This is a genomic window from Alloyangia pacifica, assembly GCF_900116195.1.
Classification (GTDB): domain Bacteria; phylum Pseudomonadota; class Alphaproteobacteria; order Rhodobacterales; family Rhodobacteraceae; genus Salipiger; species Salipiger pacificus.
Genome location: NZ_FOZW01000005.1, coordinates 173,015 through 284,174, shown reverse-complemented (window position 1 = coordinate 284,174; position 111,160 = coordinate 173,015). Strand labels below are relative to the sequence as shown.

General features: G+C 66.5%; 107 protein-coding genes (1 of these 107 only partly in view). 68 read left to right on the top strand and 39 right to left on the bottom strand.

Translation table 11 applies throughout. The features are described 5' to 3' along the window. Positions 1 to 295, bottom strand: partial view of a plasmid partitioning protein RepA gene (repA, locus tag BM397_RS12795; RefSeq protein ID WP_092424556.1) — the 5' end (the start) only. The gene continues 917 nt to the left of window position 1, outside the view; the window shows 295 of its 1,212 coding nt (coding positions 1-295); its start codon is at positions 293 to 295; its stop codon lies off the left edge, out of view. A gap of 388 nt (positions 296 to 683) precedes the next feature. Between repA and BM397_RS12790 the strand changes: the two genes are divergently transcribed. From BM397_RS12790 to BM397_RS12775, 4 genes are all read left to right on the top strand, one after another. Then, positions 684 to 1,232 carry a carboxymuconolactone decarboxylase family protein gene (locus BM397_RS12790; protein ID WP_092424554.1) on the top strand — a complete coding sequence of 183 codons (549 nt, stop codon included), beginning with the start codon at positions 684 to 686 and terminating at the stop codon, positions 1,230 to 1,232. A gap of 77 nt (positions 1,233 to 1,309) precedes the next feature. Beyond that, positions 1,310 to 1,774 carry a nuclear transport factor 2 family protein gene (locus BM397_RS12785; RefSeq protein WP_092424552.1) on the top strand — a complete coding sequence of 155 codons (465 nt, stop codon included), beginning with the start codon at positions 1,310 to 1,312 and terminating at the stop codon, positions 1,772 to 1,774. 10 nt (positions 1,775 to 1,784) lie between these two features. After that, complete coding sequence (locus BM397_RS12780) at positions 1,785 to 2,405, top strand: pyridoxamine 5'-phosphate oxidase family protein (protein ID WP_092424550.1); 621 nt, start codon at positions 1,785 to 1,787, stop codon at positions 2,403 to 2,405. A 69-nt stretch (positions 2,406 to 2,474) separates the two neighbouring features. Continuing rightward, positions 2,475 to 3,485, top strand: a complete 1,011-nt coding sequence (locus BM397_RS12775) for an AraC family transcriptional regulator (RefSeq protein ID WP_092424548.1) — start codon at positions 2,475 to 2,477, stop codon at positions 3,483 to 3,485. 68 nt (positions 3,486 to 3,553) lie between these two features. On the opposite strand, the gene BM397_RS12770 is transcribed toward BM397_RS12775, so the two are convergent. After that, on the bottom strand, positions 3,554 to 5,104 hold the full coding sequence (locus BM397_RS12770) for a bifunctional AfsR/SARP family transcriptional regulator/alpha/beta hydrolase (RefSeq protein ID WP_092424546.1): 1,551 nt from the start codon (positions 5,102 to 5,104) through the stop codon (positions 3,554 to 3,556). Positions 5,105 to 5,338: 234 nt separating this feature from the next. Between BM397_RS12770 and BM397_RS12765 the strand changes: the two genes are divergently transcribed. Genes BM397_RS12765 through BM397_RS12755 form a run of 3 tightly spaced genes read left to right on the top strand, consistent with a single transcriptional unit; the run spans position 5,339 to position 7,214 of the window. Further along, entirely contained in the window at positions 5,339 to 6,556 is a 1,218-nt protein-coding gene (locus BM397_RS12765) for a cytochrome P450 (protein ID WP_176806632.1), read from the top strand. Further along, on the top strand, positions 6,553 to 6,990 hold the full coding sequence (locus BM397_RS12760; RefSeq protein WP_143015375.1) for an STAS domain-containing protein: 438 nt from the start codon (positions 6,553 to 6,555) through the stop codon (positions 6,988 to 6,990). Before BM397_RS12765 ends, BM397_RS12760 begins: the two co-directional genes overlap by 4 nt. Further along, positions 6,987 to 7,214 (top strand): DUF1127 domain-containing protein, encoded by a 228-nt coding sequence (locus BM397_RS12755; RefSeq protein WP_092424540.1) that lies wholly within the window; start codon positions 6,987 to 6,989, stop codon positions 7,212 to 7,214. Before BM397_RS12760 ends, BM397_RS12755 begins: the two co-directional genes overlap by 4 nt. Before the next feature lie 127 nt (positions 7,215 to 7,341). On the opposite strand, the gene BM397_RS12750 is transcribed toward BM397_RS12755, so the two are convergent. After that, on the bottom strand, positions 7,342 to 8,580 hold the full coding sequence (locus BM397_RS12750; RefSeq protein WP_092424538.1) for an MFS transporter: 1,239 nt from the start codon (positions 8,578 to 8,580) through the stop codon (positions 7,342 to 7,344). A 507-nt stretch (positions 8,581 to 9,087) separates the two neighbouring features. On the opposite strand from BM397_RS12750, the gene BM397_RS12745 reads away from it, so the two are divergent. Next, on the top strand, positions 9,088 to 10,236 hold the full coding sequence (locus tag BM397_RS12745; RefSeq protein ID WP_092424536.1) for an acyltransferase family protein: 1,149 nt from the start codon (positions 9,088 to 9,090) through the stop codon (positions 10,234 to 10,236). A 106-nt stretch (positions 10,237 to 10,342) separates the two neighbouring features. Here the strand turns inward: BM397_RS12745 and BM397_RS12740 are convergent, their stop codons facing one another. The 7 genes from BM397_RS12740 to ectA form a co-directional block, all read right to left on the bottom strand. Then, positions 10,343 to 11,578 carry a saccharopine dehydrogenase family protein gene (locus BM397_RS12740; RefSeq protein ID WP_092424534.1) on the bottom strand — a complete coding sequence of 412 codons (1,236 nt, stop codon included), beginning with the start codon at positions 11,576 to 11,578 and terminating at the stop codon, positions 10,343 to 10,345. Between the two features lie 42 nt (positions 11,579 to 11,620). Beyond that, a complete protein-coding gene (locus tag BM397_RS12735) occupies positions 11,621 to 12,712 on the bottom strand; it encodes a carboxynorspermidine decarboxylase (protein WP_092424532.1) in 1,092 nt (363 codons plus the stop codon). Between the two features lie 219 nt (positions 12,713 to 12,931). Beyond that, positions 12,932 to 13,852, bottom strand: a complete 921-nt coding sequence (locus BM397_RS12730; protein WP_092424530.1) for a glycosyltransferase family 2 protein — start codon at positions 13,850 to 13,852, stop codon at positions 12,932 to 12,934. Between the two features lie 273 nt (positions 13,853 to 14,125). Next, positions 14,126 to 15,553 (bottom strand): aspartate kinase, encoded by a 1,428-nt coding sequence (locus BM397_RS12725; RefSeq protein WP_092424528.1) that lies wholly within the window; start codon positions 15,551 to 15,553, stop codon positions 14,126 to 14,128. 3 nt (positions 15,554 to 15,556) lie between these two features. Continuing rightward, a complete protein-coding gene (locus BM397_RS12720) occupies positions 15,557 to 15,949 on the bottom strand; it encodes an ectoine synthase (protein ID WP_092424526.1) in 393 nt (130 codons plus the stop codon). A gap of 4 nt (positions 15,950 to 15,953) precedes the next feature. After that, positions 15,954 to 17,243, bottom strand: a complete 1,290-nt coding sequence (gene ectB / locus BM397_RS12715) for a diaminobutyrate--2-oxoglutarate transaminase (protein ID WP_092424524.1) — start codon at positions 17,241 to 17,243, stop codon at positions 15,954 to 15,956. Positions 17,244 to 17,300: 57 nt separating this feature from the next. Then, positions 17,301 to 17,837, bottom strand: a complete 537-nt coding sequence (gene ectA, locus BM397_RS12710; RefSeq protein WP_092424522.1) for a diaminobutyrate acetyltransferase — start codon at positions 17,835 to 17,837, stop codon at positions 17,301 to 17,303. A gap of 216 nt (positions 17,838 to 18,053) precedes the next feature. On the opposite strand from ectA, the gene BM397_RS12705 reads away from it, so the two are divergent. Beyond that, complete coding sequence (locus BM397_RS12705; RefSeq protein ID WP_092424520.1) at positions 18,054 to 18,566, top strand: MarR family winged helix-turn-helix transcriptional regulator; 513 nt, start codon at positions 18,054 to 18,056, stop codon at positions 18,564 to 18,566. A gap of 12 nt (positions 18,567 to 18,578) precedes the next feature. Here BM397_RS12705 and BM397_RS12700 read toward each other — a convergent pair whose 3' ends face one another. Further along, positions 18,579 to 19,451, bottom strand: a complete 873-nt coding sequence (locus BM397_RS12700; protein ID WP_092424518.1) for a hypothetical protein — start codon at positions 19,449 to 19,451, stop codon at positions 18,579 to 18,581. Between the two features lie 329 nt (positions 19,452 to 19,780). Here BM397_RS12700 and BM397_RS12695 point away from each other — a divergent pair, with 329 nt between their 5' ends. Together BM397_RS12695 and BM397_RS12690 are read left to right on the top strand one after the other, a co-directional pair. Further along, positions 19,781 to 20,734 (top strand): NAD(P)-dependent oxidoreductase, encoded by a 954-nt coding sequence (locus BM397_RS12695; RefSeq protein ID WP_092424516.1) that lies wholly within the window; start codon positions 19,781 to 19,783, stop codon positions 20,732 to 20,734. An 82-nt stretch (positions 20,735 to 20,816) separates the two neighbouring features. Next, positions 20,817 to 22,175 carry an amidase gene (locus BM397_RS12690; protein WP_092424741.1) on the top strand — a complete coding sequence of 453 codons (1,359 nt, stop codon included), beginning with the start codon at positions 20,817 to 20,819 and terminating at the stop codon, positions 22,173 to 22,175. Here the strand turns inward: BM397_RS12690 and BM397_RS12685 are convergent, their stop codons facing one another. Next, complete coding sequence (locus BM397_RS12685) at positions 22,176 to 23,099, bottom strand: LysR substrate-binding domain-containing protein (RefSeq protein WP_092424514.1); 924 nt, start codon at positions 23,097 to 23,099, stop codon at positions 22,176 to 22,178. A gap of 103 nt (positions 23,100 to 23,202) precedes the next feature. Here BM397_RS12685 and pcaD point away from each other — a divergent pair, with 103 nt between their 5' ends. The 6 genes from pcaD (at position 23,203) to BM397_RS12655 (ending at position 28,149) form a co-directional block, all read left to right on the top strand. Then, positions 23,203 to 23,985 (top strand): 3-oxoadipate enol-lactonase, encoded by a 783-nt coding sequence (gene pcaD, locus BM397_RS12680; protein ID WP_092424512.1) that lies wholly within the window; start codon positions 23,203 to 23,205, stop codon positions 23,983 to 23,985. After that, a complete protein-coding gene (pcaC, locus tag BM397_RS12675; RefSeq protein ID WP_092424510.1) occupies positions 23,986 to 24,369 on the top strand; it encodes a 4-carboxymuconolactone decarboxylase in 384 nt (127 codons plus the stop codon). After that, positions 24,366 to 25,121 carry a protocatechuate 3,4-dioxygenase subunit beta gene (gene pcaH, locus BM397_RS12670; protein WP_176806630.1) on the top strand — a complete coding sequence of 252 codons (756 nt, stop codon included), beginning with the start codon at positions 24,366 to 24,368 and terminating at the stop codon, positions 25,119 to 25,121. Before pcaC ends, pcaH begins: the two co-directional genes overlap by 4 nt. A gap of 2 nt (positions 25,122 to 25,123) precedes the next feature. Next, positions 25,124 to 25,723 (top strand): protocatechuate 3,4-dioxygenase subunit alpha, encoded by a 600-nt coding sequence (gene pcaG, locus BM397_RS12665; RefSeq protein WP_092424508.1) that lies wholly within the window; start codon positions 25,124 to 25,126, stop codon positions 25,721 to 25,723. Positions 25,724 to 25,795: 72 nt separating this feature from the next. Further along, positions 25,796 to 26,860 (top strand): 3-carboxy-cis,cis-muconate cycloisomerase, encoded by a 1,065-nt coding sequence (locus BM397_RS12660; protein WP_092424506.1) that lies wholly within the window; start codon positions 25,796 to 25,798, stop codon positions 26,858 to 26,860. A 77-nt stretch (positions 26,861 to 26,937) separates the two neighbouring features. After that, positions 26,938 to 28,149: a M20/M25/M40 family metallo-hydrolase gene (locus tag BM397_RS12655; protein WP_092424504.1), complete on the top strand. Its 1,212-nt coding sequence runs from the start codon at positions 26,938 to 26,940 to the stop codon at positions 28,147 to 28,149. Between the two features lie 72 nt (positions 28,150 to 28,221). On the opposite strand, the gene BM397_RS12650 is transcribed toward BM397_RS12655, so the two are convergent. From BM397_RS12650 to BM397_RS12630, 5 genes are all read right to left on the bottom strand, one after another. Then, positions 28,222 to 29,274 carry an L-idonate 5-dehydrogenase gene (locus tag BM397_RS12650; protein WP_092424502.1) on the bottom strand — a complete coding sequence of 351 codons (1,053 nt, stop codon included), beginning with the start codon at positions 29,272 to 29,274 and terminating at the stop codon, positions 28,222 to 28,224. 10 nt (positions 29,275 to 29,284) lie between these two features. Further along, positions 29,285 to 30,562 (bottom strand): TRAP transporter large permease, encoded by a 1,278-nt coding sequence (locus tag BM397_RS12645; RefSeq protein ID WP_092424500.1) that lies wholly within the window; start codon positions 30,560 to 30,562, stop codon positions 29,285 to 29,287. Position 30,563: 1 nt separating this feature from the next. Beyond that, on the bottom strand, positions 30,564 to 31,064 hold the full coding sequence (locus BM397_RS12640; RefSeq protein WP_092424498.1) for a TRAP transporter small permease: 501 nt from the start codon (positions 31,062 to 31,064) through the stop codon (positions 30,564 to 30,566). Positions 31,065 to 31,169: 105 nt separating this feature from the next. Beyond that, a complete protein-coding gene (locus tag BM397_RS12635) occupies positions 31,170 to 32,147 on the bottom strand; it encodes a TRAP transporter substrate-binding protein (protein WP_092424496.1) in 978 nt (325 codons plus the stop codon). 47 nt (positions 32,148 to 32,194) lie between these two features. Continuing rightward, positions 32,195 to 32,893, bottom strand: coding sequence for a GntR family transcriptional regulator (locus BM397_RS12630; RefSeq protein WP_092424494.1), 699 nt, complete (start codon positions 32,891 to 32,893; stop codon positions 32,195 to 32,197). Between the two features lie 132 nt (positions 32,894 to 33,025). Between BM397_RS12630 and uxuA the strand changes: the two genes are divergently transcribed. The 15 genes from uxuA to BM397_RS12555 all read left to right on the top strand — a co-directional run bounded on the left by uxuA (position 33,026) and on the right by BM397_RS12555 (position 54,228). Continuing rightward, positions 33,026 to 34,243: a mannonate dehydratase gene (uxuA, locus tag BM397_RS12625; protein ID WP_092424492.1), complete on the top strand. Its 1,218-nt coding sequence runs from the start codon at positions 33,026 to 33,028 to the stop codon at positions 34,241 to 34,243. Further along, entirely contained in the window at positions 34,240 to 35,694 is a 1,455-nt protein-coding gene (locus BM397_RS12620) for a mannitol dehydrogenase family protein (RefSeq protein ID WP_092424490.1), read from the top strand. Before uxuA ends, BM397_RS12620 begins: the two co-directional genes overlap by 4 nt. Before the next feature lie 133 nt (positions 35,695 to 35,827). Continuing rightward, positions 35,828 to 36,445 (top strand): GNAT family N-acetyltransferase, encoded by a 618-nt coding sequence (locus BM397_RS12615; RefSeq protein ID WP_092424488.1) that lies wholly within the window; start codon positions 35,828 to 35,830, stop codon positions 36,443 to 36,445. Between the two features lie 205 nt (positions 36,446 to 36,650). Beyond that, entirely contained in the window at positions 36,651 to 37,835 is a 1,185-nt protein-coding gene (locus BM397_RS12610) for a LysR family transcriptional regulator (protein ID WP_092424486.1), read from the top strand. 113 nt (positions 37,836 to 37,948) lie between these two features. Next, positions 37,949 to 38,914: a TRAP transporter substrate-binding protein gene (locus BM397_RS12605; RefSeq protein WP_092424484.1), complete on the top strand. Its 966-nt coding sequence runs from the start codon at positions 37,949 to 37,951 to the stop codon at positions 38,912 to 38,914. Between the two features lie 8 nt (positions 38,915 to 38,922). Beyond that, on the top strand, positions 38,923 to 39,423 hold the full coding sequence (locus tag BM397_RS12600; RefSeq protein WP_092424482.1) for a TRAP transporter small permease: 501 nt from the start codon (positions 38,923 to 38,925) through the stop codon (positions 39,421 to 39,423). Then, positions 39,420 to 40,727, top strand: a complete 1,308-nt coding sequence (locus BM397_RS12595; RefSeq protein WP_092424480.1) for a TRAP transporter large permease — start codon at positions 39,420 to 39,422, stop codon at positions 40,725 to 40,727. Before BM397_RS12600 ends, BM397_RS12595 begins: the two co-directional genes overlap by 4 nt. A 469-nt stretch (positions 40,728 to 41,196) precedes the next feature. Next, on the top strand, positions 41,197 to 42,288 hold the full coding sequence (locus BM397_RS12590) for an NAD-dependent epimerase/dehydratase family protein (RefSeq protein ID WP_176806626.1): 1,092 nt from the start codon (positions 41,197 to 41,199) through the stop codon (positions 42,286 to 42,288). A 133-nt stretch (positions 42,289 to 42,421) separates the two neighbouring features. Continuing rightward, positions 42,422 to 43,312, top strand: a complete 891-nt coding sequence (locus BM397_RS12585) for a LysR family transcriptional regulator (protein WP_092424476.1) — start codon at positions 42,422 to 42,424, stop codon at positions 43,310 to 43,312. Between the two features lie 168 nt (positions 43,313 to 43,480). Continuing rightward, positions 43,481 to 45,034, top strand: a complete 1,554-nt coding sequence (locus BM397_RS12580) for an ABC transporter substrate-binding protein (RefSeq protein ID WP_092424474.1) — start codon at positions 43,481 to 43,483, stop codon at positions 45,032 to 45,034. Continuing rightward, positions 45,034 to 45,993: an ABC transporter permease gene (locus BM397_RS12575; protein WP_092424472.1), complete on the top strand. Its 960-nt coding sequence runs from the start codon at positions 45,034 to 45,036 to the stop codon at positions 45,991 to 45,993. Before BM397_RS12580 ends, BM397_RS12575 begins: the two co-directional genes overlap by 1 nt. Position 45,994: 1 nt before the next feature. Then, a complete protein-coding gene (locus BM397_RS12570) occupies positions 45,995 to 46,819 on the top strand; it encodes an ABC transporter permease (protein ID WP_092424470.1) in 825 nt (274 codons plus the stop codon). Then, positions 46,816 to 48,417, top strand: a complete 1,602-nt coding sequence (locus tag BM397_RS12565; protein ID WP_092424468.1) for an ABC transporter ATP-binding protein — start codon at positions 46,816 to 46,818, stop codon at positions 48,415 to 48,417. The genes BM397_RS12570 and BM397_RS12565 overlap by 4 nt, the downstream gene beginning before the upstream one ends. Positions 48,418 to 48,459: 42 nt before the next feature. Beyond that, entirely contained in the window at positions 48,460 to 50,454 is a 1,995-nt protein-coding gene (locus tag BM397_RS12560) for a CocE/NonD family hydrolase (RefSeq protein ID WP_092424466.1), read from the top strand. Positions 50,455 to 50,856: 402 nt separating this feature from the next. Next, the gene (locus tag BM397_RS12555; protein WP_092424464.1) at positions 50,857 to 54,228 is read left to right on the top strand and encodes a calcium-binding protein; all 3,372 of its coding nucleotides are present in this window, start codon (positions 50,857 to 50,859) and stop codon (positions 54,226 to 54,228) included. Between the two features lie 39 nt (positions 54,229 to 54,267). Here BM397_RS12555 and BM397_RS12550 read toward each other — a convergent pair whose 3' ends face one another. The 7 genes from BM397_RS12550 to motA form a co-directional block, all read right to left on the bottom strand. Further along, a complete protein-coding gene (locus tag BM397_RS12550; RefSeq protein WP_092424462.1) occupies positions 54,268 to 55,449 on the bottom strand; it encodes a carbohydrate porin in 1,182 nt (393 codons plus the stop codon). Between the two features lie 268 nt (positions 55,450 to 55,717). Beyond that, complete coding sequence (locus tag BM397_RS12545) at positions 55,718 to 57,181, bottom strand: (2Fe-2S)-binding protein (protein ID WP_092424460.1); 1,464 nt, start codon at positions 57,179 to 57,181, stop codon at positions 55,718 to 55,720. Further along, positions 57,178 to 57,486: a (2Fe-2S)-binding protein gene (locus tag BM397_RS12540; protein WP_092424459.1), complete on the bottom strand. Its 309-nt coding sequence runs from the start codon at positions 57,484 to 57,486 to the stop codon at positions 57,178 to 57,180. Before BM397_RS12540 ends, BM397_RS12545 begins: the two co-directional genes overlap by 4 nt. Next, a complete protein-coding gene (locus BM397_RS12535; protein ID WP_218124877.1) occupies positions 57,473 to 58,582 on the bottom strand; it encodes an NAD(P)/FAD-dependent oxidoreductase in 1,110 nt (369 codons plus the stop codon). The genes BM397_RS12540 and BM397_RS12535 overlap by 14 nt, the downstream gene beginning before the upstream one ends. A 116-nt stretch (positions 58,583 to 58,698) precedes the next feature. Beyond that, entirely contained in the window at positions 58,699 to 59,127 is a 429-nt protein-coding gene (locus BM397_RS12530; RefSeq protein ID WP_092424457.1) for a flagellar FliJ family protein, read from the bottom strand. Continuing rightward, on the bottom strand, positions 59,117 to 59,386 hold the full coding sequence (locus BM397_RS12525; protein ID WP_092424456.1) for a hypothetical protein: 270 nt from the start codon (positions 59,384 to 59,386) through the stop codon (positions 59,117 to 59,119). Before BM397_RS12525 ends, BM397_RS12530 begins: the two co-directional genes overlap by 11 nt. After that, on the bottom strand, positions 59,383 to 60,249 hold the full coding sequence (motA, locus tag BM397_RS12520) for a flagellar motor stator protein MotA (RefSeq protein WP_092424455.1): 867 nt from the start codon (positions 60,247 to 60,249) through the stop codon (positions 59,383 to 59,385). The genes BM397_RS12525 and motA overlap by 4 nt, the downstream gene beginning before the upstream one ends. Positions 60,250 to 60,351: 102 nt before the next feature. On the opposite strand from motA, the gene BM397_RS12515 reads away from it, so the two are divergent. The 3 genes from BM397_RS12515 to BM397_RS12505 are packed head-to-tail and all read left to right on the top strand — an operon-like array spanning position 60,352 to position 64,642. Then, on the top strand, positions 60,352 to 61,461 hold the full coding sequence (locus tag BM397_RS12515; protein ID WP_092424454.1) for a hypothetical protein: 1,110 nt from the start codon (positions 60,352 to 60,354) through the stop codon (positions 61,459 to 61,461). 8 nt (positions 61,462 to 61,469) lie between these two features. Beyond that, on the top strand, positions 61,470 to 62,792 hold the full coding sequence (locus BM397_RS12510; RefSeq protein WP_143015374.1) for a bifunctional glycosyltransferase/class I SAM-dependent methyltransferase: 1,323 nt from the start codon (positions 61,470 to 61,472) through the stop codon (positions 62,790 to 62,792). After that, a complete protein-coding gene (locus BM397_RS12505) occupies positions 62,789 to 64,642 on the top strand; it encodes a tetratricopeptide repeat protein (RefSeq protein WP_092424452.1) in 1,854 nt (617 codons plus the stop codon). The genes BM397_RS12510 and BM397_RS12505 overlap by 4 nt, the downstream gene beginning before the upstream one ends. Here BM397_RS12505 and BM397_RS12500 read toward each other — a convergent pair. Beyond that, positions 64,639 to 65,304, bottom strand: coding sequence for a response regulator transcription factor (locus tag BM397_RS12500; RefSeq protein ID WP_092424451.1), 666 nt, complete (start codon positions 65,302 to 65,304; stop codon positions 64,639 to 64,641). The genes BM397_RS12505 and BM397_RS12500 overlap by 4 nt on opposite strands. 138 nt (positions 65,305 to 65,442) lie before the next feature. Here BM397_RS12500 and BM397_RS12495 point away from each other — a divergent pair, with 138 nt between their 5' ends. The 7 genes from BM397_RS12495 to BM397_RS12465 all read left to right on the top strand — a co-directional run bounded on the left by BM397_RS12495 (position 65,443) and on the right by BM397_RS12465 (position 71,277). Next, positions 65,443 to 65,712, top strand: coding sequence for a MucR family transcriptional regulator (locus BM397_RS12495; RefSeq protein WP_218124876.1), 270 nt, complete (start codon positions 65,443 to 65,445; stop codon positions 65,710 to 65,712). 158 nt (positions 65,713 to 65,870) lie between these two features. Continuing rightward, positions 65,871 to 66,302 (top strand): Ros/MucR family transcriptional regulator, encoded by a 432-nt coding sequence (locus BM397_RS12490; protein ID WP_092424449.1) that lies wholly within the window; start codon positions 65,871 to 65,873, stop codon positions 66,300 to 66,302. Positions 66,303 to 66,311: 9 nt separating this feature from the next. Next, positions 66,312 to 67,319, top strand: coding sequence for a flagellar motor protein MotB (locus BM397_RS12485; protein WP_092424447.1), 1,008 nt, complete (start codon positions 66,312 to 66,314; stop codon positions 67,317 to 67,319). A 397-nt stretch (positions 67,320 to 67,716) separates the two neighbouring features. Beyond that, a complete protein-coding gene (locus tag BM397_RS12480; RefSeq protein WP_092424445.1) occupies positions 67,717 to 68,427 on the top strand; it encodes a hypothetical protein in 711 nt (236 codons plus the stop codon). Between the two features lie 76 nt (positions 68,428 to 68,503). Next, the gene (locus BM397_RS12475; protein WP_092424440.1) at positions 68,504 to 69,253 is read left to right on the top strand and encodes a sigma-70 family RNA polymerase sigma factor; all 750 of its coding nucleotides are present in this window, start codon (positions 68,504 to 68,506) and stop codon (positions 69,251 to 69,253) included. Then, positions 69,250 to 70,587 (top strand): flagellar hook-length control protein FliK, encoded by a 1,338-nt coding sequence (locus BM397_RS12470; protein ID WP_092424438.1) that lies wholly within the window; start codon positions 69,250 to 69,252, stop codon positions 70,585 to 70,587. The genes BM397_RS12475 and BM397_RS12470 overlap by 4 nt, the downstream gene beginning before the upstream one ends. 15 nt (positions 70,588 to 70,602) lie before the next feature. Continuing rightward, entirely contained in the window at positions 70,603 to 71,277 is a 675-nt protein-coding gene (locus tag BM397_RS12465) for a flagellar hook assembly protein FlgD (RefSeq protein ID WP_092424436.1), read from the top strand. Between the two features lie 5 nt (positions 71,278 to 71,282). Here the strand turns inward: BM397_RS12465 and BM397_RS12460 are convergent, their stop codons facing one another. The 5 genes from BM397_RS12460 to BM397_RS12440 all read right to left on the bottom strand — a co-directional run bounded on the left by BM397_RS12460 (position 71,283) and on the right by BM397_RS12440 (position 74,982). Then, on the bottom strand, positions 71,283 to 71,924 hold the full coding sequence (locus BM397_RS12460; RefSeq protein ID WP_092424434.1) for a hypothetical protein: 642 nt from the start codon (positions 71,922 to 71,924) through the stop codon (positions 71,283 to 71,285). Between the two features lie 87 nt (positions 71,925 to 72,011). Beyond that, the gene (gene flgH, locus BM397_RS12455; RefSeq protein WP_092424432.1) at positions 72,012 to 72,776 is read right to left on the bottom strand and encodes a flagellar basal body L-ring protein FlgH; all 765 of its coding nucleotides are present in this window, start codon (positions 72,774 to 72,776) and stop codon (positions 72,012 to 72,014) included. Beyond that, on the bottom strand, positions 72,773 to 73,432 hold the full coding sequence (gene flgA / locus BM397_RS12450; protein WP_092424430.1) for a flagellar basal body P-ring formation chaperone FlgA: 660 nt from the start codon (positions 73,430 to 73,432) through the stop codon (positions 72,773 to 72,775). Before flgA ends, flgH begins: the two co-directional genes overlap by 4 nt. 4 nt (positions 73,433 to 73,436) lie before the next feature. After that, positions 73,437 to 74,222 carry a flagellar basal-body rod protein FlgG gene (gene flgG / locus BM397_RS12445; RefSeq protein WP_092424428.1) on the bottom strand — a complete coding sequence of 262 codons (786 nt, stop codon included), beginning with the start codon at positions 74,220 to 74,222 and terminating at the stop codon, positions 73,437 to 73,439. A 13-nt stretch (positions 74,223 to 74,235) separates the two neighbouring features. Beyond that, a complete protein-coding gene (locus BM397_RS12440) occupies positions 74,236 to 74,982 on the bottom strand; it encodes a flagellar hook basal-body protein (protein WP_092424426.1) in 747 nt (248 codons plus the stop codon). A gap of 144 nt (positions 74,983 to 75,126) precedes the next feature. Between BM397_RS12440 and BM397_RS12435 the strand changes: the two genes are divergently transcribed. The 4 genes from BM397_RS12435 (at position 75,127) to BM397_RS12420 (ending at position 80,924) form a co-directional block, all read left to right on the top strand. Then, a complete protein-coding gene (locus BM397_RS12435; RefSeq protein ID WP_092424424.1) occupies positions 75,127 to 76,941 on the top strand; it encodes a hypothetical protein in 1,815 nt (604 codons plus the stop codon). Positions 76,942 to 77,088: 147 nt separating this feature from the next. Continuing rightward, complete coding sequence (locus BM397_RS12430; protein WP_092424422.1) at positions 77,089 to 78,390, top strand: flagellar hook protein FlgE; 1,302 nt, start codon at positions 77,089 to 77,091, stop codon at positions 78,388 to 78,390. 49 nt (positions 78,391 to 78,439) lie between these two features. Beyond that, positions 78,440 to 79,852: a flagellar hook-associated protein FlgK gene (gene flgK / locus BM397_RS12425; protein WP_092424420.1), complete on the top strand. Its 1,413-nt coding sequence runs from the start codon at positions 78,440 to 78,442 to the stop codon at positions 79,850 to 79,852. Positions 79,853 to 79,865: 13 nt separating this feature from the next. Continuing rightward, positions 79,866 to 80,924 (top strand): flagellin, encoded by a 1,059-nt coding sequence (locus tag BM397_RS12420; RefSeq protein WP_092424418.1) that lies wholly within the window; start codon positions 79,866 to 79,868, stop codon positions 80,922 to 80,924. Here the strand turns inward: BM397_RS12420 and BM397_RS12415 are convergent. Continuing rightward, positions 80,892 to 81,656, bottom strand: a complete 765-nt coding sequence (locus tag BM397_RS12415) for a response regulator transcription factor (RefSeq protein WP_092424416.1) — start codon at positions 81,654 to 81,656, stop codon at positions 80,892 to 80,894. The two genes, BM397_RS12420 and BM397_RS12415, sit on opposite strands and share 33 nt — an antisense overlap. A 184-nt stretch (positions 81,657 to 81,840) precedes the next feature. On the opposite strand from BM397_RS12415, the gene BM397_RS12410 reads away from it, so the two are divergent. The 7 genes from BM397_RS12410 (at position 81,841) to BM397_RS12380 (ending at position 86,502) form a co-directional block, all read left to right on the top strand. Next, complete coding sequence (locus tag BM397_RS12410) at positions 81,841 to 82,953, top strand: flagellar basal body P-ring protein FlgI (RefSeq protein WP_092424414.1); 1,113 nt, start codon at positions 81,841 to 81,843, stop codon at positions 82,951 to 82,953. A 12-nt stretch (positions 82,954 to 82,965) separates the two neighbouring features. Then, positions 82,966 to 83,286, top strand: a complete 321-nt coding sequence (locus BM397_RS12405; protein WP_092424412.1) for a rod-binding protein — start codon at positions 82,966 to 82,968, stop codon at positions 83,284 to 83,286. Next, positions 83,283 to 83,693, top strand: coding sequence for a hypothetical protein (locus tag BM397_RS12400; RefSeq protein WP_092424410.1), 411 nt, complete (start codon positions 83,283 to 83,285; stop codon positions 83,691 to 83,693). Before BM397_RS12405 ends, BM397_RS12400 begins: the two co-directional genes overlap by 4 nt. 113 nt (positions 83,694 to 83,806) lie before the next feature. Continuing rightward, the gene (locus BM397_RS12395) at positions 83,807 to 84,703 is read left to right on the top strand and encodes a flagellin N-terminal helical domain-containing protein (protein ID WP_092424408.1); all 897 of its coding nucleotides are present in this window, start codon (positions 83,807 to 83,809) and stop codon (positions 84,701 to 84,703) included. 140 nt (positions 84,704 to 84,843) lie between these two features. Then, entirely contained in the window at positions 84,844 to 85,281 is a 438-nt protein-coding gene (locus BM397_RS12390) for a flagellar biosynthesis regulator FlaF (RefSeq protein WP_092424406.1), read from the top strand. Next, positions 85,250 to 85,684 carry a flagellar biosynthesis repressor FlbT gene (locus tag BM397_RS12385; protein ID WP_092424404.1) on the top strand — a complete coding sequence of 145 codons (435 nt, stop codon included), beginning with the start codon at positions 85,250 to 85,252 and terminating at the stop codon, positions 85,682 to 85,684. Before BM397_RS12390 ends, BM397_RS12385 begins: the two co-directional genes overlap by 32 nt. Then, positions 85,681 to 86,502, top strand: coding sequence for a DUF1217 domain-containing protein (locus BM397_RS12380; RefSeq protein ID WP_092424402.1), 822 nt, complete (start codon positions 85,681 to 85,683; stop codon positions 86,500 to 86,502). Before BM397_RS12385 ends, BM397_RS12380 begins: the two co-directional genes overlap by 4 nt. A gap of 16 nt (positions 86,503 to 86,518) precedes the next feature. On the opposite strand, the gene BM397_RS12375 is transcribed toward BM397_RS12380, so the two are convergent. Genes BM397_RS12375 through fliF form a run of 5 tightly spaced genes read right to left on the bottom strand, consistent with a single transcriptional unit; the run spans position 86,519 to position 91,152 of the window. Next, positions 86,519 to 87,574 carry a flagellar motor switch protein FliG gene (locus BM397_RS12375; protein WP_092424400.1) on the bottom strand — a complete coding sequence of 352 codons (1,056 nt, stop codon included), beginning with the start codon at positions 87,572 to 87,574 and terminating at the stop codon, positions 86,519 to 86,521. 22 nt (positions 87,575 to 87,596) lie between these two features. Beyond that, positions 87,597 to 88,448: a flagellar type III secretion system pore protein FliP gene (gene fliP, locus BM397_RS12370; RefSeq protein WP_092424398.1), complete on the bottom strand. Its 852-nt coding sequence runs from the start codon at positions 88,446 to 88,448 to the stop codon at positions 87,597 to 87,599. Continuing rightward, positions 88,445 to 88,771 carry a FliM/FliN family flagellar motor switch protein gene (locus BM397_RS12365; protein WP_092424396.1) on the bottom strand — a complete coding sequence of 109 codons (327 nt, stop codon included), beginning with the start codon at positions 88,769 to 88,771 and terminating at the stop codon, positions 88,445 to 88,447. Before BM397_RS12365 ends, fliP begins: the two co-directional genes overlap by 4 nt. 3 nt (positions 88,772 to 88,774) lie before the next feature. Further along, on the bottom strand, positions 88,775 to 89,443 hold the full coding sequence (locus BM397_RS12360) for a FliH/SctL family protein (RefSeq protein ID WP_092424394.1): 669 nt from the start codon (positions 89,441 to 89,443) through the stop codon (positions 88,775 to 88,777). Then, positions 89,440 to 91,152 carry a flagellar basal-body MS-ring/collar protein FliF gene (gene fliF, locus BM397_RS12355; RefSeq protein WP_092424392.1) on the bottom strand — a complete coding sequence of 571 codons (1,713 nt, stop codon included), beginning with the start codon at positions 91,150 to 91,152 and terminating at the stop codon, positions 89,440 to 89,442. Before fliF ends, BM397_RS12360 begins: the two co-directional genes overlap by 4 nt. A gap of 147 nt (positions 91,153 to 91,299) precedes the next feature. Between fliF and BM397_RS12350 the strand changes: the two genes are divergently transcribed. Genes BM397_RS12350 through BM397_RS12335 form a run of 4 tightly spaced genes read left to right on the top strand, consistent with a single transcriptional unit; the run spans position 91,300 to position 93,830 of the window. Next, positions 91,300 to 91,884, top strand: a complete 585-nt coding sequence (locus BM397_RS12350; RefSeq protein WP_092424390.1) for a flagellar basal body-associated FliL family protein — start codon at positions 91,300 to 91,302, stop codon at positions 91,882 to 91,884. Then, positions 91,881 to 92,822: a flagellar motor switch protein FliM gene (locus BM397_RS12345; RefSeq protein ID WP_092424388.1), complete on the top strand. Its 942-nt coding sequence runs from the start codon at positions 91,881 to 91,883 to the stop codon at positions 92,820 to 92,822. Before BM397_RS12350 ends, BM397_RS12345 begins: the two co-directional genes overlap by 4 nt. Then, a complete protein-coding gene (locus tag BM397_RS12340; protein ID WP_092424386.1) occupies positions 92,806 to 93,171 on the top strand; it encodes a flagellar motor switch protein in 366 nt (121 codons plus the stop codon). Before BM397_RS12345 ends, BM397_RS12340 begins: the two co-directional genes overlap by 17 nt. 5 nt (positions 93,172 to 93,176) lie before the next feature. Next, on the top strand, positions 93,177 to 93,830 hold the full coding sequence (locus BM397_RS12335) for a MotE family protein (RefSeq protein ID WP_092424384.1): 654 nt from the start codon (positions 93,177 to 93,179) through the stop codon (positions 93,828 to 93,830). A 201-nt stretch (positions 93,831 to 94,031) separates the two neighbouring features. On the opposite strand, the gene BM397_RS12330 is transcribed toward BM397_RS12335, so the two are convergent. The 3 genes from BM397_RS12330 to BM397_RS12320 all read right to left on the bottom strand — a co-directional run bounded on the left by BM397_RS12330 (position 94,032) and on the right by BM397_RS12320 (position 98,900). Next, a complete protein-coding gene (locus BM397_RS12330; protein ID WP_092424382.1) occupies positions 94,032 to 95,732 on the bottom strand; it encodes an ABC transporter ATP-binding protein in 1,701 nt (566 codons plus the stop codon). A 101-nt stretch (positions 95,733 to 95,833) separates the two neighbouring features. After that, positions 95,834 to 97,942, bottom strand: coding sequence for a TonB-dependent receptor (locus BM397_RS12325; RefSeq protein ID WP_092424380.1), 2,109 nt, complete (start codon positions 97,940 to 97,942; stop codon positions 95,834 to 95,836). Between the two features lie 34 nt (positions 97,943 to 97,976). Then, positions 97,977 to 98,900, bottom strand: coding sequence for an AraC family transcriptional regulator (locus tag BM397_RS12320; protein WP_092424378.1), 924 nt, complete (start codon positions 98,898 to 98,900; stop codon positions 97,977 to 97,979). 408 nt (positions 98,901 to 99,308) lie between these two features. Here BM397_RS12320 and BM397_RS12315 point away from each other — a divergent pair, with 408 nt between their 5' ends. From BM397_RS12315 to BM397_RS12265, 11 genes are all read left to right on the top strand, one after another. Next, complete coding sequence (locus BM397_RS12315; RefSeq protein ID WP_092424376.1) at positions 99,309 to 100,109, top strand: creatininase family protein; 801 nt, start codon at positions 99,309 to 99,311, stop codon at positions 100,107 to 100,109. A 10-nt stretch (positions 100,110 to 100,119) separates the two neighbouring features. Continuing rightward, positions 100,120 to 100,938, top strand: coding sequence for an ABC transporter ATP-binding protein (locus tag BM397_RS12310; RefSeq protein ID WP_092424374.1), 819 nt, complete (start codon positions 100,120 to 100,122; stop codon positions 100,936 to 100,938). Continuing rightward, positions 100,919 to 101,782, top strand: coding sequence for an ABC transporter permease (locus BM397_RS12305; protein ID WP_245696063.1), 864 nt, complete (start codon positions 100,919 to 100,921; stop codon positions 101,780 to 101,782). Before BM397_RS12310 ends, BM397_RS12305 begins: the two co-directional genes overlap by 20 nt. A 2-nt stretch (positions 101,783 to 101,784) precedes the next feature. Next, positions 101,785 to 102,954 carry an amidohydrolase family protein gene (locus BM397_RS12300; protein ID WP_092424370.1) on the top strand — a complete coding sequence of 390 codons (1,170 nt, stop codon included), beginning with the start codon at positions 101,785 to 101,787 and terminating at the stop codon, positions 102,952 to 102,954. Continuing rightward, the gene (locus BM397_RS12295; protein ID WP_092424368.1) at positions 102,951 to 104,342 is read left to right on the top strand and encodes an FAD-binding oxidoreductase; all 1,392 of its coding nucleotides are present in this window, start codon (positions 102,951 to 102,953) and stop codon (positions 104,340 to 104,342) included. The genes BM397_RS12300 and BM397_RS12295 overlap by 4 nt, the downstream gene beginning before the upstream one ends. 30 nt (positions 104,343 to 104,372) lie before the next feature. Further along, on the top strand, positions 104,373 to 105,383 hold the full coding sequence (locus BM397_RS12290) for an ABC transporter substrate-binding protein (protein ID WP_092424366.1): 1,011 nt from the start codon (positions 104,373 to 104,375) through the stop codon (positions 105,381 to 105,383). 18 nt (positions 105,384 to 105,401) lie between these two features. After that, on the top strand, positions 105,402 to 106,046 hold the full coding sequence (locus BM397_RS12285) for an NAD(P)H-dependent oxidoreductase (protein WP_092424364.1): 645 nt from the start codon (positions 105,402 to 105,404) through the stop codon (positions 106,044 to 106,046). Further along, a complete protein-coding gene (locus BM397_RS12280) occupies positions 106,021 to 106,656 on the top strand; it encodes a TetR family transcriptional regulator C-terminal domain-containing protein (RefSeq protein ID WP_092424362.1) in 636 nt (211 codons plus the stop codon). Before BM397_RS12285 ends, BM397_RS12280 begins: the two co-directional genes overlap by 26 nt. Further along, positions 106,653 to 107,036, top strand: a complete 384-nt coding sequence (locus BM397_RS12275; protein WP_092424360.1) for a RidA family protein — start codon at positions 106,653 to 106,655, stop codon at positions 107,034 to 107,036. The genes BM397_RS12280 and BM397_RS12275 overlap by 4 nt, the downstream gene beginning before the upstream one ends. A 172-nt stretch (positions 107,037 to 107,208) precedes the next feature. Further along, positions 107,209 to 109,422 carry a Hint domain-containing protein gene (locus BM397_RS12270; RefSeq protein WP_143015372.1) on the top strand — a complete coding sequence of 738 codons (2,214 nt, stop codon included), beginning with the start codon at positions 107,209 to 107,211 and terminating at the stop codon, positions 109,420 to 109,422. An 84-nt stretch (positions 109,423 to 109,506) separates the two neighbouring features. Beyond that, on the top strand, positions 109,507 to 110,481 hold the full coding sequence (locus BM397_RS12265; RefSeq protein WP_092424356.1) for a class 1 fructose-bisphosphatase: 975 nt from the start codon (positions 109,507 to 109,509) through the stop codon (positions 110,479 to 110,481). Positions 110,482 to 111,160: the final 679 nt, after the last annotated feature.

Genomic DNA, 111,160 nt, shown 5'->3' with positions numbered 1-111,160 from the left:
TGGCGGTCTTTTCCAGCAGGACGCGCAGCTCGTGCAGGTCGTGGACTGAGTAATGTCTGCGATTTCCGGAAGTTACCTCGGGGGAGGGGCCCTTGCCGTCGAGGTGCAGCTTGCGCAGGTAGGAATCGTTCACGCCCAGCAGGGCCGCGGCCTCGCCCGAGGTGAACTTGCGCATCTCCTTCGCCGCGTCGGGCGGGAACATGCTTTCGGCCTGCGCATGGAGCTGCGCGGTCAGCCGTTCGGAATGGTCGCGAATGACCGAGTTCAGGTCTTCGTCGTCTGTGATATCCTGCATGCGCACGGTATCCTGCTCACTGTCTTGCCTCGGTGCCATGTTCCGCTGGTCCTCTGCGGGCCCTGGCGTGTTCACGGTTTTTGGCGTGTTCCGGATCTTTTTCGTGACTATTGCCGAACCGCTGCGAGTCGGCAAGGAGTTTTCCACAGGGCGCGGCTGCCTGGGGCCCGAAACCTGGCCGGAATTTTGCCTTTGTGTCCCTGCAGATGGGCAGGGACGGTCGTGCAGGAGGTGGTCCGAGCGGTGACTTTTCCGACGTCGTGGCTGCATAGCGTGGGCCGCCGACCGGCGCATGGCAGATTCGGCCAAGACCTTGGCAGGCTCTGCCGAGATTCGGTTGGGTGCGCTGCGTACATTGGGGTCATCGCAACACACGGAGAACCCCATAATGTCCCGCATTCAGCTTCCCGCCTCGATCGAGGCGGCGCCCGCCGCGGCCCGGCCCCTGCTCGAGGGTGTCAGGAAGACGCTCGGCAGCGTCCCCAACCTGTTCCGCCTGACCGCGAACAGCCCTGAGGCGCTCGAAGGCTACCTCGGCCTGAACGCCGCGCTTTCGAAAGGCAGCCTCGGCGCGCAGACCCGCGAGCGGATTGCGCTGGCCGTGGCGCAGGTCAATGGCTGCGACTATTGCCTGTCGGCGCACAGCTTCGTCGCCAAGAACCTCGCCAAGCTCGACGACGCGGAAATCGCCGCGAACCGCGCCGGCGGATCGTCCGATCCGACCGCGGATGCGGCGGTGCGTTTTGCCGCGAAGATCGTCGAAGCGCGCGGGCAGGTTTCGGAGGCCGACGTCGCGGCGGTGAAGATGGCGGGCTACAGCGAGGCCGAGCTCGTCGAGATCGTGGCGCATGTGGCGCTCAATACGCTGACCAACTACCTCAACGAGGTGTTCGAGACGCCGATCGATTTCCCGGTCGTCAGCGCCCAGGCGGCCTGACCTCCGAGACATCCCGGCCGCGGCTCTCCCCGCGCGGCCGGGGTGCATGATCCCTTTTCCCGAAGGCCCGCGCCCAGATGACACGCCCCCCGCTTCCCCCGTTCGACGAGGCCTCGGCCCGAAGCAAGGTCCGGCTTGCCGAAGACGCCTGGAACAGCCGCGACCCGCAGCGGGTCGCGCTGGCCTACACGCCGGATAGCCGTTGGCGAAACCGCACCGAATTCTTCGAGGGGCGCGAGGAGATCGTCGCGTTCCTGACCCGCAAGTGGGCCCGCGAGCTGGAGTACCGGCTGGCAAAGGAACTCTGGGCCTTTTCGGGCAGCCGCATCGCGGTGCGCTTTGCCTATGAGTACCGCGATACCGCGGGCAGCTGGTTCCGCGCCCATGGCAACGAAAACTGGGAGTTCGATGCGGACGGGCTGATGCGCCGGCGGATCGCCTCGATCAACGATCTGCGGATCGAGGCGGCTCAGCGGCTGTTTCACTGGGGGCCCGGCCCCCGGCCCGAAGGGCATCCCGGTCTCACGGATTTCGGGCTCTAGGAGACGCACCATGCCAGACGCCTATGCCAAGATTGCCTTCACGCCCCGCGTCCGCGAGGAACAGGCCCGGTTCGGGTCGGCGGATCGCTATGCGGGCCGCCTGTCTCCGGAGGGGGAGGGAGGCACCGGGTTTGGTCCCCTCGAGGCTGCCTTCCTGTCCGCCCGTGACAGTGTTTTTATCGCCAGCGTGTCCGAAACCGGCTGGCCCTATGTCCAGCACCGGGGTGGCGCGCCGGGCTTTGTCAGGATCATTGACCGGCAGACGATCGGCTTCGCCGACTATCGCGGCAACCGGCAGTACATCAGCGTCGGCAACCTGCGGCACGACGACCGGCTGTCGATCCTCGCGATCGATTTTGCCCGCCGCAAGCGGCTGAAGCTCTGGGGGCATGCCCGGATCACCGAGGACCCGCAGATCGTCGCGCTGCTGAACGGCGTGGAGGGCCCCGTCGCCGAGCGCGGCATCATCGTCCGTGTCGCCGCGGTCGATTGGAATTGCCCGCAGCACATCCCGCTGCGCCTGACCGCCCCGGAACGCGATGGCGAGATCTCGCGGCTGAGGGAGGACATTGCGTGCCTGCAGCGCGAACTGGACGCGAAAACGGCGCTGCAACCCGGCGCGGGCGGCTGAATGCGGCACCGGCCCGCCGCCGTGGGCGTCGCCTCTGGTCCCGCCTGCGCATCCGGACTAGCCTTCGCCATGCCCAGCGTAACAGGTGCCTTCGCGCGCGCCATGGCCCAGGCGGCCGGGATGACGCTCCGGGACGACGGGGCGCTGGTTTCCGGCGGTGACGTGGTGCGCCGTCTGCCCGGGCGCGCAGACGGGCGCATCGCGGATACCGATTACTTCGACCTGCTGGACTGGATACGCCTGCGGCACCCCGACGAGGTGGCACTGGTGCAGGCCTATGCCGATCTGATCCGTGTCGATGACATCGGCGTGCTCGGGCTGGCCATCAAGACGGCGCCGACCCTGCGCGCCTCGCTCGCGCGGGTCGAGCGCTACTGGCGGGTGGTCACCGATACGGCGGTCTATCGGCTCGAGACGACCGGCGATCCGGCGCATCTCGTCTTCGAGCCCCGCACGGGACATCATCCGGTTCTCGATTTCCGCAACGAGGGCGCGCTGGCCGGGCTGCTGCGCAATATGTCCCTTTTCGTGCAGGTCGCCTTCGTTCCCCGCTACGTGAGCTTCCGGCATGCCTGCCGGAGCGACGCCGGGCGCTACGCGGAGCTCTTCGGCTGCCCCGTGCATTTCGGCGCGGAGCGGACCGCGATTGCCCTGAGCGCCGAGGCGCTGGAGTTGCCGAACCGGCTGGGAGACGCGGCGGTGTCGGACTTCCTCACCGCCCATCTCGAGACGGAGCTTGGTTCGCTCGAGGAGGACTCCTCGCTACGGGCCATGCTCCTGCGGCATCTCACGCCGGGGCTGAGCAATGGCGTGCCGCAGGCGGGGGCGGTGGCGCGCGAGCTGGGGCTGAGCGAGCGCACGCTCTACCGGCGCCTGTCCGACGAGGGGCTGACTTTCCGCGACGTGCTGACCGAGGCGCAATCCTCGCTTGCGCAGGATCTCCTGCGCGACAGCGACAGCACGATCGCCGAGATCGCCTTCCTGACCGGCTTTTCGGAGCAGAGCACCTTCAGCCGGGCCTTCAAGCGCTGGCTCGGGGTCGCGCCTGCGCAATTCAGGCAGAACGTGGCGGCGCGCTAGGGCGCGCTCGGCGAGGGGGGACTGCGGCGGCAGCGACCACGCCGGTCATATCGTTTGCAACAGGCCCGTCAGATGCCGTGCTGGTCGAGGAACTCGCGGATCGCCTGCATGCAGGTCCGCCAGGCGGGCTCGTAGTCGACCAGCACGTGGTTGCGGCTGTCGAGCGGCACGAACTGCGCGTCGGGGATGCCGGAGGCCAGGGCGCGGCCCATGTCGAGCGGGATGCGCATGTCGTCCTTGGAATGCAGCACGATGGTCGGCGCGCGCACCGCGCCGAGGCGGTGGCGCACGTCGATCTCGCCGAAGGCTTCCTGGAAGCGCGCGGCGTTTCCAGGCGAGGTCGTCAGCCGCTGGAACTCGTCGAACCAGGCGAGCTCGTCCGGCCCGGCATCGGGCATGAAGGTCTGCGAGAAGATATGGCGGTAGGCCGGGTTGTCGGTGCCCCAGCCCAGCTCGGTCAGCGCGCGCACCGCCTCGCGCCGGGCCTTTTCCTCGGCGCTCACCATGTGCCGCCAGCCCGCGGCGTAGCCCCCCACGAGGATCAGCCCCGAGACCCGCTCGGGATGGCGCACTGCATATTCCACGCAGACCGCCGCGCCCTGCGAGATGCCGAGCAGCGGGAAGCGCTCAAGCTCCAGCTTGTCGGCGACCGCCTCGAGATCCTCGACGAAGGCGTCGAAGCCTAGGTTGTCCACGTCCCAGTCCGACAGGCCGCAGCCGCGCTCGTCGTAGCGGATGAACCTGCGGTCGCGGGCGATCTCGGCGAAGCACTTGCCCCAGATCGGGCTCGTCCAGTCAAACTCGAGATGGGTGAGCCAGTTCGCGGCCTTCAGCAGCGGCGCGCCGGAGCCCAGCGTGGCGTAGGCGATCTTGGTGCCGTCGGGCGCCTCGCAGAAGGCGATGCGCTGGCTGCGCAGGCCGGAAGCGGTGAGGCCGCCGGACCGTGCCTCGCCGATCTTCGGCGGGGGACCGGGCAGGGCGTCCGGTGCTCTCGCCTTGTCGTCGGGGGCGCCCTCGGCTTCCGGATCCGCGTCGCGCCAGATGCGGGTCCATTTCTGCGCCGAAAGCGCCGGAAGATCGGGATGGGCCACGAGCCGGCGCAGCACCTCGACGCGGGCGATGCGCGCGTCCTCGCGTTCCGCCTCGAGCCACGAGAGGAACGCCGCGTCGCCGGCGCCGTCGAGTCCGTCGAGCAGCACCGGGGCGAGCCGCTGCGCCATCTCTTCTAGCTCGCCGACGCCGGGTTGCCGCTCGGCGCGCAGCCTTGCATGGATCTCGTGCAGGTCGATCTCGGCGTTCTCGGCATCGAACCGCACCCGCTCGCGATCCGAAAGAATGCGGCGGTGATCGGGGTGATCGACCACCGGCCGCAGCTTGGTCAGCGACCAGCGCAATGCCGCCTTGGGGTCGTCGGGCAGTTCCCAGAGCAGCTCGCAGAGCCGCTCGCGCCGGTGCGGACGCCCGGTCGCGACGAGAAAGCCGAGCAGCGCCCGCGCCTTGCGGGAGGAGGGAAGCGGCACGTCTTCGCCGCCGCGCCGCACGCGCAGCTCGCCGAGCAGGGAGATCGTCAGGCGGTCGTTCTGTGCCGTGACCTGCTCCGGGCGGTCCTGCGGGGCCATGCCGCCTCCAATGGGATGCAATCAAAAGGCGAAGTTCGAAATTCCGGCGCATCCTGAGGCAATGGCAGCGGACTGTCCAGCGGTGCGCGGGGCCGCAATTACAACGTGACGCAAGGGCAATTCCCACCCCCGTTACAACGCTGGTGACAACGCAGGGCCCCGATACCCCGGCTCCACCCGCCAAGGCTCCGCGAGCCTCGATTTCCGGCGGGACCGATGAATTGGAGTACCACGATGATTGAAGACACGACCCTGTACCCGACCGGATGCCCGGTGATCGACCCCCGCAGCCTGCAGCGGGAGACCCATGGCAAGCTTGCGGCGCTGCGCGCCGTACACCCGCTGGTGCAGATCGGCGAGGGCCAGTTCCTCGTCCTGCGCGCCGATGATGTGCTGCCGCTGCTGAGCGACCCGCGCGTGCGGCAGGTCTCGGGGCAGGAATACATCGCGCTCAACCGCGTGCCCGAGGGGATGACCGCGCGGCTGCAAGCGGAGTTCTTCCTGTTTTCCAGTGGCCAGGAGCACCGTCGCAAGCGGGGACTCTTTGCCCGCGCCTTCTCGCTCCGCGAGATCGAGGCGCGCCGTCCCGCCGTGCGCACCGCCGCGCGGCGCATCCTGAGCGAGCTGCCCCGCGACGAGAGCCTGGATTTCACCACGGCGATGGCGTCGCGAGTTCCGGCGGAGGCCATCGCCGCCATCCTCGGTCTGCCGGAGAGTGACGCGCCGCACCTCGGCGCGCTGGTGTCCGAGGTGGCCCGGGCGATCTCGCCGCTCTACCCGCGCGAGCGGCACAAGCAGATCGAGGAGGCGACCGAGGCGCTCTATTTCTACGTCGAGCGCCAGCTGCAGGCGCGCCTGATCCAGCCGGAGGACGATGTCCTGAGTCTGCTGGTGAACGCCTGGCGTGCCGAGCCGGACATTTCCGCCGCGAGCCTGATCTTCCAGATCATCGGCGTGCTGATCGCCGGGATCGACACCACCCGGACCGCGCTGGCGCGCGGCACCGCGATCCTGCTCGAGCGGCCGAAGGACTGGGCGGACCTGCGCGCCGATCCCGCGCTGATCCCCGGCGCGGTGGCCGAGACGCTGCGCTTCGATCCGCCCGCCGGATCGGTGACCCGCATCGTCGCGGAGCCGTTCGAGATCGGCGGGCACCTTGTGCCCGAGGGCAGCGCGCTGCGGCTTTCGCTGCTCTCGGCGCTGCGGGATCCGGCGCTGCATCACGCGCCCGATGTCTTCGACATGCGGCGGCGCGACAATCCCCGGCTGCATCCGGTGTTCGGTCACGGGCCGCACCATTGCCTCGGCGAAAGGCTGGCACGGATCGAACTGGAGGAAAGCCTCGCGGCACTGCTCGAGGAGGCACCCTTTGCCGAGCTGCTTCTGAGCCCGCGGCTAGAGGGTTTCGGCGGGCTGCGCCGGGCCACGCCGATGCGGGTGCGCCTGTCATGAGCTTCGATCTTGCTCCGAGCGCTGCGCCGGCGGAATCGCGGATGCAGATGGGCGTGGTTCCGGCTGGCGACGTGCTCATCGTGACGCTGGGCGGGCTTATCGATGCCTCGGCGACCGGCCCGCTGTGCGATGCGCTGGTGGCGCATGTCCGCGCCGGCTGGCGGCGCATCGTGATCGAGCTCGGGGCGGGGGCAGAGGTCACCCGGCCGGGCCTGCGGGGCTTCGTGGTCGCCGCCAAGCTGCTGCAGGCCCGTCAGGGGCAGATGCGCATCTGCGGCGCGACGGCGGCGACCGAGGCCTTTGCCGCGCGCGAGAGCTTCCGCCACCTGCTGCGGTTCGACCCGGAGCGGGCGGTGTCGCTCGCCCGCATCGCCCCTGCCGTTTCGACGGGACCCGCTGCCGCGACACACTTCAGACCGGAGTTTTCGGCATGATGACGACCTATTTCTTCACCGCTTTCACGCAGCAGACGCTGCGGGGTGCCCGCAGCACTCGGCGGTCGCAGGTGCCGCTCGGCTGGCTGGGCAAATTGCGCCAGTATAGGCGGCATCAGTCGCAGTATCGGCACCTCGAGGAGCTGCCGGACTACCTGCTCGAAGATGTCGGGCTGACGCGCAGCGACATCAGGCGGGCGTGCCGAGGTTCGCATTCCGGCTGATCGGTCTCTGTTTCGAGGTCCGGCCCGCTCCGAGAAATGGCTTTCGGGGCGGGCACCGCCGCGCGCGGGCGTTGCGGGGCGGCGGAGTGCGGCGAGGTCGGAACTGGCCGAGGGCTCTGACGCCCGCTCAGCGCGCGCCCTGCGCCAGCCGTTTCGATACGGGGTCCCGCCTGAGCGCGAGCATCGCGAGTGTCCCAACAAGGGGTCCCGGCAGCAGGATGAGGAACGTCCAGCGCCAGCCCCCGAAGGTAGCTGCGGCGATCGGCAGCAGCCAGATGGCCACCACCGTCAGCGCGAAGCCGATCCCCAGCTGCAGGGCGAGCGCGGTGCCCACCAGATGCGGCTCCGAGAGCTCGGTCACCGCGGCGGAGAATTGCGCGCTGTCTCCGACGATGGTGATGCCCCAGACCACCGCGATGGCACCGAGCAGCAGCGCGGGCCCGTCGAAGGCCACGCCGACCAGCCCCGCGCATGTTCCTGAGACAATCATCATCCCGGCGCAGGTGAGGCAGCGGCCAATGCGGTCGGACAGCCAGCCGCCAAGCAGGCAGCCGAGCACGCCGCTGGCAACCACGACAAAGCTCAGCATCGAGGCGGTGCCGAAGGGGAAGGGGGCGAGGCCGCCGCTCTGGGCGGCCGCGGCAAAGGCGAGGAACCAGGCCCACATGCCATAGAGCTCCCACATGTGGCCGAAGTACCCGAGGTTCGCCAGCATGAGCGGGCGGCGGCGGAAGACCGACAGCGCCTGACGCGGATCGAAGGACGCGCGGCCGAAGGCATAGGGGCCTTCGCGCAGGGTGAGCGCGAAGAAGAGCGCGGAGATGAGCGCCGCGGCAGAAGTGCCCCAGACCACCGCCCGCCAGTCGATGCCGGAGGTGAGCGCGCGCAGCAGGTGCGGCATCGACGAGCCGAGGGTCAGCGCGCCGATCAGAAAGCCGAGTGCGAGACCGCGCCCGCGCAGGAACCATGTCGCCATCAGCTTGAGGGCGGGAGGGTAGACCCCGGCGAGGGCGACGCCGGTGACGAAGCGCGCGGCGATGGCGGTGTCCGGCCCCGCGACCAGCAGCGCGGCATTGGCGAGCGCGGCGAGCAGCGCGGCAGCGGTCATGAGCCACTTCATCGGCAGGATGTCGGGAAGGTTGATCAGCGACGAGCCGAGTGCGCCGAACACGAAGCCGAGCTGCACGCCATTGGTCAGCCAGGCGGCCTGCGAGGGACTCAGCTCCCAGGCGGCGACCAGTTCCGGAATGATGGCGGTGGCCGAGAACCAGGTACTCAGGACCCCGACCACGCCGATGCAGATGAGCGCGAGCATGGACCAGCGCCCGGGCGCGGAAGGGGGCAGCTGATCAGGTGCGGGTGTCATTGGGGGCGTCCGTTGCAAGGGTCTGGAGGCGCAATGTGCCGGAGCCGCCCGGGAGGTGCAATTGTCGAAGCTGGAGGCAACCTCGGGTGCCTCTTGGCGTGCTGCAAAACGGCCTGTGTGGCGGAGCGGGGTTGTGGCGCTCGGGTTTGCGGGCCGAATGTCGGGTCGCGCTTCCACATGTGGGCACTTCGTCGCTCGTTCGCACTCCGAAGTTTTTTCGGGCAGCAGAGAGTTCTGCCGCTCAGTTTTGGTCCGATCGACCTGTTGCTTTGGCGTCATGTTGCGACCGTAACGTTGCGGGATGGGACAACAAATCCTACGAATTGGGCTTAAATGCCTAGGAATCTTGAGCTTACCAGGTTGCCGATCGGCGCAAGGGTCCCTCGATCGCAAGCTGATCTTTCGCCGGTGTCTCTGGTAGCGACCACTCAGGCGAACCACCGCCACAAGCGTTCTGGAACAGGGCGTTCAACCGAACCAAGAGTATTTAAATAGTGGAGGCTCGCAGTGGGTCAGCCTGAAAATTTCAAAGCGCCGATCGTAGGGATCGACATTCTCCGACTTGCCGCGGCCTTCATGGTGATGACGTTTCACTTTGGCTTCAAGGCCTTGTCGGAAGAGGGAGGGCTCTTTGACACGTACCTGGGCATGGAGCCGCACATGCCCCAATCCTGGCTCCTCAGTTGGTGGGGGTGGGTCGGCGTCCAGATATTCTTCACGATCTCGGGGCTGATCATTTCCTACTCGGCCCTGTCGAGTGGCGTGACGCCGGCGCGCTTTGTGCGTGGCCGCGTTCTCAGATTGGTTCCGGTCGTACTCGTGGCGAGCTGCGTCGCCGCTGCGGTGGAAATCCTCGTCTTCGGACGATCACCGCTCGAAACGGCCACGCTCTGGGTTCGGACGGTCTTGTTCTGGCCCTTCGCCCCTTGGTTGATGGGGCAATTCTGGACGCTGGGGATCGAGATCATGTTCTACGCCCTGGTCCTCGGGCTGATCATGAGCAGGCGCACGGACCTTTTGCCAAAGGTCGGCGCTGCGCTGATTTCCGCAAGTGCCGCCTATTGGGCCGCGCGCTTCATGAACGAAGGTCACGATCCGCTCGGGCGCGTGACGCAGCTGCTCTTGTTGCAGCATGGGGCCTTCTTTGGCATCGGCATGCTGCTTTCGGCGCGGTATCGCAGCGGCCCGGAACGCTGGCATCTGCCCGCGATCGGGGCAGGTCTCTGCGTTGCTATGGTGCAGATCTCGGTGGCTACGGGATGGGAGGCCGGCGATGCCGGGCTGCGGTCCTACTGGCCGATGGCCTTCGTGATCTACGCGGCAAGCGTGGGCGCGTGCTGGATTTCGATGCAGCGCAACGAAGTGCTGGTCGGTTGGATCGGGAGGAGTGGTGCGCAATTCGTGCGGAAGCTCGGACTGATGACCTATCCGCTCTACCTGCTGCACAACCACGTGGGAAAACCCGTCATCCTCGCGGTGGTTGGGCTTGGCGGCTCGCCTGTTGTCGCCATCCTGCTGGCCATGGTCGTCTGCGTGATTTCGGCCTGGTTGGTGGCCACCCTGGCCGAGCCCGTGCTGTACCGGCTGATCCGGCGCGTTTATGACGATGTCGGCGACGGGCTCAGATTGCGGGTGTCGAAGTTCCGCAGAAGCTGAGCGCCCCCAAGGGGGCGCCTCCTCGCAGACATCAGGATGCAAAAAAGGACCGGAAGCCTTCGCTTCCGGTCCTTTCGTGTCTGCACCGGCGATGTCGATGCTCAGGTCACGCGTTCCAGGCGCGGTCGCCCTTGGCGTCCTTGACCCGGGTCGGCAGGCCGATGTCGTCGAGGATGGTGAAGAACGGCTTGGGGTCCAGTTCCTCGACGTTCTTCATGGTCTTCGCGTCCCAGTCACCCGAGGCCACCAGCATGGCGGCGGCGACCGGCGGCACGCCGGCGGTGTAGGAGATGCCCTGGCTGCCCACCTCGTTGTAGGCTTCCTTGTGGTCGGCGACGTTGTAGACGAACATCTCGACCTCTTCGCCGTCCTTCACCCCCTTCACCAGGTCACCGATGCAGGTTTTGCCGGTGTAGTCGGGGGCCAGCGACGACGGGTCGGGCAGCACGGCCTTGACCACCTTGAGCGGCACCACTTCAAGACCCTCAGCGGTTTTCACCGGCTGCTCGGAGAGCAGGCCGAGCGATTGCAGCACGGTGAAGACGTTGATGTAGTGCTCGCCGAAGCCCATCCAGAAGCGCACGTCCGCCTGCGGGTAGTTGGCCGAGAGCGAGTGTACCTCGTCGTGGCCCGACTGGTAGGCGCGCTGGGTGCCGACGACGGGCAGATCCCAGTCGCGGCCCGAGGCGAACATCGAGGTTTCCTTCCACTGCTGGTCTTCCCAGTAGTAGACGGTGCCGGTGAACTCGCGGAAGTTGATCTCCGGGTCGAAGTTCGTGGCGAAATACTTGCCGTGGCTGCCGGCGTTGATGTCGACGATGTCGATGCTCTTCACCTCGTCCATCTGGTCGATGGCGAAGCGGGCGAAGGCGTTGACGACGCCCGGATCGAAGCCGGCACCGAGGATCGCGGTGACACCCTTCTCGGCGCAGAGGTCGCGCTTCTTCCACTCGTAGTTGGCGTACCACGGCGGGGTCTCGCAGATCTTTGCCGGATCCTCGTGGATGGCGGTGTCGATATAGGCCGCGCCGGTCTCGATGCAGGCGTCGAGCACGTACATGTTGACGAAGGCCGAGCCCACGTTGATCACGATCTGCGCGCCGGTGTCGCGGATCAGCTGCGCCACGGCGGCCGTGTCCATCGCGTCGACCTGGTGAGCCTTGAGGACGCCCTCTACCTTCATCGCGCCCTTTTCGCGGACCGACTCAAGGATCGCTTCGCATTTCGAAAGCGTCCGGCTGGCGATATGAATCTCGCCGAGCACATCGTTGTTCTGAGCGCACTTATGCGCCACGACCTGAGCGACGCCACCTGCGCCGATGATGAGAACGTCTTTTTTCAACTCACTGGACCTCCGTCTTTGTCCGTCTTGGTTTGCGCGCGCTCAGGAGAGCGCGGCGCTGAAATCGTCGTAGGTGAAGTCGCGCACCAGCCGCTCGGTCCCGTCGAGCTCGCGGATGGCGATCGAGGGCATCTGCACGCCGTTGAACCAGTTTTTCTTGACCATCGTGTAACCGGCGGCGTCCTGGATCGAGAGCCGGTCGCCGGCCTTCAGCGCCTTGGGGAAATTGAACTCGCCGAAGATGTCGCCCGCGAGGCAGGACTTGCCGCAGATCATCCAGGGCTGATCGCCGCTCTCGTTCATCTTGGCGCTCTCACGGTAGATCAGCAGGTCGAGCATATGCGCCTCGATCGAGCTGTCGACGATCGCGAGGTTCTTGCCGTTGAAGAGCGTGTCGAGCACTGTCACCTCCAGCGTGGTCGAGTTCGTGATCGTCGCCTCTCCCGGTTCAAGATAGACCTGCACCTCGTTTTCGCCAGCAAAACGCTTCAGGCGCTCGGCGAGGCGGTCGAGCGGGTAGCCCTCGCCGGTGAAGTGGATGCCGCCGCCGAGGCTGATCCATTTCATCTGGCGGATCAGGTGGCCGAAGCGCTGCTCGATGGAGCCGAGCATGTTGTCGAAGCGCTCGAAGTCGTCGTTCTCGCAGTTGTTGTGGAACATGAAGCCGCTGATCTGCTCGAGCACCGGCTCGATGTCCTTGGGATCATGCTCGCCGAGCCGCGAGAAGGGGCGGGCGGGATCGGCGAGATCGAAGCCCGAGGTCGAGACGCCCGGGTTGACGCGCAGCCCCCGGGTGTGGCCGCGGCTGACCTCTTCGAAGCGGGTGAGCTGCGCGGCGGTATTGAAGATCACCTTGTCCGAGCTCGCCAGCACCTCGTCGATCTCGTGGTCGGCCCAGGCCACGGAATAGGCATGGGTCTCGCCCGGGAATTTTTCCCGGCCCAGCTTCACCTCGAACAGCGAGGAGGAGGTGGTGCCATCCATGTACTCGCTCATCATGTCGAAGACCGACCAGGTGGCAAAACATTTCAGCGCCAGCAGGGCCTTGGCCCCCGAGGTCTCGCGCAGGTGGGCGATCTTCTCGAGGTTCGGCAGGAGCCGCGATTTGTCGATCAGGTAATAGGGCGTCTGCATCGGGTGGTCACCTCCGGACAGCGAACACGGGAAACCGTGCCAATATAGTGCATGCTCGACAAGAACAATGCCCCCCGAATGCCGAAGGCGGCTGACAGGCGTGTGACAGTGCGGCTGCCGGGAGCCGGCGGAGGTGTTTCGGCCTTTCCCGAAAACGAGGTGCGGTCGGCCGCCGTGGCGCTGGAACAGTGGGAAACCGGGCGGCGCGACGTGCCGCGGTCAGAGGTCGAGGATGCGGCGTGGGTCCAGTCGACCGCGCAACATGTCGAGAAGTGCGATCCGGTTGCCGCGCGCCCGTCCCCTGCGGTCGATCCAGGGTTCAGGGCGCAAGATCCCGAGGTGGTTCCTCACGATGTTGCGCAGGGGCATCCGCAGGCCCTGACGGCGGGGCAGGGTGCCTTTGCGCAATAGGTAGATCGGGTTGCAGACCTGGCTGTAGCCGAGCCGCAGTCCCGAGGTTTCGCGCCCGCGCTTCTCGCCGCAATGTACCCCATAGAAGGCCGGGGTATGGGCGAGTGTGCCTTGCGGAAGCTGTCCGCCGAAATCGAGGTCTTCGAGCCAGGCGTAGAGGGGCAGGGCTTCGTCGAAGCGCAGTCCCGAGATCGCTGCCCTGCGGTAGCACATGTTGCAGCCGTAGAGCGCGCGCGGCGTGCTGGTGATCGCCGGATCGATTCCGTCGAAACCGGCATCGGCGTCGGCGACCATGCGCAGCGCAGCATCCGGGGTGATGCCCGGCCCGCGGATGCCGTCCGCGAGCAGCGTGCCAGAGGCACCGTTCATTTCGGGATGCTCGGCATAGAAGGTCACCATGCCTTCGAGTGCATGGCGCGACGGGACGAGGTCGTCGTCGAAGAAGGCCACCACGCCGATGTCGCCGCGCACCAGGTCGAGGCCGCGGTTGCGCTGCGGCGACGAGCCGCGCGCGCCCCGGACAATGGAGATGTCGAACCCCTGTCTGGCGAGGACCGGGGCAGGGGGCAGGTCAGCGTCGCTTTCGACGGAGAGAATGACCTGTGCGGGCATCAATGTCTGCTGCGAGAGCTGATCCAGCAGCATCGCGAGATTGTCGGGGCGCCCCAGTGAGGCGACGATCACTGCGATCCGCGAGATGTCAGGGGCAAAATGATGGGCGAAATTCATGAGCAGAGTCTCCTGCGACAAAGGCGTGGAAAGTCGCTGCTCGTGCCTGAATGACGGCTTTTTGGCCGATGTCTCTGGGTGGCAGCCCGACGAGACCGGCCCCCGGAGGATTTCGCCGAACTGTTAAAATAATGGAAAATTTGAAAAGTTAGATGCCGCGACCTGCCGACCGCGGAGGACAGGGCAGGACTGGATGCCAAGCATGGCAAAAAAAGAGGGCAGCCCGGAGGCTGCCCCTTTGCAGTTTTGGTGTCCCTGTCGGACCGCGCAGGCTTAGGCCGCTTGCTTGAGCTTCTCTTTCGCCTGCGGTGTCACGAAGGCGCCGTGCAGGGCGGCGATCACCGGCTCGAGGTCGTTGCGCTCGAGGATGAACTGCACGTCCACGTTGCGCGGACCCTGCGTTGCGCCGATCGACTCGTAACCCGCCTCGGCAATGGCCTGAAGGCCTCGGGTCAGCACGCAGAGCGAGCTGAGGTCCCGGCCGATGACCGAGGCCATCGACAGCGTGCGCGAGCTGATCTTGGCCTGCGGATAGAGCTTGGCCAGATCGTCCTCCACCCGGCGCATCGTCTTGAGCGAGCTGTCCAGGTAGTGGGTGATGGTGTTGGCGTTCGACACTTTCGACACGATGCGGACCTCGTGACGGGTCAGCACATCGAGGATCGCGGCGTCATAGCCCTTCACCCCGACCATGTCCTGCTCGAAGACCTCGAGCGCCACGATGTCGAGCCCGGTGACGATCTCGACCGCCGGGGTCTCGGCAGGCTGATCGTCGATCAGCGTGCCCGGATCGCCCGGCTCGAAGGCGTTGGTGACGCGCAGCGGCACCTGCGCCTGACGCAGCGTCTTGGCAGCCTTGGGGTGGATCGCCTCCATCCCCATGTTCGACAGCTGGTCGGCCACGTCGTAGTTGGTGCGGCCCAGCTTGCGGACGTTTTCCGCGCCCACCAGCTTGGGGTCGGCCGAGCTGAGGTGGAACTCCTTGTGGATGATCGCCTCGCGGGCCGACGTCAGCGCCGCCAGCTTCGAGAAGGTCACCTCGGAGTAGCCTCGGTCGAACTCGCGCATCAGACCCTCGGTGCATTGCGCATAGCCGGTGACGATGGGCATCTCTGCGGCGGGGTCGACCCCCTCCATCGCCTTGGTGATGCGCTCTTCGAGCGTGTAATGCCCGTCGTCGCGCCAGCCGGAGAGGTCGACGTTGCGTGCGTTGACCCCGGCGCGCTGGAGCATCAGCACGGTGACATAGGCCGAATGCGCCTCGCCGAGACCGGAGAGCAGCTCGCGGATCTGCAGCATGTGCTCCGAGAGCTGGAAGTGCCCGTAGGAGCACAGCCGCTGCAGGTCGATCAGGCAGTTGCGCGCGCCCTCGATGCGGTTGCGCACGAAGTCTGTCGCCTGCTCGACGTCGCCGGGATGATCGAGCACGGCTTCATGCGCTTCGATCATCGCCTTCGACACCTCGGTCAGCGCGTCGTGCCAGCCGTGGCCGGTGTCGGAGTTGGCGAACTGGCCGTAGACGCCCGGCTTGCCCGATTTCTTGTGCTCGAGCAGCAGGTCGGTGATGCCGCCGAAGGCGGAGACCACGAAGACACGACCGTAGAGATCATCCCCCTCGCGGCCGCCGATGAGCAGCGTGTCGCGCAGTTCGTTCAGGCGGGACATGCTCGTCCCGCCGATTTTCTCAACGGTATGGGTCATGGCTTACGCCACCTCCTCGGCCGGTGCGTAGGAGCCGTCCTCGCGGTGCACCTCGGTGCCGGTGACGGGCGGGTTGAAGCAGCAGGCCATGTGGAGTTCTTCCTCGGCCCGCAGGATGTGCTTGTCGTGCAGGTTGAGCGCGTACATGACGCCGGGCTTGATCTCATGGGTCTCGCCGGTGGCGATATCGGTGATCGAGCCCTTGCCCTTCATGCAGTAGACGCTCTCGAAGTGGTGCTTGTAGTGGAACGTGTGCTCCGAGCCCGCCTCGAGGATGGTGATGTGGAACGAGAAGCCCATGCCGTCTTGCGCGAGCAGCATCCGGGTGGAGGTCCACTGCGCGTCGGCAATATGCTTGTCGGTTTTCTTCAGTTCGTTGAAATCGCGTACAATCATGGTGTTACTCCGCGGCAATCTTGTGGTTGTTCAGGCTCGTGGCGGTGGCGTCGCGCAGGATGCCGAACCCCTTGCGGAAGGTCTCTTCCGGGGTGGTCAGCGGCGCGAGCACCTTGACGACCTCGTCGTCGGCGCCCGAGGTTTCGATGATCAGCCCGCGCTCGAAGGCCTCGGCGCAGATCGCGCCGGCCAGCTCACCCGAGCCGACATCGACGCCGCGCATCAGGCCGCGGCCCTTGAGGTAGGCGCCGGGGATCATCTCGGCGATGGTGTTCAGCTCGTCCTCGATCAGCTGCGCCTTGTCGGCGAGCGACTTCTGGAAGCGGTTGTCGGCCCAGAACTTCTCGAGCGCCACGCGCGCCGTGATGAAGGCGTGGGTGTTGCCCCGGAAGGTGCCGTTGTGCTCGGCCGGTTTCCAGACGTCGAGTTCCGGCTTCAGCAGCAGCGCGGCGAAGGGCAGGCCAAAGCCCGAGAGCGATTTGGCCAGCGGGATCATGTCCGGCTCGACGCCCATCTCCTCGAAGGAGAAGAAGGTGCCGGTGCGGCCGATCCCCGCCTGGATGTCGTCGGCGATGAGCAGCGCGCCATGCTTCTTGGCAAGGCGGGCGATGCCGCGCAGCCATTCGGCGGATGCGGCGTTGAGGCCACCCTCACCCTGCACCGGCTCCACGAGGAAGGCGGCGGGGGCGTCGAGACCCGAGGAAGGGTTCTCGAGCATCATCTCGATCTGCGCGAGCGTGTCGACATCGGGGCCGAAGGCGCCCTCATACGGCATGTGGGTCACGCCCTGAAGCGGCATGCCGCCGCCATTGCGCTTGCCCTTGTTGCCGGTCGCCGCCAGCGCGCCCACGGTCATGCCGTGGAAGCCGTTGGTGAAGGCGATGATGTTGGTGCGGCCGGTGACCTTGCGGGCCAGCTTCATCGCGGCCTCGACGGCATTGGTGCCGGTCGGGCCGACCATCATCACCTTGTGGTCCATGCCACGCGGCTCGAGGATCAGGCGCTCGAAGGCGTCAAGGAAGGCTTCCTTGGCGTCGGTGTGCATGTCGAGGCCATGGGCGATGCCATCGCTCATGATGTGCTCGACCAGCGCCGCCTTCATGTGCGGGTCGTTATGGCCGTAGTTCAGCGAGGAACAGCCGGCCAGGAAGTCGATGTAGGTCTTGCCCTGGTCGTCGGTCAGTTCCGAGCCACGGGCGGAGGTGAAGCTCACCGGGAAGGAGCGGCAGTAGGAGCGTGCCTCGCTCTCGCGGCGAGCGTAAATAGTCGGGCCGTTAGACGTGTCTTTCGGCATAACGAAGTCCTTTCTAGAACTTAGAAAAAGATAAGATTAGCGATGTAGGGGGAGCGATCAGGCCGCGGCGCGCAGCGCCTCTTGCTCTTCGGGCAGCTCGATCGTGACCATGTGTTCGGTCGCGTGCATGCCGTCGAAATGTTCGTCGCGCGTATAATGCGGCTCGTCCGAGAGCTCGCCGCCGATGGAGCGGGCGAAGCTGCGGAACAGACCCCACGACGCGTCGTTGTCGCGGGTGATCGTCGTCTTGAGTTCGGTTGCCTCTGCGCATTCGTCACGCTCGACCAGATGCGTCAGCATCTTGCGGCCGAGGCCGAGACCGCGCGCCTTGGGGCTGACCGCAACCTGCCAGACGAAGAAGGCGTCCTGGTTCGGGATCATGTGGCCCGAAATCCAGCCCACCGGCTCGCCGTCGAGTTCGGCCACCACGCAGGTGTCGCGGAAATGCTCGGCCTGGACGAGGTTGCAGTACATGGAGTTTTCGTCGAGCGGCTTGCACGCGCGCACGAGTTCCCAGATCGCAGCCCCGTCCGTTGCTTCGGGCTTACGCAGCACCGGGGTGCGCGTCTCAGGCTGTGTCATGTCTTTCGGCATCGATCTGGCATCCTCCGTTTGGTTCGTCAGTCTAACTAATATGCCCGCCATAAAGTTTCAACCTCCGAAGCAGTTTTTACGCTTATAGCGGCATATGGGCCTATTTATGGGTAAGTTTGCTAAGATTTTATGAAGCAAATCCCCTTAGTCTCCCGAATGAGATGGTCAAGTGCTTCGCCAATTGAAGCTTTGGCGGAAAACTGCCAAAAGCCTTCTATGGCTGACCACGCTCCAGATCGCACCGACCAGAGTCTCATCGCGCTGCGCCGCATCCTGCGCGCGACGGAACTTTACGAGCGGAAGCTCGCGCAGGCCGCGGGTCTGACACCCGCGCAGCTGCGGGTGCTTCAGATCGTTGCCAAGAAGGAGCATGGCGCCGCCACGCCCAAGGCGCTGGCCACCCAGATGGGCGTCAGCCAGGCCACGGTGACGGCGCTGGTCGACAAGCTGGTGGCGCGCGACATGGTGACCCGGCGCCGGTCGGACATCGACCGCAGGCAGACCGATGTGGCGATCACCGAAAAGGGGCGCGAGGCGGTGAGCCAGTCCCCGGATGCGCTGCAGCAGAAGTTCGTGAAGAGCTTCGAGGGCCTTCAGGATTGGGAACAGGCGCAGCTCGTGGCTTCGCTCGAGCGTGTGGCGGCGATGCTCGACGCGCATGAGATCGACGCCTCGCCGGTGCTGACCATCCGCGACATCCGTCAGGAAGGGCAGCAGGACGGCCACTGAGCCAGCGCCGCGTCAGAGACACGGCTGCAAAGGGCGTGGCGCGGGCCGTTCGCCATACGACAGGTCATAGAGCCAGCGCGCGAGCTGAAGCGGCGGAGCCCTCCAGACCGGCCAGCCGCCGGGATCGCAGCGCAGGGGCCGTTCCGCCGGGCGCCGCGCCAGCCGGTCCTGACGGCCGTGGCCATCGCGCCGTGCCGCCTTCAGTGCGGGTAGCAGCGCCGTCTGACCGGCGCGAACCGCCTGTTCCAGCGCAAGTTCGATTTCGGCAGCGTCCGGTGTGAAGGGCGAGACCTCGTTGAGGCTGCGCCCGGCCCTTGTATGCCCGGCGCTCGCCCGGGTGATTGCCGCGGCGGCAGCGGGCTCCAGCCTCAGGCCGGTCAGCGCCCGGCAGGCTGCAAGGTGGATGTTAGTAACAAGATCGACCGCACCGGCCGGCCCGCGCTCGCTTCGGCAGAGACCGGGTGTGACCCAGGCCGGGTCGTCCGGACCGGGGGCGGTGATTGCCGTGCTGCGGATCACCCCGGCCAGCGCCGCGCGGGCGGTTTGGGGCGTGCACCGACTGGCCTGAAGCAGGGCGAGCCAACACAGCGCCGTGGCTTGAAGGTCCGGCGGAGGTGCGGCCTCGCGGGGCGGGTGGAGGTGGAACCAGCCATCCTCGCAGGGAGAGGCGCACCTCTCGATGAAGGACAGGCCCGCGTCCAGTGCGTGGCGGAGCGGTGCGCTGGCGGAAGCAAGGCCGGGTCGGAGCAGGAAGAGGCACACCTGCGCGGTGATCATGCTGGTTTCGTCCGGATGCCGAATGCCCGGGGCGGTTTCGACCGTCGCACGGAAGGCGCCGCTGGCGGACTGGTACGCCAGAAGGCCTTCGATCAAGACCCGCGTCATGACCGTCCTGCCTGTTCAGGACCGCGTGTCCAGGGTGTGGCCCGGTTTGACGTGAAGCGTGTCGTCATTTCTCCCCGCCTCCCTCCTCTGAGCGCAGAGTCTCCTTCTTCAAAGAACAGCGCCCGCAGGCAAAGGTCAATCGCCGGGCACCGCCGCCTCGGGGTGCGCGCTCATTATCGTTGGGCACGTTTCCCGCTTGTATCGGGGCCTGCCCTCGGGGCAGATGAGGGCGATCCGCGCCGTCAGGGAGGGGGCCGCTCGCGCGGTCGGGCCGGCGCTCAACGAAGCCGTCCCGGTCGAGGGGCGGGCGCAGAACGGAGCCGAACGAGATGCCCCAGCAGGTCGCCATCAATATCAGGACAGAAGCCTATCACCGGTTGCTCGGCGCGCATTACACGCTGCACGATTGCACGGCGGGTTACGCGCATCTGACCGACGAGGAGCGCGCCGCGACGCGCGTGCTGGTCACTGCGGGTTTCAAGGGCGCGACCGGTGCCGAGATGGACGAGCTGCCGAACCTCGGGCTGATCTGCTGCGTCGGCACCGGCTACGAGGGCATCGACGTGCAGGCGGCCATCGCCCGGGGCATTCGGGTCTCGCACGGGGCCGGGGTCAACGCGGGCGCGGTCGCCGATCACACGATGGCGCTGCTGCTGGCGGCGGTGCGGGCCATTCCGCACCAGGACCGGCTGACCCGTTCAGGGGCCTGGAACTACACCGAGACGCCGCGCCCGCTGGTGTCGCGCAAGACGATGGGGATCTTCGGCATGGGCGGCATCGGCCAGGCGCTGGCTCGGCGCGCGGCGGCCTTCGACATGCCGGTGCTCTACCACAGCCGCACCCCGAAGGCGGACCTGCCCTATGGCTACGTGGCGTCGCTCAAGGAGCTGGCGGAGCGCTCCGACTACCTCGTCGCCTGCGTTCCGGGAGGCCCGGCGACGCAGCATGCGGTGAATGCCGAGGTGCTGCACGCGCTGGGGCCGCGGGGCTACCTGGTCAACGTCGGGCGCGGTTCGGCAGTGGATACCGACGCGCTGATCGCGGCGCTGCAATCGGGTGGGATCGCCGGGGCGGGGCTCGATGTCTTCGAGGCCGAGCCCGAGGTGCCCGCCGCCCTTACGGCGCTGGAGAACGTGGTGCTGACCCCGCATATGGCCGGCAATGCTCCCGAGGTGCAGGAGATGGCCGCCGACCTCATCCGCGACAACATCGCCGCCTTCGAGGCGGGGCAGCCGCTGGTCTCGCCGGTGCCCGAGATGAAGGCGCTGGCCCCCACCGTGTGAGCCGGGCCGCGCGCCGCAGCTTGACTGGCGCGGCGACGGCGGCAGGGTGGGACGGGTGTTTCCCTTGCTGCCGATTGCCCCGATGTCCCCGACAAGCCATGACCTTCTGAGCCTCGACTGCTGCGCCCTTCTGAAGCAGTTCCGGAGCGGCGCGGCGACGCCCCTGCAGGCCGCCGAGGCGGTGCTGGCGCAGGTGGCGCGGCTGCAGCCGGAGCTCAACGCCTTCTCGGCCCTTTCCGATACTTTGCGCGCCGAGGCCGAGGCGGCGGGGCGGCGTTGGCGGCAGGCTGCGCCGCTGGGTCCGCTCGACGGTCTGCCTCTGGTGATCAAGGACAACCTCGTCAGCGCCGGGTTGCCGGCCGCCTGGGGCAATGCCGAGCTGGCGCGGCGGGTGGCACAGGCCGACGAGCGCCCGGTCGCCGCGCTGCGCGCGGCAGGGGCCCTTGTGGTGGGCAAGGGCAATACGCCGGAGTTCGCAGTCGAAGGCTACACCGACAACCTGACCTTCGGCGCCAGCCGCAATCCCTTCGATCCGGCACTGACCCCCGGCGGCTCCTCCGGTGGGCTGGTTGCGGCGGTGGCCTCGGGCATGGGCTACGCCGGTCTCGGGACCGACGGCGGCGGCTCGATCCGGCGTCCGGCGGGCTACACCGGGCTGGTCGGCTTGAAGCCGGGGATCGGTCATGTGCCGCGCGGCGGCGGGCTGGCGCAGCTTTTGCTGGATTTCGAGGTCGCGGGGCCGGTGGCGCGCTCGCTGCGCGACCTTCGGTTGCTGGACACTGTGCTGTCGGGGCGGGAGGCGGAAGCGCCACCCGTCGGGCGGTCGCGCATCCTCGCGGTGCCGCGGCTGGGAGATGCGCCCTGCGATCCGGGCATTCTCGCGGCCTTCGATGCCGCCGTGGAGGCGCTTCGCGGCGCTGGCCATGAGGTGAGCCATGGCGCGCTGCCGCATGACCTCGGTCCGCTCAACGCGCGTTGGGGTCAGGTTGCGGAGATCGGGCTTGCCACCTATTTCGCGCGGGATCCGGCGGTGGCGGAGGCGGCCGCCCCGAAGTATCGCGCCATGGCAGCGCGGGGCGCTGAGGCGGCGGCGACCGAGCTTTATGCCTTGCAGGAGGCGGTCTTTGCCCTGCGCGAGGCGTCGCGCGACCTCTGGGGGTTCCACGCGATCCTCATGCCCGCCTCGGCGGCGCACCCCTGGCCGGCGACCGAGAGCCATCCGGGAAGGATCGACGGTCAGGAGGTCGGCCCGCGCGGTCACGCGGTCTACACCGGCTGGGTCAATGCGGCGGGTCTTCCGGCGCTGGCCTTTCCCGCCGTTTCCGAAGCTCTGCCGATCGGCATGCAGCTCATCGGTGCGCCTGGGTCGGAGCGGGCGCTAATGGACATCGCCGAGCCGGTGATCCCGGCGTTTCGCTGGCCGCGCATCGCCGCGGGCTGATCACACGCCCTGCGCAGGATGCTCCGCCGCGACGGCCACCAACTCGTCCACCAGCCCCTGCAGCACCGGGTCGGGCAACATGCCGTCGCGCAGCGAGATGCCGACCGGCCCTCCCAGAAGTTCGTTCTGCACCGGCAGGACGGTCAGCTCGCCGCTGTCGAGCTCGGCGCGGACCACGCCCGCCGAGATGAACCAGATGGTGTCGGAGCGGGCGACCACGCGCCGCCCGAAGGCGTGGGAAACATTCTCATATGCGGGAATTGGCTCGCCGAGCCCCAGCGATTGCAGGAAGGCGCGCACCGACCCCGAGATCACCGCCCCTGCGGGCGGAAGCATCAGCGGGAACCGCAACAGGTCCGCGGGCTCCCAATCGCGGCCCTCCAGAGGATGGCCGGGGCGGATCACCGGCACAACGCGCTCCCAGTAGAGCTGGCGAAAGCTCAGGCCCTCGCCGGTGCCGGTGGCGGGCATGCGGCCCACCACCAGGTCGAGCGCGCCCTCGCGCAGCTGCGACAGGAGCAGCCAGTTGGGGCCGGTGGAGACCCTGAGCGTGCACTCCGGATGGCTGGCGCGGAACCGCGCGGCGGCATCGGGGAAGAGCCCGGTGGCGGCGGTCGGCAGCGCCCCCACCGCCAGCTTGCGCTGGCTCTGCGGCAGTTCCCGCAGCAACTTCTGCCCGCGTTCGAGATCGGCCAGCGCCGTGCCGGCGTGCTGCTGAAAGATCTTGCCGGCCCGGCTCAGCGCCAGCCGCCGTCCGCTGCGATCGAAAAGCTGGACGTCGAGGATCTCTTCCAGCTCGCGCACGGTCTTCGAGGCGGCGGGCTGGCTTACGTGCAGGGTCTCGGCGGCGGCGCTGAGGCTGCCGAGCCGGGCGGTCTCGAGAAAGACGCGCAGGTGCCGCATGCGCAGGTGCGGGTGGATCATTCATAACCTCAGAGTTATGGGTTGTGCCTCTACTTATATTTTTCAACGGCGGTTTGCCATGGCAGAAGAGCACCAAGGCCCGAACCGGCCCCGAGGAGGCATCATGCAGACACTTAACGTAGCCGGCGTCAGCCTGCACATCCGTGACGACGGCCCGAAAGACGGCCGCGTGCTGATGCTGGCCAATTCGCTGGGCACCGACCTGCGGGTCTGGGACGCACTCATTCCGCTGCTGCCCGAGGGGCTGCGCGTGGTGCGTTTCGACAAGCGCGGCCACGGGCTTTCGGATGCGCCCGAAGCACCCTACGCGATGGAGACGCTGGTCGATGACGCCGAGGCGATCTGCGAGGCGCTGGGTCTGACCGATGTCACCTTCGTCGGCCTGTCGATCGGCGGCATCATCGGGCAGGGTCTGGCGGCGAAGCGTCCCGATCTGATCCGCGCGCTGGTGCTGATGGATACCGCGGCGCAGATCGGCACGCCCGAGATGTGGCAGACCCGGATCGACGGCATCCGCGCGAACGGTGTGGCCTCGCTCGCCGATGCCATTCTCGAGCGCTGGTTCACGCCGGGCTTCCGCGAGAGCGACCCGCAGTTCGCGGCGTGGAAGAACATGCTCGAGCGCACGCCGCTCGAGGGTTACGTCGGCTGCTGCGCCGCCATTGCCGGGGCCGACTACACCGAGAGCACCCGAGGGTTGAAACTGCCGGTGCTGGCCATGGCCGGGGCCGAGGACGGCTCGACCCCGCCCGAGCTGGTGCGCGGCACCGCCGAGCTTTGCGGTGCGGCGTTCGCGCTGATCGACGGCGCGGGGCACATCCCCTGCGTCGAGCAGCCCGCCGAGACCGCCCGCCTGATTTGCGATTTTCTGGAAAGGACCGCCTGAATGGACGAGCTTTACGAACAGGGCATGAAGACGCGCCGGTCGGTGCTGGGCGATGCCCATGTGGACCGCGCCGAGGCCAACAAGACCGCCTTTGACGAGCCCTTCCAGACGCTGATCACCCGCAGCGCCTGGGGCACGGTCTGGGCCTCGGACGCGATCAGCCAGCGCGAACGCTCGATGCTGACGCTGGCGCTGCTGGCGGCGACCGGCAACTTCGAGGAGATCCCGATGCACATCCGCGCCACGGCGCGCACCGGGGCCAGCAAGCAGGACGTGCTGGAAGCGTTCCAGCACGTGGCGATCTACGCCGGGGTTCCGCGCGCCAACCACGCGCTGAAACTGGCCAAGGCGACCTATGCCGAAATGGAGGCGGCAGCCGAATGAGCAACTTCATCACCACAGACTCGATCAAGGACAAGGGCCCGCTGATCCCGCGCAACCGGGATGCGCATCCGGTGGCCTATGATCCCGGCTACAAGACCAGTGTCAGCCGTTCGCCGAACCTGCCGCTGCTGTCGATGGAAAGCTCGCCCTCGGAAGAGACCGGCCCGACCTTCGGTCACGGCAAGCTCGGCGCGCTCGACAACAACCTCGTGCTGAACTGGACCAAGGGCGCGGCCCCGGCGGTCGGCGAGCGCATCCTGATGCATGGTCGCGTGCTCGACGAGAACGCGCGTCCGGTGCCGAACACGCTGATCGAGATCTGGCAGGCCAACGCGGGCGGTCGCTACCGCCACAAGAAGGACACCTATCTTGCGCCGCTCGACCCTAACTTCGGCGGCTGCGGCCGCACGCTGACTGACGAGAACGGCTACTACCAGTTCCTCACCGTGCGTCCCGGCGCCTACCCGTGGCCGAACCGCGGCAATGACTGGCGGCCGATGCACATCCACATCTCGGTCTATGGCCACAGCTTTGGCCAGCGCCTGATCACCCAGATGTACTTCGAGGGCGATCCGCTGATCAACCACTGCCCGATCGCCGCGACGATCAAGAACCGCGCCCAGCTCGATGCGCTGGTCGCCCCGCTCGACCTGGCGCACTCGCGCCCGCTCGACTACCTCGCCTACAAGTTCGACATCGTGCTGCGCGGCCGTCGCCAGTCGATGTTCGAGAACAAGCTGGAGGGCATGTGATCATGGTGCAGAAACTTGACACCCTCGTGGAAACCGCCTCGCAGACCGCCGGGCCCTACGTCCACATCGGCCTGATGCCCACCTATGCGGGCAACGCCGGCTACTACGACGAAGAGATCGGCGTCAGCCCCATCGAGGATGGCTGCGATGGCGAGATCATCGAGATCACCGGTTCGGTCTACGATGGCACCGGCTGGGCGATGCGCGACGCGTTGATCGAGAGCTGGCAGCCCGACGCCAAGGGCGTGTTCCCCGGGCAGGAGGGCGCGGATCCCAAGGTCTCCGGCCATTGCCGCTTTGCCGCCGATGCCGACACCGGCGAGTTCACCCTGCGCACGGTCAAGCCGGGCAAGGTGAAGGGCCGGGGCGGTGTGGTCAGCGCGCCGCATATCTCGCTCTGGGTCGTCGCGCGTGGCATCAATATCGGGCTGCAGACGCGCATCTACTTCGAGGACGAGGACAACTCGTCCGATCCGCTGCTGGCGCGCGTCGAGCAGCGCCCGCGGGTCGACACGCTGATCGCCAAGAAGACCGGTGAGGGCAAGTACCGCTTCGACATTCGCCTGCAGGGCGAGGGCGAGACGGTCTTCCTCGACATCTGAGGCGGGGGCGATAGAAGAACCCGACGGGGCGGCTTGCGGGCCGCCCCTTCGGCATGTGGAGGGACAGGACATATGAGCGCGAGCGTTTTCGATCACCCCTGGCTGGGCGGGCTGTTCGGCGATCCGGAGATGGCGGAGATCTGGTCGGCCGAGCGACAGATGGCGCATATGCTCGCCTTCGAGGCGGCCTGGAGCCGGGCGCTCGGGGCCTGCGGCAGCGTCGATGCAGCGTTGGCTGCGACCGCGGCCGAGAAGATCGCGGCGGCACGGATCGATTTCGACGACATCCGCGCGGGCATGGCGCAGGACGGGGTGCCGGTGCCCCGGCTGGTCAAGCAATTGCAGGCGGTCGTCGGTCCGGAGGCCGTGGCTGCGGTGCACAAGGGGGCGACCTCGCAGGACGTGGTGGACAGCGCACTGGTGCTGGTGCTGAAGGACACGACCGTGCTGCTCGCCCGGCGCATGGCGGAGCTCGAGGCGGCGCTGATCGAGCTGGATGCGCGGCGCGGCGAGACGCCGCTGATGGGCCGCACGCGGATGCAGGCGGCGACGGAGATCACCGTCTCGGACCGGCTGCGGCCCTGGCATCAGCCGCTTGCAGCGCATCTCGAGCGGCTGGCGGAATTGTCGCCGCGGGTCGAGCGGGTGCAGGTCGGCGGAGCCTCGGGCGACCGCAAGGCACTCGGCAAGGACGCGCAGGCGGTGACGGATCACGTCGCGGCGGAGCTCGGCCTTGCCAGCGCCGACGGCGCCTGGCACGCCAAGCGCGACGGCGTGGCAGAATACGCCGGGCTGCTGTCGCTGATCACCGGCACGCTGGGCAAGATCGGGCAGGACATCTGCCTGATGGCGCAGCAGGGGCTGGATGAAATCAAGCTCTCGGGCGGCGGCGGGTCGTCCGCCATGCCGCACAAGCAGAACCCGGTGGGGGCCGAGCTGTTGGTCACGCTTGCACGGTTCAACGCGGTGCAGCTGTCGGGCATGCACCAGGCGCTGATCCACGAGCAGGAGCGTTCGGGCGCGGCCTGGGCGCTGGAATGGATGATCCTGCCGCAGATGGCGCAGGCGACGGCCCGGGCGCTGGCGACGGCGCAGGGGCTTGTCGGCAACATCGATCGCATCGGCACGCCCGACTGAGTGGCGGGCGCGTTGATGCTCCTGTAACCGGGGCGGGAGAAGTTTCCCTCGCCCGACCCCAGTTACAGGACCCTCCCATGACCCAAGATGTCGCCCGGATCATCGCCTCTGACCGTTTCAAGCGCGCGCAGGAGGATCTGGCGCAGGGCCATGACCGTTTCGTCGACGAGATCATCGAGCTGACCGAGATCCCCGCGCCGCCCTTCAAAGAGGAGGTGCGCGCCGCGGCCTATGCCGAGAAGTTTCGCGCGCTGGGGCTGCAGGAGGTCGAATTGGACGGCATCGGCAACGTGCTCGGCCTGCGCCGCGGCCGCGGCAACGGGCAAGTGATCGTGGTGGCGGCGCATCTCGACACGGTCTTTCCCGAGGGCACTGATGTCACCGTGCGCCGAGAGGGCACGAAGCTCTTTGCGCCCGGTGTCGGCGACGACACGCGGGGGCTGGCGGCGCTGCTCGCCTTCATCCGCGCGCTGGATGCGGCGGGGATCGAGACCGAGCAGGACATTCTTTTCGTCGGCGACGTCGGTGAGGAGGGCAAGGGCGACCTGCGCGGCATCCGCCATCTGTTTGAAGAAGGCGACCACCGCGAGAAGATCGCCGGCTTCTTCACCATCGACGGGCTGGAAGTGGGGCAAGTCACCACGGCGGCGGTCGGCTCGCTGCGCTACCGCGTTGCGTTCCGCGGTCCGGGGGGGCATTCGCTCAACGCCTTCGGCACGGTCAACCCGGCCTATGCGCTGGGATCGCTGATGGCGGGCATGGCGCGCATCGAGGTGCCCGAGGAGCCGCGCACCACCTTCTGCGCCTCGGTCATGGGCGGCGGCAGCTCGATCAACGCCATCCCCGAGGAGGTCTGGCTGGAGATCGACCTGCGCTCGGTGGACGCGGAGGAATTGTCCAAGCTCGACGCGACGCTGCACGGGCTGGTCGAGGAGGCCGTGGCGGGCGAGAACGCCCGGGGTGACACCAGCCATGGCGCGATCCGCGCCGAGATCACCCGCATCGGCAACCGCCCGGCGGGGCGCACCGCCAGTGACAGCGGCATCGTTCAGGCGGCCTTTGCCGCGCTTCCGGCGTTTGGGTTCGAACCGTCGACCGGCGAAAGCTCCACCGACGCCAACATCCCGATGAGCCTCGGCGTGCCGGCGATCTGCCTAGGTTCGGGCGGCACCGGCGGGCGGGCGCACAGCCTCGAGGAATGGATCGACGTGGAGCCGGAGCTCTCGCTGCGCGGGCTCTACGCGGGGCTGGCGACGATCCTCGGGACTGTGGGTATGGTCGAGGGCTGAGGCGCTCGCTCGACAAACAAAAAGGACCGCGCCGGTGGGCGACGCGGTCCTTGCAGGGGCAGGGGAGAGGGGTCAGCCGAAAGTCAGCTGCACCTTTACCGCCTTGCCCCGATCCATCGCCAGCTCGACGGCTTTCTGGGCGTCCTCGACCGGCAGCGAATGGGTGACGATCGGCGCGAGGTTCATCGAACGCGAATTGATCAGCTCGACCGACTGGCCGAATTCGGCGTCGAAACGGTGCGTGCCGCAGAGGTTGATCTCTTTCGAGACCAGCATGTTGAAGGGCACCGGGGTGTCGCCCATGACGCCGACCTGCACGATGGTGCCGAGCGGGCGGGTGCAGGCGATGGCGGAACGGATCGCCGGGCCGGCGGCGGAGCATTCGAAGCAGAGGTCGAACTGTCCCTTCTCGGCCTCGTATTCGGCAAGTTCCGCGCCGTTGGTGGCGACGTTGATCGCGCGGGTCGCGCCGACCTGCTTGGCCACTTCCAGCGTCGCGTCCTGCAGGTCGGTGACGACGATCTCCGACGCGCCGTAGTGCTTGGCCAGCGCCACGCAGAGCGCGCCGATCGGGCCCGCGCCGGTGACGAGGACGCGCTTGCCGGTCAGCGATCCCGCGACCTGCACGGCACGGGTCACCGCGCGGCAGCAGACGGCGAGCGGTTCGGCCAGCGCGGCCTCGGCCATCGGCACGCCCGCTGCGATCTTGTAGCACTGGCCCGCGCCGATCGCGACGCGGTCACGGAAGAAACCCTGCTCGTGCGGCAGGAACATCGCCGAGCCCTTGAAGCGCATGTTCATGCAGTGCTGGTGGTCGCCCGCCTTGCAGAACTTGCACTCCCCGCAGGGATGCGAGGGGTTCACCGCCACCACGTCGCCAGCGGCGACGCCGGTCACGCCTTCGCCAACCGAGACAACGGTGCCCGCCGCCTCGTGGCCGATGATGATCGGCTCAAGCACGCGGATCGTGCCGATCCCGCCGTCGGCGTAGTAGTGGATGTCGGAGCCGCAGATTCCGCCCGCGCCGATCGCGACCACCACCTCACCCGCCGCGGCGGTGGGCTCTTCGATGGTCTCGACGCGCAGGTCTTTTTGTCCGTGCAGCCGTGCGATGCGGTTGGTCATGGTCTTGGTCCTAGTTCGACAGGAAGGAGGGCAGCCAGGTGCTGAAGAACGGCACGTAGGAGACGAGCAGCAGCACGAGGATGTTGGTGAGGATGAAGGGCATGATCGCGCGGGTGACCTCCCAGAGCGTGACCCGCCCGATGCCGGCGCAGATGAACAGGCACACGCCGACCGGCGGGGTGGTCAGGCCGATCATCAGGTTGAGCACCGCGAAGACCGCGAAGTGCAGCGGGTCGACGCCGACGCCGGTGGCCAGCGCGAGAAGCGGACCGAAGAGGATGATCAGCGCGGCGATGGTCTCCATGAACATGCCGACGAAGAGCAGCACCAGGTTGATCAGAAGGATCACCAGGAACTTGTTGTCGGTGATGCTGAGCACGGAGTCGGCGATCATCTGCGGGATGCGCTCGGAGACGAGGATCCAGCCGAAGACGTTTGCGAGGCCGACGAGCACGAGGATCGCAGCGGCCGAAACGGCGCTGTCGATCAGGATTTTCGGCACGTCCCGCAGTTTCAGCCCGCGGTAGACGAAGGCGCCGACGACGAAGGCGTAGATCGAGGCGACGATGGCGGTCTCGGTCGGGGTGGCAAAGCCGGTGAGCAGGCCGCCGACGATGAGGCCGGTCATGGCCACGGCCCAGAAGGCGCCGAGGAAGGCCTTCCAGAGCTCGCCCATGCCCTGCCATTCCTGGCGCGGGTAGTTATGCTTCTTGGCGAGGATCCAGGCGGTGATCATCATCGCCACGCCCATCATGATGCCGGGGATGGCGCCGGCGATGAACATCTTGCCGACCGAGATGCCCGACAGCGTGCCGACAATGATCATCGGCACCGAGGGCGGGATAATCGGCCCGACGGTCGAGGAGGCGGCGGTGATCGCGGCGGAGAAATCGGCCGGGTAGCCGGCCTTCTTCATGCCGGGGATCATCATGCCGCCGATCGAGGCGGCGTCTGCCGCGGCGGTGCCCGAGATGCCACCGAACAGCATCGAGGCGGCGACGTTGGTCAGCCCGAGGCCGCCGCGCATCCATCCGACCAGCGCCTGCGCCAGCCGCACGATGCGCCCGGTGATGCCGCCGGCGTTCATCAGGTTGCCGGCGAGGATGAAGCCGGGGATGCAGAGCAGCACGAAGCTGTCCATGCCAGCGTACATCTTTTGTGGGATGACCACGAGCGGCATGCCCTTGAAGAGGATGTAGGCCATCGAGGAGACGCCGAGGGTGATTGCCACCGGCAGGCCGATGATCAGGCCGCCGAGGAAGCAGCCGAGCAGAATGGTCAGCTCCATCTCAGAGCTCCTCTTCGGTTTTTTCGGGAAGGCCGGTGTCGCGGCGGCTCAGCATGCCGGCCACGCGCAGCCCGGCGAAGAGGCTGATCGCCAACAGGGTGACCAGCGCGGAAGCGTGGATGAAGTCCATGCGGACCCCGAGCGAGGGGGCGGTCTGTCGCGCGCCGATGGACACGTAGAGCCATGTCGCCTTGATCAGCATCAGGCCGAAGCCGAGCGTGATCACCGCAGACACCAGCCGCAGGATCCAGGGCAGCCGTCCGGGCAGCGCCTCGCAGACGATGTCGACGTTCACCAGGTCGCCCGAGCGATAGGCCAGCCCGACGCCGAATGCGGCGAGGTAGAGCAGCGCGAAGCGGGTCAGCTCCTCGGTCCAGACGACCGAGTCGATCACCCCGGATCGACCAAGGAGCTGGATGATGACGGCGGCGATGATGACGGCAAAGCTGAGCCCTGTCGCGATACGGGCGATGGCGGTCAGGACCGTGACGACCTTTTGCATGGAACGGCTCTTCGGTGAAATTGCAAGGAGGGCCGGACCCGAGTGGAGGGTCCGGCCCGGGAGAGCGGGCCCGGGAGAAGGGGAGGGAGGGGCCCGCGTTCCGGCTTACTTGTCGAAGAGGGTTTCGACGTCGGGCCGGATGTCTTCGGAGACCGAGCTCAGCACCGCGTCCTTGGCGGCGGCGGCAAAGGCCTCGTTGTCGACGTCGACAAATTCCACGCCGAGGTCCTGAAGCTGGGTCACCAGCTGCTCTTCGTCGGCGAGGAAGAGCTCACGCTCGTAGTCCTGGGTGCGCTTGGCGGCTTCCATGACGTTGGCCTGGTCCTCTTCGGACATCTGGTCCCACGCCATTTCCGAGATGGTCAGGTAGATCCAGGACCGCACGTGGTCGGTCTTGTTGATGTACTTCTGCACCTCGTTGAAGTTCGCCGACTTGATCAGCGCCAGCGGGTTTTCCTGTGCCTCGATGGTGCCGTTCTGCAGCGAGGTGAAGACCTCGGAGAAGGCCATCGGGGTCGGGTTCGCGCCAAGCGCCTTCCAGACGTTGAGGAAGAGCGGCACGTTCGGCACGCGCATCTTCAGGCCGTTCAGCTCGTCCGGCGAGGTGATCGGGCGGTTCGAGGTCAGCTCGCGCGGGCCGCGGGCGAAGTAGGCGATCGGGCGGATGCCCACCTTCTCGATGATCTGCGCCTCGATGCGGTCGCCGAGCTCGCCACCGGCGGCGGCATCCATGTCCTCGAGCGAGGTGTAGGCGTAGGGCACGGCCAGCAGCGCGGCCATCGGTGCCCAGTTCTGCAGCGATTCACCGGTGATGGTCATGTCGGCGGTGCCGAGCTGCATGCCGTTGATGACATCCATCTCCTTGCCGAGCGTCTCGTTCGGGTAGACCTCGACCTCGATGCGGCCGTCGGTGAGCGTGGCCAGCTCTTCGGCGAATTTCACCGAGGCCTTGTGCCAGATGTTGTCCTCGTTGGCCGGGTGGCCGAGCTTCAGCGTCATGTCGGCCGCCATGGCCGAGGCGCTGAGGGCGACGGTGGCAATGCTCGAGAGCATCAGGGTCTTGAGGGTTTTCGCGACGGTCATGGTGTCCTCCCTTTCAGGGTCGCTTGGGGACGATGCAGCGCACACACTCACGCGGCATCGGGGTCGAAATAGTCGGGGAAGGCCTCGCGGATGGCCGGCAGGTCCGACAGGATCATCTGCAGGTGGCCGCGCATGGCCTTTTCGGCGGCTTCGGGATCGCCAGCGTCGATGGCGTCGACCACCGCTGTGTGCTGGGCGATGAGGTGTTCAAGCGGGAAATGCGCCGAAGTCATCTGGCGCACCCGGTCCATCTGGCTCTTCATGCCGACGATCACCGCCCAGGCGTTGGGGCGGCCGGCGGCTTTCGCCAGCGTCTGGTGGAACTCGTCGTCGAGCGGGACGAAGGCGGCGGGGTGGTGGTCGACGAGCTGTGCCTGAGCGTCGATCTGGCCGCGAAGTTCTTCGACCAGCCCGGCGGGACGGTAGGTGGCGCAGGCCTTGGCGACGTCGGCCTCGACAGCCTCGCGGACGAAGCGCGCGTCGAGCACGGCACCGACGGAAATCTTGCGCACGAAGGAGCCGCGCTGCGGGCGGATCTCCAGCAGGCCTTCCTCGGCGAGCTTGATGAAGGCTTCGCGCACGGGCTGGCGGGAGACGCCGAACTTCGCGCCGATCTCGGCCTCGGAGAGCCGGGTTCCGGGTTCGAGTTGATTGCGGATGATCGACTGGCGCAGGGCACGGATCAGCTGCGGCCCAACGGGCGCCGACTGGTCGACCTGCTCGATCTGGATTGTCTCGATTCCCATGGCTCTCCTCCGTTGCGGCAACCTGCTCCATACTTCCATACTAGTCAACATGTGAATCGGCTGCTATTGATCTCGTGACCACCGAGGAGCGGGATTCCGTCCCGCGCAGCAGATAAAAAGGGAGGAATACCGATGCGTCAGACCTGGCGTTGGTTCGGACCGAAAGACCGCGTGAGCATCGACGACATGATGCAGGCAGGCGTCGAGGGCGTCGTTTCCGCATTGCACCACGTGCCCACCGGCGCGATCTGGACCCCCGAGGAAATCGCGCAACGCCAGCGCGAGATCGGCACCCGCAAGGACGGCCGCGGCTCTTCGCTGGTCTGGGATGTGGTCGAATCGCTGCCCGTCTCCGAGGACATCAAGAAGCAGAAGGGTGACTGGAAGGCTCATATCGAGACCTGGAAGACCTCGATGCGGAACCTTTCCGAGGCCGGGCTCGAGACCATCTGCTACAACTTCATGCCGGTGCTCGACTGGACGCGCACCGATCTGGCGTGGGAACGTCCGAGCGGCGCGCGCTGCATGCGCTTCGATCTGATCGACTTCGCGGCCTTCGACATCCACATCCTCGAACGCGCCGGGGCTGCCGAGAGCTTCCCCGACGCGGTGGTCGCCGAAGCCGCCGAACGGTTTGCCAAGATGGATGACGCGCGCAAGGAGCAGCTCGCCGGCAACGTCGTCTTCGGCCTGCCGGGCGCGGCGGAGAAGTTCAGCCTCGCGGACGTGAAGCTGCACCTCGCGGAATACGACAACATCTCCGAAGCGCAGCTGCAGCAGCACATGATCGACTTCCTGTCGGAAGTGACGCCGCTGGCCGAGGAACTGGGCATGCGTCTGTGCTGCCACCCGGACGATCCGCCCTTCCCGCTGCTCGGCCTGCCGCGCATCATGTCGACCGAGGCGCACTACCGGAAGATTCTCGACGCGGTGGACCTGCGCGCCAATGGCGTCACGCTCTGCACCGGCTCGCTCGGCGCGCGTCCGGACAACAACCCGGTGGAGATCTTCAAGGCGCTGGCCGACCGCGTGCACTTCCTGCACCTGCGGAACGTCAGCATCGAGGGCACCGAGGTGATGAACTCGCTCTACGAGGACGAGCACCTTTCGGGGCACACCGACATGGTCGCCATGGTCGCTGCCGTGGTTGCCGAAGAACGCCGCCGCAAGGACGAGGGCCGGGCCGACTGGTCGATCCCCTTCCGTCCCGACCACGGGCAGGACATCCTCGACGACATCGGCCGCGAGGCGCAGCCGGGCTACCCGGCGATCGGCCGTCTCAAGGGTCTGGCGGAACTGCGTGGCCTCTACCGTGCCTTCGAGCACGAGCTCGTGGCGGGCAAGGCATGAGGCTGACGTCACTTGATCAGGTGCCCGAGGCGCTGCGCCCGCGCTATGATCCGCAGGCGCATGGGGTGGGCATCGTCCACCTCGGTCTCGGGGCCTTTCACAAGGCGCATCAGGCGGCGCTGACCGATCTGGCGCTGGCGGCGGGGAGCGGCGACTGGCGCATCCTCGGCGTCTCGCTGCGCTCGCCGAAGGCCTCGGACGAACTGCATCCGCAGAACGGCCTTTTCACGCTGATCGCCAAGGGTGCCGAAGGCACTGAGGCGCGGGTGGTCGGCGCCATCGCCGACGCCATCTGCTCGGCGGGCAACCCCGAGCCGGCGCTCGCCGCCATGGCCGCAGAGGGCACCAGGATCGTCTCGCTGACGGTCACCGAAAAGGCCTACGGCCTCGACCGCGCGGCCCATGGCTGCGACCCGGCGCATCCTGCCGTGGCCGCGGACCTAGTGAGCCCGGCGGCGCCGCAGGGTGTGCTCGGCCTGCTGACGGAGGCGCTGCGCCGCCGTCGCGACGCGGGTCTTGCGCCCTTCACCGTGCTCTGCTGCGACAACCTGCCGGAAAACGGCGTGCTTCTGCGTGGCGCTGTGGTGGATTTCGCCCGCCGGATCGATCCCGCGCTTTCGGAGTGGATTGCCGCCGGGGTGGCCTTCCCCTCGACCATGGTCGACCGCATCACCCCCGCCGCCACGCCCGCCACTCTGGCCGAGGCGCAGGCGCTGATCGGCTGCGAGGATCTCGGCGCGATCGAGACCGAGAGCTTCTTCCAGTGGGTGATCGAGGACAATTTCCCGCAGGGCCGTCCGGCCTGGGACAAGGCCGGGGCGATCTTCACCGACAATGTCACCGCCTTCGAGATGATGAAGCTGCGGATGCTGAACGGCAGCCACTCGATGCTGGCCTACGTGGGCTTCCACGCGGGTTGTCCTTACGTGCGGGACGTGATGGCCGCGAAACCGCTGGCCAAGCTGGTGCGCCGTCATCTCGTGACCGCCGCCGCGACCCTGCCCGAGATCCCCGGCATCGACACAGTCGCCTATGCCGATGCGCTGGCCAGGCGGTTCGAGAACCCCGAGATCGCGCATGAGACCTTCCAGATCGCCATGGACGGCTCCGAGAAGATGCCGCAGCGGATATTCTCCGCCGTGGCAGACGCGCGGGCGCGGGGCCTTGATTGCCGGGCTTTCACCTTTGCCACGGCGGCCTGGGCGCGGCACATCAGCGGCGCCACCCATGATTGCGCACCTTATGAGCTGCGCGACCCTCGTACGGCGGAACTGACGGCGATGGCCGGAGGTCGGGATGCGGAGGAGATCGTCGCCGCGCTGCGCGATGCCGCCTTCGTGCCGGCGGAGCTTCGCGCGGATGAGGCCTACTGGGACGAGGTGACCGGCCTTCTGGCGGAGATGCTCTTTGAGCCGATGCGCGACGTGATCGCGCGCGAGGCCGCCGCCTGAGCGCCACAATCCATGCTCACGCCCGCCCGCCAGATAGGCGGGCGGGCGCGCAGCCGAGTGTTTGCGCCAACACTATGTCTAGAATTACTGTCCTGTCGCAAATGTCGATGTAAGATCGGCTTGGGAGGACACCATGCCATACACCGACTTTGCACGCGGGTCCCGGCTGCTGAAAACACCCCGGAGGCAATCCGAGGAACAGGCAGAAATCACCCGTCTTGAGAACGAGTTACGCGCATTTGTGGCCATCGCCCTTCAGCACGGGATGCGCGATTACTGCGAGATTCGCCATCCAGATCTGACGCGCGAACTGGAAGAAGGACTGGAACGTGCGCGCCACCGCGCAGAGGTGAAATACGCCTACGTGATGGAGCGGCTTGCGCGGGTTCCGGGCCTCATGGCCTCGACCGGGGAGACCGGCGAGCGCACCTATTATCGCAACAGCGAAGAGAACGTCGCCTATATCGAGCACTCGCTCTGGAGCAAGCGTTTCATCCTGAGCGGCATCTGGGTCGCGCCCAAGTACCGAGGTGAAGGCGTGGCGCATCGCATCCTGCGCCAGCTGGTGGAGGCGGCGGACGAGGCCGAACTCGGCATCGAGCTGCACCACGAACCCTTCGGAGAGGAGGGGCTCGACAAGCCTGCGCTGGAAGCCTTCTACAATCGCCACGGATTCCAGCATCACGAGCTTACTCCGGGCGCGATGTTCCGCATCCCGCGCTCGCCGCTCGATCACCACGGCGCGTCCTGACGCAGGGCGCGGTCACCGGCGGCGGTGCCGACCGCCGCCATTCTTTCTGGCAGTGCGATCTATCGCGGACTCCGGGGGCGCCGCCCCCGGCCCGGCCCGCGCACGGCGGCCGCATGGACCCCGGCTCCATCCCGGCGCTATAACCTGCTGAGGAGAATGCAGGTCAGGGAAAGTCCATGCGCAGACGCAGCAAGGCCTCGGCGCCATGATCTCCCGCAACCTCAGGCATTTGCGGGTGCTTCTCGCCGTGGCGGACGAGGCGTCGATCACCGGGGCCGCCGAGCGGTTCAAGGTCAGTCAGCCGGCGGTCACCCAGATGCTGCGCAAGCTCGAGGAGCAGGCCGGGGGGCCGCTCTTTGATCGCACCAGCCGGGGCTTCGTGCTGAACGAGCGCGGTGCGGTGCTCGCGGCCCGCCTCGGGAGGGCCTTCGCGCAGCTCGATGCAGCGCTCTCGCAGATCTCTCCGCGGCTGACCGCTGTGGTGACCAGCGGCCAGTTGCAGGCGCTGATCGCGGTGCATGACACCGGCAGCTTCACCCTTGCCGCCAGGGCGCTCGACCGTGCCCAGCCCACCGTTCACCGCGCAGTGAGCCAGCTCGAACAGGAGGTCGGTGCGCCGCTTTTCGAGCGCACCGCCCATGGGCTGATTCCCAGCCGGGCCTGCGGCGCGCTGGTGCCGCGCGCGCTGCTCGCGCTGAGCGAGCTCGACCAGGCCGACATGGAACTGGGCGAATTCGATGGCACCGAGACCGGGCGGATCGTCATCGGCACCCTGCCGCTGTCGCGGTCGGTGCTGCTGCCGCGGGCGCTCGCGGCCTTTCGGCAGGCGCGCCCGAAAATCCGCATCTCGGTGCTCGACGGCACCCATGACATGCTGCTCGCGGGGCTGCGGCGGGGGGACATTGACATCATGCTCGGTGCGCTTCGCAGCCAGGCACCCGCGCCCGACGTGCGGCAGGAGGCGCTGTTCCAGGATCGCTTCGCGGTGGTTGCGCGGCCGGGGCATCCGCTGGTCGGGAAGGGGCCGCTCTGCACCTCGCAACTGCGTTGCTTTCCGTGGATCGTGCCCGGCCCGGGAACCCAGCTAAGGCATCAGTTCGAGGCACTTTTTCGCCGCAGCGAATTGCCCCTACCCGAGAGCCTGATCGAAGCCGGATTCATTCTGCTTATACGTGAGTACCTCGACCTCAGCGATGCGCTGGCTTTCACCTCGGGCCGGCAGGCGGCGCCTGAGCTGGACCGACGCCACCTCGTTCAGCTTCCCCTCACGGAAACATTGCCGCTTCGCGAGATCGGGCTGACCCTGCGCGAGGGCTGGCTGCCGACCCGCGCGCAGCAGCTGATGCTCGACTGCCTGCGTGGCGCGGCGCGGGGGCTGCCGGACGTATAGCAATAAGTTATGCCATAATGCGCCGAATCTATTGGAACCCTCCGGACATAGGTTGCAGACCTGTCCCGCACATGGCCTGCCATGCGGGTGGGCGTGATCTCGGGAGGATTACCATGCGTTCTGTCATTCTTGCGGCGGCTCTCGGCCTCGCCTCCACTGCTGCCTTTGCAGAAGACTTCAAATTCGCCAGCTTCTTCGCGCCGACGCACCCTTACGTCGAGGGGGCCTTCGATCCCTTCGCGGAAAAGGTGGCCGAAAATTCCGGCGGCGATCTGTCGGTGACCATCTACAACGGTGGTGAACTGGGCCCGGGCCCGGCCGAACAGTACAGCCGTGTGCTCGACGGCGTGGCCGAACTGGCCGTCTCGCTGCCCGGCTACACCGCCTCGACCTTCCCGCTGACGCTGGTCGCGGAACTGCCGGGCGTGCTGAACACCGAAACCGGCACCGCCGACATCTGGAACAACATCGAGCTGTTCCAGCCCGAGTACCGCCGCGCCATCCTGGTGAGCCTGTGGTCCTCGGCGCCGAACCAGCTCTACACCCGTGACAAGGCCGTGCGCAGCCCGGCCGACATCGAGGGCATGAAGATCCGCGTGCCGTCGCGCAACACCGGCCTGCTGGTCGAAGCCTGGGGCGCGACCCCGGTCTCGATGCCGGTGAGCGAGATCTACAACGCCCTGCAGACCGGCGTGATCGACGGTGCGATGATCGACACCACCGCGACCCGTGCCTTCCGCCTTGGTGAAGTGGCCAACTACCTGACCATCGGCATGGACACGACGAACTCGCCGTTCTTCATCCTCGCCAACCGCGATGCCTTCAACAGCCTGGATGACGCGCAGCAGAAAGCCCTGCTCGACGCCGGCAAGGAGGCCTCGGCCGAGGCCAACGAGGTGCAGCTCGCGGTCGCCGCCGGCGGTGTCGAAGCCTTTGCCGAGATCGAGGGCCGCGAAGTCATCGAGCTGACCGCCGAGGAGGCCGCCGCCTTCAACGCGCTGTCCGCGCCGGTCACCGAGAAGGTCGTCGCCGAGACCGGGGGCAACGCCCAGGCCATCGTCGACGCGCTGGCCCACTGAGCCGCATGATGCGTCGCGCAACCGTTGCCCTGTCGGTTTTCACCGACAGGGCCACCGCCTTGCTGGCCGTTGTGGGCGGCGTCGCCCTGCTGGCCCTGGTGGTGCTGATCTTCGCCGGCGTGGTGCTGCGCTACGCCTTCGGCCAGCCGATCCTTGGGTCGAACGAGATCATCCAGCTGGCCGCGGTGGCGCTGGTGATGTCCGCTCTGCCCTATTGCACCCATCTCAACGGCCACGTCAGCGTCGATGTCTTCGACCGGGTGCTGGGGCGTTTCGGCCGCCGCGCCGGAGACGTGATCGCGCGGCTGCTGTCGGGCTACGCGCTGGGGGTGCTGTGCCATCGCGCCTACTATAAGGCGCTGGATGCCGCCGAGTTCGGCGACACGACCAACATGCTGGGCCTGCCGCTCTGGCCCTTCTACGGAATTCTCGCCCTTGGCTGCGGCTTCTGCGTGCTGGTCTTCGCGCTGCAGATCCTGAAGGTGCTCGTGCTCGGAGAAGAACAATGACCGAAGTCTCTGCCGGGCTGATCGGCATTGCCGCCCTGTTCCTTCTCATGATCCTGCGCACGCCGGTGGCCTTTGCCATGCTGCTGGTCGGCTTCTTCGGGTACTGGGGGCTGTCGGGCTTCCGCAGCGCCAGCGCCATGCTGATGACCGAGAGCTACTCGGCGGTGTCGTCCTATTCGCTGATCGTGGTGCCGATGTTCGTGCTGCTGGGCAACGTTGCCTCGGCGGCGGGCTATTCGCGCGGTCTCTATGATGCAGCCTATGCCTGGGTGGGCCGGCTGCGTGGCGGGCTTGCCTCGGCCTCGGTGATCGGCTGCGCCGCCTTCTCGGCGGTGTCGGGCTCCTCGGTGGCCACGGCGGTGACGCTGGGCAAAGTCGCGTTGCCGCAGATGAAGCGCCTCGGCTATGCCGACAGCCTTGCCACGGGGGCGGTCGCCGCGGGCGGCACGCTGGGCTTCCTGATCCCGCCCTCGACCGGTTTCGTGCTCTACGCGATCCTTACCGAGGAATCGATCGGGCGGCTGTTCATGGCGGGCATCCTTCCGGGCATCCTGCTCTGCGCGCTGTTCATGGGGGTGATCTGGCTTCAGGCCACGCTGCGCCCCGAGGACGGCCCGAAAGGCGAAAAGATCGGCTGGGCGGAAAAGCTGCGCATCTCTTCCGAGGCCTGGCCGTTGTTCGGGGTCATCCTCGTGTCGATCGGCGGCATCTACCTCGGCGTCTTCACGCCGGTCGAAGCCTCGGGCATTGGCGCGGGCCTGGTGATCCTGCTGGCGTTGGTGCAGCGCCGGGTGGACTGGACGGGCTTCAAGGAGGCGGTTCTCGACACGCTGAAGACCTCGGCCATGCTCTACATGGTGGTGATCGGGGCCAACGTACTGAACCCCTTCCTTGCCATCACCCACATTCCGGCGACGCTCGGCGCACAGCTCGAGACGCTGGGCCTCGGGGCCTATGGGACGCTGATCGTGATCCTGCTTGCCTACGTGGTGCTGGGCATGTTCATGGACGGGCTGTCGATGCTGGTCATCACGATCCCCATCGTCTTCCCGGTGATCACCGGTTTCGGCTTCGATCCGATCTGGTTCGGCGTGGTCGCGGTGATCGTCATCGAGATGGGCATGATCACCCCGCCGGTGGGCATGAACGTCTTCGTGGTGCGCGGTGTGGCCGGGCCGGGCGTGCCGCTGACGACCGTGTTCAGCGGGGTGACGCCCTTCCTGATCGCCATGGTGGTGGGGCTGGTGCTGATCATCCTGTTCCCGCAGATCGCCACGCTGATCCCGAATACGATGTTCGACTAGGCCAAGGCTGGACCATCACGCGCCGGACGATCCGGCCACGCGCGAGGTAGAAAGAGAAGGAAGGCCCCGCCGAGCGATCGGCGGGGCCTTTGCCTGTCGCGTCCTTGACACAGGCAGCAGCGAATCGTCGCTTGTGAAAAGCGCTTTCCTAGGCGGTCTCACGCCGTCTCGGACTCGCCTGACCGGATCGTCTGGCGATGTTTGTGCGGGAAGTGGCGCGGATCGGGGCAATTGCGGCGGTTTGCTGCCAAGTTTTGACCCAAGACAGGAGATCTTCCGGCCGAAGGTATGCTGCACATGCGTGCAAAGCGTGGCCATGTTGAGAATTTTCGTGTAATAGGATTCGGGTAGTTAAGTTTTATCACACGCGCAAGCTACAGATTTTACGCCCATATTTTCTGGGGGCCCCGAATTTTCGCGGGTCCTCACCGGAGGTGCTTTTCATATGCGAATTGGAACGGAGAATCCGATGAATATTGTTATCCTTGGTTGCGGAGGCTTTATCGGCAGCCATCTGCTTGATCGCCTGCTTTCCACAACTGATCACAAGATCGTCGGATGGGACCCGGAAAGCTCGAAGATTCGGAAGCACCTGGAGAATCCGAATTTCACCCTTCATCAACGGTATGTCGACGACCCCGAGACCCAACAGGACCTCCGGGAGGCCGTCGCCGAGGGCGACGTGGTGATCAATCTCGCCGCGATCTGCAACCCGTCCGAATACAACACCAATCCGATCAGCGTGATCAAATCCAACCTGTTCGACGTCTACCCGATCGTAGAGCTCTGTGTGGAATACAAGCGCTGGCTCATCAGCTTCTCGACCAGCGAATGCTACGGCCGCACGCTGTCGAGCTATGTGGGCGACACCACCTACGAGAATCCCGACCTCTACGAGCTGAAGGAAGACGAGACGCCGCTCATCATGGGCCCGATCGTCAACCAGCGCTGGACCTACGCCTGCGCAAAGCAGATGGTCGAACGCCTCGTCTATGCCCACCACAAGGAAGACGGCCTGCCGTTCACCGTGGTGCGTCCGCTGAACTTCTTCGGCCCGCGCATGGATTACATCCCGCAGCGCGACGGCGACGGGGTTCCCCGCGTTCTGGCCTGCTTCATGGGCGCGCTGCTGAACGGCGATCCGATGAAGCTGGTGGATGGTGGAAAGGCGCGCCGTACCATTGTGTCGATCTACGAGGCCGTGGATGCGATCTGCCGCATGCTCGACAACCCCGAGAAGGCCAACGGTCATGCCTTCAACATCGGCAACCGCAACAATGAGGTCACCATGGCCGAACTGGCGGACATGATGCGCAAGACCTACGCCAAGATCACCGGCGATCCGTCCTACGAGGATTACCCGATCATCGAGGTCAGCTCGGAAGAGTTTTACGGCGAGGGATACGAGGACTGCGACCGCCGCATGCCCGACATCTCGAAGGCCAAGGAACTGCTCGGCTGGGAGCCGAAGATCGCGCTCGAGGACGTGCTTCTCGACACCATGACCTACTTCCACAATGAGTATGCCGGCGCCATGAAGCCTGCCCAGGTCGCGGAATAATCCGCCGGGCCTACATGATGGATCATCCTCCCCTGCCGCGCTCCTCCCCGGGCGCGGCAGTTGCCGTTCTCGGGGGCCGTGCCTCGCAGCAATGCCCCTTCGCGCCGTACGTGCTGTCGCCTATAAGCGCGGTATGGATATCGGTCGCCTTCCACCTTTGCGCAGCCTCGTTGCCTTTCAAACCGTCGCGCGCTGCGGCAGTTTCACCCGTGCCGCCGAACTGCTTGCGCTGACCCAGAGCGGCATCAGCCGGCAGATCGCGCAGCTCGAGGATCACGTCGGCGCGGCGCTCTTCGATCGGCAGCCTGCCGGGGTCGTGCTGACCCGGATCGGCGAGGAATATGCCAAGGAAGTGGGCCGCGCGCTCGACGCGCTGCAATCGCTTGAGGCGGGACAGATCACCCGACGCGGGCAGGACCAGGTGTCGATCGCCTGTTCTCGCGCCGTGGCTGACCTGTGGATGCTGCCGCGGCTGGCCCGATTGCGCGACGCCTTCCCGGGGATCGAGCTGAAACTGATCGTCAACGACTTCTTTCAGCAGCTGCGCCACGACGAATACGATCTGGCCATCTACTACCGCCCGAACCGTCCCGCCGATCACGTCGTCGATGCGCTGGGGCCGGAGGAGATGCTGCCGGTCATGGCGCCGGGCGGCACGCTGCTGGCCGAGGCCGCGGCGCCGATGCTGCTGACCGTCGAGGAAACCCACAAGGAGTGGACGGACTGGGGCAACTGGCTCGCCGCCATGGATCTCAAGCTGCCCGAGGCCGCGACCCGCTGGAAGCTCGGCGACTACCATCTGTCGGTCGAGGCGGCGCGCCGCGGTGTCGGCATCGCCATGGGCTGGACGTGGTTCATCGTCGACTACCTCGAGAGCGGGCTTCTGGTACCGGCGGATGCCCGGCCGTTCCGAGGCCACGGCGAGTATTACCTGATGCGACCCACGACCCGACACCAGCGCCAGGTGGCGCGGCAGGTGGGCGACTGGCTTGCCGAGAGCAACCGGCGCTGGCGGTCAAATTGACCGAAGCCCTACGGGCAAGCTCCTGATTCCCTTGCGGAAAGAGGCCGCTTGAAATGCGCGCAGAGGGGTATGACAAAAAATCATTTGTACCTCTAAGCGTTCCCCGGAATGTTCTGCGTCAAGCTGGCCATGAGCCGTGTATAAGCAAAAATTCACAGGAGAGACGACATGACGAAACTTCATGACATGTCCGGAATTAGCCGCCGCGGCCTTCTCGCGGGTGCAGCGGGCATCGGCCTCGTGGGCCTCAGCGGTCTGCCGCTGCGCGCACAGGAGACCCCGCGCAAGGGGGGCACGCTGAAGCTCGGGATCAGCGGCGGCTCGACCACCGACGATTTCGACATTCGCAAGCTGGCCGACTGGGTGCCGGTGAACCAGGCCTACATGGTCATGAACGGCCTCGTCGAGATCGACTCCGACAACATCGCCCAGCCCGAGCTGTTCGCGGCCTGGGAGGCAGAAGAGGGTGCCGCCGCCTGGGTCTTCGACATCCGGCAGGGCGTGACCTTCCACAACGGCAAGAGCCTCACCGCCGATGACGTGATCTACTCGCTCAACCTGCACCGCGGCGAAAGCTCCTCGGCGGCGCGCTCGATCCTCGCGCCGATCACCGATATCGAGAAACTCTCGGACCACCAGATCCGCATCATGCTGGAGAGTGGCAACGCCGACCTGCCGTACCTGCTGTCCGACTACCACCTGCTGGTGGTTCCTGAGGGCTTCGACGACTGGTCGAACCCGGTCGGTACCGGCCCCTTCATTCCCGAGCGTGTCGAACCCGGTGTGCGCGGCCGTTTCGTCCGCAACGAGAACTATTGGAAGCCCGGCTGCGCCAACGTCGATGCCGTCGAGGTGGTGGTGATCAATGACGTGACCGCCCGCACCAACGCGCTGATGTCGGGGCAGGTGCATGCGATCAACGCGGTGGACTTCAAGACCGTCAACCTGCTGGGCCGCAACCCCAAGCTGGAGATCGTGCGCTCGGCCGGGGGCCAGCACTTCACCTTCCTGATGGATTGCACCAAGGCGCCCTTCACCGACGTGAACGCCCGCCTCGCCATCAAGTACGCCGTGGATCGCGAACAGCTGCTGAAGACCGCGTTGGCCGGCTTCGGGCAGCTCGGCAACGACCACCCGATCCCGCAGACCGACCGCTTCTACAATTCCGAGCTGGAACAGCGCGCCTACGACCCCGAGAAGGCGCAGTTCCACGCCAAGAAGGCCGGCTTCGATCCGCTCGCCGTCACCCTCTCGGCCTCGGATGCGGCCTTCTCCGGCGCGGTGGATGCGGCGGCGGTCTTCCGCAGCGCGGCCACCGGCGCAGGCGTCGACGTGACCATCAAGCGTGAACCGGCGGATGGCTACTGGAGCGACGTGTGGATGCAGGTGCCCTTCTGCATGTCCTATTGGGGCGGGCGTCCCACTGCCGACCAGATGCTCTCGATCGCCTATGAGTCCACCTCCTCCTACAACGACACGCGCTGGAGCAACGAGCGTTTCGACGCGCTGCTGAAAGAGGCCCGCGCGCTGCTCGACGAAGAGAAGCGCCGCGAGATCTACTGGGAGTGCCAGGCGCTGATCCATGAGGACGGCGGCGCGATGATCCCGATGTTCGGCGACTACCTCGACGCGGTGTCGAAGGACGTGAAGGGCGTGAAACCCCATGCGATGTTCAACCTGATGGGCGCGCGCATGGCCGAAAAGGTCTGGCTGGACGCCTGATGGGTTCGCTGATCGCAAAACGTGCCGGCCTCGGGCTGCTGACGCTCTGGCTGGTCTCGGTTCTGGTGTTTGCCGGAACCGAGATCCTGCCGGGCGACGTGGCCGGGGCCATCCTCGGACAAAGCGCCACGCCCGAGTCCCTCGCCGCGCTGCGCAGTGAGTTGGGCCTCGATGTGCCCGCGCTGCAGCGCTACTTCGACTGGCTGGGCGGCATCCTGACCGGCGACATGGGCCGCTCCATGGCCTCGGGTCAGCCGGTCGCGGGCCTGCTGTGGCCGCGCTTCTGGAACACCATGGCGCTGGCGGCCTATGCCGGGGTCATCGCGGTGCCGCTGGCCGTCGGCCTCGGCATTCTCGCCGCCGCCAAGCGTGGCACGATCTTTGACCGCGCCGCCAATATCGCCGCGCTCGCCTTCGTGTCGCTGCCGGAATACTTCCTTGGCCTGCTGCTGGTGCTCTGGCTGTCGGTCAAAACCGGCTGGCTGCCGAGCCTTGCCGACACCTACGAGGGTATGGGGCTTGCCGCTTGGTTCAACGCCACCACCCTGCCGATGCTGGTGCTGGTCATGGTCACCATGGCGCAGATCCTGCGCATGACCCGGACCACCGTTCTGGGCGTCATGGACCAGCCCTATATCGAGACCGCCTTCCTCAAGGGTCTGAAGAATGGCCGCGTGGTCATGCGCCACGCCGCGCCCAACGCTGCCGCGCCGATCGTCAACGTGGTGTCGTTCAATATCGCCTATCTGATCACCGGCGTCGTGCTGGTCGAGGCAGTGTTCAACTACAACGGGCTGGGCCGCTTCATGGTGGATGCCGTCTCGAAGCGCGATCTTCCGATGGTTCAGGCCGCCGCGATGATCTTTGGGGCCGCTTACGTGATCCTCAACATGATCGCCGATATCGCCGCCATCGCGCTCAACCCCCGCCTGCGCCACCCGCGCGGAAAGGAGGCATAAGATGAGCCGTCTTTCCAATATCCCGCTGACCGGCTGGATCGGCATGGCACTGATCGCCGCCAACGCGATCCTGTTCCTCTTCGGCCCGATGCTCGCGCCCTTCGGACAGGAAGAGATCGTCGGCATGCCTTTCGACATGCCCCAGCCGGGCCATCCGCTGGGCTTCGACCAGAACGGACGCGACATGCTCTCGCGCCTGCTCTACGGCGCGCAGATGTCGATCGGCATCTCGCTCGCCGCCGTGTGCCTGTCCTTCGCCGTCGGCGTGCCGCTCGGCATCCTCGCGGCGATCCGGGGTGGATGGCTCGATCTGGTGCTGTCGCGCGTCGTCGATACGGTCATGTCGATCCCGGTGCTGATCTCGGCGCTGGTGGTGCTGCAGGCACTCGGCTCGTCGCTGCCGGTGCTGATCGTCACCATCGCGCTGCTCGACAGCACCCGCGTCTTCCGACTTGCCCGGCTGGTGGCGCAGGGCATCAACGTGATGGAATACGCCGAGGTCGCCCGCCTGCGTGGCGAGGGGCTCGGCTGGATGATCCGCCGCGAGATCCTGCCCAACGCCCTGCCGCCGCTGGTGGCCGAGTTCGGCATGCGCTTCTGCTTCACCTTCCTCTTCGTGGCAGGACTTTCCTACCTCGGGCTCGGGGTGCAGCCGCCCTTCGCCGACTGGGGCGGGATGGTGCGCGACAACCAGCAGGGCATCCTCTACGGGCTCTACGCGCCGCTCTTCCCCGCCGCCGCCATCGCGCTGGTGACCATCGGGGTGAACCTCACCGTCGACTGGCTGCTGGCCGGCCACACCACCGTGCAGGGAGACAACCGATGAGCGATATCCTTCGCATCCGCGACCTGCGCGTCGCCACCGCCGAGGGGGTGGAGCTGCTACACGGCGTTTCGCTCGATCTCGAGCAGGGCGAGATCCTCGGCCTGATCGGCGAGAGCGGCGCGGGCAAGTCGACCATCGGCCTTGCGTCGATGGGCTATGGGCGCGGCGGCTGCCGGATCTCCGGCGGCAGCATCGAACTGGCGGGCCACGATCTGGCGTCGTCAACAAGGTCCGAGCGCGAGGCCGTGCGCGGCGCGCGCATCGCCTATGTGGCGCAGAGCGCGGCGGCGGCCTTCAATCCCGCGCACCGGCTGGAACGGCAGATCATGGAAGGCCCGCTGCGGCACGGCCTGATGACTGCCGGTGAGGCGCGCGCTTGGATGATCGAGCTTTTCACCGCGCTCGGCCTGCCCGAGCCCGAAACCTTCGGTCGCCGCTACCCGCATCAGGTCTCTGGCGGGCAGCTCCAGCGGGCGATGGTGGCCATGGCCATGTCGTGCAAGCCCGACATCCTCGTGCTCGACGAGCCGACCACGGCGCTTGACGTGACCACGCAGATCGAGGTGCTGCTGCTGCTGCGCGAGACGATCCGCAAGTACGGCACCTCGGCACTCTACATCACCCACGATCTGGCGGTGATCGCGCAGGTCGCCGACCGGCTGATGGTGCTGCGCCATGGTGCCGAGGTCGAGACCGGCACCACCGAGCAAATCCTCGCCGCGCCGCGCGAGGAATACACGCAGCGGCTGGTCTCGGAACGGCAGGCGAGCCTGAATGCCGAGGCGGGCGCCCATCACCGCACCGGCGAGGAGATCCTGCGGGTGGATCGTGTCTCTGCCGCCTACGGCAAGACGCCGGTACTGCATGAGGTCGATCTGTCGGTGAAGCGCGGCGAGACCGTCGCCATCGTCGGCGAGTCCGGCTCGGGAAAGTCCACGCTGGCGCGGCTGGTCTCGGGGTTGCTGACTCCCTCGGCGGGGCAGGTCCGTTTCGACGGAGAGGCGCTGCCAGAGAGCTACCGCAAACGCGCACCGGATCTGCTGCGCCGCATCCAGCTGATCTACCAGCTGCCGGACGTCGCGCTCAACCCGCGCCAGACCGTTGGCGAGACCATCGGGCGCCCGCTGCAGACCTTCCGCGGGCTGAAGGGCAGGGCGCAACGGGACGAGGTGGCGCGACTGCTCGATCTGATCGGCCTGCCGGTCGAGATGGCCGGGCGTTTACCCGGCGCGCTTTCGGGTGGGCAGAAGCAGCGCGTCTGCATTGCCCGCGCGCTGGCCGCAGAGCCCGATCTGATGATCTGCGACGAGGTCACCTCGGCGCTCGATCCGCTGGTCGCCGAGGACATTCTGCGCTTGCTGCGCAAGCTGCAGGACGAGCTCGGGATGACCTACCTCTTCATCACCCACGACCTGTCGGTGGTGCGCCGCCTCGCCGACCGCACGGTGGTGATGCAGAAGGGCCGGATCGTCGAGGAGGCGGACACCGCCACGCTCTTTGACGCGCCGGGCGATCCTTACACCCGCAAGCTGCTGGACTCGGTGCCGCAGCTGGACCGTGGGTGGCTCGACAAGGTGCTGGCCGCCCGCGCGTCCTGACCGAAACAAACATCTGAATACACACGATAAACGGAAGTCATCATGGCCACCGAATTCATCGAACACGTCTGGATCCCCATGCCGGATGGCACGCGGCTCAGCGCCCGCCTCTTCCTGCCCGAGGGTGCCCGCAGCCACGCGGTCCCGGCGGTTCTGGAATACATCCCCTACCGCAAGCGCGACGGCACCCGTGGCCGCGACGAGGCGATGCACGGATATTTCGCGGAACACGGCTACGCCGCCGTCCGGGTCGACATCCGCGGCACCGGCGAGTCCGAGGGCCACATGGCGGACGAGTATCTTGAGTTGGAGCAGGACGACGCCTGCGAGGTCATCGCATGGATCGCGGCGCAGGACTGGTGCGACGGCAACGTCGGGATGATGGGCAAGAGCTGGTCGGGCTTCAACTCGCTGCAGGTCGCGGCGCGGCGGCCCCCGGCGCTGAAGGCGATCATCACCTGCTATTCCACCGATGACCGCTTCAAGGACGACATTCACTTCATGAATGGCTGCCTGCTGAACGACAACCTCTGGTGGGGCTCGATCATGATGGGCTATCAGGCCCGCCCGCTCGATCCCGAGGTGGTTGGCGAAAGCTGGCGCGAGGACTGGCAGAAACGGCTTGAATCGCTGCCCTTCTTCCCCGCCATGTGGGCCGAGCACCAGAGCTATGATGAGTACTGGAAGCACGGCTCGGTGCAGGAGGACTACTCTTCTATTCAATGCCCGGTGATGGTCGTCGGTGCCTGGGCCGACAGCTACACCAACTCCGTGCCGCGCCTGCTGGAGAATCTCTCGGTTCCGACGCGCGGCATCATCGGCCCGTGGGGCCATGTGTATCCGCAGGACGGCGTGCCCGGACCGGCGATCGGCTTCCTGCAGGAGGCGACACGCTGGTGGGACCAATGGCTGAAGGGTCGCGACACCGGCGTGATGGCAGAGCCGAAGCTGCGCGCCTACATCAACGACCCCATCGCCCCAGAGACCTCGCGCCCGGATCAGCCGGGCCGCTGGGTCGGCTCCGACTGGCCGCTGGCCGAGCCGATGCGCGCGATGCATCTGACGCCGGGCGGCGCGCTCACCGATGCGCCGGAAGAGGGCGGGCTGCTGCCGATCCGTTCGCCGCAGAGCCACGGCATCGCGTCGGGCGAATGGATGGGTGTCGGATGCCCTGGCGAGATGCCTGCCGATCAGCGCATCGAAGACGGCGGGGCGCTGGTCTTCGAAACCGAGGTGCTGGGCGACGACCTGGAAATCCTCGGCGTGCCCGAGCTTGATCTGCACCTCGCCAGCGACAAGCCGGTTGCGCAGGTGGTGGTGCGGCTCGGCGATGTCGCACCCGACGGTCGCGTCACCCGCGTCAGCTATCAGGTGCTGAACCTCACCCACCGCAATGGCCACGAGACCCCCGAGGCGCTGGTGCCGGGGCGCTTCGAGACGGTGAAGGTCAAGCTCTCGACCTGCGGTCACCGCTTTGCCGCCGGCCACAAGCTGCGCATCTCGGTGGGCACCGCTTACTGGCCGATCATCTGGCCCGCCCCCGAGGCCGCCACGCTGACCATCGACACCGAGCACAGCCTGCTCCATCTGCCGCGGCGCGTGGGGGGCGATGCGCACCCGGGCTTCGAGCCCCCGGCGCATGGTCCGGCATGTCCGATCACCATGATCCGGCCAGCCAAGCTCGAGCGCCAGGTCACCACCGACTATCTCACCGGCGAGGTCACCTATGTGACGAACGGCGAGGGCGGGCTCTTTGGCGAGGGCGTGCTGCGCTTCGACGAGATCGGCACGGTGCTCTCGCACAGCTTGCGCCGCGAGCTGACCATCCATCCGGACGACCCTGCCAGCGCACGCTACAAGCTGCATCAGGTCTACGAGATGGGCCGCGAGGGCTGGGAGACGGCCTCGGTGCTGGACAGCGAGATGACCTGTGATGCGGAGAACTTCTACCTTTCGGCGCGGATGACCGTCACGCTGAACGGCGAGGAGGTCTTCGCCAACGACTGGTCGCAAACGATCAAGCGCGCGCTGATCTGAGCTGGACGGGCGCGCCGGAGGTGTTCGGCGCGCCCTTAAGCTGTCCGGGGCAGGGAGCTCAGACCCGGGCCGGGCAGGGAGCGAGGTCAGGAGGGACCCGACGCTGCCCCGCGAGGACGGGTAGCCGGTGCGCGAGCACGGCCGGATCGGCAGCACGTCTCATCCAGCGGCGCGGGGGTCTCAGCCTTGGCTCCGGAAGGCGCAGCATCAGCGCTGTAGCCGGAAATAATGTCTGCCCCGGTCAGGGACCGGGCGCATGGGCAGAAAGGAGTTGGATGTCAGGAAACGAATTGTTTCCAGAATTCAGTGTATTGCGGCAAGATTATGGCATAACTTGGGCGAGCGTTCCTGTCCGGCGGCCACCGCTGGCGGGATTCCCCAGTTCAGGTACCGGTGCCGCCCATGTTCTACCTGTCTTCGCTCCTGCTCGGGGTGCTTCTCTGGAGCCTCGCCGGTGGAACCGCTTCGGCGTCCGGTAGCGAAGACGTTCCGGATGAGGAGGCACCGGACCTTGCCGGCGACCTGGCAGAGGGGCTGCTCCTCGGCACCAAGGGCGATGATGTGCTCCTCGGCACCAACGGCGACGAGACGCTGGACGGCGGTCCGGGTGATGACCTGTTGGTTGGCGGTGGCGGCCATGATCTGATCGTCGACGCGCTCGGCTCGGACACGGCGGAGGGCGGCGCGGGCAGCGATTTCATCGTGATGGCCGACGACATGCCGGGCGCGCCGGACAGCCTTGATGGTGGCGCGGGGATCGACCTGCTGTGGGGCGACGACGGCGACACGCTCACCGGGGGCGGCGGCGCCGATCTTTTCATCGTGCCGGTGGGGCAGGAGGGCACCGAGCCGGTGACCATCACCGATCTCGATTTCACCCGGCTCACCGATCAGGACGTGCCGGACCGCGTGGTCTTCGTAACGCCCGAGGGCGAGATCATCCCGCGCGCGGCCTTTTTCGACGGCACGCTCGCGGCGGGCATCGGCGACATGCCCGACGGCAGCGGTGCGGGCATCTACATGAACGGCGAGGTCGTGGCGGTGATCGAGGGCTACACCGCCGAGGAGCTGTTCTACGAGACCATCTGGATCGGCAACTTCTCCTCGGCGCTCAACGCCACGTTCGAGGGTGACGACCTGCTGGTCGGCACGGTGGAGCGCGACGATTTCTTCGGGGGTCCAGGCGCGGACGTTCTGATCGGCCGGGGCGGCGGTGACTACCTCGACGGTCAGGCCGGGGACGATTTCGTCAGCGGCGTCGATGCGGACGGGGCCGAGACGGTCGGTGACACGCTGGTCGGCAACGCCGGGGACGACATCCTCTTCGGCGACGAGGGCGACCACCTCGCGGGCGGGGCGGGCAACGACTTCTACGACATCGTGGTGCCGCAGGGCGATGACGCCTTCACGCCGCTGACGCTGTACACCTACGAGCTGACCGGCAATGACGGCGGCCCCGAGCTGATCTCGCTGATGCGCGCTGACGGCACCCTGCTCAGCGCCGAGGAGGCCTACGACAACCTGACCGTCGCCGAGGCGGCGGATGGCAGTGGCGCTGCGCTGATCTATGACGGCGTCGTGCTGGCTGTGATCAGGGGGGTGGACGCGGCCGCGCTCGGCGATCCCGCGGGCTGGCTGGGCAATCTCGGCGAGCTGACGCCGGTCGCCTCCGCGCCGCCCGCCTTTGACGGCACCCATATCTCCGTGACTGCGGCCACGGCCACGGGCCAGACGCTCGACGGGGCGTATTTCGGCGGCAATCTCGTATTCAGCGTGAACACCGACGACGGCGTGCCACTGGACAATTTCGGGGTTGCGGCCGATGCGCTCGACATCACCCATCTGCGCTTTCCTGCGGGGCAAGGCGACAGCGGCGATCTCGAAGTGGATGGCGAGGGCTTTCTCGACGTGTTGCAGATGCAGCGCGTGGACGGGGAGTGGCAGCTGCGGCAGGAAGTGACCGACATGCTCGACTGGGCGCGCGAAAACGGCGCGCAGGTTACGCTGGTGCTGCCCACCAAGAACTACACGGTGGCGGAATACGAGGCGCTGTCGGGCGACATCGCGGGCTTTGCCGAGACGGTGATGCGCGACTATTCCGATGTGGTGGAGGCCTTCGAAATCGGAAACGAATATTGGAGCATGGGCGAAACGGCCTATGGCTCCAAGGCCGATGTCGCCGCCGTCGCGCTGGCGCAGGGGATGCAAGACTCGGGCTTTGCAGATGGTGATCAGGCGGCGATCCTTGTGCAGATGGCCTCGCCCTTCGCCGGCTCCGAATACCACGTCTCGATCGATGACCGGCCCTATCTGGAACGGGTGCAGGACGCCAACCGTGCGATCATCGACCAGCTCGGGGCCGGGGCACGGGATGCCATCGACGGGGTGGTCGAGCACTACTACTACGACAAGCAGGTCACCGAGTTCGAGGGCACCAGTGGCGAGATGAACTTCATCAACCGCGACTACGCCGTCTGGGACGAGGAATTCGACAAGGAGCTCGACCTCTACATCACCGAATGGAACGTGCGCACCTCTGACACCACCGAGACCGGGCTGCGGTCGGCCTCGGTGATGGTCGAGATGACCAGCAACATGAACGAGCTTGGTGTCGATGCGGCGCATGTCTGGCCGGTGCAGCACAACACGCCGACCGATCTTGCGGGCAAGCAGACCGAGGACGTGATCACCGACGCCCAAGGGCGCGTGCTCAACACGATCAACGGGGCGACCTTCGACCTGATGAGTTCCAGCCTGCCGGGACTCGAATTGCTCGGCACCCAGCTTTCCATCGAGGACGGCAGCTTCACATTCCACGCCTGGCAGTCCGAGGACAGCACGGTGATCTACGTCGCCTCGCGCGCCACCGAGACCATCGAGCTGGAGCTGGACCTCTCGACGCTGGTGCCGGATTACACTTCTGCCTCGGCGGTGAAGATCGGCGCGGATCTTTCGTCAAACTCGAGCGACGGGGTGCACTACGTGCCGGGCGAGGGCTTCCAGGAGGCCGACAGCCTGCTGGTCAATGGCCAGCGCTACTACATCAACGAGAACGATGTGCGCGCCGAGCTGACCGATCTCGCGGTGACCGGAACGACGGTGCCGATCACCCTCGACCCCTTCGAGGTGATCGAGATCACCTTCGTCACCTCGGATGTCGCGGTGATACCGCCGGAGAGCGGCGGCGCGCAGATCGCCGGCAGCGCCGGGCCGGATACGCTCGAGGGCGGGGACGGCGACGATACGCTCGAGGGGCTGGGCGGCGACGACCGGCTGGTCGGCGGCAAGGGGGATGACCACGCCTATGGTGGCGAAGGTGACGACCGCCTGCTTGGCTGGGGCGGGAACGACTACCTGAAGGGCAACGAGGGCAATGACCTGATCTCGGGCAACCAGGGCAACGACACTCTGGTCGGCAGCGAGGGCGATGACACGCTCACCGGCAACGAGGACGATGACGAGCTGAACGGCATGATCGGCAACGACAGCCTGTCGGGCGGTCCCGGGGCCGACACGCTTACCGGCTGGTCCGGGCGCGACATCTTCGTGCTGGAAGAGGGCGATCTGACCGGCGGCGACGTGATCACCGACTTCACCCCGGGCGAGGACGTGATCGAGGTCGATCTGCCGGGGATCGATGGGCTGGCGGACGTCAGCTTCAGCGCCAGCGAGGCGGGCATCCTCGTCACCTTCGGCGCGCAGGGCAGCCTGCTGCTGCAGGGCGACCTGCGCATTGCCGATGTGAACGCGGCGCGGAACTTCAGCTTCGTCTGAGAGTGTGACGCGCCTGTCCCCGCGGGGACAGGCGCCCGTTCAGAATGTCGCGCGGATGCGGAAGCCGACCTGCGTGTAGTCGTCGTAGCTCTCGAAGCTCGGCTTCACCCACATCACGTTGCCGCCGATCCGCCAGTTTTCGGTCAGCGCCGCCTCGTAGAAGGCCTCGACCGCCGACTCATCCTCCAGGTTCACCCCATAGGCCCCCAGCGCCTCACCGAGCTTGTCGGACCAGTTGTACTTGCTCCAGGCAAGGCCCCAGCGGTCGCTCTCGCGACCGTAGAGCGGCGAGTTGCCCCCGACGCCAAGCAGGAACATCTCGTCCAGCGGGTTGGGGTTGCCGTCGCCGAAGCCGACCTGACCAAACACGCCCCAGCCGACCATCGGGTTCTGCGGGTCGTTCCACAGGTACTGCTGGAAGCTCACACCGGTATAGTTCAGCCCGTCCTTGGTTCCAGCGAAGGATTGGTCGTCCGGAGACAGCAGCAGCGACTCGTAGTCGGTGCCCTTCTTCGTCGAATGCGCGATGTTGAGGCTGTAGAAGCCGGGCCTGCCGTTGATCTGCGTGGTGTAGGTCGCGGTGCCGTTGTAGACAACGCCGTCTTCGAAGAGGTCGTCCCAGAAGTCCTCGCCCTGTGCGTTGTTGGCGTCGTAGATCATCAGCGTGTAGATCATCGGAGCGTAGTTCACCGTCAGGATGCCGCCGAAGATATAGGGCGGCAGCACGAAGTTGCTGGGCGCGCCGATCCCGAGATACTGGAAACCGCCCTGTCCCTGGCCGCCGAGAAGCGGGGTCGCCTCGGCGAGATCGATCACGTTGAACTTGCCGAAGCTCACGCTCGTGGTGTTGCTGAGCTGCTGCGTGAGCGTCAGCGACAGGGTCGTCTGGTTGTCCGAGGTGATCGCCGGGAGCGTTGCGAAGGTGTTGGTGGGCCAGACCAGCCCGCCCTCGCCAAGCCCGACAAAATCGTCGCCGTCGTTGTATTCGAGATGCCCGCTGATCGAGCCGCCGGTCCAGATCTCGCCGTAGGACATCTTGATGTCGGCGCGCCAGCTGTATCGCGTATCATCATCGGCATCGCCGGCAACCGGCGCGTCCGCGAAGGTGGTAAAGCCGAAACTGAACTGTGGACCCTCCTGCGCGCGGACGGCGGCGGGCAGGCTGGCAGAGGTCAGCAGGACGGCAAGCAGCGTGGGGCGGGTCAAAAAGCGCGCAAGCATGGCAAATTCCTCGTATCGGAGGTGGCTGTTCCTTGGAAAATCCAGGCCCCGGACACGTGCTGCGCCATGGACTGATGCGCGGCCCCGAAGCGGTACACACTCAAACGCATTCTCGAAAACATCTGATTTCGCGGCGAGAAACGCTGCCGGGAAACCTGTGGAAAAGAGTTCCACAAGCAGGCGACAAAAGCAATTCTCGATCTACCCAAGCGTGAGAAGTGCCGGTGACTGTGGCGCTGCCGCCCCTCCGGGCGGCGGCCTGCCGCTGCTAGGAAGACCGGTCGGGCAGCGGCAGCGGGGTCTCCGGCAGCGCGGCATCCCCGAGCGCGGCGCGGCGTGCGGCCTCGCCGGCGGGCAGCTGTGCCAACTCGGCCAGAGACAGCGGGCGGACGGGAGTGCGAAAGCGCAGGTGCCCCAGGTCGGCGGGGTCGCGCCCGGATTCATCGGCCATGATCTCGGTCACGCTGGCGGCGCACATCCGGCCCTGGCAGGGCCCCATGCCGCAGCGCAGGTAGGTCTTGATCTGGTTCGGTCCCGGCGCGCCGAGGCGGGCCGCATCGCGGATCGCGCTGGCCGGGACTTCCTCGCAGCGGCAGGCAATCGTCTCGCCCTGCGGCGCGAGCAGCGATGGTGGCGGGGCGAACCAACGATCGATGAAGGCGCGGCCCCTGTCGGCCCTGTGCCACTGCCGCTGCGCCTCGGCCGCGGCCAAAGGATCGACCTCCCGCCCGAGCTGCGCCAGCGCCGCCTGCGCGGCGCGCCGGCCCGAGGGCAGGGCGCGTTCGGCGCCGCCGATGCCGGCGCCGTCGCCGGCGATGAACAGGCCCGGGAGGTCGGTCGCGCCTGCTGCGTCGGTCTCGGGCTCGAAGCAGCGCAGCACCGCGTTCCAGCGGGTCGGAACGCCCGCCGCGACCGCGAGGTTCAGCGATGGCACGACGCCGGCGTGCAGCAGCACCAGATCGGCGGGGATCTCGTGCCAGCTGCCGGCGCGCCGGTAGCGCAGGGCCTCGGCGCGGCTTTCTCCGGTGATCTCCAGCGCTTCGGCCCCGGTGATCACGGGGATCCGGCGGCGCACGCGGGCGATCAGGCCCGCGCCCTTGAGGAAGGCCGGTGTGCGCAGGAAGTCCGGCAGATGCGGCAGGGCCGCACGGCGCCGCGGCGACGGTGTTTCGACCAATGCGGCGGGGGTGACCCCGGCGCGCAGCAGCTGGTCGGCCAGCAGGTAGAGCAGCGGGCCGACGCCCGCCAGCACGCAACGCCCCTCGGGCAGCAGCCCGCCGCTCTTCAGCGCGATCTGCGCGGCACCCGCCCCCATCACGCCGGGCAGGGTCCATCCAGGGACCGGCAGCGGGCGTTCCTGCGCGCCGGTTGCCAGGATCACCGCGCGGGTCTCGATCATCCCCGCCGCGCCGCTTTCGCTCACCCCGACGTGGATCGGGCCGGTCCCGTCGGGCATGACGCCCCAGACCGAGACACCGGAAGCATGATGCGCGCCGCAAGCCGCGAAGTCCGACACCAGCGCTGCGCCCGCCGCGTACTCCTTGCCGAGCAGTGCCTTGCGCGCTTCGGGGGCCGTACCCACAGCGCGCCAGATCTGGCCGCCCGCCGCGGGGGTCTCGTCGAGGAGCATGACCTCGGCGCCCGCGGCCCGGGCCTCGATCGCGGCGGCCATGCCGGCGGGGCCCGCGCCGATGATCACCAGCTCCGCTGTGTCGGGAAGTTGCGCGCTCATGTCTCGGCCTCGGGAAGAAGGCTCGGCGCGCCGGATTGCCGGGTGATGCGCATGCCCGGTTCGACGGTGACAAGGCAGGCCTGACGGTTGGCCACGCCGTCGATGGTCATGAGGCATTCGAAACAAGTGCCCATCAGGCAGTAAGGCGCTCGTGGTGCGCCGCTCACCACGCTGTCTCGGAAGCGCGTGACACCCCCGGCCAGCAAGGCGCCGGCGACACTGTCGCCCCGGCGTGCGGAGATCGGCTGGCCGTCGAGCAGGATCTCGACCGCCTCGCCGGGGGGAATGGGATCACGCCGGAACATGGAACCTCTCGGAGGAAAAGGCCGCCGGGCCGATTTGCGCCGCGCCCTCGGCGATCTGCGGGGCGATGCGCCGCGCATGCAGGGCCGCGAGGGTCACGCCACTGTGGCAGAGCACGACGTAGGCGCCGGGGCAGCTGCGGGACTGACCGTAGATCGGAATGCCGTCACGCGGCTTGACGCGGAAACCGGTCCAGCTGCGCACCATGTTGAGCCGGGCGAGCGGGGGATAGACGCGGATCGCCCGGGCTGCCAGCAGGGCGGCGATCTCGGGGTTGCCGGCCAGCGCGTCGGTGTCGCCCTCGTCGCTGTCGCCGATCATCACGCTGCCCTCGTCGGTCTGGCGAATGATGGCGCTGAGAAACGGCAGGCGGCCCGAGACGCGCTCGGTCACCACGATCTGCCCGCGGCTGCGCTTCAGCGGCGCGGCAAGGCCGACCATCGGGGCGAGGCGCTCGGTTTCGGTGCCGGCGGCCAGCACGACGCGGGGCGTGGTGATCTGGCCCCAGTCGCCGCGCAGGCGAAAACCGGCGGAACTGGGCTCGATCTGGGTGACGGCGTGATGCGCGCGGTAGGTGACACCCGCGGCGGCCCCAGCTCGGTGCAGGGCATGAAACAGGCGCAACGCGTTGAGGTGGCCGTCCGCGGAGCCGTGGACCGCGCCCGCCACGTCGGGGCCGATTCCGGGGATCTCGCGCACGAGTTCTGCACGTGACACCATGCGCCAGGGTGCGCCCTCGCCGTCGGTTTCCTCTGTGATGTGGGTCATCTCGGCGATGATCCCGTCGAGCTCCCCGATGGACAGGCCGAAGCTGTAGCCGCCGGGTTGGTCGAGCGAGAGCGACACGCCCGAGCGCGCTTCGAGATCTCGCGCGAAGCCGGGCCAGATCCGCGCGGCTTCGAAGGACCAGCGCGCGTAGTCGGGGGTGCCGAGCCCCTTGCCCGAGACCCAGACCAGCCCGAAGTTGGCTCGCGACGCGCGGCGCGACAGGTCCTCGCCATCGAGAACCAGCACGCGGAGCCCGGTTTCCGCAAGCCCGAGCGCCACCGCGCTGCCGACGAGGCCGCCGCCGATCACCGTGATGTCATGTTGGTCCATGGGCATTCCTGTCGGCAGGGGCCGAACGTCCGAGGCTCTGATCTACGGACCGATTTGTCCGATGCTGGGCGGTCTTGTCCAGCCCCGCGCCGCGGCAGGGATGCTGCGCGCGGGTCTCAGCGGTTCCAGCGCACCAGCGACAGCTCATCCTGCGCCTCGGCCTCGCGCTTGGCCCGCGCCTCGCGCTCTTCGGCGAGGCGCTTGAGGCGGAGAATCTCGTAAGTCTTCTGCTCGGCCAGCGCGGCCCGAAGCTTTTCCTCCGAGCGGGCCAGCTCGGGCGCCAGCTTGGCGGCGTCGTTGGTGATGCGGTCGACCTCGGCGCGGATCGAGCGGATGAAACGGCCGAGATAGGGCGCGCCCTCGAGCCCGTCGATGCGAGACTCGCCGGAAAGGCGGTCGAGCAGGGCGGTCTTGTCACCTTCAAGCTTGTCCATGCGCGCCCGGAGGGCACCAGTTTCGGCGGCCTGTCTCTCGGTCTCGAGCGATTTCAGGCGCTCCATGACCTCGAGCGCGCGGAGCCGGCGGCGGCTGGCCTCAGTGGCCATTGGCCGGAGCCTCGGGGGCGCTGGTCTGTGGCGTCTGCTGCGTCTGGGGCAAGGGGCGCTCGCCACCGAGCTTTATGCGCATGTTGGCGAGGATATCTTCTGGAAAGCCGTTCCCCGAGGGCGGCACCGCATGGAACTCGCCGGGCCGCGCCGCCGAGATATAGCCGAGGGTCGCGAGATCCTCCTCGGGGGTCGGCGCGCTCGCGGCCGAGGCCATGCCGGTGAGCAGCAGCAGCGGGAGCGTGCCGAGCCGGGTCATGCCGCGGGCAGTTCCTTCTGCGCGGCCTCGACCTCGTAGAAGTCGGGCTGCATCCGTGTGGGGATGTTGCCGCGGCCGATCTCGACGCAGATGCTCGGCGGATGGTCCGACACCATGGCGACGAAGATGTCTCGGATGATGTGGTAGAAGGCCGCGTCCTCTTCCTCGATCTGGCTCAGGCGGCCCGAGATCGGCTGCACCATGCAATAGGCCAGGAACACGCCGAGGAAGGTGCCGACAAGCGCGCCGCCGATCATCCCGCCGAGGATCTCGGGCGGCTGGTCGATCGAGGACATGGTCTTGATCACGCCCAGAACCGCCGCGACGATACCGATCGCCGGAAGCCCGTCCGCCATGGTCTGGATCGCATGGGCCGAGGCCATGGCCTCGTGGTGGTGCTTCTTGATCTTGCGGTTGATGACGTCCTCGGTCTGGTACTTGTCGTCGAACTGCATGGACAGCATGCGGAAGCTGTCGCGGATCAGGTCGATGGCGAAGTGGTCCGCAGCAATCCGAGGGTAGCGTGCGAAGATATCGCTCTCTTTCGGCGATTCGACGTGGCTGTCGAGCGCGAGGATGCCGCGGGACTTGTAGATGCGCGAGAGCTCGAACATCAGGTTGAGCAGGTCCGCATAGTCCTTGGACTTCCAGCGCGGTCCCTTGATCACCTTCACCACGCCCTTGCCGGAGCTCTTGATCACCGAGAAGCTGTTGGCGATGACGAAGGCCCCGATGGCCGCTCCGCCGATCATCATGCCCTCGAAGGGAAGGGCGTGGAGAACGATGTCCATCTTGCCGCCGGACAGGATGAACCCTCCGAAGACGAGGCCGAAGACAAGGGCGAGTCCGAGGATCAGCGTCATGGATAGATTTCTCTGCTTGGATCTTGAGGCCGGGATACGCCGGTTTTCAAGGTAAGCATAAGTAAATTTGACTTTCGTTCAAGTATAAACAAGAATAGATAGGTGAAGTCGAAGAACTGTTCGGGGCAGCTGATCATGAATGCCGAAAAACTCGCTTATTTCTTCGAGGCCGGAGAGCTTCAGACGGTGTTTGCCGACTGGCCGGAGGAAGTGGCGCTCGCGCTGTGCCTCGACGAGGGCGGCACTTGCGAGATGCTGCTGCATCACGTGGACGAAGGGCGTGCTGTCCTGCGCAAGGTGGCCGCCGTGCTCGATTGCGCCAAGGGAGACTTTGCCGTGGTGCCCCCGATCGAGGGTTATCCGACCCGGCGGGTGCTGTTCTCGGACGAGCAAAAGCTGCTGAAGCTGGTGGCGGGTGAAGATGATCTTGCCGAGATGGCCGAGGACTACCTGATCAACTACCGCTTCGAGCTGGAACGCAAGTCGCGCCCGGCTCCGCGTCCCGCCGCAGCGGCGGTCTCGGCGAAGGTGAGCGCCGCGCTGCGGGCGCCGGAGCCCTTCCGCTGGCGGCCCCGGCTTCACCTGTCGGAGCTCGCGCCGAAGGGCCCGACACGCCGCAAGGCAAAGGGGCGCGCCATGCCCGAGGGCTATGCCTCGGCCGAGACCCTGTCGGGCAGTGAGTGCCTGTTTGTCGAGGCAGAAGTCAGCATCGGGCATCGCGGCGTGCGGGTGACGCTGAGCCCGGATCTGGTCACCATCCAGACCCGCGCGGTGCTGGCCGACGAGGTGGGATTCCGGGATGACTTCTCGCGCTTCGTGCTGCCGCGCAAGGCGGTGCAGGGCTGGGTGCCCGGCGCGCCGCTGGTCATCGACATTCCCGAGGCGCGTTTCCCGGCGGGGCTGCGCCAGCGCTTTGCAGCTTCGCCGCGCGCGGCAGAGGTGACGGTCACCGATCACGGCGTCTTCGTGGCGCCGGGGGCCGTTCTGGTGGCAGCTGGTCCCGTGGTCCCGGAGGTCACGCCGCAGCCCGAAGTGCTGGCCAAGCCGCGCCGGTCGCGCCGCCTGTTCTCGCCGGTGCGCGTGGCGCTGGCGGTGCTCACCGGGGCCGGGCTGATGACCGGCACGATGATGCGCGCGGTCGAGATGCCGGCGAGCTTCGATGTGCCGGTGCTGGAGCTGGCCTTTGACGCGACGCCGGAGGCGGGGCGTTGAAATGCGCGGTGATCACGCCGGTCGGACCGGGACACGCTGAGCTATTCGCACAGGTCGGCGGGCCGTCGGTCGAGCAGGCCCGGGCCTACGACACGGGGCCGTTCAGCGAGATCCTCCACTACGTGATGGACGACACCGTGGGGCGCCACGGGCGCTCCGCGCGGCGCAACGAGGCCTTGCAGCGGGCGCTGGACGAGGGGGTCGACTGGGTCTTCTTCCTCGATGCCGACGACAAGATCACGCCCAACGCCTTTGAGGCCTTCGGACGGGTGATCGCGGCCGAGCCGGAATTGGATGCGGTCTGGGGGCTCATCTGTACGCTCGACCGTGGCGGTGAGCCGGAACTCCGCGAAGGGCAGGCCGCAACGATCGACTCGCGCGAGGAATTTCTGTCTGTCGCGCCGTTCAACGGTGTACAGATCGGCGGTTTTTACCGCACGCAGGTCGTCGCGCGCATCGGCTTCGATGTCGGCATGAACACGGGCGAGGACTACAAGCTCTACTGTCAGCTCTGGAACACGGCGCGCTGCGCCAAGCGCCCCGAGATATTCTTCCTCAATCAGCGCGGACTGCATTCGACGGGCCCACGCTCGGCGACGGGACAGGATTGGAATGTCAGCGTCTCTGGCCAGTGGGTCGAGCAACTGTCTGATGCGCGGGTCTTCGTCGAGGTCGGGGGTGACAGTGTGGCGGAGCCGGCCCGGATGCGCTTGACGAACCCGGCGGATCCGAGCCAGGCGGCGCACCTTCGAGGAGAATTCTTCGAACAGGAAGCGCTGGGGAAGCTGAAAGCGCTTCTCGGCACGACTGCGCCCAGCATTGTCGACGTCGGACCGGGCGGCGGAAATCACCTGGTGTGGTGCGCCCGGAACCTCCAACCGAAGCGGCTCATCGCTGTCGAAACCGACCAGGCTACATCTGACCTCCTTGGCGAGAATCTCACGGTGAACGGTCTTGCGGAGACAGTCCAGTGCCGGAGCCTTGTCGCGCAGGCCGCAGTCCCCGCGCTCGAGACCGCGGTCTTCGGCACCGGGCTTTTCGCCGGTCCGGCCCGCTCTGGCGAAGGGGGGCGCGGCTCACTGGACTCCGTGCTGGGGGATGCGCCGGTGGATGCCCTCAGGATTGATACAGTCGGGACGGAGATCGAAACGCTCGAAGGGGCGGCGTCCGTGATTGCCCGCGCCCGGCCCGTCCTTTGGGTCAAGGTGACCCCCGCCAACGCGATGCGCTTCCTGCAGGGGTGGTGCCGCGGGGCGAACTACCGTGTGATCGACAGCGTGTTCGGCGCTGGGGTCACCGACTATTTTGCTGTGCCGAAGGAGGCCCCATGAACGTCCACGCCCTCACGCGCAAGGAAAAGCGGGCCCTCTCTGCCAAGGGTGCGAAGCTCTACGGGATCGGCGGCGATGCGGCGGTGGCTCTGTTCCAAGCCTACCAGTGCCTGAAGGCGGGCAACCTCGCCGAGGCCTGCCAGCACGTGCTGCCGCTCACGAAGTCGGCGCCCGAGAATCCGCATGCCTGGATCGTGCTCGGCCTCGCGGCGCTGAACCGGCGCGAGGGGCAGACGGCCAAGGCGTTCTTCGGCAAGGCGGCGGAAAACGCGCCCGGTTCCGTCGAGGTGATCACCGGCCTCGCCAAGGCGCATTTCCTCTGCGCCGAGCCGGCCGAGGCAGTGGCCAAGATGGAAGAGGCGTTCAAGGCGGGCAATACCGAAGTCGAGCTGATGTTGCTCTACCTGTCGCTGATGGACCTCTACGAGAAGGTCCCGGCGGCGGCCAAGTTCCTCGAGCCGTTCGTGAGCAAGGTCAAGAACGTCGAACTCAACCGCCAGTTCGGCCTGAAGCTGGCGGAATACGAGGACCACAAGACCGCCGCGGTCTGGCTCGAACGCGCCTTCGCACAAGGGCCTGACACCGAGCTGGGCAAGCTCTGCGGCGCGAATGCCTGCTTCCAGCGAGGCGAGATGGCGGAAGCAGAGGCCCGGGCCCGCGAGCTTCTGGCAGGGGATTTGCAGGACCGCGACGACGCGATGATGACGCTGATCGGTGCGCTGCGGTTCCAATCGAAACACGACGAGGTGATCTCGCTGGTCGAAAGCCACGACTTCGACAATCCGACGCACTTCGGCCGGGCGCGTGCCTTCGCTGCCAACGCCTATCACGATCTGGGCAAGTTGACCGAGGCCCGCCACGCCTATCTCGAGGCGATGCATGCCGCCGGAGAGGCGCGCGCGATCGGTCGGGCTTACGGCGCATTCTGTTTCGGTCACGGCGACTATGCCGAAGGTGTGCCGAACTATCTCCAGCGGTTGCCGGAGAAATTCCGGAGCATGGTGCCCCTCGAGAGCTCGGAGCCGGAGAACCTGCGGCGTCAGAGCCGTATCTTCATCATGAGCGAACAGGGGGTCGGCGATCAGTTGGCGCTGCTTCCTCTGGTGCGGCTTCTGCCCGAGGTCGCGGATCGGGAGGTGGTCTTCATGGCGGACCCGCGTGAGGCGGACCTGCTGCAGGACAACACGCTGGGGCTTTCGGCCATTTCGAAAAGCGAGCTGGCCACGCTTGGCTACTCCGTATCGAAGGAGCAGATCGTGGCGCTCGGCGACCTCGTGCGCTTCCTGCCGGATCACCCGCCGGACGCGCGCCATGGCGGCTATCTTGCGCCAAAGGCCGGGGCCGTCGCGGAGATCCGCGCGCGCTATGAGGGTCTTGCCGCCGGACGGCCGATCTTTGGCATGGCCTGGGCGGCGCGGGCGCTGATCGGCACGCTGCGCTCGGTCGAGCTTTCGGAGATGGTTCGCATCCTGCCGCCTGAGGCCTTCGTGGTGAGCCTGCAATACGGCGATACGGATGCGGAGATCGCCGCGGCGCGTCAGGCGCGGCCCGACGTGGTGTTCCACTGCGATCCGCATGTCGACCAGATGGCGGACCTCGCGGCCTTCGCCGCGCAATGCGCCGCGCTGGATCGGATCGTGACCATCGACAACACCACGGCCCACATGTGCGGGGCGCTCGGACACCCTGACACACATATGCTGGTGCCCGCGGGCGCGGAATGCATGTGGTACTGGGGCGGTGAGGGTACGCGGGATCCCTGGTACGGGGCCCTGCACCTGCACCGGCAGGCCGCGGTCGGCGACTGGCGCGCGGCGCTGGACTCGGTTCGCGAGGTCGTCGCGGGTTAGAGCGGAGCGTCGCCTTCGAGAACGTAGCCCTGTGCCCGGATGGTGCGGACGCGAAGCGTGCTGCCGTATTGCTCTGCCAGTTTCTTGCGGATCCGCGCGATGTGCACGTCAAACCGACGGTCGCCGTAGCTCCATTCGCCGCCGGTGACCTCGGCGGCGAGCTCGGCGCGGCTGACAATCTGTCCGCGCCGGGCGTTCAGGCAGGCAAGGATATGTTCCTCGAGCGGGGTGAGTCCGAGTTGCACCAGCCGCGCGGCGCGCTGGCCGGCAAGCGTCGCCCGCTGCAGACGCACCGAAAGCCGCGCGCGCATTTCCGAAGGATCGTGATCGGCGCGCAGGGCGTCGTCGGCCCCGGCGGCGAAGATCTCGGCGGCGCCGCGCGGCCGGTTGCCGTGGTCCACCGCGAGAATGACCGCATCCGGCGCGTGACGCCGGACGCCGACGATGAGTCCCAGCATGTCGTCGTCTCGCGGTAGATGCGCGGAGAGCCCGACGATCATCGCGGTCAACGGCACACCCGGTACCATCAGGTCGCGCGCTTCGGCGGGCCGGGCGCGGCGCAGCACCCGCCGCAAGCCGCTGCGTTCGAGGAGTTCGGACCAGGCGTTGCGCTGCGCGGTGTCGCGCTCGACGACCACGGCAAAGGAGGCGCGTTGGCTCATTGCGGAGATCTCCGACAAGATTTGGACAATTTATCTCCCATGACTTGACGTAAATTTTTTATGTTCAACATGGGTTAACCTTCAAATCCTATTTGCAAGTTCAGGAGAAGGACAAGAACACCAAGAAGAGACATGGGAATGGGTAAAGAGTTGCGTGGGTTTCTGTCGAGGTTTCTGGGGCGCATGCGCGGGCCGGAAGCTGCGGCGGTCCCGGAGTCATATTCGATGCTGACCTGTCGCGAAACAGGCATGCAGAAACCCCTTCTGCGCAGGCATCTGCGAGAGGTTCTGGGCATGACGCCCGAGGAGTATCGCAAGAAGTGGCGGCTGCCGGAGGACTCGCCGCTGGTTTCGCAATCCTATCTCGACCGGCGAGAAGCCGCTCGAAACATGGAGTGGGAAGGTTAGATTGCCCATAGGGCAAGAATCTATGTAGAGTAAAAGTGCAATCCCCGTCGACGAGCGCGCCTGTTCAAGAAAGTCAGGACAAGGACAGGCAAGAACGGACAGAAGTGCGTTTGGTCTCGACGATGCGAAAGCAGAATGACGATCGGCAGGATGAGAATATGAACGGACATGACGAATCGCAGGATATGGTGGCCCGGATCGTGGCGGCCTACGCGTCCAGGCCGGACGTGACCCCGGATGAAATCGTGAATCTGTATCGCCGCCTTACCGGCGAAGTCCACGACGCTCCGGCGACCTCGGCGAGCACCGCGGCCCCGATGGCCGCTGGCGGGCTACACCCGGCGCTGCCGGTGGCGCAATCGGTGACGGAGGACAAGGTCTACTGCCTTTGCTGTGGCCGTGGCTTCAAGATGCTCAAGCGTCACCTCGGCGCCGAGCACGGGATGACCGAGGCGCAGTACCGCGCGGCCTTCAACCTTTCCGAAGACTTCCCGCTGGTGGCTCCGAGCTACTCGCGCAAGAAAGCAGCCCACGCCAAGGAAGCGGGGCTCGGCAAATACGACCGCACGGTGATGGCGGGGCAGGAGTAAAAGGGCAAAATGGCAGGCAGGAACGAGCAGGCGGTCATCATCAAGAAGATCGAGGAGACCGCCGGTCACGGGCATCACGGCGGCGGGTGGAAGGTCGCCTACGCCGACTTCATGACCGCGATGATGGCCTTCTTCCTGCTGCTGTGGATTCTCGCGGCCTCCGACGAGGAAAAACTGCGCGGGCTTGCCGATTACTTTACCCCCTCCCTCTCCGAAGCCGGCGGGCGTGGCGACGGCCTGCTCGATGGCATGGTGCTTGGCCAGGACGGCGTCATGAGCGGCACCGACGGCCCGCAGAGCCCGGTTCAGCTCCCGAGCTTTGGACAGGAGAACCCGTTGGCCGTCTTCGACAGCCGCCTGCGTGACCCGGACTCTCGCATCGTAGTCGAGTTCGACACCCGGCCCGCGGGCGAGCAGGACAGTCAGACGATCAATACCGGTGAGAACGGTATCGCCGACGGCGTCGCCGCTGCGCAGGCGGCGGCCGAGGCTGAAGCAGCGGCGGAACAGGCCGAACGTGCCGAACAGGAATGGCAGGAGGCGCAGGAGCGGCTCGAGGAGTCGATCACCGAGCAGGTGGCCGAGGACCCCGAACTGCAGGCTATGCAGGAAAACCTGCTTTTCGAGCGCACCGCCGACGGACTCGAGATCCAGATCGTCGACAAGAACAGCACTTCCATGTTTGCCACCGGCAGTGCGCGGATCGAGGAACGCACACGTGAGCTGCTGCGTATCGTGGCGGAAGCGATCGTCGACATGCCGAACGATATCACCATCTCGGGGCACACGGACTCGGTGCCCTATTCCCGGGCGGGGACCTATTCCAACTGGGAACTCTCGGCGGATCGCGCCAACGCGACTCGTCGTGTGCTGGTCGACACCGGGGTCAGCCCGGCCCGGATCACGCGGATTTCGGGGCTCGCGGATACGGCGCCTCTCGATCCCGAGCATCCGTCTGCCCCGGAGAACCGCCGCATCAGCGTCACATTGCAGTATGCCCCGGCGACTCAGCCCTGAGGCTGATCCTCTCGTACTCGGGAAAGCGGCTGCAAATTTCACCATATCTAGTGTCTTGTTTGCCGCATGATCCTGCATATCCACACCAAATTTCTCTAATGTAAAGAAATCTCAGGGGGTGTGGACGGCGCCGCGCGTTTCGATTGCCTGCGTTTGCGCAAATGAAAAACCCAGAAAACACAGGGCTTTGCTTAGGCGACTCGGTCGTCTGTATCTGGGTATTTCAAACGTCAAGACCCCTACATGTAGGATGTTGTTTAACATTTGGTGGGTTTGCGAAGAATTGCTCAAAACATACTGTGAACCCGGGGAAAGACTCACTTGGGGCATGGGTAAACAGATGCGTAGCGGGGACGTACTTAAGTTAATCTGGCGGGACGGCGTAGCGCTGCCGGAAATGGTGTTCGGTCTGCGGTTCCACGCCGCGCTGACGGCGATCCTGCCGGTTCGATCTGAAGTCCTCATGGCCCGCGGCGATTGCGAACGCCCGTTGGTCATGGCGGATGATCTGGAACTCGCGCCGGCGCTGCCGCTCGGCGACGTTCTGGTCGAGGAGCTGCCGCTCGATCTGCCCTATGGCACGATGGTCGTGATGCTGCCCGACAGGCAGATGCCGTTCTCGCAGGTGCTGGGCGAAACCGTCGGCGAGGCGCTGCTGCTGGCGCAGAGCCTGAGCGGCATTCCGATGGAGCACGAGACCGACGCTCTCTACATCATGGCTCATGCCGCGATGCGCCGCGCGGCGACGCTCGGTCTCGAGGGTCATGAGGTCGAGCCCCAGGGTTTCTGCCGCGGCCTTGGCCGAACCCTTTCGCGGCACTGGCTGGCGGAGCGTCGCCCGCTGCTGCCCGACCCCATGCTCTTCCAGCGGTCCGACTTCCTCTGGCAGCGCCAGCTGGCGGTCTACCTCTCGGAACTCGACCCGGGGTTCACGTCGCCCGATCCGCTGCTCGTGCCCGAGGACTTGCTGCGCGTGGCGGACACGCCGCTGCGCCTCGCCGACTGGGCTGGCCGGACTGAGACGATGCTGCGTGCCGTGATGGGCGCGCCGGAACGCGAAGACGTGCCTCTCAAGACCAGCCTCGCGGCCCGGTTTAATCTTCAGTAAAGCATTATATTCTTCCGACGATTGAAGAATTGTGGTTACTTATTCTTGCAGGCAAGAATGAGTTGGGCGTTTCTTCATGATGTCCATGACGTACCAGGCAGCGATGCGCGAGCCGTTTCTTGACGTAGAGCAGGAACGCAGCGCCATCTGCAGCTGGCAGGACAGCGGGGACCGGAAGGCCCTCGAATTGCTGCTGCGGTCGCACGCGCGGCAGGCGTGGTCGCAGGCGGCGCGGTTCACCGATAATCCGGTGCACCTCGAAGATCTGGCCGCCGAGGGCATTCTCGGCCTGATCAAGGCGGCCGATTGTTTCGATCGCAAGCAGGAAGTGCGCTTTTCGACCTATGCGGCCTGGTGGGTGATGAACGGTATCTCGAGCGCTCTGGCGCGGATCAAGGCGGTGATCGACATCCCGGCACGGACCTATCTCGATGCGCAGACCGGCAAGCTGTCCGAGGAAGAGCGCGCCCGTATCCGTATGGCGACCCACGGCATGATCGCCCTCGATGGCAGCGATGACGAGGACGAGGGGCGACCGCGCGATATCCTGATCTCTGGCGAGTTGGGTCCGGAAGAGCTTGTCGCGCTGGAAAGCGATCGGGCGATGCTGACCCGGCTGCTGGCCGAAGCGCTGGAGCCGATGACTCCGGAAGAGGCGGAGGTGATCCGGCGGCGGCGTCTGCGGGCTGATCCCGAGCCCTTCGGGAGCATCGCGCGGGACCTCGGCGTGTCGCAGGACCGCCTGCGCCAGGTGGAAAAACGGGCCATGCTGCGCTTGCGGCGCAACCTCATCGACAAGGGCTTTTCGCGGGCGGTGCTGTCATGATCAATTTCCTCACCACGCTCGGCGGGGCCACGACGGCCACGGGCACGGCAGCAGAGACTCCGGCCGAGGGCGAAACGCCCTTTGCCGGTCTTTTGGCGTTGCTCGCCGGTGGCGAAGGGGTCGAAGCGGAGGGCGACGGCGAGGAGCCTTCGGGGCTTGCCGACCTGCTCGCCGGGGCAGAGGCCGCACTGGCCGATCCCGACCTGTCTGAGGAGGAGATAGCGGCCATTCTCGGCCCCGTCATCGCGCAGATTGGCGCCATGCTAGCCGCAGAGCCCGAGTTGCTGGAGAAGGCCGACGCACTGGTTGCGGCGCTGACCGAGACGCTCGGGGTCGAAGATGCGGGGGCGGAACCGTCCTGGCGCGATCTGTCGGAAGGTCTCGCCGACCTTCAGGCGCTGCTTGGCGGTGCCGAAGAGGTCGACGGCGACGGAGTGGAACTGGTCTCTTTGCTGCGGCGCGTGATCGAGGCGGCAGACGTGGTCGCGCGCCCCTATGCGCCGGTGGTCACGCCAATGGTCGCGCCGGTGACCGCGAGCGCGGAGCAGATCCTGAAGGCGCCGCTGCGCGAAGCTTCGCCGGAAACGGGCAGCGCGGATGTGGAGATTGAGGACGCGCCTGTGCGGGAGGGGCAACGGGTCCTCGGCGGAGAGGCGGAGACCGGCGCGGATTTCTCGGGGCAAGGAGAGAACGAGGGCGCGGAGCCCGCCGTCCCGGCAACCCGGGTTGAAGCGCGTCCGTCGGTCGGCTTTACGCCCGTGACCTCCGCCGCCTTGCCGCAGGCTGGCGACGCGCCGTCGCAGCCGCCGAATCCGCAGCCGCAGGCGACACCTCTCGGGCCGGTATCGACGACGCCGATGGTGGCCAGCACGGTCGCCGCCTCGCAGGTGGCCAGTACCACGCCGCAGATCGCCGTCCAGGGGCAGGAAATCCTCGGCCAGATCCGCGCCAGCACCAGCGCCGAAGGCAAGATCAATGTCGAGCTCAAACCCGAGGGGCTGGGCAAGGTCGAGATCTCGCTGACGCCGGATGAGGCCGGCAGGTTGCAGGTGGTCGTGCGGGCCGATCAGGCGGCAGTCCTGTCGGCCCTGCGCGCCGATCGCGACGGGCTGGCTGCGATGCTGCGGGATGCGGGGCATGCAGTCGAGGACAGCGCGCTCAGCTTCTCCGACCTCGGGACGCAGGGTGGCAACCAGGGGGACCAGGGCGATCGCGATGGCGGTCAGACCGGGGGCTTCGGCGCCTACGGCATCGCGCGGGACCGAGCCGCGGAGGTCGCCGGCGATATGCAATCACGCCAGCTGCCGGTAGGCAGCGTGGACATCAGAATTTGACAGGGGCAGTGAACCATGGCCATTGATCCGTTCGGGACCAGCAGCGTCAGCACGACGACGAGCTCGGCCAGCAGCTCCATGAGCCAGCTGTCCGAGGACTACGAGAGCTTCATCACGTTGCTGACGGCGCAGATCCAGAACCAGAACCCGCTGGAGCCGATGGACAGCACCACCTTCATCTCGCAGCTGGCGCAGCTGAGCCAGGTGGAGCAATCGGTGGCGACGAACTCCAACCTCGAAGGCATCTCCGACCAGCTGGCCTCGATGGGGGCGATTACCGGCCTGTCGCTGATCGGTCGCTCGGTGGTTACCGCGACCGACGAGGTGACCCTCGCCGAGGATGGCGCTTCCGCCGAGATGTCCTATGTGCTCGCCGCCGAGGCCGCCAGTGCGACGCTGACCGTCACTTCCGAGGATGGCACGGTGCTGCGCACCTACACCGGGCTCGATACAAGCGCGGGTTCGCGCCACAAGGTGACCTGGGACGGGCTCGACTACGAGGGGCTGCCGCTGCCCGCGGGCAGCTACACCATGACGCTCAAGGCCGTGGATGCCGAGGGCAACACGATTGCCTCGCAGACCTATGCGCCGCTCAAGGTCGACAGCATGACATATGAAAACGGCCTCGCCACGCTCCACCTGGAGAATGGCGAGACCGTGCTTGCGGGCCTCATCGAGGAAATCATCTAAGCAGCTCAGCTGCGCGGGACGTCGGCTTTCACCAGCGACATGAAGAGGACTTCGGAGACATCGTCGCCGAAGTCTTTTTTCAGGTCCTCGGACAGTTCGCGCGAGAGGGTGCCCGTGTCGATGTTCACACCCTTCAGCGTCTGCCCGTCGGCGGCGCGGTGCATCGAGGTCAGAATCGCGTCGCGCAGGCGCGAGGCGTTCTCGGGGATGTTGAAGTTGACCGCGGTGTTGATGTCCCGCATGGCAACGCCGACTTCCGAGACCACGTAAGTGATGCTTTCGGGGCGGTAGACCGGGACCGAGATCTTGCCCAGCGACACGATGCTCGAGTCGTTTGCACGGTCATTGGTCAGCACGCCCTCGGTGGAGCCGGGCTTGTGAGCGATCTCGGTCTCGGGCGATGCCGAAGTCTGTGCCTGTTCGAGATGCTGCGGCTGCCCGTCTCCGCGTTCACCCTCGGGTGTCGCAGTGTGTTCGGGGCCATGTGTGGCCAGATCTTCGAGGATCTTTTCGGCCTCGGAAGGCCCGGCTTCTGCCGCCTGCTCTTCCACATGTTGCGCAGCGGGGGGCAGAATGTGCCCGGCGCCATAGCCCACTGCCCCGAAAATCAGGGGCAGTGCGGCCAGAGCGATGTATGATTTCTTCATAACGTATCCCGCGGTTTCTTTTCCGTCAGGATCTCTAATGCCTTGTGATTCGGGCGAATGTTTCTTCAAATCTAGGCGTTATTCGGCTCAATAAGGCAAAATAACGTCCATGACATCTTCGCCGTAGCCGCGCGTCTGCTGGCGGCTGACCGACCCGCGCCCGCCGTAGGAAATGCGCGCCTCGGCGATCTTGTCGTAGGGGATGGCGTTGGTGCGGTCGATGTCCTGCGGCCGGATGATCCCGGTGACACGCAGCTCGCGCAGCTCCTCGTTGACCTTGACCTCCTGCCGGCCGGCGACGACGAAGTTGCCGTTCGGCAGCTCCTGCACGACGAGTGCCGCCATGCGCAAAGAGATGCTCTCTTCGCGGTCGATGGAGCCCGAGCCTGAGGCGCCGGTCTGCGAGGTGATGTCGACGATGTTGTCCCCCGTCGGCAGGTCCTCTGGCCCGACGCCGGGCAGGATCTTGTCGATCTGGGTGCCGTAGCCAAAGAAGCTGGGGAACCCGAGGCTCGAGTTGCCGCTGCGGCTGCGGTCGGATTCGTTGCTGAGCGATGCCTCGTCCTCGATCTCGACGAGGATGGTCAGGATGTCGCCGATCTGCGTCGCGCGCTGGTCGCCGAAGAAGCCCGACGAACCGCGCTCCCAGAGCGACGCCCCCTCGGCCCGGTAGGGGATGCGGTCCGGCTTGGGCGGAGGCATCGGGATGTTGACGCTGCGGGCCTCGGCGAGGGTCTGCGGGTCAAGCCCGACTCGGCTCACCTCGGGGTCGCGGTCGAAGACCGGCGTGCTGCAGCCTGCGAGCAACGCGAGGGCGGAGACGGCCATCAGGCCTTGGCGGAGCGGGGTCATCGGATCACCTCCACGAGTCCTTCCGCGCGCGCGACGGCGACGAGCGGGGTATTGCTGACGAGATTGACGATGCGGATTTCCTGCCCTCGGTGGGCATCGGTAAGCGCGCGGCCCGGGGCGGTCACCACCAGACGGCCATCGTCGTAGAGAATGTTCACCTTGTCGCCGCGGCCGACGACCAGCGGCTCCATCACCGATTGGGTCATCACCGGGCGGCCCTGCGACAGCATGCGGCGGACCTGCATGCCGTCAAGCTTCTCGGCGTCGAGCACGGTGAAGGCACCGACCCGGCTGAGCGGCATGTCGACAAGCTTGATGTCGGCGGTGCCGATCACTTCGCCGGGCATAAGCCGGCGGGTGGGCACCGGGAGGCTGCGGGTCGCGATGATGAAGCCCTGCAGCCTGTGGGTTACGCCCTCCGCGGTGACCGCATTGGCAAGGAACTGGCCGCTGTCGCGGTCCATCCAGAAGGCCGAGATTGTCTCGGCGTCCTTGATCTGCGCGCCCTTGAAGCGCACGCGCAGATCCGCCTCGGCGGGCAACGCTTCCGCCCAGCTCATCCGGGCCTGTTCCTCGATGAGCACGTCCGGGGTTTCCGCCGGTGCCGCGAGCGGCGCCAGCATCAGCAGCGAGAGAAGGGCAGCGAGGCGGTGCATGGGGTCAGCGGATCTGGTTGGCGGCGGACATCATCTGGTCGGCGGTCTCGATCGCCTTCGAGTTCATCTCGTAGGCGCGCTGCGCCTGGATGAGGTCGGTGATCTGCCGGATGATGTCGACGTTGGAGCTCTCGAGATAGCCCTGGCGCAGGATGCCGACGCCCTCGTCGCCGGGAACCGCCGGGATCGGGTCGCCGGAGGCCACGGTCGCCTGCAGCAGGTTGTTGCCCATCGGGCGCATGCCGGCGTCATTGACGAAGGTGGTCAGCGTCAGCTGGCCGACTTCGACCGGGGTGGTGTCGTTGCCCACATAGGCGCTGACGATGCCGGTTTCGCTGATCGAGACGGACACGGTGTCGTCCGGCAAGACAATGCCGGGGTCGATCTCGAAACCCTGTTCGTTGACGATCTGGCCCTCGGCCGACAGGCGGAACGAGCCGTCGCGGGTGAAGGCCTGGGTGCCGTCGGGCATGTTGACGGTGAAATAGCCGCGGCCGTCGATGGCCATGTCGAGCTGGTTCTCGGTCTGCGCCAGCCCGCCCTGGGTGTTGAGCCGCACGGTGCCCGCGGTGCGCACGCCGAGGCCGATATCGAGGCCGGTGGGGCGCGTGTTGCCCTCTTCGGCGGTCACCGCGCCCTCGCGGGTGATGTTCTCGTAGATGAGGTCGGTGAAGCTCGCCCGCGAGGCCTTGAAGCCCGTGGTGTTGGCGTTGGCGATGTTGTTGGAGATGACGTCGACGTTGGTCTGCTGCGCCATCATGCCGGTAGCGGCGATTCCGAGTGCCTTCATGGTCGTCCCTTCCTCAGCTGTTCCGGATCCGGTTCAGCATTTCCTTTTTCAGCTCGTCATCGGATTGCACGAGGTTCAGCGATTGCTGGTAGGCCTGCTGGATTTCCATCAGGCGGGTGACCTCGGTGACGGCCTGCACGTTGCTCATCTCGACGGCGCCCTGGATGATCTGGGTGCCGGACTCATCGGGCGCCAGCTGGGCATTTCCTTCCTGCGGCACAAACATGCCGCCGCCGGAACGTCCGAGGCTCTGGCGGTCGGGCAGGGTGAAGATGCCGATCTGGCCAAGTACCGCACCTTCGGCATCGGTGATTACCCCGTCGGTGGAGATGCTGGCGGTGGAAGCCTGCTCCGGCGGCAGCACCATGGGTGCGCCGCCCGCATCGAGCACCTGTGCGCCGCTGGAGGTGATCACCCGGCCCTCGACATCGAGCACGAAGCCGCCGTCGCGTCCGAAGGCGGTGCGCCCGTCGGCGGTCTGATAGGCGAGCCAGCCGTCACCGCTCACCGCGATGTCGAGCGCATTGCCCGTGGGCATGATCGCGCCCGAGCTGTTGTCGACGTAGGAGCCCCGGTCGAGAACGTAGTTCGTGCCTTCGCCAGCGAGGGCGGCGTCGTCCTTTTGAAGATAGGTCTCGAACAGGACGCGCTCGGCCTTGTAGCCGGTGGAGTTGGCATTGGCGATATTGTTCGACGTCACATCGATCTGACGCTCAAGGGCGGTCAGTCGGGAAAGCGCGACGTATATCGAATTATCCATGCAAACGGTCCATTAATATTTGCTCGATCATTCTTTTCTTGATGATGATGCGGGTTTTGCTAAGATAACGCAAGCATAATGATGATGAAGCGAGCGTAAGCGGTGGTCTATTCTTGTGCATTCGCGGGAAGGCAAGCAGCGGTTTTGGCGCTGCTGCTCTGCGCCTGCCCGGCCCTCGCCGAGCGCGCGGGGCCGCAGCACTTTGCCCAGGTCACCCCTGCGGCGCTGTCGGAGCCGCGGGTCATCGATCCGCCGGCGCTCTATCTCGGACCGCGGCCCGAGCGCCCCTTTCTCGAGGAGCGCGCCGCGCGGATGGAGGCGGTGATCGCCGCCGGAGACCGCCAGCCCGACCAGGCGCGGGCGCTGACCGATCTCGCCGAATTCTTCTTCGCGCATGCCATGGCTCCGGAAGGGCTGTCCGTGCTCGGGGCCGTCGATAGCGACGGGCTGCCATTGGCGCACCGGCTGCGAGCGCAGGCCTTCGAATTGGCGCTCGGCCTCATTGACGTGCGCGAGCGGCCGCTCACCCTTCGGGCGGAGGCGCTGCTCGACCCGGCGCACGCGGAATGGCCGGATCAGCCGCTCTTCCTCGCCATGTCGCATATTCACGACGGCAGTTGCGTCGATGCGCGCACGCTGCTGGACGAGGCCGTGCAGCGCCTGTCCCGCTTTCCCGCGCCGGTGCGGGTGAGGGTGCTGCCGGGCTTTCTGGAATGTGCCATCGACACCGGGCAATGGCAGCTGGCGCGGGACATCGCGGCCTCATTCGAGGATTATCCGGAGTTGCGCGATGGCGGGGCCTACCACTTCCTGCTTGGTCAGGTCGCGGAGGCCGTGAACGAGCCGCTTGCCGCCTTCGACAGCTATGTCCGGGTTATGGATGGGCGCGATATCTGGGCGCACCGCGCGCGCCGGGCGCTGGTTACGCTCGGCCTGACCCGCGATGCCCTGTCGACGTCCGACGCGATCCGCCTGCTGAAGCTCGAGGCCGAGATGTGGCGTGGAGATGACTCGGCGGGCGATGTGCTGGACGAGCTTGCGTCGCTGCAGGTCATCGCCGGGCGCAAGGTCGATGCGATCGAGACCTACGGTTTGCTGATCACCCGCCGCTCCGGGACCGAGCAGGCGACCGTCGCGCAGCAGAAGGCGCGGGCTTTGATCGAAGATCTCTACCGCAAGGGGGCCGAGGGGGAGATTTCCCTCGCGCGGTTCATGGCGGATCACCAGCGCATCTCGCGCTATTTCCGCTTCTCGCAGAGTTTCGCGCTGGCCTCGGAGCTGTTTGCCGACACGTTCCGCAAGGCTGGTGCCACCAAGGTTGCCGCCGAAGAATATGCCACCACTCACGATTACCTTACGGCGGCGCAGGATCTGGGCATCACCACCGCGGAAGAGGGGCAATTGTCGCGCCTCAAGGTGAAGGAAGCCGAGACCCTGCTGGCGGGCGGCCAGTTCATGGCCCTGGGGGCGCTGCTGCTGCAGCCGATCTCCCTGGCGGATCCGGAGTTGAAGCGGCGCTTCGATCTGGTTTCGGCCCGCTACTTCGATGAAACCGGCCAGACCGCAGAGTTGCTGGCCGAGGGGCAGGGCGCGGAGGAAGGGGAGGAGACGACCCAGATCCTGCGGCTGCGCGCGCTGGCGCGTTTCGAGCGCGGCGAATGGGCCCCGGCGGCGGCGGCCTATAGTCAGCTGCACGCCCGCGAGGGTGCCGAGATGCGCCTGCCGGATGCGATCCGCTACCTGCTTGCTGCGCACCGCAGCGGAGCGGATTCCCGTGCCGCCGAGCTGGCGGGGGAATTCCCAAGCCTGACGGAGCTGCCGGGCTGGGCCGAGATCGCGCGGGGCCTGACCTCGGAAGCGCCCGCGCTGCTGCCCCTGCGCGAGGAGACCGCGCGGGCGCGGATCGAGAAGGCGCAGGAAACCCTCGACAGCCTGCCGGACGTGGGGCGGCTCAATTGAGCGGTGCGCGCCACAAGATCAGGCAAGGTTCAGCGCGGAATCGCTGAAATTAGTACAAGTAAAGGCAAATTTAACCATGGTGAAACCTGGTTTGCCTAAGTGATCAGTCAGAAACGGTTCAACTGCGACCAATAGGGCGAGACGGACATGAGCATTTCCAGCGCGATGGCGGCCGGGGTTAGCGGCCTCACTGCAAACTCGAATGCGGTTGAACGCATTTCAAACAACATCGCAAACGCGGATACCACCGGGTATCGCCGCAGCTTTGCGCAGATGATCACCTCGGGTTCGACCGCGGCCACTGGCAGCACCTCGGCCGGGGTCGCGACGACCATCACCCACTCCAACACCACCGAAGGTACCTTCCAGGAGACCTCGGTCGCCTCGAACCTGACGATCAACGGCAGTGGCTTCTTCGTGGTGAATTCGAACATCGATGCTGGCTACACCACTGGCAACATGTTCACCCGGGACGGCAGTTTTGCGCCGGACGAGGATGGCAACCTGGTCAATGGTGCGGGGCTCTACCTGATGGGCTTCGCCTACGATGCCACCGGCGAGCTCGGCGCGGTCGACCGCTCGAGTTTCTCTGACCTCGTGCCGATCAACGTCGCCAGTCAGTCGATCAACGGCTCGGCCACCAGCACTGTCGGCATCAGCGGCACCCTGCCATCGCAGGAGACCGGCCTCGCCGAGCCGGGCAACGCCTTCACAACTTCTGTCGAGTTCTACAATGCGCTCGGCGAGGCGGAGCGCCTGACCCTCTCGTTCCAGCCCTCCACGCTCGACGATACCTGGGATGTCACCATCTCCGGCCCGGACGGCGACTACGGCACGGTGACGATGACCTTCAACAACAGCGGCGCGAACGCGGGTTCGCCGGCAAGCTACTCGGGCGTGACCTCGCTGGCCACGGCGCCGGCCGGGTTCGCCTTCGACACGGCGACAGGCGAGATGACCCTGACGGTCAACAACGGCACCACGCCGCAGACGCTGACCATGTCGCTGGGCGCGCCCGGAACCTTCGACGGCCTGACCCAGTTCTCCGGCGATTATACCCCGATGAACGTCGACGCCGACGGCAGCGAGAGCGGTCTGCTGACCAGCGTGGAATTCGACGAGGCGGGCGACGTCTGGGGGGTCTTCGACAACGGCACGCGCAAGGTACTCTACTCGGTGCCGCTGGCGACCTTCGCCAATGCCAACGGGCTGGCGACCTCGAACAACTCGACCTTCCAGGTGTCGGGCGAATCCGGCGCCTTCTACCTCGGTGCGCCGGGCACCGGCGAAACCGGCTCGCTCACCTCGGGCGGCATCGAGGGCTCCAACGTCGACATCGCGCAGGAGCTCACCAGCCTCATCCAGCGTCAGCGCGCCTACTCCTCGAACGCGAAGATCATCACCACCGCGGACGAGATGCTGAGCGAAACCGTCAATCTCAAGCGCTGATCGTCCGGCAACAGATCCGGGTGACCGACTTGCAAGTTAGGATCGCACCATGAGCCTTTCCGCGGCCCTCAACGCGGCACGCAGCGGGATGAGCGTGACCTCCCGCTGGGCGCAGACGACCTCGAACAACATCGCCAATGCGAACAACGCCTCCTATGCCCGGCGCGATCCGACGATCGTGACCGGCAGCACCGGCGGTGTGACGATCAGCGAGATCACCCAGGCGGTGAACAGCTCGCTCGACAGCATGTACCGGCTCGAGGTCTCGCGCACCGCCACGCAGGATGCGATCGCCACCGGCCTGTCGCTCTATACCTCGCAGCTCGGCGACACCGAATCCGACGTCACGATGCTGACCCAGCTGACAGACTTCCAGAACGCTCTGGGGTTGATGGCGGCGAGCCCGGCGGACAGCGCGCTGCAGCGAGCTGCCCTGACCGATGCGCAGGAGCTGACGCAGTCGCTGAACGCCGCCTCCAACTCGCTGATCGACGCGCGGGAGCAGGCGCTTGCCTCGGCGCAGAACGATATCTCCAGCATCAACAGCGATCTGGCGGATCTGGCCGAGATGAACGAGCAGCTCGCCAGCGGCAAGCTGAGCGAGAGCCAAAAACTGGCGCTCGGCGACGAGATCACTGCCAAGCTCGACAGCCTTGCCGAGAAGATGGACTTCACCATGCGCACCGATTCCAAGGGGCGGATGGAAATCTACACCACCGGCGGCACCGCGCTGCTGCTCGGCGAGACCGCCGAGACCATCAGCTTTGACGCGCAGACCGGCGTGCTCAGCGCCGGAGGCATCGACATCACGCCCGGCGTCGCCGGGACCCGCGGCATCGCCGAGGGGTCGCTGGCAGGCCAGGTCACACTCTACAACGACACGATCCCCGAGATGAGCGCACAGCTCGACGAGGTGGCGCGCGCGCTGGTGAGTGTCTTCGAAGAGGCTGACGCCTCGCTGGCCGCCGGGGAGCCGGGACTGTTCACCGATGCCGGTGCGGCCCTGACCGATCCGGTTGCTGCCGGGCTTGCAGGGCGGATCAGTGTCAACAGCGCCGTGGTGCCTGAAGAGGGCGGGGCGGTCTGGCGGCTGCGCGACGGCATGTCCGCGACGGTCGAGGGCTCTAGCAACGATGCCACGCAGCTCAACGCCTTTGTCGAAGCGATGGCGACCAAGACCAGTTTCGACAACGCGCTCGGGTTGGGCGACAGCGCGACGCTTTCGGACTACATGGCGGGGCTGATCGCCAGCCAGAACACCACCCGCGCGACGGCGGAGACAAGCGCCGAAACGTCCGCCGCGGCGGCGATGACGGTGCAGGAGACGCGGCTCGGCTTCATGGGCGTCAACGTCGACGACGAGCTGCAGCAGCTCGTCGCAATCGAACAGGCCTATTCCGCGAATGCCCAGGTCATGACCACGGTCATGTCCATGCTCGACACGCTGCTCGAATCCTTCTGATCGGGAACCCGACATGATTTATCTCAGCAAAGGCCCTTCGACGCTCTATTCGAGCCTGCTGCGCCGCAACCAGAACGCCGAGCTCTCGACCCGGCTGTCGGAAGCCGAGCAGGAGCTTTCGACCGGCTACAAGGCCGACATTTACAAGTCGATCGGTCTCGGCGCGACCGAGGCGCTCAGCCTCAACGCGACGCTGGATCGTGACGAGGCCCAGGCGACGACCAACTCGCTGGTGCTGTCGCGGCTCGAGATGATGACCACGTCGCTGAGCGCGATGCGCGAGTCGGTGCAGGACGTGCTCGACGTGGCGATTTCTAACGCCGGTCATTCGAGCGATGCCGCCTCCGGCATTCAGGTTGCCGCGAAGGCGGCGCTCGAGGCCTTCATCGGGCAGGCCGGTCAGTCCTACGGCGGCACCGCCCTGTTCGCAGGGGTGTCGAACACCAGCAATGTGCTGCAGACTTGGTCCGAAGCGCAGGCCGACAGCGGGCTGTCGCCGCAGGGTGTCTTCGAGTCCCTGCTGTCCGGCGGGCTGAACTCGGTGGCGGACGTTGATGCCGCGCTCGCCGAGATCGACGCCATCTTCTCCGACAGCGCTGCCGATCCCGATACCAACTACCAGTCGCTCTTCTACAACGGATCGACGGGCAACGCGCCGGCGCGTGCCAACCTGGGCGATGGCGTCAGCGTTGCCTACGGCGTGCAGGCCGATGACGAGGCCTTCCGGCAGGTGGTGAAGGGTCTGTCCATGCTGGCTTCGCTCGATCCGGCGACGATCGACGACAGCGAGGCCTACAGTAAGTGGGTCGATGCGGCGGTGAGCGCGATCTCGGCAGGCAGCGCCGGGCTTCTGGACAGTGAGACGCAGGTGTCGACCGTGGCCGCCCGGCTCGAGGCGCAGAACGAGCGCATCGCCGATCGGGCGATCCTCTATAAGACCCGCCTGCTTGAGCTTGATGGGGTGGATGCCTACGAGGCGGCGAGCAACGTGACCACGCTGCAGACCCAGCTGGAGGCGAGCTATACGGTCAGCGCCCGCCTATCCAACCTGAGCTTTCTGAACTACATGTGACGTGCTGGCGAGGCTGAGGCGGGGTGCCTCGGTCTCGAGGCTCGCTTCGGCGCCGGGTGCCAGTTTGTAGCCGCGACCGCGGATCGTGCGGATGTGCGGATCGCCCGAAGGCGACATTTCCTCGATCTTCTTGCGGATCCGGCAGATGTAGACGTCGATCACCTTGTCGAAGGGTTGGTCCTCGGCCATGCCATAGACCGCGTCGTAGATCACCGACTTCGACACCACGCGCGGGGCGGCCAGCGCGATCTGCTGGAAAATCGCCAGTTCGCGCTGCGACAGGCGCATCGGCGTGCCCGCGATATCCGGATCGCGCCCGTCGAAATAGGCGGTGATATCGCCGATCTTCACCGATCCTGCCGCGTGACCGTGGAACCGCCGGGTGATGGCGTTGACACGGGACCGCAGTTCGGGGCCGGTGAGCGGGCCGACGATGTCGTCGTCGGCGCCCGCGTCCAGCGCTTCCATTGCCGCCTCGGGATCGCGCTGATCGCGCAGCACGAGGATCGGGTTGCGGCAACCGGATTTGCGCAGACGGAAGATGTGCTCGACGGTGCGCGGCTGTTCGGACAGGAGCACTGGCCTGTCGGCGTAACCGTCGCTGCTCAGAAGTTCGAGCTCGCGTTCGAAAAAGTCATCACTGACGGCCACCGGCTGCCATTGCGCCGCATCCAGCTCGGACAGAAGGCTGCCGAAAGAATTTGAACGTGGCTCGTAAAGATAGATATGCACACTGCTCTCCCGAAAGCCGACCGACACTGGTTATCCATGCTTGGATGCCACGATCATGCGAAGTATTTTTCTCAAGGTCAAGCAATACACAAGGATAGCATGATTAGTTTGCAAAATGTCGTTGAATAGTTTGGCAATTCGATGTTTAGTTCTTGGAACACAGGACCGCAGCCTAGGGAGTCCCATGCGTATCGCAGCCTGTCTCGGTGCCGCCATCGTGGCGCTCTTCGCGGCGTTCCCCGCGTCGTCGGATGTCCGGATCAAGGACATCGCGACCTTCGAGGGCGTGCGGGAAAACCAACTTGTAGGTTACGGCCTCGTGGTCGGGCTCAACGGCACGGGCGACAGCCTACGCAACAGCCCGTTCACCGAAAAGAGCATCGAGGCGATGCTCGAACGGCTCGGCGTCGGCAATATGTCCGACGATAAGATCAAGACCAGCAACACCGCCGCCGTCATGGTCACCGCCATGCTGCCGCCCTTCGCGCGGCTCGGCTCGCCGATTGACGTGGTGGTCTCCTCGCTTGGCGATGCGACCTCGCTTCGCGGTGGCACGCTGATCGTCACGCCGCTGACCGGGGCCGATGGCGAGGTTTACGCGGTGGCGCAGGGGCCCATCGCGGTGGCAGGCTACGCGGCGCAGGGCATGGCGGCCTCGGTGGTCGAGGGCGTGCCGACTGTTGCGCGGATCGAAAACGGCGCAACGGTGGAAAACGAAGTCGAGTTTGTGCTGTCGTCCCTGAACTCCGTGCGCATTGCGCTGCGCAACCCGGATTTCACCACAGCGACCCGCATGGCCGATGCGATCAACAAGCGTATGGGAACCAACACCGCGACGGCACTCGATCCGGGCACCGTCGAGGTGGCGCTGCACGGAGCAGGCAAGGGCGACATCGCCGGCATCATGTCGGACGTCGAGAACATCCGCGTCGATCCCGACGCCGTGGCCAAGGTGGTGATCGACGCGCGCTCGGGCACCATCGTCATCGGCGAGGACGTGCGGATCGATCGCGTGGCGGTGAGCCAGGGCGGTCTAACCGTGATGGTGCGCGAGGACCCGGAGGTCAGCCAGCCCGAGCCGATCACCATCGGTGGTACCACCGTCGTCGTGCCGCGCACGACCGTCGGTGTCGACGAGCAGGAGACCCACTTCACCATTCTCGAGGGGGCGGACGTCAGCCTGCAGCGGCTCGTCGATGCGCTGAATGCCATCGGGCTGACGGCGACGCAGACAATTTCCATCCTGCAGGCCATCAAGGCCGCCGGCGCATTGCACGCCGATCTCGAGATCATCTGAGGGAGAGACCGCATGGACGTAAAGACCTCCATGGCCGCGTTGCAGGTGACCGGCGCGCAGATCGCGCAGCCCGGGGCCGTCGCGCCCGATGCACCCGCCAGCGCCGCCAAGGAATTCGAGGCGATGTTCCTCACCGAGATGGTCAACGAGATGTTGAGCGAGGTGGACCTTGGCGACTTCGGTGGCGGCAAGGCCGAGGAGCATTGGCGCTATTTCCTGGCCGAGGCCTTTGGCAAGGAACTGGCTGAGCAGGGGGGCGCCGGGATCGCCCGCAACCTGGAACAGGCGATGTCGGCCTATGGTGCCGCCGCCCGCCGTGGAGACGATGCATGACCCAGATGACCCGCCCGCGCGCGCATGCGCTGATCGACCGGCTCGCACGCCTGCTGCGCGACGAAATCGCCGCCATCGGCCGCGGCGAGCTTGCACGTGTCGAGGAGCTCTTCCCGCGAAAGCAGGAACTGCTCGCCGAGATCGAGGCGGCCTTTGCCGAGCCCGATGTGCTTCTGGAAGGCGATGATCCGGCTGCGGCACGCCTGCGGGACAGCCTCGCGGGCCTGCGCGAACTGATCCACAGCGACCTCGCGCTGTTGCGCCGGATGACCGAGGCGACCGGGGCGGTTGCCAAGGAGATCGACCGGATCCGTGAGCGCCAGAGTTTGCGTGGGGTCTATGATAAGGATGGCACAAAATCGCCACAAAGCGTAGCTCGCGCGCAACGCTACGATCAATCTATCTGACTTTAACTCTGGCTTAACCAGCTGCTCCAATCTGCCGTGGTATGGCAATGCCACGGCAGAACCGTTTTCGCTAGAACGGCGAAGAACCAACGATAGAAATCGGAGCAGGTACAATGTCTTCCATCAATACCAATGCAAGCGCGATGAACGCGCTGTCGACGCTGCGCGGCATCAACAAGAACCTCGAGAGCACTCAGAGCCGTATCTCGACCGGCCTGAAGATCCAGTCGGGCAAGGACAACGCAGCATATTTCTCGATCTCTGAATCCATGTCGTCCGACAGCTCGGTCTACAAGGCGATCGACGAAGGTCTCACGCTGACCAAGAACTCGATCTCGACCGCCCGTCTGGGTGCCGAGTCGATTGCATCGCTGGCAGAAACCTTCTCCGAGCGTGTGGCCTTCGCCCAGGGCGACGCGGTGGATCGCGAAGCGATCCAGGATGAACTGAACGGTCTCATCAACCAGATGAAGAACACCATTCAGCAGGCGACGTTCAACGGCGATGATCTGGTCAATGCCGCACAGGCAGAGAACATTGTCTTGGGTACTTCCGGCGGCGTGCTTGCTCTGTCGGTTGGTGCAACAGCCGTCGGCGTGGTCACCGGGATCACGCGCGACAGCACCGGGGGTCTCGATACCACCGCGATGTCGTTCAATAAGGTCGATCTCTCGTCGATCGTGGCGAGCCTGTCCGCAATCGATGTCTCGGACGCAGCCTTGTCGGCAGGGGACCTGCAGACGGCACTTGCGGACGCGAAAACGGCATTCGACGACGCAACCGACGCGGCGACCTCGCTCGGCATCGCCGAGAAGTCGATTGAGAACCAGCAGGAGTTCCTCAACAATCTGACCGACAACATCGACACCGGTGTTGGCGCCATGGTTGACGCCGATATGGAAGAGGAAGCGGCCCGTCTGCAGGCGCTGCAGGTCCAGCAGCAGCTGGCCACGCAGTCGCTGTCGATCGCCAACTCCTCGCCGCAGAGCATCCTGTCGCTGTTCCAGTAATTTCTCTGGAATATGCGCGACTTCTGATGGCATAAGGAGGGGGCGCCATAGGCGCCCCCTTTCCGTCGGAGCATCGGACAAACCGGGCCCGGCTTACAGTCACCCCGCGATAGGTCGGGGGAGCAGAGGCAGGAACGGCAATGAGCATCTCCGCATACAAGCGTACCATCCGCGAAAGCGAGTCGCCGAGGCAGATCGAGGCGCGAGTCTTCGCCCGCATCACCGGCGCCATGCGCGAGCACCAGCAAGACTGGGCCGCGTCATCCGAAAAGCTGGCCCGGTTGGCCGTGCTCTCCGGGGGGCTGCGCGATGCGGTCGTCCAGAACCGGCGGCTCTGGGAGCGGCTTCGGGGGGACCTGGCCAGCGACAGCAACGCGCTGCCGCAGGCGCTGCGCGCCAATCTCCTGTCGATCTCGCTCTGGGTGGACCGCACTTGCGGCTCCGTTCTTGGCGGCGGCCCGGGTCTCCCGGCGCTGATCGATGTGAACCAGAACATTCTTGCAGGGCTCTCGGCCGCCCGCCCGGCGCCGACGGCAGTGGATCAAGATGGCGCTCAATCTTACTCTCAAACCCTTTGAGCGGATCGTCGTCAACGGCTGCATGATGCGCAACGGCGGGCGGAAATCCACGCTCACCATCGAGAACCGCGCCGACATCATCCGCGAAACCGACCTGCTGAAACCCGAGGCTGCCGTGACCCCCGTCCGTGCGGCCTATTTCCTTATCCAGAGCGCGCTGGTCTACCCGGAGCGCCGGGATTCCCTGACTAAGGCAGCGCAGCAGCAGCTCGCGAAGCTGGCCACCGTGTTCACCGCCGAGCTCTCGAGCCATGTCTTCGAGGCGGCGAACAACGTCAGCCAGGGCGAGTACTTCACCGCGCTGCGCGATCTGCGACCGCTCTTGAAGCGCGAGGTCGAAGTGCTCGGCCCCGCAGGTCTCGACCCCGTCTCCCCCGAAGATCTGCCGAGGATCCACAGATGATTTCCATGTCCGGCCTCTCCGCGTCGCTCGCCCTTCGTCTCATCGGCAAGACCGAGGACAAGGAGCACGAGATGATCGAAAGCGAACCGCAGCACGCGCGCGAGATCGCCTATTTCATGGAGAACATCGAGAACGTCGAAACGGTGGACGACCTGATCGGCGACTACCGGCTCTACAGTTTCGTGATGAAGGCCTACGACCTCGAGGACCAGATCTTCGGCAAGGCGATGATGGGCAAGATCCTCAAAAGCGACATCGAAGAAGATGACGCGCTGGTGAACAAGCTGACGGACGATCGCTTCGAGGTCTTCTACGAGGCGATGGGCTTCACCGACGGAGGGACGTCGAACAGCAACACCATCGACCCTGAGTGGAAGGCCAAGATCGTCGATGCCTATGTCGACACCACCTATGTGAACGCCAAGGCAGACGACAACGAAGCGCTTGGCCTTGCGCTGCAGTTCCGCCGCAAGGCCGCGACTGTCGAGTCGGCCTATGACCTCCTCAAGGACGAGGACATGGCGCAGTTCATCCGGACCGCGCTCGGGCTGCCGGACGAGATTGCCAGCGGCGATATCGACCGGCAGGCGGCGCTGCTGGCAGAGCGCGTCGACATCGACAGGCTGGGCGACGAGGATTATGTCGAGTCGCTGGTGAGCAAGTTCGCCGCGATCAGCGACGCCAACAGCGATACCGTATCGACCAACTCCGTGGTGACGCTCGTATCCAGCGCGATGAGCGCCTCGTCGGGCAGCTTCGTGCCGGTCACCATCGACATCGACACGATCCAGGGTTTCAGCGGCTACAAGCTCCGCTGAAACCCGGCGCTTCCGTTCAGTACATCTCGTCGTCTTCGTCGCCGAGCGGCAGGCTGATCTGGTCTTCGTCGGCCAGCGTGCGCGCGTAGTCGAGCATCAGCGTCTGCGCGGAGGTCACGTCGCGGCGGCGCACCGGCCCCATGCTCTCCATCTCTTCCATCAGCATGTCGCGCGAGCGGCCGGGCAAGGCGTTGAGGAAGGCGTCGCGCGCGTCCTGGCTTGCGCCGCGCAGCGCCGTGGGCAGGGTGTTGCCGGGCACGCCGCGCATGATCCGCGCAAGATCCATCGGCTCGAGCTTTACCAGGTCCTCGAAGGTGAACATCTTGGCCTTGATCGCCGCGAAGGAGTCCGGGATCGAGGTCTCCAGCGCCGGGGCCATGGCGTCGAAGGCGCCGCGGTCGAGCTTGTTGAAGAGATCCGCCATGCGCTGGTGCTGTTCCGCCGTTGTCGGCTGGGCGCCCGCGTTGATGATATCGCTCTGCAGCGACTCCTCGATCTGGCGCATCATGTGATGCGGCACCGCCTCCATGCGGATCATCCGCTCGACGACGCTGTTCATCTTCTCCGGCCCCAGCAGCGGCAGCACCTTCGCCGCCACGTCGGTTTTCACGTTGGTGAGGATCGCGGCGATGGTCTGCTCGTGCTCGCCCTTAAGGTAGTTGGCGATGACGTTCTCCGACAGGCCGCTGAACCGCGCCCAGAGGTCGCGCTCCTTCAGCGGGCCGCGGATGTCCTTGAGGATGCCCTCGACCTGTTCACCGGGCAGCAGCGAGCGGAGCAGGTTCTCGGCCACCGCGAAGGAGCCCACCACGCCGCCGCCGTTGGTCATGTCCTCGACGAAATCCGACAGCACCTGCTCGACGGTTTCCGACGAGATCGAGCCGAGGCCGGACATGGCGCGGGTGACGCGCTGGATCTCGTCGTCGTCGAGCTGCTGCATCAGCGCCGAGCCGCGCTTTTCGCCAAGGCACAGAAACAGGATCGCGGCCTTCTGCGGTCCGCTCAGCTTGCGCCGCGCGGCCTGACCGGCGGGGTTGGTCGTCGTGGTGCGTTGGACGTTCGCTACAGCCATCTGGCGGCTCCAATCATGTGTGTCAGCCCGCTCCGGAGAGCGGCAGATAACTTTCCATCAGGCTTCCGGCCAGCATGTACCAGCCGTCGATCAGCACGAAGAAGATCACCTTGAACGGCAGCGAGATCAGCACCGGCGGCAGCATCATCATGCCCGCGCTCATCAGCACCGAGGCGACGATCAGGTCGATCACCAGGAAGGGCAGGTAGATCAGGAAGCCGATCGAGAAGGCGCGGCGCAGCTCCGAGATCATGAAGGCCGGCACCAGCTCGCGCCAGCCGACCGCCTCGGCACCCTCGGGCAGGGGGCCGGGGTCGACCTCCGCGCCGCCCGCATCGCTGCGCGCGGCGATGTCGTGGAAGAGCGCGATGTCCTTCTCGCGGGTGTTGGCGTACATGAAGGTCTTGAACGGCTGGCCGATCCTTGCCAGCGCCTGCTCCTCGGTGATCGAGTTCTCCATCAGCGGTTGCACGCCGCCTTCCCAGGCATCCTCGAACACCGGCTGCATGACGAAGAAGGTCATGAACAGCGCCATGGAGGTCAGCACCATGTTGGGCGGCGTCTGGTTCAGGCCGAGTGCCGAGCGCAGCATGGAAAAGACGATCACGAAGCGGGTGAAACTGGTCATGATGACCAGCAGCCCCGGCGCCAGCGACAGCACGGTCATCGCCGCGATGAGCTGGATGATCCGCCCCGAGAGCGAAGCGCGCTCATCCGATCCGGCGGGGGCGGAGCTCAGCGCATCGCCGATCGCGCCCAGCAGGTCCGAACCCGCAGATTGCGCCTGCGCGGTTCCCACGGCAGCGACCAACAGCCCCGCCGCCAGAAGCAGGCAGGTCAGCACCGTTGAAAGCTGGCCGGGATGTCGGGTCATTCTTCGGACACGTAGTCCTTGACGATCTCGATCAGCGAGACGCCGAGCCGGTCGTCGGGCAGGCGCACCAGGTCGCCGCGCGCCACCAGGCGTTCGTTGATCATCACCTCGACCGGCTGACCTATGCTCTTGTCCAGCTCGATGATCGAGCCGCGGCTGAGCTTCAGCAGCTGCGCGATCGGCATGCGGGTCTGGCCCAGAACGATCTGTACGTTCAGCCCGACGTTGAGCATCGCGTCGATGCCCTGACCGCTCTCTGCCGGCTTCGGGGCGGCCGCGGCGGCCCCGGTTTCGGCCTGCTTGGTCTCTGCCTCGTCCATCATGTCTTATTCTCCTGCCTGATCCTGCCCGATCGCCGCGTCGATGCTGGCCTTGCTGCTTTCCAGCGCGCCGAGGATGCGTTCGCAGATGTCGTTGAAACTGTAGGTCATCACCCCGTGGTCCCATTCGGCGCGGACATCGCCTGTCGCCAAGGCCGGGTCGGGCTTGATCTCGATGCGCCCGCCAAAGCCGGACTGTCGGGCCACGCGGTGGATCTCCGCGGCGCTGCTCTCGGTGACCTCGGGTGCAAAGCGCAGTTTCAGCTCGGCCGCGCCGAGCGCCATGCGCACGACGCCGCGGGCTTCCTGCAGCGCTTCCTGCTCGGCAAGGGCCGCACCGGTCGCGGGCGCCACCTGACGCAGCACCGAGAGCGCGAAGCCGACCATCTGCGACTCCAGCACCGCGTGGTGGTGATCGGCGTCCGCGAACAGCGCCTGCAGCGCGGGGGCCACCGCCTCGATGGCACTGGCCTGGCGGGCGCTGGTGTTCTGCTGCGCGGCATTGGAGGCCTCGTCGCGGCCCTGGGTGAGCCCTGCCTCGAACCCCTCGGTCCGGGCCGCGCTCACCGCCGCGTCGAACTCCGCGCGGGTATAGATCGCGCCGGCCTTGACCTGCTCGCCGCGCCGCTGCGCATCGGCCTCGGTGTCGAAGTTGCGGTCGAAGATGAAGCTCATGTCGCGGACCCTTCTGCAAGCCAGCTTTTGACCACCTTGATCGCGTCGTCGGGCTCGCGTTCGATCAGCTCACCGACGGTGTTGATCCAGCCACGCTGCACGCCACCCTGCACCGAGGCGAAGGACACCATCTCTTCGCCGCCCTCCGGAATCGGATCGAGCACCGTGCCGCTGTGGAAGACCTGCTCGGCGCCTGCGCCGCCCTGCTGCCCGGCGTGGAGCTGCGTCACGTTGGACTGCCCGGGAAGTCCCGGCGGCGCCTTTGCGCCCGGGAGGGCAGGCGCGGCATCCGGGGCCGGCAGGCCGCCCGCCTTGGGGCCTTCGACCTCGCCATTGGCGGCCATCAGTTTGGACAGCGCCGGGCGCACCGCGAAAGCGAGCACCGCGGCGACCAGACCCAGCGCGAAGAGGCCGCGCAGGATCGTGCCAATGTTTTCGGAGAGAACCTGCGTGAAGCTGCGGGCCACCGGCTCGCCGACGTCCATCGAGTAGTCCATGAAGCGCAGGCTCACCACCTCGATCGAGTCGCCGCGCGCCTCGTCGAAGCCCATGGCGCTCTGCACCAGCGCCTGCAGGCGCTCCAACTCGTCGGGGCCACGTTCCTCGTACTCCACCGAGCCGTCAGGCTGCACGTTGTAGATGCCGTTGATCAATACCGCGACCGACATGCGTTCCACATCGCCGGGCTCGCGCACCGTCTCGACCTGTTTGCCGCCGATCTCGTAGTTGACGATCTCGTTGTTGGTGTTCGAGCTGTTCGAATTCGTCCCGGGCACCGCATCGGCGAGCGCGGCGGGCACGTCGTCGGCGACGCCGACCTCGCCGCTGGCGGCTCGCTGGTCCTGGGTGGTTTCCTCGCGGGTCTCGGTCGAGCGCACCACCCGCTGGTCGGGGTCGTAGGTCTGCTCGCGCACAACCTGCCGCTCGCTCGTCAGATCGACGCTGACCGTGACGCGGGCGTTGCCGGCACCGACCCGGGCCGAAAGGATTTGGGTGATCCGCTGGCTCAGCCGGTCCTCGATCTGCGCCCGGGCCGATTGCAGCGACGCCTCACTGCCCGCCTCGCCGTCGTCGGCGAGGATCGTTTCGCCCGAGGCCGAGAGCACGGTGACCTGCGCCGGGGCGAGGTCGGGCACGGCGGATGCAACCAGAGAGCGAATCGCATGCGCCTGCTTCATCCCGATCTGCCGCGAGCCGCGGACGATCACCGAAGCCGAAGGGGTGGGGCGCTCGCGCGAAAACGGCTCGCGTTCGGGCATGACGAGGTGGACGCGAGCCGCCTCGACGCCGTCGATGGTCTGGATCGAGCGTGCAAGCTCGCCTTCCATGGCGCGCATCCGGTTCACTCGTTGCATGAAGCTGTTCATGCCCAGACCGCTCTGTTCGTCGAAAAGCTCCCAGCCCGGCGTGCCCTCGTTGGGCAGGCCGAGCGAGGCCAGCTCCATGCGGGCGCGGGCCATGTCCTCGGCCGGCACGCTGACCGCGGTGCCCGCAGTGTCGGTGCGGCTGCGGATGCCGGCGGCTTCGAGCGAGTCGACGATGCGGGCGGCATCTGCCGGATTCAGGTCGCGGTAGAGAGAAACATAGTCCGGCGTGGTGATGACCGAGAGGCCGAAAAACACCGCAAGAACAAGGGCAAGACCCGTTCCTCCAAGCACCGAGAGCCGTCGCCAGCCCAGCGATTTGAGATTTTCCAGTATCGCCTGCACGTGTCCTGCGCCCTATGGTGTCGCCTGCGGCAAGAATAAACACAACTGTTCTTGGTACTCAAGAACTATACCGGAAGTTCTGCTTGCTTAATTTGAAGATTCCACGCATAGTCGAACAAGATTAACCACCACTTTCAAAGACGGTCCATGGCTGACGCGACAATGACCGAGAGCAATACCGACGGCACCTCAAAGCGGGGGAAGCTGGTGATCGTCCTTGCGATTGCCTTCGCTTGTGCCGTGGCTCTTCTGGCCGGGCTGGTGGCTGCGGCCGGGCCGGAACGGCTGACCGCGATGATTTCCGGTAAGGATGCGCCGCAGGATCAGGCTGCAGGACACGCGCCGTCGGCCTCGCCCGCCGCCTCGCCAGCGGCGATCGGTGCGGGGGGCGCTGGGTCCGGGACGACCAAGAACATCATCTCGCTGCCGTTCCAGGAAATCATCGTCAATATCACGGCGACCACCGCGACCGGGCGGCAGACCTCGCGCTTTCTCAAGCTGAACCTTGCGCTGATCTACGACAATTCGATTCCGGGGGCCGAGGCCATCGAGAACCGTCAGCTTTTCCTGCGTGACAGTTTCCAGGACTACCTGCGGCAGCTCAACGAGAGCGACCTGCAGGGGTCGATCGGGCTGGCCCGGCTCAAGGCCGAACTGCTGCGCCGCGCGCGGGCGATCACCGACAGCGAGGCGCCGCTGGAATTTCTCATCGCGGACCTGATCATCCAATGACCGAGCAAAGCACGATCACCATCGACACGCGCGCCGTCGAGGAGCTGATTGTCGAACGCGCCAAGCGCTCCTACGCGCGGCTGCCGATGCTCGAGGTGGTGTTCGACCGCTTCGCCCTGTCGCTGGCACAGGTGCTCAAGGCCTATCTTGGGGCCATGGTCGACGTTTCGCTCGACAAGGTCGACTACCTGACGTGTCAGGATGCGATCGACTCGCTGTCGGAGCCTTCGCTGATCGGCGTGACCGAGGCGGCGGAATGGAGTGGCACAATCGCGGCGGCGCTGCGGCCGGAACTGCTCTATTCGATCCTCGAGATCACCTTCGGCGGTCGCACGGTGCCGGAAAGCCCGCGCGCCCCGCGCAGCTTCACCAGCATTGAAAAGCGCATCGGCAAGGCGTTCTGCGAGGAGACGCTCAAGGAGCTTTCGGTGGCCTTCGAAAAGGTCACGCCGGTGAGCTTCGAGATCAGCCATCTGGAGACCAACCCCAAGGCGCTGCTTCTGGCGCCGCCGACAAGCTCCTGTGCGCGGGCGGTGCTGCGGATCAATATCGAGGACCGCATCGGCGAGATGGTCTTCCTGCTGCCGACCACAGCCCTCGACGCGGTGAGCGACGTGCTGTCGCAGAACTTCACCGGCGGGCAGCTCGGTGGCGACACCGGCTGGCGCATGAAGCTGACCGACAAGCTGGGCACCACCAACATTCCGGTTGCCGCGGTCCTCGGAGAGGCGCGGATCTCGCTGCGCGAGGTGCTCTCCTGGGTGCCTGGGCAGGTGCTCGACCTGGGGGTGCAGATCGATGATCCGGTCACCCTTTGCGTCACCGGCAAGCATATCGCGCGGGCCGAGGTGGGGCGCCGAAAGAACGGCAAGATTGCCCTCAAAGTTTCTGAAAAATTGTACGAAGAAGAGGATTTGCCCAATGTCCTTCTTGATTGACATTGCCATTCTGGTGCTTCTCGTCGGGACGCTGACCTACGCTTGGGTCGTGGATCGTCGCGTCCGGGTGCTGATGGCGGCGCTGCGCGACCTGGAGCCGATGATCGGCAGTTTCTCTGCTGCGGTGGACAAATCGGAATCGACGGTTTCGGCCCTGCGCGATGCTGGCGAACAGGCTGCGGATTCCCGTGGCCGGCGCCAGCGTGAACCGGAGTTGAGCCGCGGCGAGGCGGCCTCGTTCCGCACCACGCGCGATCGCCCGAGCCGCCCCGTGGGCACGGCCTCCGTCTCCGGAAAGTCCGAACTGGTACGCGGGTTCTTCGAAACCGTGCGCAACCGCGAGGCCTGAGACCCATGCGCCCCATCACCTTCCTCCTCATCGGCCTGGCCGTCGCCGTGATTGGCAAGATCGGTGTGACCCTGGCGAACGAGCCGCAATTCGCCGCGAAGACGCAACAGCAGCAGCCGGAGCAGACCATGTTCGTTGCCGCGGCTTCTGCCGCGAGCAGCGAGCCGGAGCCGGCTCCCGTGCCGGGCGCCGCCACCGAGGCCGCCGCGGATCCGGCGATGCTCTGCGAGGGCGGGCCCGAGGAACTGCTTGCCTCCATCCGTGCCGAGCGCGAACTTCTTCTGGCGCAGAAGGACCGCTACGCGCAGCGCGAGGCGGAACTCGATCTCGCGCGCGAAACGCTCGAGGTCGAACAGCAGCAGCTGGCGGATCTGAAGGTGGAACTCGAGGGGCTGCTCGAGAAGGTCAAGGCCGCGCATACCTCCGACGTCGACCGGCTGGTCGCGCTCTATCGGAACATGAAGCCGAAGGATGCGGCGACCATCATGAACGATCTCGACATCGAGGTCTCGGTCATGGTGCTGGGCACGATGAACGAGCGCGACGCGGCGCCGATCATGGCGGCGCTGAGCCCGGTGCGGGCGCGGGCGATCTCGCAGATCATCCTCGAACGCTCGAAGCTGCCCGGCGACCAGCGCCTCGACGACATCCGTCTCTGATCCAGGTTCCCTCGTGAAGGCGCCGGCCCGTGTGTGTGGGTCGGCGTCTTTGCATGTCCGGCGACTGGCAAGGGTGCGAAAGGGGATTTGATATGGAGGCGCGCGGGGGCTCTGCCCCCGTCCGCTGTGCGGACTCCCCCGGGATATTTTGACCATGTGGAAGCAGGAGAGGCGCGCCGCTCGAGCGCCTCGCCGCGGCTCTCAGCTTGCCAATTCGTAGTAGGCGGCTTTTGCCTCGATCAGCGCATCGTGGCTGCCGCGCTCGACCACGCGTCCCTGCTCGAGCACCACGATGTGGTCGGCGTCACGCACGGTGTTGAGCCGGTGCGCGATGACCAGCGTGGTGCGTCCCACCGCCAGCCGCGACAGCGCCGCCTGCACCTCGCGTTCGGTGGTGCGGTCGAGCGCCGAGGTTGCCTCGTCGAGCAGCAGGATGGGCGGGTTCTTCAGGAACACCCGGGCGATGGCCACGCGCTGCCGCTGCCCGCCCGAGAGCATCACCCCGCGCTCGCCGACCACCGTGTCGAGGCCGTCGGGCAGAGTCTCGACGAGCGGACCAAGCTGGGCATGGGCGACGGCGGCGCGAATCTCTTCCTCGGTCGCGCCGAGCTTGCCGTAGGCGATGTTGGCGCGCAGCGTGCCGCCGAAGAGGAAGACGTCCTGCGACACAAGCCCGATCTGGCTGCGCAGCGAGGCGAGGGTCATTTGGCGGATCGGGATGCCATCAATGCGGATCTCGCCGCCCGTGGGCTCGTAGAACCGCGGCAGCAGTGCCATCAGGCTAGACTTGCCTGCGCCGGAGGGGCCGACCAGCGCCACAGTCTCGCCGGGGTTGATGTCGAGCGAGACCTCGTGCAGCACGCCGCGCGCGCCGTCATAGGCGAAGCTGACCTTGTCGAAGCGGATCTCGCCCCGGAACGCCGGGGCGGGGGCGGCATCGGGTGTGTCTGCAATGTCGGCCTCGGTGGCCAGTAGCTCGGTGTAGCGCCGGAAGCCGGCGATGCCGCGCGGGTAGGTCTCCATCACCGCGGCGATTTTCTCGAGCGGTCGGAAGAAGACGTTCACCAGCAGCAGGAAGCCGATGAAGCCGCCCTCGGAGAGCGAGCCATTGAACACGAAGCCGGCGCCGGCCACCATCACCACCACCTGCACCATGCGCATGCCGCTGTAGTGCAGCGCGCTGAGCTTGGCGAGGATGCGGTAGGCGTCGAGCTTGGTCTCACGGTAGCGGCGGTTGTCCTGCTCGAAGAGCGCACGCTCGTGCCCCTCGTTGGAGAAGGCCTGCACCACGCGGATGCCGCCGAGGCTTTCCTCGAGCCGCACGTTGAAAGCGCCGACGCGGCCGTAGATCGCCTGCCAGGTCTGGGTCATCCGGCCGCCGTAGACGGCGATCAGCCAGACCATCACCGGCACGATCACCAGCGTCATCAGCGCCAGCGGCAGGTGGATCCAGGCCATGAGGCCGAAGGCCCCGGCAAAGGTCATGACCGCGATGAAGAGGTCCTCGGGGCCGTGGTGGGCGACCTCGCCGATCTCCTCGAGATCGCGGGTCACCCGCGCCACCAGCTTGCCGGTCTCGGCGCGGTCGTACCAGCCCCAGCTCAGTTTTGTGAGATGCGCGAAGGCCTTGCTGCGCATTTCTGTCTCGATGTTGATGCCCAGCATGTGGCCCCAGTAGGTCACCACGATCATCAGACCCGCGTTGATCAGATAGACTGCCACCAGCCCGATGGCCGCCAGAATGGTCAGCGTCCAGTTGCCGCCGGGCAGCAGGTGGTCGATGAAGCCGGCGATGGCGAGAGGGAAGGCGAGCTCGAGCAGCCCCGACAGCACGGCGGAGCCGAAGTCGAGCCAGAAGAGCCGCATGTGCGGGCGGTAGTAGGCGAAGAACTGGCGCAGCATCCGGCTGTCTCCCGAGGGTCCTGGTGCACTGCTGCCCAGAAAAGGCAGCGAGGGGCCCCGCATCCATAGACGCGGGACCCCGGCTTGTCAGGTGAAAGCCATCACCATTTGTAGGTCAGGCGCGCCTGCACCGTGCGGCCGTCGCCGTAGTAGCAGCCGTAGTACTGGGTGCAGGAGGCGACATAGGCTTCGTCGGTCAGGTTGCTGACGTTGACCGAGAGCTGCATGTCCTCGGTGATCGCGTAGGAGGCCTGCAGGTCGAACAGGGTGACCGAGTCCAGTGCCATGGCGTTCGGCGCGTCGCCATAGCGCTCGCCGATGTAGCGCGCGCCGCCGCCGAGGGTGAGCCCGGCCAGCGCGGCATCGGGAGCGAAGCTGTAGTTGGCCCAAAGGCTGGCGTTGTGCAGCGGCGCGTTGGGCAGTTGCTTGCCCTCGTTGTCGCCCTTGGTCTGCTCGGTGAGGTTGCGAGTATAGGCGCCGCGCAGGGTCCAGCCATTCTCGAGATCCACGGTGCCCTCAAGCTCGAGCCCCTGCGAGCGCACTTCGCCGATCTGCGAGTAGGCATATTCGCTGTCGCTCGAGGCGGCCAGCACGTTTTCCTGCGTCAGCTCGTAGAGCGCCGCGCTGAAGAAGCCGTTGAAGCCGAGCGGCTGGTACTTCACGCCCAGCTCCCACTGTCGGCCGGTGGTCGGCTCGTAGGTCTTGCCAAGGTAGTCGGTACCGAGTTCGGGATCGAAGGAGGTGGTGAAGCTGAGGTAGGGCGCAACGCCGTTGGCGAATACGTAGGAGAGCCCGGCGCGGCCGGTCGTGGCCTCGTCCTTGCGGTCGGCGTCATAGGGCACGCCGCCGAGGGAGACATCGCCGCTCTGCTCGGCCCAGTCGTGGCGCAGCGCCAGAGAGGCGCGCCAGTTGCCGATCGCCATCTCGTCCTGCGCGTAGACCCCGAGCTGCGTCAGCGTCAGGTCGCGCTGCTGAACGTAGCCGACTGCGGGCAGGCCGGCGCTGTCGTCGGGATGCGCCGGGAAGGGAGTTCCGCCGGGATAGTAGAAGCGCGTCTCGTCGTCCATTCCGTAGCGGCGCAGGTCGAGCCCGAAGAGCAGGGCGTGCGCCACCTCGCCGGTCTCGGCGTGGCCCCTGATCCGGAAGTCGAGGTTCTGGGTGAAGTTGTCCTCGTGTTGCCTGGTGACCACCCGGTCGACGAGGCCGTAGCTGCTCATCGCGGTATAGACGTTGTAGCCGGTGAAATCCCAGTCGAACTTTTGGTAGCGGAAGCTCGCTTCTGCGCTCCAGTCCCGGTTGATCTGATGTGCAAGCTCGAAGCCGAGGTTGAGCACCCGGCGGTCGCTCTCGTCCACGTCGGTGTCGCCGCCGTAGTAGTCGCGCAGGTCTTCGTCATCCTCCTCGCCGATCAGCTCGTAGGGCACGCCGGTCGGGGTGATCGGGCTGTCCTTCTGCCACGAGCCGAGGAATTGCAGCGACGTCTCCTCGGTCGGCTCCCAGCGGGTGGCGAGGCCGAGGTACTGACGGCTGTTCTCCAGCTCCTCGACGTCTTCCTCGCTCTCGCGGGCGACCGCTGTGACGCGGGTGGCGAAAGTGTCGGAGAAGACGTGGTTGTAGTCGACGAAGGCCTCGGAGGCCTTGGGGTCGCCGACGCCGACGCCCGCCTCGCCGAAGCTGAGGAACTGCGCGCGTTTCTGCACTTGATTGATCACCCCGCCCGGGATGCCCGAACCGTAGAGCACCGAGGCCGGGCCCTTCAGTACTTCGATCCGCTCCAGCGAGTAGATCTCGAAGGAGGGCGCTCCGAAGTCGCGCAGGATGCGCAACCCGTTCAGGTACTGCGCGTCGCCGCCGTCGAAGCCGCGGATGGTGGGCGCGTCGAAGCGCGGGTCGGTGCCATAGGGCTGGGCGGTGACGCCGGCGGTGTAGCCCAGCGTGTCGCCCAGCGTGGTCGCGCCCTGGTCCTCGATCTGTTCCCCGGTGATCACCGAGAGCGACTGCGGCGTTTCGAGGATCGGCGTACCGGTCTTGGTCGCGGTCTGCGCCGTGGTGGCGACGTAACCGGGCACCGGGTCCGACGGGTCGTATTCGCCCTCGAGGACGATCTCGCCGAGATCAAAGAGGTCGGCGGTGGATTGTGCCTGCGCGGCCCCGGCAAGGGCAAGCAGGCTGGCACTGGCCAGATAGGACAGGCGGAGGGTGCTGGTCATGTCACGTCCCACGATACGGAATTTTTCCGAGTAATTAGCTCGGGATTTTTGTTGGTGATTGAACCAGACCGCCGTGGTTTGTCGAAATCGCGCGCGTTCTTGCCCGGCGCCAGGCGCCGGGCGTCTCTCCGAGCGCGCTGCGGAAGCTCCGCGTGAGATGCGCCTGGTCGGCAAAGCCCGTGGCGGCCGCGATCTCCGCGAGGCCCTGGTCGGTGTCGGTCATCAGCCCCATGGCGGCCTCGACCCTCAGCTGCGTCAGCCAGCGCTGCGGTGTGGTCCCGAGGCTCTGCTTGAAGGCGCGGGTCAGCCAGCTTTCCGAAAGGCCGGCGAGCTCGGCCAACTCGCCGACCTCGATCTTGCGGTGCAGCGCGGCGAGCGCGTGGCGGCGCAACTCGCGGATCACGTGCGGAGGCAGGCCGCCCCGGCGCGGTTCCGCCTCGGTCTTGCCCAGATCGAGCACTTCGCACAGCAAGGCCGTGAGCAGGCCATCCAGCATGACGTCCGGGCGGGAGGGGGTCTGCACTTCCTCGGCCAAGAGCGCGGCGAGGGGGGCAGCGCGGTCCGGTGCGGCGAGGAAATGCGCTTCTTCCATGCGGCTGGCGTCGCCGGCGTTTCGCAGGCGCTGGCTAAGGGCCCCGGCTTCGAGGTGGAAGTCGAGGTGCGCATAGTCCCGGTCTTGGGCAAGCGCGCTCCAGAGCGGCATACCAGCGGGAATGTAGAAGGCCCCGACGCCCTGCATCCATGGCCCGTCTGGCGTGGTCCGAAGTTGCAACGCGCCCGAGGGCTCGCCGAGAAAGACCACCAGCCGCGGATCTGGAGAGCGATAAAAGCCGCCGCCGCCCGCAGCGCCATGCACGTGCCAGACGTCGGCGATCGCACCGCCCCAGCGCCGCCAGTGCAGCGGGCGCGTGGGTTCGATGGCTCGGGTCTGCGAAGTCATGCGGGGCATGAAGGTCATGGCGGCTCGCGTCGGTCGGGCAGGAAGAGCGCGGCGCTCGGATCACAAGGGTCCGGATGCCGACAGGGTCTTTCGGCACAGGCTGCCCGAAGGCACCGGGGCAGGGCTGTGTCGGTGCGGAGGTTAGTCATACCTGACAGCTTTAGTCAAGCAATGGGCCCTGTGCCCGCCCGATGCGGAGGATTCGTCAGCCTGCCACTCTGGAGGCGCGATTGGACGCTGGAGTCCGCCCTCGCCGGTCCGGGGATCAGGCAAAATGCACAAATCAAAGGCATCAAATCGCGGCATCTTCACGGGCGACCCAAGGTCTTCGCCAAGGCAACGGATTTTTCATACCATTTGGTTTGATCGCTTGCTATGAATCCTCCCAATCGCCGCACGGCGGCAAGATCGATGAAAGGGCAGGGCATGAAGCGATACTGGGCAGACTACAGCAGCAGGGAGTTTGCCGCGCTCGACCGCGAGAAGCTGATCGCGGTCCTGCCGCTTGGTGCCATCGAGCAGCACGGTCCGCATTTGCCCATGTCGGTGGACACCGCCACGGTTGAAGGCGTGGTCTCGCGGCTTGCCGAACACCTTCCCGAAAGCAGCCCGGTGGTCTTCCTGCCGACGCAGGCGGTGACCAAGAGCAATGAGCACAGCGCCTACCCCGGCAGCCTGACGCTCACGGCTGAGACGCTGCTGCGGGTCTGGACCGAGATCGGTGCCTGCGTGGCGCGCTCGGGCGTGCGCAAGTTCGTCCTGCTCAACGGCCATGGTGGCAACATTCCTGCCATGGACATCGTCGCCCGCGAGCTGCGCGAGAAGCACCACATGATGGCTTTCTCCCTGAGCTGGTTCGCGGCTGGTATGCCCGAGGGGATCTATTCCGAGCGCGAGCTGCGGCATGGCATCCACGCCGGGGACATGGAAACCTCGGTGATGCTGACGCTGGACCCCAAGAACGTCGACATGTCCCACGCCCGCGACTTCCCCTCGCAGGCCGAGGTCTGGGCCGCCGAGACCCCCTCGATTGCATTGCCCGGCCCCGCGAAACCCGCCTGGCTGACGCAGGATCTAAGTAGCGCAGGCGCCTGCGGCGAGGCACATCTCGCGAGCGCCGAGAAGGGTGCCGCGACGCTCGATCACGCGGTCGCCCGGCTCACCCGGATCTTCGACGAGATCGACCGCGCGCCGCTGTCGCGGCTCGATGCGCATCCCGACTGGTAAGGAGCCCACCATGCCCCTCGACACCACCGCGCAGGGCGCTGCGCAGATCGAGATGTCCCACGTCTTCAAACGTTTCGACAATGGAACGCTGGCGCTGCAGGACATGGACCTGACCATCCGGCAGGGCGAGTTCGTCAGCCTGCTCGGCCCCTCGGGCTGCGGCAAGTCGACGGCGCTGCGGATGATCTCGGGGCTGCTGTCGCCGTCTTCGGGACAGATCACCGTCAACGGCCACGCGCCCGGCAGCGCGGGCAAGTCAGCCGGCGTGCAGGGCGGCGATGTCAGCTTCGTCTTCCAGGAGCCCACGCTGATGCCCTGGGCGACGGTCTTCGACAATGTCTACCTGCCGCTGAAACTGCGCGGGCTGAGCCGCCGCGAGGCCGAGGCGCAGGTGACCGAGGCGCTTGAGATGGTGGGCCTTGCCAAGTTCGGCGGCAGCTACCCGCGCGAGCTTTCGGGGGGCATGAAGATGCGGGTCTCGATCGCCCGCGCCATGGTCACCAAGCCCAAGCTGCTGCTGATGGACGAGCCCTTCGCGGCGCTCGACGAGATGACCCGCTTCAAGCTCAACAACGACGTGCTGAACCTGTGGCGGCGCAACGGGCTGACGGTGATCTTCGTCACCCACTCGGTGTTCGAGAGCGTCTACCTGTCGAGCCGCGTCGTGGTCATGGCGCCGCGTCCCGGCCGTGTCGTGCACGACCTCGCGCTACCGGATGCCACAACGCGTGACGCGCACTACCGCACAACGCCCGAATACGCCGAGACCTGCCGTCTCGTGTCTGACGCACTCGAAGGGACCATGGACGATGTCGACCTCAACCACTGACCCCGTGACCATGTCCCCGCAGGCCGCCCCCTCGGAGGATCCGGCGCTGCGCGCGGCCCGGAGCGAGCGCCGGATGCGCATCCTGATGCCCTGCGCCGCGCTACTCTGCGCGCTCGGCCTCTGGGAATTCCTCGTGCGCTACAACGAGATCCCGCACTACCTGATCCCGGCGCCGAGCCTCATTCTTGAGACTCTCTGGAAGGATGGGCCGTCGCTGCTGTCGAGCGCTTGGTTCACCGTAAAGCTGACCCTGCTGTCGCTGGGGCTCGCGATCATCGGCGGGGTGGCGCTGGGGATGGTCTTTGCCCTGTCGCGTACCATCGAGATGAGCCTGTTCCCCTTCGCGGTGATCCTGCAGGTGACGCCCGTCGTGGCCATCGCACCGCTGATCCTGATCTATGTCGACAGTACTTTCGCGGCGCTGCTGATCTGCGCCTGGATCGTCGCCTTCTTCCCGATCCTGTCGAACACCGCCATCGGCATGCGCAGCGCCGACCACAACCTTCGCGACCTCTTCACCCTATATGGCGCGACCAAGTGGCAGCGCCTGCGCTACCTGCTGATCCCTTCGGCGCTGCCCTACTTCATGGCCGCGCTGAAGATCGCCGGCGGCCTCGCGCTGATCGGCGCGGTGGTGGCGGAGTTCGTCGCGGGTACCGCCGGACAGAACACCGGTCTGGCCTCGCGCATCCTCGAGTCCAGCTTCCGCAACGAGATCCCGCGGATGTTCGCGGCGCTCTTGCTGGTGTCGATGCTGGGCATCCTGATCTTTCTCGCCACCTCCTGGCTTTCGCGCGCCGTGCTCGGGCACTGGCACGAGAGCGAGATCAAGCGGCAGGGCTGAGCATGACCACGCTGAACGGCGTCGCGCTGGCCGGGCGTGACGGGCACTGGGACGTGATGCTGGAGGGCGCGCGCATCGCCGCGCTTTCCGCGTCCGAGGGGCAGGGGGGCGGGCTTCTGCTGCCCTGCTTTGCCGACGCGCATGTCCACCTCGACAAAACGTTCACCGCGGCGCGCGTCCCGAACCGCCCGCAGTCGCTGCACGAGGCGATCGAGCTGATGGCCGGGGACAAGCCGAACTGGACCCCCGATGACCTGCGCCAGCGCGCCGCGCGCGGGCTGCGCCGGGCTTTTGCCAATGGCACCAAGGCGATGCGCAGCCATGTCGACTGGACCGAGGCCGAGGTCCCGAAGGCGCTGCCGGTGCTGCGCAGGCTGGCCGAGGAATGGCGCGGCAGCGTCGATCTGCAGCTTGCCACGCTGACCCCACTGGACGCCTTCACCGAGCACGGCGAGCGGATCGCGCGCGAGATCGCCGGGACCGGCGCCGTGCTGGGCGCCTTCGTCTATCGCAACGAAGACATCCCGGCAAAGCTGCGCAGGGTTTTCGATCTGGCCGAGAAATACGACCTGCAGCTCGACTTCCACGTCGACGAGGGGCTCGACCCGGAAGCGCAGGGGCTCGACGCGATCCTGCAGGAGACCGAAGCGCGCGGCATGGCGGGCCAGGTTCTGGCGGGCCATTGCTGTTCGCTCTCGGTGCGTCCCGAGGGCGCGGTGGCCGACTTGCTCGGCCGAGCAGGGGAGGCGCGTATGGCGCTCTGCGCTCTGCCGACCACCAACGCTTTCCTGCAGGATGCCACGCCCGGACGCACGCCGCGGCTGCGGGGGCTCGCCCCGGTCCACGAGGCACGCGCAGCCGGGATGCCGGTGATGCTCGCCTCGGACAACGTCTGCGATCCCTTCTACCCGCAGGGAGACTACGACCTCTTCGATGTCTACCGCATGGCCGTGCTGGCGGGGCACCTCGACCCGGCCAGCTGGCTGACCAGCGTCACCCAGACCCCGGCCCAGTGGCTCGGCCATGACGTCGAGATCAAGGCCGGCGCCCCTGCCGATTTCATCCATATCGCCGCCACCGGCCTCGACGATGCGCTGAACCGCCCCCGCGCGGTGCGTACCGTCTGGCGCGGTGGCGCCCCCATCCCCGAGACCTCCGGAGACTTCGCATGACCGACACGCAACTGGCCAAACCGCAGGGCCTCCATGCCGCGGCGCTTGCCGCTCTGCGGCAGGACCTCGACGGGCTGCGCTTCTACGATGACGAACGCGCGCTCGAGGCGCGCTCGAAGGATTACTTCTGGTACAGCCAGATCCTCGACGCCGAGCTCAAGGACAAGCGCGCCGAGCTGGTGGTGATCCCGCAGGACCAGGACGAGGTGATCCGCGTCGCAACTGCCGCCGCCCGCCACAAGGTGCCGGTCACCCTGCGCGGCGGCGGCACCGGCAACTACGGGCAATGCGTGCCGCTCGAGGGCGGGCTGGTTGTCGACCTGACGCGCCTCAACCGGATCCTCGAGATCACCCCCGGCCATGCGCATGTCGAGGCGGGCATCCGCATGTCGAAGCTCGACGACGCGGCGCGCGAGACCGGGCAGGAGCTGACCATGTACCCCTCGACCCGCAGCCTCGCCACCATCGGCGGCTTCATCGCGGGCGGCTCGGGCGGCATCGGCTCGCTGCGCCACGGCATGCTGCGCGACGAAGGCAACCTCACGTATCTCAAGGTGCTGACCCTCGAGGAAGAGCCGCAGGTGATCGAGCTGCGCGGGCAGGACGTGCAGAAGGTGCACCACGCCTATGGCACCAACGGCATCGTGCTGGAGGTGGGGCTCGCGCTCACCCCCTCGACCGACTGGCTGCACACCGCGGCGCTCTTCGACGGCTACGACAAGGCGCTGCGCTTTGCCACCGCCGCGCAGGAAGATGGCCTCGATTGCTACCTGCTGACCCCGGTCGAGCGCCGTTTCGCGCCCTATTACCGCAAGTTCGAGGGCTACTTCCCCGAGGACCGGGACGCCGTCTTCGCCATGGTCGCACCGTCGGACATGGACCGTTTCCGCGCGCGGGCCGAGGCCGAGGGCGCGACGATCTCCTTTGCCATGACCATGGACGAGATCCATCAGAACCGCCTGCAGCCCGCCTATGAATGCGGCTGGAACCACACCACGCTGCAGGCCCTGAAGGTGGACAAGGGCTGGACCTACCTGCAGGTCGCCTATCCGCGCCCGTTCGACATCGATCTGGTGATGCGCCAGATGGCCCGCTACGGCGACGAGATGTTCTGGCACCACGAGATGGCGCGGCAGGACGGCGAGATCCAGATTTTCGCGCTGCCGCTGGTGCGCTTCCGCGGCAAGGACGCGATGTACGCGCTGATCGCCGAGCTGGAAGCAGACGGGTGCACGATCTTCGACCCGCATGTGGTCACCATCGAGGATGGCGGCATGAAAACGATCGACACCGCACAGATCGACTTCAAGAAACAGGCCGATCCCTACGGGCTGATGAACCCGGGCAAGACCCGGGGCTGGCGCCCTGAAATGGCGCGCAGCGCATAACAAGACCCTTCTACCAACAGGACCAAACCGATGAAAACTCTCTCCATTTCCCTGACCGCGCTGGCGGCCTCGCTCGCGGCATCCGCTGCCTTCGCCGGCGACAAGGTCGTCTTCGGCACCAACTGGCTGGCCCAGGGCGGCCACGGCGGTTTCTACCAGGCGCTGGCGGACGGCACCTACGAGAAATATGGCCTTGAGGTCGAGATCCGTCAGGGCGGCCCGCAGGTGAACAACCGCCCCATGCTGATCGCCGGCAAGCTCGATTTCCTGATGGCGGGCAACCTGCTGCTCTCGTTCGACAATGTGCGCAACGGCATCCCCACCACCGTGGTCGCGGCAATCTTCCAGAAGGATCCGCAGGCGCTGATCGCGCATGAGGGCGCCTACGAGAGCTGGGAGGACCTGACCACCGCGCCGGAGATTCTGCTCTCCAAGGACGGCCAGTTCTCCTACTGGAAATGGATGGTCGAGGACTTCGGCTTCCGCGACGAGCAGGTCCGCCCCTACGGTTACAACCTCGCGCAGTTCCTCAGCGACGAGAAGATGGTGCAGCAGGCCTACGCCACCGCCGAGCCGCTCTATGCCGCCGCCGAGGGCGCGGACGTCGCGACCTATCTGATGGCGGACTACGGCTGGAATACCTATGCCACCACCATCGAGACCCGCCAGCAGATGATCGACGAGAACCCCGAGCTGGTGCAGCGCTTCGTCGATGCCTCGATCGAGGGCTGGTATACCTTCCTCTACGGCGACCACACCGCCGGCTACGAGGCGATCATCGCAGCCAACCCCGAGTTGACCGTCGAGAAGCTGGATGCCGAGATGGCGCAGGTGCGCGAGCTTGGCATCATCGACAGCGGCGACGCGCTGGAACTGGGCATCGGCGCGATGACCGATGCGCGCATCGCGGCGTTCTACGAGACGGCGGTGAACAGCGGGATCCTCGAGGAAGGCGATCTTGATCTTTCGAAGGTGGCCGACACCTCCTTCGTCAACAAGCGCCACGGCATCGAGATCAAGACCGCGGCCGAGGGCAACTGAGCCGGAAGGGGCGGTGCCATGCGTGTCCTGATCGTTTTTGCCCATCCGGGCCGGGAAAGCTACGGTGCCGCCCTTCTTGCCACGGCCCGCGAGAGCCTCTTGCGGGCAGGGCACGAGGTCGAGGTGATCGATCTCTACGCCGAAGGGTTCGATCCGGTCCTCTCTGCCGAGGACTGGGCCGACTACATTCCGCGCACCGACCGGTTGATCGCCAAGGTCGCGCCGCATGTGGACGCCTTGCGCCGGGCCGACGGGTTGGTCTTCATCTATCCCACATGGATGTACGGCCCGCCCGCCATCCTCAAGGGCTGGATGGAGCGGGTCTGGCTGCCCGGTGTCGCCTTCGACGTCGCCAGCGCGCGCAAGAAGCGCGCCACGGGCTGCCTGCAGAACATCCGGCATTTCGCGGTGGTCACCACCTCCGGCTCGCCCTGGTGGTGGCTGCGGCTGATCCGTGATCCCGGCCGCTCGATGCTGGTGCGAGGCTTCCGGGTCCTGTTCCATCCGCGTTGCCGCGTGACATGGTTGCAGCTACACGACATGAACCACCGCAAGCCAAGGGACCTGAAGGGCTTTCTCGCCAAGGTCGGCAAACGACTGTCCCGGTTCGGCGAGCCGGTAAGCAAGGGGAAGCGCGATGAGCACCGCACGTCTGAAGCGTAAGGAAATCCACGACGCGATCCGCGAGGCGGCGCTGCGCGAGTTCGCCAATTTCGGACTGTCGGGCACCTCGACCCAGCAACTGGCCAAGGCGGCAGGGATCACCAAGGCGCAGCTGCACTACTACATCACCTCCAAGGAGGACCTCTACCGCGAGGTGCTCGACGGGATCATCGGCCAGTGGCGGGATATCTTCTTCGGCTCAGGGGAGTCCGACGATCCCGCCGAAGTGATCACCGGATATGTGCGCCACAAGCTGCGCCTGTCGCTGGACTGTCCGGAGGCGTCTCGGCTGTTCCTGCAGGAGCTTGGCCGCGGGGCGCCCGAGATGGGCGGCAAGTGGGAGGGGCTGCACGCCTCGGTCGAGGCGGGAACGGAGGTCATCCAGCGCTGGATCGACGAGGGGCGGATGAAGCCGGTCGATCCGCTGCTCTTCATGATGAACATCTGGGCGGTGACCCAGCACTACGCCGACTACGAGCTTCAGAGCCGCCGCGTGCTTGGCGTCGATACCGGCGCGGATATGGATTTCGAGCGCATTGCCGCGGAGGCGGTGCAGCTCTTCCTCGACCGTGCCGGACTGGCGAACCCTCAAGACAAGGACCAGGCATGAAACCCCTCGCACCGCAGAGCATCGCCGCTCCCTTTGGCCACTACTCGCATGGCATCGCCGCCGGTCCCGTGGTGGCGACCTCGGGGCAACTGGCGCTGCGTCCGGACGGGTCGATCCCCGAGGGGGTAGAGGCGCAGGCCGACCTCTGTTTCGAGGCGCTGCGGGCGATCCTTGAGGAGGACGGGCTGGATTTTTCGGACGTGCTGCGCTTTTCGGCTTTCGTCACCCGGCGCGAGGACATGCAGGGCTACATGGCCGCCCGCGACCGTGCCTGTGCCTCGTTGGAGGTGAAGCCGGCCTCGACGTTGATGATCGTCTCGGGCTTCACCCGCCCCGAGTTTCTTGTCGAGGTCGAGGCGCTGGCGCTGCGCCGCGTTTGAGTTCTGCCGCCGGTTAAGGCGCCAGTAGACACTTTCGTGCAACATCTCCCGCGCGGCATGTCCGCAGCGGGCGTCTGCTCCATTGCTGACGTTGCGTCTTTCCGCAACGCATGCCAGTGGTGACGCAACGGTCGGAGTACAGCGGCCGCGCTTCCATACGAGAGGCAGTGTTGTGGCGAGTTATACGTTAAGTGCCTTTGGCACAGGCGACTACCGGCAGGTCGTCGAAAATGGGGTTGGCGGTGCCTACGTCCGCCCGACGTGGGAGCAGTCCGAGCGTGTGACCATCGTGGTCACCGACGACGACAGCAATCTCTCCGGCGGCGGCGGGTCTCTCGACGGCAGCCAACAGACCGCCACGGCGACCGATGCCAGCGGCGCGGTCATCGCGACCGGCAAGCTCTACATCGGCAGCGTCAACATCGTCACGGCGCCGGACGGCAGCACCATCCATGTCTACGAGATGCGGATCGAGGGCTACGGTCAGCCGGTGGGCTACGTCACCGACGCTCCGATCACCCCGGGTGTGACCTACACTTATGTCGGAGGCGCTCCGGTTCCTGCCGGCGGCGTCGCCTACAGCAGCTTCGACAGCCAAGCCTACGAGCGCGACGACGCCAACGTCATGGAAGGTGGCAATTTCTCTGAATCGCTCGACGGCGGCTCCGGGGACGACGTGATCTCCGGCGGTGGCGGCAATGACACGCTGATTTACGGCGAAGGCAACGACACCGTCTATGGCGGCGATGGCAACGACTACATCGACGACATCAGTGGCTCGCAATATTACGGCGCGAACCTGCTCGATGGCGGGGCCGGGGATGACCTGATCTACGGCGGCTGGGGCAACGACACCATCTACGGTGGCGAGGGTAACGACACCATCTACGGCGAGGGCGACAACGACTCGATCCAGGGCGGTGCGGGCAACGACTGGATCGAGGGCGGCGACGGCAACGACACGCTCGATGGGGGCACCGGCAACGACACGCTGAGGGGCGGCGCGGGCGACGACACCATCTGGGGCGGCGACGGCGACGATGTCTTCACCGGCGACGCCGGAAATGACTCGATGAACGGCGGCTACGGCTCCGACCGCTTCTTCATCTACGGAAGCTCCGAAGGCTCCGACCTGATCTACGGTGGGGAGGACACCGACAACAGCGACATCGACGCGCTGGATTTCCGCTACGCGACCGATCCGGTAGACGTGACCTTCGGCGGCTGGGAGTACGGCAGCTACGAGGTGGGTGCGGGCACCACCGGCCAGTTCTGGGAAATCGAGCAGGTCGTCGGCGGCTCCGGCAGCGACACGATCGACGCCTCGGCCAGCGGTGCAGATCAGCAACTCTTCGGCATGGCGGGGGATGACAGCTTGTCGGGCGGCAGCGGCGCGGACAGCATCTCCGGCGGCGATGGGGCGGACACGATCACCGGTGGTGCTGGGGACGACACGCTGACCGGTGGCGCGGGAAGCGACAGCTACGTCTTTACCCCGGGTGGCGGCGCCGACACGATCACCGACTTCGACATGACGTTGGACGGGGGCAGGACCACCGACCAGCTGAACACCAGCGCATTGCTCGACAGTGATGGCGAGGCCGTCAACACCTGGGATGTCACCGTCTCTGATGACGGCTCGGGCAACGCCGTGCTGACCTTCCCCACGGGCGAGAGCGTCGTGCTGATGGGGGTCTCGCCGGCAAGCGTCACCTCCGACGAAACGATGTATGCCATGGGCATTCCCTGCCTGGTCAGCGGAACGCTCATCGCCACGCCGGACGGATGGACGCCGGTCGAGGCGCTCGGCGCGGGCGACCTGGTGATGACCGAGACCGGAGTGCAGCCGATCCTCTGGGCCGGATCGCGCGTCGTCAGCGCCGAGGAAATCGAGGCGGATCCGATGCTTGCGCCGGTGGTGATCCAGGCGGGCGCGCTCGGCAACCGCAGCGAGCTGCGACTGTCCCGCCAGCATTGCATCGCCGTCACCGACCCCGACAGCGGTCGTCCTGCGCTGGTCCGGGCGGGCCATTTGGCGGAGCGGCGGGGTACCCGGGTGCGCGTCGCGCGGGGCGCGCGCGGCGTCGGCTACCACCACTTGCTTCTACCCTCGCATGCGCTGCTTAACGCTGGCGGCCTGCTCGTCGAGAGCCTCTGGCCCGGACCCACGGCGCTGCGGGCGCTTGGCGCGCGCGCGCAGCTCGAGCTGGCCGGGGCAATGCCCGAGCTGGCCCCGGCGATCTGGGGGACGCAGCCGGTCAGCGCGCTCTACGGGCCACCGGCGCTGCCGGTTCTGCCGGGTGCAGAGGTGCGTGAGGGGCGCGGGCCGATACTGCCGATGCTGACGGGTCCGGACGAGGAAGACGTGCTGCGCGCCAAGGCCTGAGCGAGCCCCATTTCCTCCCGGCGCCTGCAAGGGTACACCGGGCTCCAAAGCGCGGCCCGCGCGCCCCTGACAGGACGATCGATCATGCTTACTCTTCCGAATGACCACGCGCCGCGCGGCGCAGCCCTGCACGCGCAGCTGCCGGATACCGGTGCGGCGCGGATCGTGCGCCATATCGCGGAGGCGCTGCCGCCGATCGCCGACCGGTTGGCCGAGGGGCTGCTGACCGGAGACCCGGCGCAGATCGTCGGCGACAACGAGAGCGGCGACGCGCAGAAGGCGCTGGATGTTGGCGCGCATGAGCACATGCTCAAGGCGCTCTCGGGTTGCAACATCCGCCATGTGCTGTCGGAAGAAGCCGAGGCGGTGGTGACGCTCGATCCCGAGGGCGATTTCGACGTGGCGATGGATCCGATCGACGGCTCCGGCTCGATCGGCATCTGCGCGCTTCTGGGGATGCTCTTCGTGGTCTATCCGGCGGGGGATGGCAGCTTCCTGCGCCCCGGCACCGAGGCCGTGGCGGCAGGATATGCGTGCTTTGGCCATTCGGTTGATTTCGCTTGGTCGCTGGGCGACGGCGTGCATATCGCCACGCTCGACCGCCGCGTCGGAGACTTCCGGGTGACCGCCGAGAACATCCGCCTCAAGCCGACGACCTCGATGATTGCGGTCAACGCTTCGAACGAGCGGCACTGGGCTCCGGGGTTGCTGGCCTACGCGCGTGACATGCGCGCGGGCAAGGACGGCCCCTTGGGCAAGAACTACAACATGCGCTGGCTCGCGGCGGCGGTGGGCGACCTGCACCGGATCATGTTGAAGGGTGGGGCGTTTCTCTACCCGCAGGACGGCCGCAAGGGCTACGAGCAGGGCCGGCTGCGGCTTGCCTACGAGGCGATCCCGATCGCTTTCATGGTCGAGCAGGCCGGGGGCCGGGCGACCGATGGGCGACAGCGCATTCTCGATCTCGTGCCGGACCAACCACACGGTTTCTGTCCGCTCATTTTCGGCTCCACCGAAGAAGTGCTGCAGATCGAGGGCTACATCGCGGAACACGGCTGAACGCGGCACACCAGAGATGCGCTGACGCGACGGCCCGCCGGTGTCGCTGCCGACCCTATCTTCTGGCAGACGCTTGGCCCAGGCGTGCCCGGGGCAAGGGGCATCGGCACGGCCACGGTCGCTCCACCGTGCCGTGGTGTGCCGGCTTCAAGCCGCCGCGACGCCCAAAGCATCGGGGAAGGCACTCCATGGCCGGTATGTTGCGCGACCTGCGCATGCGCCGCGCGGGCGTTCGGGGTAGCCCCGTAGAAGCCGTCAGGGTGGCTCTGGTTTGTCAACGGCGGAGCAATGACCAGCCAGGTGCGGCGCAAAGGCGGGCCAGTTGCCGAAGGGCTGGGTGATGGTAATGAACGTGGCGCCCCGCTCGTTGCTCCGTGAGCTGCTCTCGTGGAGCAGCTCGGGGCAGGACCTAGGAGCCCGGGTCATCGATGATGGGCTTGTGGCGGAGGCGAGCTGGCTCTGGAGCCGCAGGAGGCGTCGCGGGTCGCGGGCTTTCATCAACTCGTTGACCGGTGAGCCGGCCGTGGTGAAGCGGACCGACATTCCGTGCTGACAGGCGAGCAGTCCCGGCCCCAGTGCACCATTTAGGTTTGCCCGTGCCACTTGGCCCGAGCGCGTTTGGGGCCTCATTGGTGAGGCTTGGGGATCATCTTGAGGCCGCCGCTGACCGGCCTGACCT

What these genes read in the sequence shown, in the direction of transcription:
- BM397_RS12790 (WP_092424554.1), top strand. Translation starts at nt 684, where the DNA reads ATGTCCCGCATTCAGCTTCCCGCCTCGATCGAGGCGGCGCCCGCCGCG.
- BM397_RS12785 (WP_092424552.1), top strand. Translation starts at nt 1,310, where the DNA reads ATGACACGCCCCCCGCTTCCCCCGTTCGACGAGGCCTCGGCCCGAAGC.
- BM397_RS12780 (WP_092424550.1), top strand. Translation starts at nt 1,785, where the DNA reads ATGCCAGACGCCTATGCCAAGATTGCCTTCACGCCCCGCGTCCGCGAG.
- BM397_RS12775 (WP_092424548.1), top strand. Translation starts at nt 2,475, where the DNA reads ATGCCCAGCGTAACAGGTGCCTTCGCGCGCGCCATGGCCCAGGCGGCC.
- BM397_RS12770 (WP_092424546.1), bottom strand. Translation starts at nt 5,104, where the DNA reads ATGGCCCCGCAGGACCGCCCGGAGCAGGTCACGGCACAGAACGACCGC.
- BM397_RS12765 (WP_176806632.1), top strand. Translation starts at nt 5,339, where the DNA reads ATGATTGAAGACACGACCCTGTACCCGACCGGATGCCCGGTGATCGAC.
- BM397_RS12760 (WP_143015375.1), top strand. Translation starts at nt 6,553, where the DNA reads ATGAGCTTCGATCTTGCTCCGAGCGCTGCGCCGGCGGAATCGCGGATG.
- BM397_RS12755 (WP_092424540.1), top strand. Translation starts at nt 6,987, where the DNA reads ATGATGACGACCTATTTCTTCACCGCTTTCACGCAGCAGACGCTGCGG.
- BM397_RS12750 (WP_092424538.1), bottom strand. Translation starts at nt 8,580, where the DNA reads ATGACACCCGCACCTGATCAGCTGCCCCCTTCCGCGCCCGGGCGCTGG.
- BM397_RS12735 (WP_092424532.1), bottom strand. Translation starts at nt 12,712, where the DNA reads ATGCAGACGCCCTATTACCTGATCGACAAATCGCGGCTCCTGCCGAAC.
- BM397_RS12730 (WP_092424530.1), bottom strand. Translation starts at nt 13,852, where the DNA reads ATGAATTTCGCCCATCATTTTGCCCCTGACATCTCGCGGATCGCAGTG.
- BM397_RS12725 (WP_092424528.1), bottom strand. Translation starts at nt 15,553, where the DNA reads ATGACCCATACCGTTGAGAAAATCGGCGGGACGAGCATGTCCCGCCTG.
- BM397_RS12720 (WP_092424526.1), bottom strand. Translation starts at nt 15,949, where the DNA reads ATGATTGTACGCGATTTCAACGAACTGAAGAAAACCGACAAGCATATT.
- ectB (WP_092424524.1), bottom strand. Translation starts at nt 17,243, where the DNA reads ATGCCGAAAGACACGTCTAACGGCCCGACTATTTACGCTCGCCGCGAG.
- ectA (WP_092424522.1), bottom strand. Translation starts at nt 17,837, where the DNA reads ATGCCGAAAGACATGACACAGCCTGAGACGCGCACCCCGGTGCTGCGT.
- BM397_RS12705 (WP_092424520.1), top strand. Translation starts at nt 18,054, where the DNA reads ATGGCTGACCACGCTCCAGATCGCACCGACCAGAGTCTCATCGCGCTG.
- BM397_RS12700 (WP_092424518.1), bottom strand. Translation starts at nt 19,451, where the DNA reads ATGACGCGGGTCTTGATCGAAGGCCTTCTGGCGTACCAGTCCGCCAGC.
- BM397_RS12695 (WP_092424516.1), top strand. Translation starts at nt 19,781, where the DNA reads ATGCCCCAGCAGGTCGCCATCAATATCAGGACAGAAGCCTATCACCGG.
- BM397_RS12690 (WP_092424741.1), top strand. Translation starts at nt 20,817, where the DNA reads ATGTCCCCGACAAGCCATGACCTTCTGAGCCTCGACTGCTGCGCCCTT.
- BM397_RS12685 (WP_092424514.1), bottom strand. Translation starts at nt 23,099, where the DNA reads ATGATCCACCCGCACCTGCGCATGCGGCACCTGCGCGTCTTTCTCGAG.
- pcaD (WP_092424512.1), top strand. Translation starts at nt 23,203, where the DNA reads ATGCAGACACTTAACGTAGCCGGCGTCAGCCTGCACATCCGTGACGAC.
- pcaC (WP_092424510.1), top strand. Translation starts at nt 23,986, where the DNA reads ATGGACGAGCTTTACGAACAGGGCATGAAGACGCGCCGGTCGGTGCTG.
- pcaH (WP_176806630.1), top strand. Translation starts at nt 24,366, where the DNA reads ATGAGCAACTTCATCACCACAGACTCGATCAAGGACAAGGGCCCGCTG.
- pcaG (WP_092424508.1), top strand. Translation starts at nt 25,124, where the DNA reads ATGGTGCAGAAACTTGACACCCTCGTGGAAACCGCCTCGCAGACCGCC.
- BM397_RS12660 (WP_092424506.1), top strand. Translation starts at nt 25,796, where the DNA reads ATGAGCGCGAGCGTTTTCGATCACCCCTGGCTGGGCGGGCTGTTCGGC.
- BM397_RS12655 (WP_092424504.1), top strand. Translation starts at nt 26,938, where the DNA reads ATGACCCAAGATGTCGCCCGGATCATCGCCTCTGACCGTTTCAAGCGC.
- BM397_RS12650 (WP_092424502.1), bottom strand. Translation starts at nt 29,274, where the DNA reads ATGACCAACCGCATCGCACGGCTGCACGGACAAAAAGACCTGCGCGTC.
- BM397_RS12645 (WP_092424500.1), bottom strand. Translation starts at nt 30,562, where the DNA reads ATGGAGCTGACCATTCTGCTCGGCTGCTTCCTCGGCGGCCTGATCATC.
- BM397_RS12640 (WP_092424498.1), bottom strand. Translation starts at nt 31,064, where the DNA reads ATGCAAAAGGTCGTCACGGTCCTGACCGCCATCGCCCGTATCGCGACA.
- BM397_RS12635 (WP_092424496.1), bottom strand. Translation starts at nt 32,147, where the DNA reads ATGACCGTCGCGAAAACCCTCAAGACCCTGATGCTCTCGAGCATTGCC.
- BM397_RS12630 (WP_092424494.1), bottom strand. Translation starts at nt 32,893, where the DNA reads ATGGGAATCGAGACAATCCAGATCGAGCAGGTCGACCAGTCGGCGCCC.
- uxuA (WP_092424492.1), top strand. Translation starts at nt 33,026, where the DNA reads ATGCGTCAGACCTGGCGTTGGTTCGGACCGAAAGACCGCGTGAGCATC.
- BM397_RS12620 (WP_092424490.1), top strand. Translation starts at nt 34,240, where the DNA reads ATGAGGCTGACGTCACTTGATCAGGTGCCCGAGGCGCTGCGCCCGCGC.
- BM397_RS12615 (WP_092424488.1), top strand. Translation starts at nt 35,828, where the DNA reads ATGCCATACACCGACTTTGCACGCGGGTCCCGGCTGCTGAAAACACCC.
- BM397_RS12610 (WP_092424486.1), top strand. Translation starts at nt 36,651, where the DNA reads ATGATCTCCCGCAACCTCAGGCATTTGCGGGTGCTTCTCGCCGTGGCG.
- BM397_RS12605 (WP_092424484.1), top strand. Translation starts at nt 37,949, where the DNA reads ATGCGTTCTGTCATTCTTGCGGCGGCTCTCGGCCTCGCCTCCACTGCT.
- BM397_RS12600 (WP_092424482.1), top strand. Translation starts at nt 38,923, where the DNA reads ATGCGTCGCGCAACCGTTGCCCTGTCGGTTTTCACCGACAGGGCCACC.
- BM397_RS12595 (WP_092424480.1), top strand. Translation starts at nt 39,420, where the DNA reads ATGACCGAAGTCTCTGCCGGGCTGATCGGCATTGCCGCCCTGTTCCTT.
- BM397_RS12590 (WP_176806626.1), top strand. Translation starts at nt 41,197, where the DNA reads ATGAATATTGTTATCCTTGGTTGCGGAGGCTTTATCGGCAGCCATCTG.
- BM397_RS12585 (WP_092424476.1), top strand. Translation starts at nt 42,422, where the DNA reads ATGGATATCGGTCGCCTTCCACCTTTGCGCAGCCTCGTTGCCTTTCAA.
- BM397_RS12580 (WP_092424474.1), top strand. Translation starts at nt 43,481, where the DNA reads ATGACGAAACTTCATGACATGTCCGGAATTAGCCGCCGCGGCCTTCTC.
- BM397_RS12575 (WP_092424472.1), top strand. Translation starts at nt 45,034, where the DNA reads ATGGGTTCGCTGATCGCAAAACGTGCCGGCCTCGGGCTGCTGACGCTC.
- BM397_RS12570 (WP_092424470.1), top strand. Translation starts at nt 45,995, where the DNA reads ATGAGCCGTCTTTCCAATATCCCGCTGACCGGCTGGATCGGCATGGCA.
- BM397_RS12565 (WP_092424468.1), top strand. Translation starts at nt 46,816, where the DNA reads ATGAGCGATATCCTTCGCATCCGCGACCTGCGCGTCGCCACCGCCGAG.
- BM397_RS12560 (WP_092424466.1), top strand. Translation starts at nt 48,460, where the DNA reads ATGGCCACCGAATTCATCGAACACGTCTGGATCCCCATGCCGGATGGC.
- BM397_RS12555 (WP_092424464.1), top strand. Translation starts at nt 50,857, where the DNA reads ATGTTCTACCTGTCTTCGCTCCTGCTCGGGGTGCTTCTCTGGAGCCTC.
- BM397_RS12550 (WP_092424462.1), bottom strand. Translation starts at nt 55,449, where the DNA reads ATGCTTGCGCGCTTTTTGACCCGCCCCACGCTGCTTGCCGTCCTGCTG.
- BM397_RS12545 (WP_092424460.1), bottom strand. Translation starts at nt 57,181, where the DNA reads ATGAGCGCGCAACTTCCCGACACAGCGGAGCTGGTGATCATCGGCGCG.
- BM397_RS12540 (WP_092424459.1), bottom strand. Translation starts at nt 57,486, where the DNA reads ATGTTCCGGCGTGATCCCATTCCCCCCGGCGAGGCGGTCGAGATCCTG.
- BM397_RS12535 (WP_218124877.1), bottom strand. Translation starts at nt 58,582, where the DNA reads ATGGACCAACATGACATCACGGTGATCGGCGGCGGCCTCGTCGGCAGC.
- BM397_RS12530 (WP_092424457.1), bottom strand. Translation starts at nt 59,127, where the DNA reads ATGGCCACTGAGGCCAGCCGCCGCCGGCTCCGCGCGCTCGAGGTCATG.
- BM397_RS12525 (WP_092424456.1), bottom strand. Translation starts at nt 59,386, where the DNA reads ATGACCCGGCTCGGCACGCTCCCGCTGCTGCTGCTCACCGGCATGGCC.
- motA (WP_092424455.1), bottom strand. Translation starts at nt 60,249, where the DNA reads ATGACGCTGATCCTCGGACTCGCCCTTGTCTTCGGCCTCGTCTTCGGA.
- BM397_RS12505 (WP_092424452.1), top strand. Translation starts at nt 62,789, where the DNA reads ATGAACGTCCACGCCCTCACGCGCAAGGAAAAGCGGGCCCTCTCTGCC.
- BM397_RS12500 (WP_092424451.1), bottom strand. Translation starts at nt 65,304, where the DNA reads ATGAGCCAACGCGCCTCCTTTGCCGTGGTCGTCGAGCGCGACACCGCG.
- BM397_RS12495 (WP_218124876.1), top strand. Translation starts at nt 65,443, where the DNA reads ATGGGTAAAGAGTTGCGTGGGTTTCTGTCGAGGTTTCTGGGGCGCATG.
- BM397_RS12490 (WP_092424449.1), top strand. Translation starts at nt 65,871, where the DNA reads ATGAACGGACATGACGAATCGCAGGATATGGTGGCCCGGATCGTGGCG.
- BM397_RS12485 (WP_092424447.1), top strand. Translation starts at nt 66,312, where the DNA reads ATGGCAGGCAGGAACGAGCAGGCGGTCATCATCAAGAAGATCGAGGAG.
- BM397_RS12480 (WP_092424445.1), top strand. Translation starts at nt 67,717, where the DNA reads ATGGTGTTCGGTCTGCGGTTCCACGCCGCGCTGACGGCGATCCTGCCG.
- BM397_RS12475 (WP_092424440.1), top strand. Translation starts at nt 68,504, where the DNA reads ATGATGTCCATGACGTACCAGGCAGCGATGCGCGAGCCGTTTCTTGAC.
- BM397_RS12470 (WP_092424438.1), top strand. Translation starts at nt 69,250, where the DNA reads ATGATCAATTTCCTCACCACGCTCGGCGGGGCCACGACGGCCACGGGC.
- BM397_RS12465 (WP_092424436.1), top strand. Translation starts at nt 70,603, where the DNA reads ATGGCCATTGATCCGTTCGGGACCAGCAGCGTCAGCACGACGACGAGC.
- BM397_RS12460 (WP_092424434.1), bottom strand. Translation starts at nt 71,924, where the DNA reads ATGAAGAAATCATACATCGCTCTGGCCGCACTGCCCCTGATTTTCGGG.
- flgH (WP_092424432.1), bottom strand. Translation starts at nt 72,776, where the DNA reads ATGACCCCGCTCCGCCAAGGCCTGATGGCCGTCTCCGCCCTCGCGTTG.
- flgA (WP_092424430.1), bottom strand. Translation starts at nt 73,432, where the DNA reads ATGCACCGCCTCGCTGCCCTTCTCTCGCTGCTGATGCTGGCGCCGCTC.
- flgG (WP_092424428.1), bottom strand. Translation starts at nt 74,222, where the DNA reads ATGAAGGCACTCGGAATCGCCGCTACCGGCATGATGGCGCAGCAGACC.
- BM397_RS12440 (WP_092424426.1), bottom strand. Translation starts at nt 74,982, where the DNA reads ATGGATAATTCGATATACGTCGCGCTTTCCCGACTGACCGCCCTTGAG.
- BM397_RS12430 (WP_092424422.1), top strand. Translation starts at nt 77,089, where the DNA reads ATGAGCATTTCCAGCGCGATGGCGGCCGGGGTTAGCGGCCTCACTGCA.
- flgK (WP_092424420.1), top strand. Translation starts at nt 78,440, where the DNA reads ATGAGCCTTTCCGCGGCCCTCAACGCGGCACGCAGCGGGATGAGCGTG.
- BM397_RS12420 (WP_092424418.1), top strand. Translation starts at nt 79,866, where the DNA reads ATGATTTATCTCAGCAAAGGCCCTTCGACGCTCTATTCGAGCCTGCTG.
- BM397_RS12410 (WP_092424414.1), top strand. Translation starts at nt 81,841, where the DNA reads ATGCGTATCGCAGCCTGTCTCGGTGCCGCCATCGTGGCGCTCTTCGCG.
- BM397_RS12405 (WP_092424412.1), top strand. Translation starts at nt 82,966, where the DNA reads ATGGACGTAAAGACCTCCATGGCCGCGTTGCAGGTGACCGGCGCGCAG.
- BM397_RS12400 (WP_092424410.1), top strand. Translation starts at nt 83,283, where the DNA reads ATGACCCAGATGACCCGCCCGCGCGCGCATGCGCTGATCGACCGGCTC.
- BM397_RS12395 (WP_092424408.1), top strand. Translation starts at nt 83,807, where the DNA reads ATGTCTTCCATCAATACCAATGCAAGCGCGATGAACGCGCTGTCGACG.
- BM397_RS12390 (WP_092424406.1), top strand. Translation starts at nt 84,844, where the DNA reads ATGAGCATCTCCGCATACAAGCGTACCATCCGCGAAAGCGAGTCGCCG.
- BM397_RS12385 (WP_092424404.1), top strand. Translation starts at nt 85,250, where the DNA reads ATGGCGCTCAATCTTACTCTCAAACCCTTTGAGCGGATCGTCGTCAAC.
- BM397_RS12380 (WP_092424402.1), top strand. Translation starts at nt 85,681, where the DNA reads ATGATTTCCATGTCCGGCCTCTCCGCGTCGCTCGCCCTTCGTCTCATC.
- BM397_RS12375 (WP_092424400.1), bottom strand. Translation starts at nt 87,574, where the DNA reads ATGGCTGTAGCGAACGTCCAACGCACCACGACGACCAACCCCGCCGGT.
- fliP (WP_092424398.1), bottom strand. Translation starts at nt 88,448, where the DNA reads ATGACCCGACATCCCGGCCAGCTTTCAACGGTGCTGACCTGCCTGCTT.
- BM397_RS12365 (WP_092424396.1), bottom strand. Translation starts at nt 88,771, where the DNA reads ATGATGGACGAGGCAGAGACCAAGCAGGCCGAAACCGGGGCCGCCGCG.
- BM397_RS12360 (WP_092424394.1), bottom strand. Translation starts at nt 89,443, where the DNA reads ATGAGCTTCATCTTCGACCGCAACTTCGACACCGAGGCCGATGCGCAG.
- BM397_RS12350 (WP_092424390.1), top strand. Translation starts at nt 91,300, where the DNA reads ATGGCTGACGCGACAATGACCGAGAGCAATACCGACGGCACCTCAAAG.
- BM397_RS12345 (WP_092424388.1), top strand. Translation starts at nt 91,881, where the DNA reads ATGACCGAGCAAAGCACGATCACCATCGACACGCGCGCCGTCGAGGAG.
- BM397_RS12340 (WP_092424386.1), top strand. Translation starts at nt 92,806, where the DNA reads ATGTCCTTCTTGATTGACATTGCCATTCTGGTGCTTCTCGTCGGGACG.
- BM397_RS12335 (WP_092424384.1), top strand. Translation starts at nt 93,177, where the DNA reads ATGCGCCCCATCACCTTCCTCCTCATCGGCCTGGCCGTCGCCGTGATT.
- BM397_RS12330 (WP_092424382.1), bottom strand. Translation starts at nt 95,732, where the DNA reads ATGCTGCGCCAGTTCTTCGCCTACTACCGCCCGCACATGCGGCTCTTC.
- BM397_RS12325 (WP_092424380.1), bottom strand. Translation starts at nt 97,942, where the DNA reads ATGACCAGCACCCTCCGCCTGTCCTATCTGGCCAGTGCCAGCCTGCTT.
- BM397_RS12320 (WP_092424378.1), bottom strand. Translation starts at nt 98,900, where the DNA reads ATGACCTTCATGCCCCGCATGACTTCGCAGACCCGAGCCATCGAACCC.
- BM397_RS12315 (WP_092424376.1), top strand. Translation starts at nt 99,309, where the DNA reads ATGAAGCGATACTGGGCAGACTACAGCAGCAGGGAGTTTGCCGCGCTC.
- BM397_RS12310 (WP_092424374.1), top strand. Translation starts at nt 100,120, where the DNA reads ATGCCCCTCGACACCACCGCGCAGGGCGCTGCGCAGATCGAGATGTCC.
- BM397_RS12305 (WP_245696063.1), top strand. Translation starts at nt 100,919, where the DNA reads ATGTCGACCTCAACCACTGACCCCGTGACCATGTCCCCGCAGGCCGCC.
- BM397_RS12300 (WP_092424370.1), top strand. Translation starts at nt 101,785, where the DNA reads ATGACCACGCTGAACGGCGTCGCGCTGGCCGGGCGTGACGGGCACTGG.
- BM397_RS12295 (WP_092424368.1), top strand. Translation starts at nt 102,951, where the DNA reads ATGACCGACACGCAACTGGCCAAACCGCAGGGCCTCCATGCCGCGGCG.
- BM397_RS12290 (WP_092424366.1), top strand. Translation starts at nt 104,373, where the DNA reads ATGAAAACTCTCTCCATTTCCCTGACCGCGCTGGCGGCCTCGCTCGCG.
- BM397_RS12285 (WP_092424364.1), top strand. Translation starts at nt 105,402, where the DNA reads ATGCGTGTCCTGATCGTTTTTGCCCATCCGGGCCGGGAAAGCTACGGT.
- BM397_RS12280 (WP_092424362.1), top strand. Translation starts at nt 106,021, where the DNA reads ATGAGCACCGCACGTCTGAAGCGTAAGGAAATCCACGACGCGATCCGC.
- BM397_RS12275 (WP_092424360.1), top strand. Translation starts at nt 106,653, where the DNA reads ATGAAACCCCTCGCACCGCAGAGCATCGCCGCTCCCTTTGGCCACTAC.
- BM397_RS12265 (WP_092424356.1), top strand. Translation starts at nt 109,507, where the DNA reads ATGCTTACTCTTCCGAATGACCACGCGCCGCGCGGCGCAGCCCTGCAC.